This is a genomic window from Novosphingobium sp. AAP83, assembly GCF_001295795.1.
Lineage (GTDB): Bacteria > Pseudomonadota > Alphaproteobacteria > Sphingomonadales > Sphingomonadaceae > Novosphingobium.
Window position 1 is genome coordinate 1 of sequence record NZ_LJHY01000002.1, and the last position, 115,343, is coordinate 115,343.

106 protein-coding genes and 1 tRNA gene (1 of these 107 running past the window's edge) are annotated in these 115,343 nt (G+C 60.4%); 41 read left to right on the plus strand and 66 right to left on the minus strand.

The genetic code is table 11. The annotated features are described in order from the left end of the window. Window positions 1-68: 68 nt before the first annotated feature. Window positions 69-1,268: an aromatic ring-hydroxylating dioxygenase subunit alpha gene (locus IP81_RS00900; RefSeq protein WP_054106098.1), complete on the minus strand. Its 1,200-nt coding sequence runs from the start codon at window positions 1,266-1,268 to the stop codon at window positions 69-71. A gap of 61 nt (window positions 1,269-1,329) precedes the next feature. On the opposite strand from IP81_RS00900, the gene IP81_RS00905 reads away from it, so the two are divergent. The 4 genes from IP81_RS00905 (at window position 1,330) to IP81_RS00920 (ending at window position 13,335) form a co-directional block, all read left to right on the plus strand. Then, window positions 1,330-1,938, plus strand: coding sequence for a TetR family transcriptional regulator C-terminal domain-containing protein (locus IP81_RS00905; protein ID WP_054106247.1), 609 nt, complete (start codon window positions 1,330-1,332; stop codon window positions 1,936-1,938). Between the two features lie 1,117 nt (window positions 1,939-3,055). After that, window positions 3,056-8,575 (plus strand): AMP-binding protein, encoded by a 5,520-nt coding sequence (locus IP81_RS00910; RefSeq protein WP_054106099.1) that lies wholly within the window; start codon window positions 3,056-3,058, stop codon window positions 8,573-8,575. A gap of 115 nt (window positions 8,576-8,690) precedes the next feature. Continuing rightward, window positions 8,691-12,380, plus strand: a complete 3,690-nt coding sequence (locus IP81_RS00915; RefSeq protein ID WP_054106100.1) for an SDR family oxidoreductase — start codon at window positions 8,691-8,693, stop codon at window positions 12,378-12,380. Window positions 12,381-12,402: 22 nt separating this feature from the next. Then, window positions 12,403-13,335 (plus strand): acetyl-CoA carboxylase carboxyltransferase subunit alpha, encoded by a 933-nt coding sequence (locus IP81_RS00920; protein WP_054106101.1) that lies wholly within the window; start codon window positions 12,403-12,405, stop codon window positions 13,333-13,335. Window positions 13,336-13,651: 316 nt separating this feature from the next. Here the strand turns inward: IP81_RS00920 and IP81_RS00925 are convergent. Next, window positions 13,652-13,741: transfer RNA gene (locus tag IP81_RS00925), tRNA-Ser, on the minus strand. A 148-nt stretch (window positions 13,742-13,889) separates the two neighbouring features. On the opposite strand from IP81_RS00925, the gene hspQ reads away from it, so the two are divergent. After that, window positions 13,890-14,270, plus strand: a complete 381-nt coding sequence (gene hspQ, locus IP81_RS00930; protein WP_054106102.1) for a heat shock protein HspQ — start codon at window positions 13,890-13,892, stop codon at window positions 14,268-14,270. Between the two features lie 26 nt (window positions 14,271-14,296). On the opposite strand, the gene IP81_RS00935 is transcribed toward hspQ, so the two are convergent. Further along, window positions 14,297-15,193 carry an ABC transporter permease gene (locus tag IP81_RS00935; RefSeq protein ID WP_054106103.1) on the minus strand — a complete coding sequence of 299 codons (897 nt, stop codon included), beginning with the start codon at window positions 15,191-15,193 and terminating at the stop codon, window positions 14,297-14,299. Window positions 15,194-15,309: 116 nt separating this feature from the next. Between IP81_RS00935 and IP81_RS00940 the strand changes: the two genes are divergently transcribed. Both IP81_RS00940 and IP81_RS00945 read left to right on the plus strand, forming a co-directional pair. Further along, a complete protein-coding gene (locus tag IP81_RS00940) occupies window positions 15,310-16,017 on the plus strand; it encodes a GcrA family cell cycle regulator (protein WP_054106104.1) in 708 nt (235 codons plus the stop codon). Window positions 16,018-16,110: 93 nt separating this feature from the next. Beyond that, the gene (locus IP81_RS00945) at window positions 16,111-17,277 is read left to right on the plus strand and encodes a GGDEF domain-containing protein (RefSeq protein ID WP_231626191.1); all 1,167 of its coding nucleotides are present in this window, start codon (window positions 16,111-16,113) and stop codon (window positions 17,275-17,277) included. 13 nt (window positions 17,278-17,290) lie between these two features. Here the strand turns inward: IP81_RS00945 and IP81_RS00950 are convergent, their stop codons facing one another. The 3 genes from IP81_RS00950 to queF form a co-directional block, all read right to left on the minus strand. After that, window positions 17,291-17,521: a hypothetical protein gene (locus IP81_RS00950; RefSeq protein WP_054106105.1), complete on the minus strand. Its 231-nt coding sequence runs from the start codon at window positions 17,519-17,521 to the stop codon at window positions 17,291-17,293. Then, window positions 17,518-17,742 carry a hypothetical protein gene (locus tag IP81_RS00955; RefSeq protein WP_054106106.1) on the minus strand — a complete coding sequence of 75 codons (225 nt, stop codon included), beginning with the start codon at window positions 17,740-17,742 and terminating at the stop codon, window positions 17,518-17,520. Before IP81_RS00955 ends, IP81_RS00950 begins: the two co-directional genes overlap by 4 nt. 132 nt (window positions 17,743-17,874) lie before the next feature. Next, window positions 17,875-18,330 carry a preQ(1) synthase gene (gene queF / locus IP81_RS00960; protein ID WP_054106107.1) on the minus strand — a complete coding sequence of 152 codons (456 nt, stop codon included), beginning with the start codon at window positions 18,328-18,330 and terminating at the stop codon, window positions 17,875-17,877. A 260-nt stretch (window positions 18,331-18,590) separates the two neighbouring features. Here queF and sseA point away from each other — a divergent pair, with 260 nt between their 5' ends. The 9 genes from sseA (at window position 18,591) to IP81_RS01005 (ending at window position 26,691) form a co-directional block, all read left to right on the plus strand. Beyond that, the gene (gene sseA / locus IP81_RS00965; RefSeq protein ID WP_054106108.1) at window positions 18,591-19,433 is read left to right on the plus strand and encodes a 3-mercaptopyruvate sulfurtransferase; all 843 of its coding nucleotides are present in this window, start codon (window positions 18,591-18,593) and stop codon (window positions 19,431-19,433) included. Between the two features lie 115 nt (window positions 19,434-19,548). Further along, window positions 19,549-20,406: a hypothetical protein gene (locus IP81_RS00970; RefSeq protein ID WP_054106109.1), complete on the plus strand. Its 858-nt coding sequence runs from the start codon at window positions 19,549-19,551 to the stop codon at window positions 20,404-20,406. A 60-nt stretch (window positions 20,407-20,466) separates the two neighbouring features. After that, window positions 20,467-21,708 (plus strand): cystathionine beta-lyase, encoded by a 1,242-nt coding sequence (gene metC, locus IP81_RS00975; protein WP_054106110.1) that lies wholly within the window; start codon window positions 20,467-20,469, stop codon window positions 21,706-21,708. Continuing rightward, window positions 21,705-22,637: a mechanosensitive ion channel family protein gene (locus IP81_RS00980; protein ID WP_231626192.1), complete on the plus strand. Its 933-nt coding sequence runs from the start codon at window positions 21,705-21,707 to the stop codon at window positions 22,635-22,637. The genes metC and IP81_RS00980 overlap by 4 nt, the downstream gene beginning before the upstream one ends. Window positions 22,638-22,705: 68 nt before the next feature. Continuing rightward, window positions 22,706-23,476 carry a uroporphyrinogen-III C-methyltransferase gene (gene cobA / locus IP81_RS00985; protein ID WP_054106112.1) on the plus strand — a complete coding sequence of 257 codons (771 nt, stop codon included), beginning with the start codon at window positions 22,706-22,708 and terminating at the stop codon, window positions 23,474-23,476. Beyond that, entirely contained in the window at window positions 23,473-23,769 is a 297-nt protein-coding gene (locus IP81_RS00990; RefSeq protein ID WP_054106113.1) for a DUF2849 domain-containing protein, read from the plus strand. The genes cobA and IP81_RS00990 overlap by 4 nt, the downstream gene beginning before the upstream one ends. Before the next feature lies 1 nt (window position 23,770). Continuing rightward, window positions 23,771-25,423, plus strand: a complete 1,653-nt coding sequence (locus IP81_RS00995) for a nitrite/sulfite reductase (protein WP_054106114.1) — start codon at window positions 23,771-23,773, stop codon at window positions 25,421-25,423. Further along, a complete protein-coding gene (locus IP81_RS01000; protein WP_054106115.1) occupies window positions 25,416-25,847 on the plus strand; it encodes a DUF934 domain-containing protein in 432 nt (143 codons plus the stop codon). The genes IP81_RS00995 and IP81_RS01000 overlap by 8 nt, the downstream gene beginning before the upstream one ends. Window positions 25,848-25,881: 34 nt before the next feature. Beyond that, window positions 25,882-26,691 (plus strand): phosphoadenylyl-sulfate reductase, encoded by an 810-nt coding sequence (locus tag IP81_RS01005; protein ID WP_054106116.1) that lies wholly within the window; start codon window positions 25,882-25,884, stop codon window positions 26,689-26,691. Here IP81_RS01005 and IP81_RS01010 read toward each other — a convergent pair. The 29 genes from IP81_RS01010 to ccmA all read right to left on the minus strand — a co-directional run bounded on the left by IP81_RS01010 (window position 26,688) and on the right by ccmA (window position 58,294). Continuing rightward, window positions 26,688-27,605 (minus strand): NAD(P)-dependent oxidoreductase, encoded by a 918-nt coding sequence (locus IP81_RS01010; protein ID WP_054106117.1) that lies wholly within the window; start codon window positions 27,603-27,605, stop codon window positions 26,688-26,690. The two genes, IP81_RS01005 and IP81_RS01010, sit on opposite strands and share 4 nt — an antisense overlap. Then, window positions 27,605-28,738: a glutamate 5-kinase gene (gene proB, locus IP81_RS01015; protein WP_054106118.1), complete on the minus strand. Its 1,134-nt coding sequence runs from the start codon at window positions 28,736-28,738 to the stop codon at window positions 27,605-27,607. The genes IP81_RS01010 and proB overlap by 1 nt, the downstream gene beginning before the upstream one ends. A gap of 72 nt (window positions 28,739-28,810) precedes the next feature. Next, complete coding sequence (gene obgE, locus IP81_RS01020; RefSeq protein WP_054106249.1) at window positions 28,811-29,869, minus strand: GTPase ObgE; 1,059 nt, start codon at window positions 29,867-29,869, stop codon at window positions 28,811-28,813. Between the two features lie 258 nt (window positions 29,870-30,127). Next, window positions 30,128-30,811 (minus strand): hypothetical protein, encoded by a 684-nt coding sequence (locus IP81_RS01025; RefSeq protein WP_054106119.1) that lies wholly within the window; start codon window positions 30,809-30,811, stop codon window positions 30,128-30,130. 202 nt (window positions 30,812-31,013) lie between these two features. Beyond that, a complete protein-coding gene (locus IP81_RS01030; RefSeq protein WP_054106120.1) occupies window positions 31,014-31,757 on the minus strand; it encodes a Bax inhibitor-1/YccA family protein in 744 nt (247 codons plus the stop codon). Window positions 31,758-31,880: 123 nt separating this feature from the next. Then, window positions 31,881-32,687, minus strand: a complete 807-nt coding sequence (gene proC / locus IP81_RS01035) for a pyrroline-5-carboxylate reductase (RefSeq protein WP_197274472.1) — start codon at window positions 32,685-32,687, stop codon at window positions 31,881-31,883. 6 nt (window positions 32,688-32,693) lie between these two features. Continuing rightward, a complete protein-coding gene (locus IP81_RS01040) occupies window positions 32,694-33,197 on the minus strand; it encodes a YbjN domain-containing protein (RefSeq protein ID WP_054106121.1) in 504 nt (167 codons plus the stop codon). 203 nt (window positions 33,198-33,400) lie between these two features. Continuing rightward, window positions 33,401-35,458 carry an SPOR domain-containing protein gene (locus tag IP81_RS01045; RefSeq protein ID WP_054106122.1) on the minus strand — a complete coding sequence of 686 codons (2,058 nt, stop codon included), beginning with the start codon at window positions 35,456-35,458 and terminating at the stop codon, window positions 33,401-33,403. 63 nt (window positions 35,459-35,521) lie between these two features. Further along, entirely contained in the window at window positions 35,522-36,973 is a 1,452-nt protein-coding gene (gene ftsZ / locus IP81_RS01050) for a cell division protein FtsZ (RefSeq protein ID WP_054106123.1), read from the minus strand. A gap of 176 nt (window positions 36,974-37,149) precedes the next feature. Continuing rightward, on the minus strand, window positions 37,150-38,430 hold the full coding sequence (gene ftsA, locus IP81_RS01055; protein WP_054106124.1) for a cell division protein FtsA: 1,281 nt from the start codon (window positions 38,428-38,430) through the stop codon (window positions 37,150-37,152). 9 nt (window positions 38,431-38,439) lie between these two features. Continuing rightward, window positions 38,440-39,441, minus strand: coding sequence for a cell division protein FtsQ/DivIB (locus tag IP81_RS01060; protein ID WP_082355862.1), 1,002 nt, complete (start codon window positions 39,439-39,441; stop codon window positions 38,440-38,442). Between the two features lie 5 nt (window positions 39,442-39,446). Continuing rightward, window positions 39,447-40,388 (minus strand): D-alanine--D-alanine ligase, encoded by a 942-nt coding sequence (locus IP81_RS01065; RefSeq protein WP_054106125.1) that lies wholly within the window; start codon window positions 40,386-40,388, stop codon window positions 39,447-39,449. After that, a complete protein-coding gene (gene murB / locus IP81_RS01070) occupies window positions 40,385-41,272 on the minus strand; it encodes a UDP-N-acetylmuramate dehydrogenase (protein ID WP_197274486.1) in 888 nt (295 codons plus the stop codon). Before murB ends, IP81_RS01065 begins: the two co-directional genes overlap by 4 nt. A 56-nt stretch (window positions 41,273-41,328) precedes the next feature. Continuing rightward, on the minus strand, window positions 41,329-42,753 hold the full coding sequence (gene murC / locus IP81_RS01075; protein ID WP_054106127.1) for a UDP-N-acetylmuramate--L-alanine ligase: 1,425 nt from the start codon (window positions 42,751-42,753) through the stop codon (window positions 41,329-41,331). Beyond that, the gene (gene murG, locus IP81_RS01080) at window positions 42,750-43,916 is read right to left on the minus strand and encodes an undecaprenyldiphospho-muramoylpentapeptide beta-N-acetylglucosaminyltransferase (RefSeq protein ID WP_054106128.1); all 1,167 of its coding nucleotides are present in this window, start codon (window positions 43,914-43,916) and stop codon (window positions 42,750-42,752) included. The genes murC and murG overlap by 4 nt, the downstream gene beginning before the upstream one ends. Further along, window positions 43,913-45,106, minus strand: coding sequence for an FtsW/RodA/SpoVE family cell cycle protein (locus IP81_RS01085; RefSeq protein WP_054106251.1), 1,194 nt, complete (start codon window positions 45,104-45,106; stop codon window positions 43,913-43,915). The genes murG and IP81_RS01085 overlap by 4 nt, the downstream gene beginning before the upstream one ends. A 38-nt stretch (window positions 45,107-45,144) precedes the next feature. Beyond that, a complete protein-coding gene (gene murD / locus IP81_RS01090) occupies window positions 45,145-46,476 on the minus strand; it encodes a UDP-N-acetylmuramoyl-L-alanine--D-glutamate ligase (RefSeq protein ID WP_054106129.1) in 1,332 nt (443 codons plus the stop codon). Continuing rightward, entirely contained in the window at window positions 46,473-47,537 is a 1,065-nt protein-coding gene (mraY, locus tag IP81_RS01095; RefSeq protein WP_054106130.1) for a phospho-N-acetylmuramoyl-pentapeptide-transferase, read from the minus strand. The genes murD and mraY overlap by 4 nt, the downstream gene beginning before the upstream one ends. After that, window positions 47,538-49,007, minus strand: a complete 1,470-nt coding sequence (gene murF, locus IP81_RS01100; RefSeq protein WP_054106131.1) for a UDP-N-acetylmuramoyl-tripeptide--D-alanyl-D-alanine ligase — start codon at window positions 49,005-49,007, stop codon at window positions 47,538-47,540. It lies immediately after the preceding gene. Then, the gene (locus IP81_RS01105; protein ID WP_054106132.1) at window positions 49,004-50,452 is read right to left on the minus strand and encodes a UDP-N-acetylmuramoyl-L-alanyl-D-glutamate--2,6-diaminopimelate ligase; all 1,449 of its coding nucleotides are present in this window, start codon (window positions 50,450-50,452) and stop codon (window positions 49,004-49,006) included. The genes murF and IP81_RS01105 overlap by 4 nt, the downstream gene beginning before the upstream one ends. Further along, the gene (locus IP81_RS01110) at window positions 50,449-52,194 is read right to left on the minus strand and encodes a penicillin-binding protein 2 (protein WP_054106133.1); all 1,746 of its coding nucleotides are present in this window, start codon (window positions 52,192-52,194) and stop codon (window positions 50,449-50,451) included. Before IP81_RS01110 ends, IP81_RS01105 begins: the two co-directional genes overlap by 4 nt. Beyond that, window positions 52,191-52,994: a hypothetical protein gene (locus tag IP81_RS01115; RefSeq protein WP_054106134.1), complete on the minus strand. Its 804-nt coding sequence runs from the start codon at window positions 52,992-52,994 to the stop codon at window positions 52,191-52,193. Before IP81_RS01115 ends, IP81_RS01110 begins: the two co-directional genes overlap by 4 nt. Continuing rightward, window positions 52,991-53,986: a 16S rRNA (cytosine(1402)-N(4))-methyltransferase RsmH gene (gene rsmH / locus IP81_RS01120; RefSeq protein ID WP_054106135.1), complete on the minus strand. Its 996-nt coding sequence runs from the start codon at window positions 53,984-53,986 to the stop codon at window positions 52,991-52,993. The genes IP81_RS01115 and rsmH overlap by 4 nt, the downstream gene beginning before the upstream one ends. Continuing rightward, window positions 53,983-54,528, minus strand: coding sequence for a division/cell wall cluster transcriptional repressor MraZ (locus tag IP81_RS01125; RefSeq protein ID WP_231626193.1), 546 nt, complete (start codon window positions 54,526-54,528; stop codon window positions 53,983-53,985). Before IP81_RS01125 ends, rsmH begins: the two co-directional genes overlap by 4 nt. A 270-nt stretch (window positions 54,529-54,798) precedes the next feature. Further along, window positions 54,799-55,545, minus strand: coding sequence for a hypothetical protein (locus IP81_RS01130; RefSeq protein WP_082355865.1), 747 nt, complete (start codon window positions 55,543-55,545; stop codon window positions 54,799-54,801). An 8-nt stretch (window positions 55,546-55,553) separates the two neighbouring features. Next, the gene (locus IP81_RS01135) at window positions 55,554-55,967 is read right to left on the minus strand and encodes a hypothetical protein (RefSeq protein ID WP_054106138.1); all 414 of its coding nucleotides are present in this window, start codon (window positions 55,965-55,967) and stop codon (window positions 55,554-55,556) included. Between the two features lie 14 nt (window positions 55,968-55,981). Next, window positions 55,982-56,980, minus strand: coding sequence for a cysteine synthase A (locus IP81_RS01140; protein WP_054106139.1), 999 nt, complete (start codon window positions 56,978-56,980; stop codon window positions 55,982-55,984). A gap of 79 nt (window positions 56,981-57,059) precedes the next feature. After that, complete coding sequence (ccmB, locus tag IP81_RS01145) at window positions 57,060-57,722, minus strand: heme exporter protein CcmB (RefSeq protein WP_054106140.1); 663 nt, start codon at window positions 57,720-57,722, stop codon at window positions 57,060-57,062. Continuing rightward, window positions 57,719-58,294, minus strand: coding sequence for a heme ABC exporter ATP-binding protein CcmA (gene ccmA, locus IP81_RS01150; protein WP_054106141.1), 576 nt, complete (start codon window positions 58,292-58,294; stop codon window positions 57,719-57,721). The genes ccmB and ccmA overlap by 4 nt, the downstream gene beginning before the upstream one ends. A 61-nt stretch (window positions 58,295-58,355) precedes the next feature. On the opposite strand from ccmA, the gene IP81_RS01155 reads away from it, so the two are divergent. Continuing rightward, window positions 58,356-58,646 carry a 4a-hydroxytetrahydrobiopterin dehydratase gene (locus IP81_RS01155; protein WP_054106252.1) on the plus strand — a complete coding sequence of 97 codons (291 nt, stop codon included), beginning with the start codon at window positions 58,356-58,358 and terminating at the stop codon, window positions 58,644-58,646. Between the two features lie 4 nt (window positions 58,647-58,650). Here the strand turns inward: IP81_RS01155 and IP81_RS01160 are convergent, their stop codons facing one another. Further along, entirely contained in the window at window positions 58,651-59,454 is an 804-nt protein-coding gene (locus IP81_RS01160) for an SDR family oxidoreductase (protein ID WP_054106142.1), read from the minus strand. A 38-nt stretch (window positions 59,455-59,492) separates the two neighbouring features. Continuing rightward, window positions 59,493-60,110, minus strand: coding sequence for a DNA-3-methyladenine glycosylase (locus tag IP81_RS01165; protein ID WP_054106143.1), 618 nt, complete (start codon window positions 60,108-60,110; stop codon window positions 59,493-59,495). Between the two features lie 123 nt (window positions 60,111-60,233). On the opposite strand from IP81_RS01165, the gene IP81_RS01170 reads away from it, so the two are divergent. Further along, the gene (locus IP81_RS01170; protein ID WP_054106144.1) at window positions 60,234-60,551 is read left to right on the plus strand and encodes a 2Fe-2S iron-sulfur cluster-binding protein; all 318 of its coding nucleotides are present in this window, start codon (window positions 60,234-60,236) and stop codon (window positions 60,549-60,551) included. Window positions 60,552-60,629: 78 nt separating this feature from the next. Here IP81_RS01170 and argC read toward each other — a convergent pair whose 3' ends face one another. From argC to IP81_RS01185, 3 genes are read right to left on the minus strand one after another with little or no spacing between them, the layout of a single operon-like run. Further along, complete coding sequence (gene argC / locus IP81_RS01175; protein ID WP_054106145.1) at window positions 60,630-61,559, minus strand: N-acetyl-gamma-glutamyl-phosphate reductase; 930 nt, start codon at window positions 61,557-61,559, stop codon at window positions 60,630-60,632. Continuing rightward, window positions 61,556-61,981, minus strand: a complete 426-nt coding sequence (locus IP81_RS01180; RefSeq protein WP_197274473.1) for an SH3 domain-containing protein — start codon at window positions 61,979-61,981, stop codon at window positions 61,556-61,558. Before IP81_RS01180 ends, argC begins: the two co-directional genes overlap by 4 nt. Window position 61,982: 1 nt before the next feature. Then, entirely contained in the window at window positions 61,983-63,377 is a 1,395-nt protein-coding gene (locus IP81_RS01185) for a M17 family metallopeptidase (RefSeq protein WP_054106254.1), read from the minus strand. A gap of 100 nt (window positions 63,378-63,477) precedes the next feature. Between IP81_RS01185 and map the strand changes: the two genes are divergently transcribed. The 4 genes from map to IP81_RS01205 all read left to right on the plus strand — a co-directional run bounded on the left by map (window position 63,478) and on the right by IP81_RS01205 (window position 67,170). Then, on the plus strand, window positions 63,478-64,302 hold the full coding sequence (gene map, locus IP81_RS01190) for a type I methionyl aminopeptidase (protein ID WP_054106146.1): 825 nt from the start codon (window positions 63,478-63,480) through the stop codon (window positions 64,300-64,302). A 266-nt stretch (window positions 64,303-64,568) separates the two neighbouring features. Then, the gene (locus tag IP81_RS01195; RefSeq protein WP_054106147.1) at window positions 64,569-64,907 is read left to right on the plus strand and encodes a P-II family nitrogen regulator; all 339 of its coding nucleotides are present in this window, start codon (window positions 64,569-64,571) and stop codon (window positions 64,905-64,907) included. Window positions 64,908-65,066: 159 nt separating this feature from the next. Next, the gene (gene glnA, locus IP81_RS01200) at window positions 65,067-66,476 is read left to right on the plus strand and encodes a type I glutamate--ammonia ligase (RefSeq protein ID WP_054106148.1); all 1,410 of its coding nucleotides are present in this window, start codon (window positions 65,067-65,069) and stop codon (window positions 66,474-66,476) included. A 208-nt stretch (window positions 66,477-66,684) separates the two neighbouring features. After that, the gene (locus tag IP81_RS01205) at window positions 66,685-67,170 is read left to right on the plus strand and encodes a CHAP domain-containing protein (RefSeq protein WP_054106149.1); all 486 of its coding nucleotides are present in this window, start codon (window positions 66,685-66,687) and stop codon (window positions 67,168-67,170) included. 6 nt (window positions 67,171-67,176) lie between these two features. On the opposite strand, the gene IP81_RS01210 is transcribed toward IP81_RS01205, so the two are convergent. Continuing rightward, window positions 67,177-69,468: a putative bifunctional diguanylate cyclase/phosphodiesterase gene (locus IP81_RS01210; protein WP_369800689.1), complete on the minus strand. Its 2,292-nt coding sequence runs from the start codon at window positions 69,466-69,468 to the stop codon at window positions 67,177-67,179. Window positions 69,469-69,622: 154 nt separating this feature from the next. Here IP81_RS01210 and IP81_RS19995 point away from each other — a divergent pair, with 154 nt between their 5' ends. Together IP81_RS19995 and IP81_RS01215 are read left to right on the plus strand one after the other, a co-directional pair. Beyond that, window positions 69,623-69,769 (plus strand): lmo0937 family membrane protein, encoded by a 147-nt coding sequence (locus IP81_RS19995; RefSeq protein WP_157573028.1) that lies wholly within the window; start codon window positions 69,623-69,625, stop codon window positions 69,767-69,769. 125 nt (window positions 69,770-69,894) lie between these two features. Continuing rightward, window positions 69,895-71,319 carry an aldehyde dehydrogenase family protein gene (locus IP81_RS01215; protein WP_054106151.1) on the plus strand — a complete coding sequence of 475 codons (1,425 nt, stop codon included), beginning with the start codon at window positions 69,895-69,897 and terminating at the stop codon, window positions 71,317-71,319. Here the strand turns inward: IP81_RS01215 and IP81_RS01220 are convergent. The 6 genes from IP81_RS01220 to IP81_RS01245 form a co-directional block, all read right to left on the minus strand. Then, the gene (locus IP81_RS01220) at window positions 71,300-72,568 is read right to left on the minus strand and encodes a glycosyltransferase (protein ID WP_054106152.1); all 1,269 of its coding nucleotides are present in this window, start codon (window positions 72,566-72,568) and stop codon (window positions 71,300-71,302) included. The genes IP81_RS01215 and IP81_RS01220 overlap by 20 nt on opposite strands. Window positions 72,569-72,631: 63 nt before the next feature. After that, complete coding sequence (locus IP81_RS01225) at window positions 72,632-76,819, minus strand: translocation/assembly module TamB domain-containing protein (RefSeq protein ID WP_054106153.1); 4,188 nt, start codon at window positions 76,817-76,819, stop codon at window positions 72,632-72,634. Further along, on the minus strand, window positions 76,819-79,137 hold the full coding sequence (locus tag IP81_RS01230) for an autotransporter assembly complex family protein (protein WP_231626195.1): 2,319 nt from the start codon (window positions 79,135-79,137) through the stop codon (window positions 76,819-76,821). The genes IP81_RS01225 and IP81_RS01230 overlap by 1 nt, the downstream gene beginning before the upstream one ends. Further along, window positions 79,031-79,888, minus strand: coding sequence for an arginyltransferase (locus IP81_RS01235; RefSeq protein ID WP_054106154.1), 858 nt, complete (start codon window positions 79,886-79,888; stop codon window positions 79,031-79,033). Before IP81_RS01235 ends, IP81_RS01230 begins: the two co-directional genes overlap by 107 nt. A gap of 216 nt (window positions 79,889-80,104) precedes the next feature. After that, a complete protein-coding gene (locus IP81_RS01240; protein ID WP_054106155.1) occupies window positions 80,105-81,355 on the minus strand; it encodes a threonine ammonia-lyase in 1,251 nt (416 codons plus the stop codon). Window positions 81,356-81,392: 37 nt separating this feature from the next. Further along, window positions 81,393-81,770 carry a hypothetical protein gene (locus IP81_RS01245; RefSeq protein ID WP_054106256.1) on the minus strand — a complete coding sequence of 126 codons (378 nt, stop codon included), beginning with the start codon at window positions 81,768-81,770 and terminating at the stop codon, window positions 81,393-81,395. A gap of 77 nt (window positions 81,771-81,847) precedes the next feature. On the opposite strand from IP81_RS01245, the gene IP81_RS01250 reads away from it, so the two are divergent. Further along, a complete protein-coding gene (locus IP81_RS01250; RefSeq protein WP_054106257.1) occupies window positions 81,848-82,768 on the plus strand; it encodes an NAD(P)-dependent oxidoreductase in 921 nt (306 codons plus the stop codon). Further along, window positions 82,765-84,441 (plus strand): amidohydrolase, encoded by a 1,677-nt coding sequence (locus IP81_RS01255; RefSeq protein WP_054106156.1) that lies wholly within the window; start codon window positions 82,765-82,767, stop codon window positions 84,439-84,441. The genes IP81_RS01250 and IP81_RS01255 overlap by 4 nt, the downstream gene beginning before the upstream one ends. Before the next feature lie 294 nt (window positions 84,442-84,735). On the opposite strand, the gene tatC is transcribed toward IP81_RS01255, so the two are convergent. The 9 genes from tatC to IP81_RS01300 all read right to left on the minus strand — a co-directional run bounded on the left by tatC (window position 84,736) and on the right by IP81_RS01300 (window position 92,079). Then, complete coding sequence (gene tatC, locus IP81_RS01260) at window positions 84,736-85,533, minus strand: twin-arginine translocase subunit TatC (protein ID WP_054106157.1); 798 nt, start codon at window positions 85,531-85,533, stop codon at window positions 84,736-84,738. Further along, window positions 85,530-85,925, minus strand: coding sequence for a Sec-independent protein translocase protein TatB (gene tatB / locus IP81_RS01265; protein WP_054106158.1), 396 nt, complete (start codon window positions 85,923-85,925; stop codon window positions 85,530-85,532). Before tatB ends, tatC begins: the two co-directional genes overlap by 4 nt. A gap of 35 nt (window positions 85,926-85,960) precedes the next feature. After that, on the minus strand, window positions 85,961-86,197 hold the full coding sequence (locus IP81_RS01270) for a twin-arginine translocase TatA/TatE family subunit (protein ID WP_054106159.1): 237 nt from the start codon (window positions 86,195-86,197) through the stop codon (window positions 85,961-85,963). A 91-nt stretch (window positions 86,198-86,288) separates the two neighbouring features. Then, a complete protein-coding gene (gene scpB / locus IP81_RS01275; protein ID WP_054106160.1) occupies window positions 86,289-86,891 on the minus strand; it encodes an SMC-Scp complex subunit ScpB in 603 nt (200 codons plus the stop codon). Next, window positions 86,888-87,685, minus strand: a complete 798-nt coding sequence (locus tag IP81_RS01280; protein WP_054106161.1) for a ScpA family protein — start codon at window positions 87,683-87,685, stop codon at window positions 86,888-86,890. The genes scpB and IP81_RS01280 overlap by 4 nt, the downstream gene beginning before the upstream one ends. Then, complete coding sequence (nagZ, locus tag IP81_RS01285; RefSeq protein ID WP_054106162.1) at window positions 87,685-88,701, minus strand: beta-N-acetylhexosaminidase; 1,017 nt, start codon at window positions 88,699-88,701, stop codon at window positions 87,685-87,687. Before nagZ ends, IP81_RS01280 begins: the two co-directional genes overlap by 1 nt. Before the next feature lie 72 nt (window positions 88,702-88,773). Beyond that, on the minus strand, window positions 88,774-89,574 hold the full coding sequence (locus IP81_RS01290) for an SPOR domain-containing protein (RefSeq protein WP_054106163.1): 801 nt from the start codon (window positions 89,572-89,574) through the stop codon (window positions 88,774-88,776). Between the two features lie 29 nt (window positions 89,575-89,603). After that, the gene (gene argS, locus IP81_RS01295) at window positions 89,604-91,355 is read right to left on the minus strand and encodes an arginine--tRNA ligase (protein WP_369800690.1); all 1,752 of its coding nucleotides are present in this window, start codon (window positions 91,353-91,355) and stop codon (window positions 89,604-89,606) included. 61 nt (window positions 91,356-91,416) lie between these two features. Further along, window positions 91,417-92,079, minus strand: a complete 663-nt coding sequence (locus IP81_RS01300; RefSeq protein WP_054106259.1) for a hypothetical protein — start codon at window positions 92,077-92,079, stop codon at window positions 91,417-91,419. A gap of 122 nt (window positions 92,080-92,201) precedes the next feature. On the opposite strand from IP81_RS01300, the gene ispH reads away from it, so the two are divergent. Genes ispH through rnhA form a run of 3 tightly spaced genes read left to right on the plus strand, consistent with a single transcriptional unit; the run spans window position 92,202 to window position 94,572 of the window. After that, window positions 92,202-93,170 (plus strand): 4-hydroxy-3-methylbut-2-enyl diphosphate reductase, encoded by a 969-nt coding sequence (gene ispH / locus IP81_RS01305; protein ID WP_054106164.1) that lies wholly within the window; start codon window positions 92,202-92,204, stop codon window positions 93,168-93,170. A 2-nt stretch (window positions 93,171-93,172) separates the two neighbouring features. Then, entirely contained in the window at window positions 93,173-94,144 is a 972-nt protein-coding gene (gene thrB, locus IP81_RS01310) for a homoserine kinase (protein WP_054106165.1), read from the plus strand. Then, the gene (rnhA, locus tag IP81_RS01315; RefSeq protein ID WP_054106166.1) at window positions 94,141-94,572 is read left to right on the plus strand and encodes a ribonuclease HI; all 432 of its coding nucleotides are present in this window, start codon (window positions 94,141-94,143) and stop codon (window positions 94,570-94,572) included. Before thrB ends, rnhA begins: the two co-directional genes overlap by 4 nt. A gap of 51 nt (window positions 94,573-94,623) precedes the next feature. Here the strand turns inward: rnhA and IP81_RS01320 are convergent, their stop codons facing one another. From IP81_RS01320 to IP81_RS01335, 4 genes are all read right to left on the minus strand, one after another. Continuing rightward, on the minus strand, window positions 94,624-94,926 hold the full coding sequence (locus IP81_RS01320) for a hypothetical protein (RefSeq protein WP_197274474.1): 303 nt from the start codon (window positions 94,924-94,926) through the stop codon (window positions 94,624-94,626). Window positions 94,927-95,165: 239 nt separating this feature from the next. Then, entirely contained in the window at window positions 95,166-95,348 is a 183-nt protein-coding gene (locus IP81_RS01325) for a DUF1508 domain-containing protein (protein ID WP_054106260.1), read from the minus strand. Between the two features lie 95 nt (window positions 95,349-95,443). Further along, window positions 95,444-96,541 carry an FAD-binding oxidoreductase gene (locus IP81_RS01330; protein WP_054106168.1) on the minus strand — a complete coding sequence of 366 codons (1,098 nt, stop codon included), beginning with the start codon at window positions 96,539-96,541 and terminating at the stop codon, window positions 95,444-95,446. Next, complete coding sequence (locus IP81_RS01335) at window positions 96,538-97,533, minus strand: alpha/beta hydrolase (protein ID WP_054106169.1); 996 nt, start codon at window positions 97,531-97,533, stop codon at window positions 96,538-96,540. Before IP81_RS01335 ends, IP81_RS01330 begins: the two co-directional genes overlap by 4 nt. Window positions 97,534-97,615: 82 nt before the next feature. On the opposite strand from IP81_RS01335, the gene IP81_RS01340 reads away from it, so the two are divergent. From IP81_RS01340 to IP81_RS01370, 7 genes are all read left to right on the plus strand, one after another. Continuing rightward, complete coding sequence (locus IP81_RS01340; protein ID WP_054106170.1) at window positions 97,616-98,104, plus strand: prepilin peptidase; 489 nt, start codon at window positions 97,616-97,618, stop codon at window positions 98,102-98,104. A 76-nt stretch (window positions 98,105-98,180) separates the two neighbouring features. Continuing rightward, window positions 98,181-99,227 carry a Flp pilus assembly protein CpaB gene (cpaB, locus tag IP81_RS01345; RefSeq protein WP_054106171.1) on the plus strand — a complete coding sequence of 349 codons (1,047 nt, stop codon included), beginning with the start codon at window positions 98,181-98,183 and terminating at the stop codon, window positions 99,225-99,227. Window positions 99,228-99,270: 43 nt separating this feature from the next. Next, window positions 99,271-100,869: a type II and III secretion system protein family protein gene (locus tag IP81_RS01350; RefSeq protein ID WP_197274475.1), complete on the plus strand. Its 1,599-nt coding sequence runs from the start codon at window positions 99,271-99,273 to the stop codon at window positions 100,867-100,869. Window positions 100,870-100,883: 14 nt separating this feature from the next. Continuing rightward, window positions 100,884-101,540, plus strand: a complete 657-nt coding sequence (locus IP81_RS01355) for a CpaD family pilus assembly protein (protein WP_054106173.1) — start codon at window positions 100,884-100,886, stop codon at window positions 101,538-101,540. Between the two features lie 4 nt (window positions 101,541-101,544). Then, window positions 101,545-102,819 carry a pilus assembly protein CpaE gene (locus IP81_RS01360; RefSeq protein WP_054106174.1) on the plus strand — a complete coding sequence of 425 codons (1,275 nt, stop codon included), beginning with the start codon at window positions 101,545-101,547 and terminating at the stop codon, window positions 102,817-102,819. A gap of 40 nt (window positions 102,820-102,859) precedes the next feature. Continuing rightward, window positions 102,860-103,834, plus strand: a complete 975-nt coding sequence (locus tag IP81_RS01365; RefSeq protein WP_082355866.1) for a type II secretion system F family protein — start codon at window positions 102,860-102,862, stop codon at window positions 103,832-103,834. Between the two features lie 18 nt (window positions 103,835-103,852). Then, a complete protein-coding gene (locus IP81_RS01370; RefSeq protein WP_054106175.1) occupies window positions 103,853-104,857 on the plus strand; it encodes a type II secretion system F family protein in 1,005 nt (334 codons plus the stop codon). Window positions 104,858-104,934: 77 nt separating this feature from the next. Here IP81_RS01370 and IP81_RS01375 read toward each other — a convergent pair whose 3' ends face one another. The 4 genes from IP81_RS01375 to IP81_RS01390 form a co-directional block, all read right to left on the minus strand. Continuing rightward, window positions 104,935-105,942, minus strand: a complete 1,008-nt coding sequence (locus IP81_RS01375; protein ID WP_054106176.1) for a fumarylacetoacetate hydrolase family protein — start codon at window positions 105,940-105,942, stop codon at window positions 104,935-104,937. Then, the gene (locus tag IP81_RS01380; protein ID WP_054106177.1) at window positions 105,939-106,397 is read right to left on the minus strand and encodes a MarR family winged helix-turn-helix transcriptional regulator; all 459 of its coding nucleotides are present in this window, start codon (window positions 106,395-106,397) and stop codon (window positions 105,939-105,941) included. Before IP81_RS01380 ends, IP81_RS01375 begins: the two co-directional genes overlap by 4 nt. A 111-nt stretch (window positions 106,398-106,508) precedes the next feature. Then, window positions 106,509-107,390, minus strand: coding sequence for an S-methyl-5'-thioadenosine phosphorylase (gene mtnP / locus IP81_RS01385; protein WP_054106178.1), 882 nt, complete (start codon window positions 107,388-107,390; stop codon window positions 106,509-106,511). Beyond that, window positions 107,380-108,006 carry a TetR family transcriptional regulator gene (locus IP81_RS01390; RefSeq protein WP_231626196.1) on the minus strand — a complete coding sequence of 209 codons (627 nt, stop codon included), beginning with the start codon at window positions 108,004-108,006 and terminating at the stop codon, window positions 107,380-107,382. The genes mtnP and IP81_RS01390 overlap by 11 nt, the downstream gene beginning before the upstream one ends. 219 nt (window positions 108,007-108,225) lie before the next feature. Here IP81_RS01390 and thiL point away from each other — a divergent pair, with 219 nt between their 5' ends. From thiL to IP81_RS01415, 5 genes are all read left to right on the plus strand, one after another. After that, window positions 108,226-109,116, plus strand: a complete 891-nt coding sequence (gene thiL, locus IP81_RS01395) for a thiamine-phosphate kinase (protein ID WP_054106180.1) — start codon at window positions 108,226-108,228, stop codon at window positions 109,114-109,116. A 121-nt stretch (window positions 109,117-109,237) separates the two neighbouring features. Next, a complete protein-coding gene (locus IP81_RS01400; protein ID WP_054106181.1) occupies window positions 109,238-111,361 on the plus strand; it encodes a sodium-translocating pyrophosphatase in 2,124 nt (707 codons plus the stop codon). 133 nt (window positions 111,362-111,494) lie between these two features. After that, entirely contained in the window at window positions 111,495-112,649 is a 1,155-nt protein-coding gene (locus tag IP81_RS01405; protein WP_082355868.1) for a GNAT family N-acetyltransferase, read from the plus strand. A gap of 4 nt (window positions 112,650-112,653) precedes the next feature. Beyond that, window positions 112,654-113,535, plus strand: coding sequence for a transcriptional regulator (locus IP81_RS01410; RefSeq protein WP_054106183.1), 882 nt, complete (start codon window positions 112,654-112,656; stop codon window positions 113,533-113,535). 46 nt (window positions 113,536-113,581) lie between these two features. Then, window positions 113,582-114,484, plus strand: a complete 903-nt coding sequence (locus tag IP81_RS01415; RefSeq protein ID WP_054106184.1) for an acyl-CoA thioesterase II — start codon at window positions 113,582-113,584, stop codon at window positions 114,482-114,484. Here IP81_RS01415 and IP81_RS01420 read toward each other — a convergent pair whose 3' ends face one another. Both IP81_RS01420 and IP81_RS01425 read right to left on the minus strand, forming a co-directional pair. Then, window positions 114,485-114,937: a hypothetical protein gene (locus tag IP81_RS01420; RefSeq protein WP_054106185.1), complete on the minus strand. Its 453-nt coding sequence runs from the start codon at window positions 114,935-114,937 to the stop codon at window positions 114,485-114,487. Further along, window positions 114,934-115,343: the 3' end of a hypothetical protein gene (locus IP81_RS01425; RefSeq protein ID WP_054106186.1), read on the minus strand. Its footprint extends 565 nt past the window's final position; only the last 410 of its 975 coding nucleotides appear in the window; the start codon falls outside the window, past its right edge — the gene reads right to left on this strand; the stop codon is at window positions 114,934-114,936. Before IP81_RS01425 ends, IP81_RS01420 begins: the two co-directional genes overlap by 4 nt.

Consider the following 115,343-nt stretch of genomic DNA (forward strand, 5'->3'; position numbering starts at 1 on the left):
CGAGCGAAGTCGAGACACTGCGCGCAACGTGTCTCGACTTCGCTCGACACGAACGGATGGAAGGTTTGCTACTTCTTGCTCCACCCCGCAGGCGGAGCTTTATGCAATCGCGCTACCGGTGTGATCGCGCGGATCTTGCGCGCAAAGCTGCGCAGGCACACCTCGCTTTTGCCGATTGGCCCCGCGCCATAGCTGGCCGAAGCCATGCCCTGCTGGATGCGCTCGATCAGCCAGGTGTCTTCCTTGTTGACCACCCGGTTGATCCGCCAATTGGCATAGCGGACCAGCTTCATCTCGCGGCGTTTGTCATCCGGGGTAAAGGCATCGGGCAGCGTGAAGCACATCTCGCGCAGCACCGTGGTCGTAGGCGTCAGCGGCAGCCACTGCATGAAATCGATCTGGTCTGCATAGATATCGAACGCCATGTTCGGCCAAAGCTTGTAATAGAGCCACCGCCGCTGCGATTCCTGCGGCAAGTGCGGAACGTGCGGCAAGTGCGCTTGATAGAACCGCTCCCAGAAATTGGCCGAAGGCTTGTCGACCAGATCGCCCTTCATGCGGTCGCCCCAACCGTGGTTCGAAATCTCGTATGACTTGCCGAATATGCGCGTCAGGCCATCGTGCGCCACGGGAATGTGCAGATTGTCGGAATAGTTGTCGCCAACATTCTTCCAGTTCACCTCACGCTCACGCAGACGCACATCGCCGATCCGGCGCATGTCCGCAAAGCGATAGGGCGCAACCTCTGCCTCGAACGGTGCCATCATCTCGGCTACGCTAGGGAAGCCGCCATCGACCAGCCGCACGAACACGAAACCCTGCCAGATTTCGACCGAAACCGCCGCAAGGCCATTCTCTTCCAGCTTGAGCGCCGGATAATCAGACTTCATCGGCACGCCCGACAATCTGCCGTCCGGCTCGAACGTCCATGCATGATAAGGGCAGACCAGCTTCTTCGCGCAGCCCGAAGGCCCCTCGACCAGCCGCATCGCGCGGTGGCGGCAGACGTTGGCGAAGGCGCGGATCACGCCATCATCGCCCCGGATCGCGATCACGCTTTCACCCAGATAATCCAGCGTCCGGTAATCGCCTGGCTGCGCAATATCGCTTTCATGGCACACGATCTGCCACGATGGGCGGATCACCCGCTCCATCTCCGCCCCGAAGTATTCGGCATCGGTATAGAGCCAGCCCGGCAGGCTCCAGTCCGCGTCGGGATCGACCTCGTCTGATGAGATGTGCCGGAATGCCCCGGAAAGATCGTCCATATGCCCGAATCCAGAATTGCTTGTTGAACATTCGTATAACAACGCGCAGAATGTGCAAGCCATGCGTGAACAAGCCTCCTCCCCCGCATTTCGCCGCGCCGAGCCGGATGCACGGCGGCTCAGCCTGATCGAGGCCTGCGCCCGGGTATTGGCAAAAAATGGCCCGACCGGTGCCAGCGTGAGGGTCATCGCGCTTGAAGCAGGTGTCTCTGCGGGTCTCGTCGGCCACTACTTCGGCGGCGTCGATGCGCTGGTCGCGGCAACCTACGACCACGTCGATGCACAGGTTTCCAAAGCTCTCGACAATGCCGTTGCCACCGCCGGAGCAGTCCCACACGCAAGGCTGGAAGCTTTCGTCACCGCCAGTTTCACCCCGCCGATTGCCGATCCGGCCCTGCTCGCCACATGGATTGCGTTCTGGAGCCTCGTCACCACCCGCAAAGACATCGCCCGCCAGCATGATGAACAATACGCCGCCTACCGCGCGCGGCTGGAAACGCTCTTGGGGGATTGCGGCGTGCCAAAAGCCGACCAGCGCCTCCACGCCATCGCGGTAACGGCCATGGTCGATGGCCTGTGGCTCGAACTCTGCCTCTCCCCCGGCTGCTTCTCCGGCGGGGAAGCCCGCGAAATCGCCCGCCGCTTCCTCGCCACGATCACAGGTCGGTGATCAGGCTCAGGCAGGGTAGCGGCAACTAGACCATCACAGGACGCTGGGGCGTTCCATCCACCCCAAGCAAGGTATTGATTTGGACCTGTACCGGTTTTACGCCGGTCACCTGAGCGTTTAAAGCTCGCAACAGGAGGCCGAAGCCTCGATCGAACAGCACGCCGGGACCGTTGTTTTGCTACATCCCGCTGCCGAAGACAGGATCATAGGACCGGATGCGGCGACTTTGACGAGTGGCGAACAAGGCGAATACTGTTCGCGCGGTTATGCGGTGATGCTGGGGTACCGAGACGATCCTAACAGGACCACTGAGACCATCGACGCCGGATGCATTCGGGCGATGTCGCGACGATCTTAGCGGCAGGCTATGTGCGCATCACCGGCCGACCGGATCAAGGACATGATTATCCATGGCAGCGAAAGCATCTACCCGCGTGAGATCGAGGAGGTCCTGCTCACATATCCGCATGTGGCGGGCGCACACTTATTTGGTGTTACGGACAACAAGTTCTGCAAGGAGGTTTGCGCCTGAATTATTGCGCAAGCCAATGCGGCGCTCTGCGCCAACGACATTCTGGCGCGTTATGGAAGCCGAGTTACACACGGCCTGATCGGGGGCGATGTCTCGATTCAGGAACCGGACAGGCGCAAATTCGAAACGCTCTGTCGCCTAGACCAAATAATCTTAACATCTGCGCGGCCAACCTGTTGCTTACTATTCTGCACGGAAAAATCCTGCCATTTGTGCGGTCCGCACATCGGCCTAATAACCATATAGGTTATACGTAGATTGTGAGAAGTAAGCGGATGACGACCAGTTGGATCGCTCAACGCCCCGCTTAACTCTCATAAAACCTAATTTTATCAAACTAATAGACTGAAATCCCCATAACTCGGCCTGAAATTGCAATAAGCCGCTGTGGTTCAGGTCGGAAAAACCAACTCGTAAGACCCACTTTAGACAAAAAATGCCTGTTGATCCCGAAAACAAACAGGATTTGGGCCCAGCGCACAAGACGTTCTGGCCTTGCAGGAATTGCAACTTGCAAGGCTGATATTGCCAAGTCGCAAATGTTCAGGCTCATTGGATAAATAATTGGGAGAGAACGATTCGGTTATGTCGGCAGCGGGTCAGACTGCAGCGGCAATTGCTGCGGCCCGTGTGGCCCTTGTCAATCCTGTGCGAACGCGCGCGGATTGGGAAGCCATACGCGCTGCCGTGCTTGCCGATCCCGGCACCTTTCATGGTAGCATTGCCGCACAGCGCATCCATTGGTTTGTGGCTGGGCAAGGTAGAGCTGGTTCCTGGCTGACACGCGATGCCGCTGGCACATGGTCGGGCTGGGATGCCGCATCGGGAGAGCCGGTCACCGCCGACGTCCCCGCCGATTTCGCTCCTTGGACTACTGCATTCGACGCATCCAACCCGCCGCACTGGCGCTGGTTTACAGGCGGGCGCACCAACGCCGCGTTCAACGAGATCGACCGTCATGTTCTCGCCGGCCACGGCGATGAAGCCGCTATCATCTTCGAAGGCGACCGTTGGGACATGGCGGCAGACGGCGGGCGCGGCGCGCCGGTCGATACCTTCACTGTTTCGCGCAAGCGGCTTATGCTTGAAGTTGCCAGGTGCGCCGTTGCCTTAGAAAGTCTGGGCCTCAAGGCGGGTGACCGCATTGCGCTCAACATGCCAAGCATCGTGCCGCAGATCTTCTGGACAGAAGCAGCCAAGCGGATGGGCATCGTCTACACGGCTGTGTTCGGCGGCTTCAGCGACAAGACCCTTTCCGACCGTATCGCAGACGCCGGTGCGCGCGTGATCGTGACCTCGGACGGAAGCTACCGGAGCGCGCAAGTCGCTGCGTTCAAGACCGCTTACACCGATCCGGCGCTTGATAACTATGTGCCTGTCAGCACCGCGCTCGCCGTGCTGGCAGCGACCGACCTCGGGCTTGATCCGGCCGACGCCGCCGTCATCCACACGACCGTCGCCGAAACGCTTGCAGGTGAAGTCACGGTCGAACGGTCGGACGTCATGCGCGGCGTCGGCCGTGCGCTCATCAAGCTGGGTGAAGCGGGCCGGATCGCAGCAAGCGATGCAGCGCGCGTGCGGCTCACCATTGCCTCCAGCCTCGTCACGTTGCCGCCGCGCGTCGATACTGTGATCGTGGTGCGCCACACCGCCCAGCCCGATATCGTGTGGCGCGAGGAGCGCGACCGCTGGAGCCACGAGCTTACCGATGCGGCGCTGGAGACCATTCTCGCCAAGGCCGGTGTCGCAAATGTGGATGGTAATGGCGAAGCGGCGCTGCTCGCGCTTCCGGATGCCGATTTTGTGCGCGCGATCTGGGCCTCGTCGAAGCCGCTGCCGGTCGATTCCGATTACCCCTTGTTCTTCATCTACACCTCGGGTTCCACGGGCAAGCCCAAGGGCATTGTCCACGTCCACGGCGGCTACACCGCAGGGATCGCGCAATCGATGCAGGTGGCGTTCGATGCGCGGCCGGGCGATACGATCTTCGTCGTGGCCGATCCGGGCTGGATTACCGGGCAGAGCTATCAGATTTCCGCAGCGTTGCTCTCGCGCGTCACCACGGTGGTGTTCGAAGGCTCGCCGGTCTTCCCGCACGCGGGCCGCTTCGCCTCGATGATCGAGCGGCACAAGATTACGATCTTCAAGGCGGGCGTGACCTTCATGAAGTCGATCATGTCCGATCCCTCGAACCTTGCGGATGTGCAGCGCTACAGCATGGCGTCCCTGCGCGTTGCCACGTTCTGCGCGGAGCCGACCAGCCCCAGCGTGCAGGCCTTCGGCATGGAGCACGTAACCCCGCAGTACATCAACAGCTACTGGGCGACAGAGCACGGTGGTATCGCTTGGACGCATTTCTACGGCAACGCCGATTTCCCGCTCAAGGCCGATGCTCACGCCTTCCCGCTGCCTTGGATTGTCGGCGAAGTCTGGGTTGAGGACGAAGAGGCCAGCCCCGGCAGTGCACCTTTCGCCCGCGCCGGGAGCGAAGGTGTAAGCTGGCGCCGCGCCGCGCCGGGCGAAAAGGGCGAAGTCGTCATTTCCGCCCCCTACCCCTATCTGGCGCGCACCATCTGGGGCGATGTCGAGAATTTTCGTGTCGAGCACGGCAGCGTTGTCGGCGGCTGGACAGGCGATGCCGGGCGTTGGGAAGGCGGCTACTGGGGCCGCTGGCAGGGCGCATGGGCCTATACGCAGGGCGATTTCGCCATCGCGCATGACGACGGCTCGTTCTCCTTCCATGGCCGCAGCGATGATGTGATCAACGTCTCGGGCCACCGCTTGGGGACCGAGGAAATCGAAGGTGCGGTGCTGCGCGACAAGACGCTCGATCCGGATTCGCCGGTCGGCAACGTCCTCGTCGTCGGCGCGCCGCACCGCGAGAAGGGGCTGACCCCGCTCGCTTTCGTCGTGCCCGTCGCGGGCCGCAAGCTGACCGAGGAGGACCGCCAGCGGCTGTTCAATCTCGTGCGCACCGAAAAGGGCGCGGTCGCGGTGCCGGCGGACTTCATCGAAGTCAGCCAGTTCCCCGAAACCCGCTCGGGCAAGTACATGCGCCGCATGGTCCGCGCGCTTGTCGAGGGCGGCGAGCTAGGTGACGTGACCACCTTGCGCAACCCCGAAAGCCTGACCGAGCTCAAGACCGTAATTGACGCATGGCAGCGCCAGCAGCGCCTCTCCGAAGAGCAATCGCTGTTCGAGCGCTATCGCTATTTCCTCATTCAATACAACGCGCTGGATTCCATTGGCGCCCCCGGCAAGCGTGTCGCCACCGTGACCGTCACCAACGCGCCGGTCAACGCGCTGAATGAACGCGCGATCGACGAACTGGTGATCGTGGTCGAGCATCTCGCTCGCAAGGACGATGTCGTCGCGGTAGTGTTCACCGGGCAAGGCACGGCCTCGTTCGTCGCGGGTGCGGATATCCGGCAGATGCTGGAGGAAATCCATTCCCACGATGAAGCGATGGTGCTGCCCAACAACGCGCAGCTTGCCTTCCGCAAGATCGAAACGATGGGCAAGCCGTGCATCGCGGCGGTGCAAGGCGTCGCGCTGGGCGGCGGCATGGAATTCGCGCTGGCCTGCCACTACCGCGTGGCGGAAACCACCGCACGCTTCGGCCAGCCAGAAATCCGCCTGCGCCTGCTCCCCGGTTACGGCGGTACGCAGCGCCTGCCGCGCCTGCTCGCGGACAAGCACGGCGAAACCGGCGTGCGCGATGCGCTCGATCTGATTCTTGGCGGACGCAGCATTGATGCAGCACAGGCCAGCAAAATCGGTCTCGTCGATGCGCTCGCCGATGGCAGCCACGACGCGCTGGCCGAAGCCCACGCACTGGTTCGCGATTTCGTGCGGCATGGTGAAGACAGCACGCTGGGCAAGGCCTTTGCGGCGCGCGAAGCGGCCACCGCGCGGTGGGAGGAGGCTTCCGTCGTCGATCTCGATAGCGTGATGCAGGACGATTTTCTCCAGCGGATCTTGCGCCAGCTCGATTGGGCTGGTCGCGGCACTGCGGGTGCGCAGGCCCTCGATGCGGTGCGCACTGGCCTTGAACAAGGCATGGCGGCAGGTCTGGCGCGCGAGGCCGCGCTGTTTGCCGAGGCGATCATCGATCCCGAAGGCGGCAAGACCGGCATTCGCCAGTTCATGGACAAAGTCAGCCCGCCGCTTCCGGTGCGGCGCGATGGTGTGTGGATCGACAGCGAACATGCGCCTCGCAGCGCCGCGCTTGAAGCCAGCGGCGATCTGCTCCCCGTCGGCTCGCCGTTCTATCCCGGCGTCACCGCGATTCCAGAATGGCAATATGCATTCGGCATCGCGCGCGATCCCGATACGGGTGCGCCCCGGTTTGGCCAGCCCGCCACGCACGAACGCGAGTTGATCGTGAAAGTGCCCGAACCAGCGCCCAACGAAGCGCTGCTTTACATGCTGACCAGCGAGGTCAACTTCAACGATATCTGGGCGCTGACGGGTATTCCGGTCTCGCCCTTCGATAGCCATGAAGAAGACGTGCAGACCACCGGCTCGGGCGGCATCGCGCTCGTCGCCGCACTTGGCAGCGAGACGCGCGCCAATGGCCGGGTGAAGGTCGGCGATCTCGTTACCGTCTATTCTGGCACCAATGATCTGCTCTCGCCGATGGTCGGCAACGATCCGATGTACGCGGGCTTTTCGATCCAGGGCTACGAAACCGAGACGGGCAGCCATGCCCAATTCCTGACCGTGCAGGCCCCGCAGATGCACGCGGTGCCGCCGAACCTGACCTTGGAACAGGCGGGCAGCTATGTGCTGAACCTCGGCACGATCTCGCGCTGTCTGTTCACCACGCTGCAAATCGCACCGGGCCGCACGCTCTTCGTCGAGGGCGCGGCCACGGGCACCGGCCTCGATGCGCTGCGCTCGTCGGTGCGCACCGGCCTGCAAGTGACGGGCCTCGTCTCCAGCCCCGCACGCGCTGCATTCATCACCGGCCAGCAGGGCGCAGTTGGCGCGATCGACCGCAAGGACCCGCGCTTTGCGGACCTCTACACCACGGTGCCCGAAGACACCAAGGCAGCGCGCGCCTGGGAAGCAGCGGGCGCTCCGCTACTGGCCGAATACCAGGCGCTGAACGGCGGCAAGCTGGCCGATTATGTCGTCAGCCACGCGGGCGAAACCGCGTTTCCGCGCAGCTTCCAGCTCCTCGCCGAAAATGGCACTCTGGCGTTCTACGGTGCCTCGTCAGGCTATCACTTCAGCTTCATGGGCAAGCCCGGCGCGGCAAGCCCCGAAGAAATGCTGCGCCGCGCAGCGTTGCGCGGTGGTGAGGCAGTGTTGATCTATTACGGCCCCGGCTCGACCGACTTGCTTGACGACATGGGCCTCGAAATCATCGAAGCCGCCCGCCGCTTCAACGCGCGCAGCGTGGTCGCCACCACGACCGACGGCCAGCGCGAATTCCTCGGCTCGCTGGGCCTTGAAGATGCGATCGAAGGCATCGTCAGCCTTGAAGCGATCCGGCGGCGCGAGGGCGACAACTTCCTCTGGCCCGACACGATGCCCCGCCTGCCCGATGCCAAGGCCGATATCGAGGTTTTCAAGGCGGCGGTGCGCGATTATCAAGACCGCGTGATGAAGCCGTTCGGCAGCGCGGTTGGCAAGATCCTGCGCTCAGCCGACAACCCGCGCGGCGCGCCCGATCTGGTGTTCGAACGCATGGGTCAGGACACGCTCGGAGTCTCGACGTCGCTGGTTAAGCCCTTTACCGGCCGCGTCGTGTTTTCGGAGGACATGAGCGGCGGGCGCTTCACGTTCTATGCGCCACAAGTCTGGACCCGCCAGCGCAAGATCCTCATGCCCACGGCCTCGATCCTCGGCACGCACTTGTGCAATGCCTACGAAGTTTCGCGCATGAACGACATGATCGCGGCGGGCCTGCTTGAAGTGACCGACCCTGAGGTCGTGCCATGGGACGGCCTCCCCGAAGCGCACCAAGCGATGTGGGACAACCGCCATTCAGGCTCGACCTACGTCGTTAACCACGCCCTCCCCGCAATGGGCCTTCGCAGCCGCGATGCGCTGCTTGAGGCCTGGGCGGTAAACGAAGCAGGCGCGGACGACTCCTAGACGCACGCGATCTATCGCACCGCGTTAGCGCGGCCCCCTTTCAAGCTGCCCTCCCCAGGCTTTGGACACCGCAATCGGCGCATACTTGGCGCCTTAAATCTTGCAGGAGAGTGACATGGCCAAGGCAAAGACCAATGGGGCAGCAGCAGTGACAACAGGCGGACGCCTTGCGGGCAAGATTGCGCTTGTTACCGGCGCGGCGGGCAATCTGGGCGGCTACATCGTGCGCCACTATCTGGCCGAGGGCGCGACAGTCGTTATGACAGGGCGCACTTCCGAGCGGCTGGAGGCGGCCGCCACTGCCATGCGGAAAGCCAGCGGCGTTGACGAAACCCTCCTTGCCACCGTTGTGCTCGATGGCGGCGATCCGCAGTCGGTGCGCGATGGCATTGCCGATGTCGTCAAACGTTTCGGCAAGATCGACATTCTCGTCAACAACGCGGGGTCCGCCGGTCCAAAGCAGACCATCGAGCAGCTGCCGTTCAGCGCCGAAGAGCTCGCTGCGCTCCAGAAAAAGGGCTCGACCGACACCGAAACCGTGGGCGCGGCCATGCGCAACATCTTCGGCGTGGCATGGAATATTGCGCGCACCGCTGCCTCGGCCATGGGTGAAGGCGGATCGATCATCAACGTCTCGACGATCTTCTCGCGCACGCCCTATTATGCGCGTTCCGCCTATGTGGTGCCCAAAGCGGCAATGAACGCATGGTCGCGCGAGTTATCGCTTGAACTTGGCCCCAAGGGTATTCGCGTCAACCTCGTGTTCCCCGGCCCGATCGAGAGCGAGCGCATCCGCACGGTCTTTGCCGCGATGGACAACCTGCGCGGAGACGATCAGGGGACCACGGCGCAGACCTTCTTCGACATGATGTCGCTGGAGCGCAGCGTGAACGGCGCCCCGAAGGCCAAGACTTTCCCTGTGCCCGATGACATCGCCTCAACCTGCGTGTTCCTCGGCAGCGACGAATCCGCTTCGTATAACGGCCACGATTTCGAGGTCACGCATGGCATGACCGTGCGCAAGGAGGAGCGCTCGACCTATCTCGCGCGTCCGACCATGCGCTCGATGGATGGCGCCGGTCTTGCCATCCTCATTGCGGCGGGTGACGACTGGGAAGATGCGATGGAGATCGCCAAGATCCAGATCGCCTGCGGCGCAAGCGTGCTGCTCGGTCTGCCGCGCCAGACCGATGCTTCCATCGCACAAGCGCGGGCGAAGGCCGAAGGCATTGGTGAGGCGCTCACCATAGTACGGATCAACCGCACCGAACCCGCGATGACCGAGGCGGCGTTAGCGCGCTATACCGAGGCCCATTCGCCGATAACCGGTGCCATCATCCTCCCCGCCTTCGCTCGGGGCGAACTGACCGGCAAACTCGTCGACATGTCGGACGAGGAAGTCGCAGCCTTTATGGATGTCGAGTTGGTCGGCGCTATGGCGCTCGCCCGCGCACTCAGCCGCTATTGGAAGCGACACGATTCGCTGCTCCAGGCACCGCGCTTCATCTTCATGTCGAATGTCAGCGACGGGCGTGAGAACGTCTATGCCAATGCATTGCGTGCCGCGATCGAGCAACTGGTTCGGCTGTGGCGCTATGAGTCCGAGATTGATGTGGCCCACGGACGGCGGCGGCAAGTCGAGTGGGGCAACCAGATCGTGCGCTTCACCAATGCAGAAGCCGAATGCACACGCTTTGCCGCAGGTCATGCTGCGCGCGTGCTGATCAAGGAAAGCAAGATCGGCGAAGTCACGCTCTATGTGCCGCGCAGCATTGGCGAGGCCACAGGCGCGCGCAAGGCGATGCCGGGCTTCAGCGAGAACATCACCGGGCTGCATCTGGGCAAGGTGGCGCTGATCACCGGCGGTTCGGCAGGGATCGGCGGCCAGGTCGCCCGGCTCCTCGCGCTTGCGGGCGCCAAGGTGATGATGGTGGCGCGGCGTGAAAGCGAACTCGCGGTGGCCCGCGCGCGCATTGTCAGCGAACTGGAGGACATCGGCTTTGCCGGGGTCGAACGCCGCGTGCAGACCATGGCAGGCATGGACGTGAGCAATCTCGACAGCCTCAAGGCCGCCGTTGACGCCACAATGAAGGCGTTCGGCCGGATCGACTATCTGATCAACAACGCGGGTGTGGCCGGCGCGGAAGAGATGGTCGTGGATATGAGCCTCGACGCGTGGAACTACACGCTCGACGCCAACTTGATCTCGAACTTCACGCTGATGCACCACGCTGTGCCGATCATGAAGGCGCAAGGCTCGGGCTATGTGCTCAATGTCTCGTCCTACTTCGGCGGCGAAAAGTACCTCGCGGTCGCCTATCCGAACCGCGCGGACTATGCCGCGTCCAAGTCTGGCCAGCGCGCGATGGTGGAATCGATGGCGCGGTATCTCGGGCCGGAAGTCCAGTTCAACGCAATTGCGCCGGGCCCAGTCGATGGCGACCGTTTGGCGGGCACTGGCGGAAAGCCAGGTCTGTTCGAGCGGCGCGGCAAGCTGATCTTGGCGAACAAGCGGCTCAATGCGGTCCATGCGGCTGTGGTCAAGTCGCTGCGGCGCGGGGTGCGGGTGGAAGCGCTGCTCAGCCGCCTTTCGCGCAATGACACAGTGCGCATGTCGCACGATACAAACAACCCGCGCGAAATCCGCGAGCTGGCGCTGGCCTGCGCGCGCGAGGGTGACGGCCTGTGCACCTGGGACCGCTATCTCATGACGCCAGATATCGCGGCCAAGCTGGTTTCGCGGCTGCGCAGTGCTGGCTATTTCCTCGATTCCCCAGAATGGGCCGAACGGCCCGATACGCCGGAAGCAAACAGCAACTGGCTGCTCAAGACCCCGCCCGAGGACCAGCCTTTCCTGCCCGCTGAAAAGATCGCGGTGGAAGCCAAGAAAGTCGGCACCGGCGTGCTTTCGCAACTGTTCCTCGGCAAGATGCCAACCGAAACCGACGTCGCGCAGGCCACCGTATTCTTCCTCGCCGACCGCGCCGTCTCGGGCGAAACGTTCATGCCCTCGGGCGGCCTGAGCGTGGAACGTTCGACCACCGAGCGCGAACTGTTCGGGAGTCCCAAGCAGGAGCGGCTCGACCAGATGCGAGGCCGCACAGTGTGGCTCATCGGCGAGCACCTGACCGACTACCTTGCGGAAACTGCGCGCGAATTCATAAGCGAATGCCACGTTGCGCGCGTAGTGCTGATGACCAGCACGGCAGCCGGGTTTGCCGCGATCAAGGAGGCGCTCTCCGATATCGAGGATGCGCCGCTTGAAATGGTGCTGCTGGAAGGCGGCGTCGAAGCCGCGATGGACAGCTCGCTTGCGCAATGGGGCCATCCGACGACGATCGTCTCGACCCCGCTGCAGGCGCTTCCGACCAAGCTCTTCGCCACAGATGCACTGCTCACGCCAGAGGAATTCCGCGGCCTTGTGGCCGACAACCTCACCACGCATTTCCGGGTGGCGCGCAAGGCATCGCTCTATGATGATTGCCAGCTCGTGCTGGTTTCGCCCGATGTGCCGATGGGCGACAAAAGCCCGGCGTTTGCTCTGGCCAACTTCATCAAGACGACGCTGCACTCGTTCACTGCCACCCTCGCGGTGGAAAACGAGCGGCTGGTCCACGGCGCCCCAGTCAACCAGATCAACCTCACCCGCCGCGTGCGTTCGGAAGAGCCGCGCGATCTGGATGAGCATCTGGAAGAAGTGAAGCGCTTTGCCCGCGCGGTACTGCTGGTCGGCACTCCCCTCCCCGATGCCGAGGATTCGCGCTATCGTGCGCGGATCTATCGCGGGATGTCGATGACGGTGTAGCGGGATAGGGTAGCAGGACGATTTGATGGACTACCTTGCGTTTGAAAAGCCGGTCGAGGCCCTCGCAAAGCGTGCAGCGACCTTGCGCGCTTCCGGGGGACGGGAAGATGAATCCGCGATGCTTGATGAGCGGGCCACGCGCCAACTCATCGACATCTACGCGCGACTGACACCGTGGCAGCGTACCCAAGTCGCGCGCCATTCCGCGCGGCCGCACTTTGCGCACTACGTGCAAGGCCTGTTTGATGATTTCCTGCCGCTGGGAGGTGACCGCAACTTCGGCAACGATCAGGCTATCATCGGTGGCTTTGCGCGGTTTGGCGGGCGCGCAGTTGTCGTCATCGGCCATGCCAAGGGGGAGGACACCACATCGCGCCTCAGGCACAATTTTGGCATGGCGCGGCCCGAAGGCTACCGCAAGGCGATACGCCTGATGGACTTGGCCGACCGGTTTGGCATGCCAGTGATCACGCTGGTTGATACCCCCGGCGCATTTCCCGGAGTCGACGCCGAAGCGCGCGGACAGGCCGAGGCCATCGCGCGCAGCACAGAAAAGTGCCTTTCGCTCGGCGTGCCATTGATCGCGGTGATCGTGGGCGAAGGCGGATCAGGCGGCGCGGTGGCGCTGGCGTCGGCCAACCGCGTGCTTATGCTGGAGCATTCGGTCTATTCAGTGATCTCACCCGAAGGCTGCGCCTCGATCCTCTGGCGGGGCGCAGACCGCGCTGCTGATGCAGCCGAAGCGATGAAAATGACGTCAGCCGATCTGCTCCAGCTTGGTGTGATCCACCGTATCGTCTATGAACCGGCCGGCGGCGCGCACCGCAACCATGCCGAGACTATCAAGCGCCTTGCCAACGCGCTACGCACAGAACTCGGCGATATGGCAACGCTTAATGCCGAAGAGCTGCGCACCGAACGCTGGAATTTCTTCATGCAACTGGGCGAACTCTGAGAAGTCAAGCGGCAGGTTTTGTGGCAATACCCGACACTCACCATTCGTTTGACTGGCCCCTTATAGCAACCTGCTGTGATCCTGAGATGCTGATAACGCTCTGCCATCGGCGCGGCTGGTGGCGTTCAATGCCGTAACTCGAACAACGCTTTTGCTGCAAGGAATGTGGAAACCGGAATGTGCGGTGTGGTCCAGTTTCGAGATCAGGTGACCGCTAGCGTTCAGGGCCAGCCGCCCTAAGCCGCGCCATCTTTCAGGGTGTTTTTAAGGGCAATTCCCAAAATCCTCTAAATTTTCCAATGAAATCAAGAGGAATTGGCGGAGAGGCAGGGATTCGAACCCTGGATACGGTCACCCGTATGCCGCATTTCGAGTGCGGTGCATTCGACCACTCTGCCACCTCTCCGCGAAGTGTCCTTTGGGTGCCTGTGAAGGCATTACCCGGTCGAGGAAGCGCGCGGTTAGCGCATGGTTTCGGTCTTGCCAAGCAAAAAACGGCAACCTTTTCCATTGGCTCGCTTGTTTGCAGCGCGGCATGCGCCTATATGAGGGACATGGACCGTGCGAGTTTCTTTTCGCCTCAAGCCGGACGCGATATTTCGGCTCCCCCCGTCTCAACGGCGCGCTTCTCGATTGGTGAAGTCGTGCGGCATCGTACGTTCGGCTTTCGCGGCGTGGTGATCGATGTCGATCCCGTCTTTGCCAATAGCGAAGAATGGTATCAATCGATTCCCGAAGACATCCGCCCGCTTCGCGACCAGCCCTTTTACCACCTCCTCGCCGAAAATGACGAGAGCAGCTATGTGGCCTATGTCAGCCAGCAAAACCTGCTGGGCGATGCCGATGCAGGGCCGGTGGATCACCCATCGATCGAAGAGATGTTCGATGGTTTCCGCAATGGACGCTACCACCTGCACCGCAGCCTCTCGCACTAGGAAGTAGCGGAGGGACGTCCCCCCGTTCAGCTTTTCAGCTTCCAACCGGAACGCAACACAACATAAAGCAGCGCTGCCAGCGCCAGATTCAGCACGCCCAAGCCAATCGCGCCATGCAGAACCGCCAAGTTGGTATCGCCAATATCGCTCTTGCCCAGAAAGCCGAAGCGGAAGCCCGAGATCACATAGAAAATCGGATTCGCCCGGCTGACCGCCTGAAACGCGGGCGCAAGATTATCAATCACGTAAAACGTACCTGAAAGCATCGACAGCGGCGTGATCACAAAGTTGGTGATTGCAGCGTTATGATCAAACTTTTCTGCCCAGATCGATGTCAGCACGCCGATTTGCGCCAAGAGAATTGAGCCCATCAAACCGAACCAGATCACGGCCCAAAGGTGCGCCACGTGCAAATCCACGCCGGGCCACAGCAGCATCGCACCAGCCACAGCAAAGCCCACCAACACCGCGCGCGTCACGGCTGCACCGATCAGCGCACTCATCAGTTCACCGGTGCTGATCGGCGGCATCAGATAATCGACAATCGTGCCCTGTATCTTGCCGCCCAGCAGGCTGAAGCTGGAATTGGCAAAGGCATTGTTGATCATCGCCATCGCAATCAGGCCGGGAGCCACGAAGCTGGCAAAGTTCACACCCAACACAATCCGGCTGCTGCCACTGGCTCCACCGCCCAGTGCCAGCGTGAAGATCATGAGATAAAGCAGGGTTGTTACCGCCGGTGCCCAGATCGTCTGGGTCTGCACCTTGAAGAAACGACGGACTTCCTTCATATAGAGAGTCCACAGCCCCAACTTGTTGAAGCCGCGAAACACCGGCTGCCCGGGTGGAGTGAAGGTTTCGGCGTTGCGGGGATCCGCGTTGTCGGTGATTGCCCCATCCCGGGGTGACGATTGAATGGCCATGCCGAGTGCGGTATCGCGCGGGCAAGGCAATGGCAAGAATTGCCGACCGGGCAATGTTGCCCGGACAGAAGAAAACGGTCGGGCACCGCCCCTCCGCATGAAGGACGTTTGAAGGCATGAGCTGGACCGAAGAGCGCATCGAAAAGCTGGCGAAGATGTGGGAAGGCGGCTCGACCGCCAGCCAGATCGCCGAAGAGCTTGGCGGTGTCAGCCGCAATGCTGTTATCGGCAAAGCCCACCGCCTGGGCCTGAAATCACGCCCTTCGCCTGTAAAGGCCAACGAGAAGACCGAGGCACCGGTCGTTGCGACAGCGCCCAAGGTGGCAAAGCCCACGCCGCCACCTGCACCGGAACCGAAGATGGCCGTGCCGCCGCGCCCGGCGCCAACGCCCACTCCTCCCCCGGCACCGCGCGCCGCTGCGCCAACGCCTGAACCGCGCGATGTTACTGCGGAACCCGGCACGGATGCGCCGGTGCCCAAGCAGATGCCGCGAATCGTTTCGGTCGGCCCCGGTGGCTTTTTGCGCCAAGGCCCCGGTGATCAGCAGGCCCCGATTCCGCCAGCGCCGCCGCGCCGCCTCGTGCCCGCTCGTCCCAGCCCTGAAATCTCGGACAAGACCAGCCTGCTTGATCTCAATGATCGTATCTGCCGCTGGCCGATGGGCCACCCGGGCGAACCTGATTTCCACTTCTGTGGTGACAAAGTGAACCCCGGTTTCCCCTATTGCGTCGATCATTGTGGCCGCGCCTATCAGGCACAATTGCCACGCGGACATCGCCGTCCTCCACCGCCAATGCCGTTTGGCGGCCCGCGCGTTCGTTAAAACTCGGGTATTTTCCCTCGGGACAATACCGGATCGCCAAATTCCGCGCGCCGCAGTGGTTAATTCCCTGCGGCGCGCGTCGTTCTACTGTGCATGAATCACGAACAATCAGCGCGCGGTTCGCGGTCCCGTTTGCTCAAATGGCTTGGCCTGTCGGGTGACGAGCAAGCACATGAACCTGTGCCCCCGGTCGATGCCGATGCTTTTCGTGATCCCACGACACGCGAAATCTGGTTGCCTGCCAAGCGCCGCATGATCGGCAAAGTGGCTGATTTCCTCATCGATCATGATCTTGAAGTAATGCCCCGGACACTGGGCATCGCATATGATTGCATCACTGGCGGCAATCCCAAGCTAGCGCAGGCCATCCTTGAACGCACCGAAGCGGGCCTTCCGGTCACGCTCAAGTGGCTCGAACAGATGCAGCGCGAGGCAGAAGGCGAAAGCAGCGCCGAGATGCTCGCCGCGCTGATGACCCGGCTCGAAGAAAGCCTGCAAGAGTTCTCGCGCACCACCAACAGCGCCCGCAGCGCCACCAGCGAATATGGCGCAGCGTTGCAACAGCACGTGGATGATCTCGAACAGGTCAGCAAGGCCGGCGTGGTCATCACCGAACTCGCCTCGCTGGCGCGGGCGATGATGAGCCGCACGCGCGAAATCGAACAGAACCTTAATGAATCCGAGAAGCGCGCGTCCACCCTACAGCAAAGCTTGGACGAGGCCCGCCGCGTCGCCGATGAAGATCACCTGACCGGCCTTCCCAACCGCCGCGCCTTTGAAGTGATGTTCGACAAGGAGATTGAAAGCGCCAAGGAAGCGGGCGATGCCCTTTGCGTCGCCTTTGTCGATATTGATCACTTCAAACGCGTGAACGATACCCATGGCCACGCGTCGGGTGATCGCGTGCTCAAAGTGGTCGCCGAAACGCTCAGCCGCATTTCTAACGCCCGCTGCCACGTGGCGCGGCACGGGGGCGAGGAATTTGCCGTCATCTTCCGCGCAATTACGCCCGAAAAGGCATGGCAACGGCTGGATGGTGCGCGCGAAGAGATCGCCGAAAGACGCCTCGTCAATCGGGCAACCGACATGCCGTTTGGCAAAGTCACCTTCTCGGGCGGCATTGCTGACGTGTTCGCCTATCCGTCCAAAAGCGAAGCTTTGCGCGCAGCAGACGCGGCGCTCTACACCGCCAAGCAGTCAGGCCGGAACCTGATCAAGCTGGCAGGCCGGGACCCGCCGCCCCTGCAAGACGCGGCGTAGGCCTGACTTTTACCTAGCGATATTGCGAATTCTGGCTGCGCTGGAACGTATAACGCGCCACATTGCCATCGATCATGTCCTTCTTGAACACCACGCGCATTTCCTCGGCCCCTTCTTCGCGGGTGCAGACAAGGCGCGTGCCACCCGATGGCAGGGTTTCAATCGCGCTGATCGAAACGCCCGCCTTTTCACAACTCGTGCGGACTTTGGCTTCTGGCAGGCGAAGATTCATGGCGCGGCTCATACGGTCGTCCTTTGATAGGAAATATCGGGAAATTCGGGGGCACCCATAAGGCGCGACCAGCCATTGGCGGCGTTCGCACCTTCAGCCTGCTGCCAGGCGTGAATGCGCTTGGCCACCGAACCTGCCGATTCAAGGTGCTGCGTGCGCAACGTGCAACAGGTGGTGATCATGGCGCGCATCAACGATTGTTGATGTTCGGCATATTGAAAATTGAGGTCCACAGCGGACTCCCACTTCGTAAGCGGGAGCGCATTGGGTCTCTCAGCCGATGATGCCTACAGTGGTCGTCTCATCGATGGGCAGAGCATAGACGCAAATTGCCGAAATGGCAACTTGCGCCCGCCGGGGCAGCCTCAGCCGCGCCCGCGATAAGACGCCACACCCTGATCGGGCAGCCACAGCCCCTCTGGCGGTGCGCCCGATTGCCAGAACACATCGATTGGAATGCCGCCGCGCGGATACCAATAGCCTCCGATGCGCAACCATCGCGGGTTCATTTCGGCAAACAACCGCTGGCCAATTCCCACCGTCACATCTTCATGAAAGCCCGCATGGTTGCGGAATGATCCGAGGAAAAGCTTCAAAGCCTTTGATTCGACGATCGTTTCACCCGGCGCATAATCGATTACCAGATGCGCAAAATCGGGCTGTCCGGTGACCGGGCACAGCGAGGTAAACTCCGGCGCGGCAAAGCGGATCATGTAAAGCGTGCCGGGGCGCGGATTGGGCACATAGTCCAGCGCCGCCTCTTCAGGGCTCGCGGCAAGCGCGCTGGTTTTGCCAAGGTAGATCGGTCCTTCGCTGGCCATGTCGTAAATGTCCTCAATTCCGGTCAAGCTGCCCCGCGATGGGCCAAAAAGCGCTTAACGCCCATGCACCGCCCGCCGCCTTTGGGCAAGCAGGTGACACTTGCCCCTTGGTCCAGTGCCCCTTGATCTGGATTTTGGCAAAAACACTTTTTGCCAAAACCATTTTTTGATCTCGACGCCCACCAGTGCCGGGGTTAGTCTGGAAACCTGCGAACCCGCGTCAGATGGGTCGCACACAGCAGGTAGGAGCATAGAGAACCATGGATTCACTGGTGTCTACCCAGTGGCTCGCCGACGAAATGGGCGCGAGTGACCTTCGCATTGTCGATGCGACAGCATTTTTGCCAGAGCATGGCCGCAATCCTTTGCAGGAATACGAATCGAGCCACATTCCCGGCGCGGTGTTCATGGACTTGGCCGACATTGTCGATAGCGCCTCGCCTGTCCCCAACACGCTCCCCCCGGCAGAAAAGTTCGCCAGCCGGATGCAGGCCTTGGGCCTCGGCGATGGCAGCCGCGTGGTGATCTACGATGATAGCCCGGTCAAAACCGCCACCCGCGCATGGTTCATGCTGACAATGTTCGGCGCGCAAAACGTCGCGCTGCTCGATGGCGGCATTGCCAAGTGGAAAGCCGAAGGCCGCAAGTGCGCCCAAGGACTTGAAAAGCTGCGCCACCGCCACTTCACCGTCTGGTCCGATGATAGCCACGTCCGCACCAAAGCCGATATCCTCGCCAACCTTACCAGCAACGCCGAACAAGTGATCGACGCGCGCGGCGCACCGCGCTTCACAGGTGCAACCCCCGAAGCCAACCCCGCCCTTGCCAGCGGCCACATCCCCGGCGCACGCAACCTGCCCTACGCCACCCTGTTCGCCCCTGATGGCACGTGGAAATCGCCCGAAGCTATCAAAGCCCTGTTCGAAGCCGCCGGCATAGACCTCGCCCGCCCCCTCATCTCCTCCTGCGGCTCCGGCATGACCGCCAACGTCCTGATCTTCGCCGCCCACCTGATCGGCAAGAACGACGTTGCGCTCTATGATGGTTCGTGGAGCGAATGGGGGCTCGATCCGGAAACGCCCAAGGCGACCGGGGCGGCTTGATTTGGGGATGGATGCAACGAGTCAACAAGCTAATAGAGATTGGCGTGATGGACTCTGAACCGAATATCTTGAACAAGATGAGCAGAGGCTAATTCACAGGGGTGTTTCTGATCCAATGTCTGACGGCGATCAAGGCACGAGAACTGCATTCGTAATTTCACTTTTATCGGCAGCTTTAGTCCTCTTCGGAACACTATTTTACGCTTTCCAAATCGGCGCTCAAAAAGGGCGCTACGAGGCTGATTCCATTGGCTACGCCGCATATTATCACCAAGACACCCAACAACAGATCGCTCATTGTTGGAGCAAAGCGGGTGGAGATGCTGCACTTGAATGCGTGAATGAGGCCATTGAATCCAGTCACGAGAGCAAGCGCAGCGAACTAGAGCTTAGCGCCCAACGGCAAATGTCCGAATGGGCATTCTGGGCGCTGGTAGTCTCCATTTGCTCGTCGCTTGTTACGGCTATCGGGACTTATCTGCTCTACCAGCAAATCATACTCACCAGGCGGGCCGTCAAAGATACTGGTGATGCCACTAAAGCTATGGTGCGCCAAAATGAAATCGCATTCGAGAAAGAGCGTGGACACCTCAAGTTTATCAATTGTTCCGCAAACATAGCTCTTGGTCGAATCAGCGTTTATTTGAAATTTCAAAACATCGGCGCGTCAGTCTCTGAAATTTACGGAGTTTCTTGGTCTTTTCGAGATGACCCACTTTTCCAAGACTATGTCGAAGAGCCTGCTGAGGGCATTCAAGTTAAAATTGCTTTGGATAGTCTAGGTGAATTGACGCTTAGGTCTGAGACTCCTGTTGTGGCGCCAACCTTTTTGATTGGCCATGTCCTCTACAAGACTGCAGGTGCGAAAGGTTTAAAAACATACTTTAGTGCTCAAATATCTGATGGAGCAGGAAACTACGGCACGAATCTTGTCACAACGGTATCCGACCAGTTCCAGCCGAACGACACATAGAGGATCGCGCAACACCTAACCCCATGACACCCGCCCCTTCCCTCTGCTATCGCCTTCCGCATGAGCAGTTCTGACGATTTCGACGCCCTTGCCCCTGCCACGCGCGGCGTTTTGGCGGGGCGCACGCCTGAGTGGACCGGGACGCCCGGGCATCCCGGTGCGGTGGTTAATCCGGCGGTGTGGCGGGCTTCGACGCATCTTTATCCCGATATGGCGGCGCTGCGGGCGCATCCGGCCAATGTGGACGGCAACTTCTATTACGGGCGGCGCGGCGGCCCCACGCAGTGGGCGCTGGCCGAGGCATTGACGCAGTTGGAGCCGGGCGCTGCGGGCACAGTGCTTTATCCCTCCGGTGTCGCCGCCATTGCGGGCGTGATGCTCGCCGTGCTGCGGCCCGGCGATGTCTTGTTGATGACCGACAATGCCTATGAGCCCAGCCGCGCGATGGGGCGCGGATTGCTCAAGGATTTCGGCGTTGAAACGCGCTGGTTTGATCCCACCAGCCTGGCCTCGTTCGAAGCCGCCTGCTGCCCGCGCACCAAGGCCGTGCTGCTCGAATGCCCCGGCAGCCTGACGATGGAAGTGCAGGACGTGCCCGCGCTCACCGCCGCCGCCAAAGCGCGCGGGATCGTCTCGGTACTGGATAATACATGGGCCTCATCGCTCGGCTTTGCAGGCCTCAGCCATGGCGTAGACATCACCGTGATGAGCCTGACCAAGCACGTTTCCGGCCATTCGGATTGCATGATGGGCTCTGCCAGTGCGGGCGCAGAATGGTATCGCAAGCTGCGGCTTCGGGCGCAGGGGCTGGGCAATGTCGTCTCGCCCGATGATGCCGCGATGATGCTGCGCGGGCTTCGCACGATGAAGCTACGGCTCGATGCCGAAACCGCCTCTGCGCTGGCCATCGCGCAATGGTTGCAAAGCCGTCCCGAAGTCGCGCGCGTGCTTTGCCCGATGCTGCCGGGATCGCCGGGGCATGATCTGTGGCTGCGCGATTTTACCGGCGGCTGCGGCTTGTTCAGCTTCGTGCTCAAGGGCGGCACATCGGCGGCGCGCGATGCCCTGATCGATGCACTTGGCCTGTTCGGCATCGGCTATTCATGGGGCGGGTTTGAAAGCCTCGCCACGCCGGTTGATCCGGCCCCCATCCGCACCGCCAGCGCATGGCCACTCGCGGGCATGGAACCATCCGACCAGTTCGGCATCCGCCTGTCGATCGGGCTGGAAGACACCGCAGACCTGATAGCCGACCTTGACGGGGCGCTGGCGGTTTGGGCCGCCCATGGAGATTGCGCGTGATCGCATTAAAGCAGCAAATCGCCGAAAGCATCCGCTTGTTGAATGCCATCGGCTTCGATATCGGCACTTATCACATTTCTGTTGGGGGTGCGCTGCGCATCCTGATCGTGGTGCTGCTTGTCTTTGTTCTGGGCCAGTTGGTGAGCAAGCTGGTGCGGCGCATGTTCCGGCGGATCGACAGGCTGGACCGCACCCAGCAATTGCTGGGGGAGAAAATCGCCTCCATCGCAGTCTGGGCGATCGCAATCCTTGTCGGCATCGATATCCTCGGCATCAATCTGACCGCGCTCACCGTGTTTTCCGGCGCGTTCGGCCTTGCCATCGGTTTCGGACTGCAAAAAACATTCGGTAATCTGATCGCCGGGATCATCCTGTTGATGGACCATTCGATCAAACCCGGTGATGTCATCGCGGTAACAGACGGCAAGGGCAATTCGTTTGGCGAGGTAAAAAAGATCGGTATCCGCGCCGTATCAGTCACCACGCGCGACAACCGCGAATACCTGATACCGAATGAGAACCTGATGACACAACAGGTTGAAAACTGGACGCATTCCTCGCGCGAGGTTTCCATCAACATTCCGGTTGGCGTGGCCTATGGCAGTGACCTCGATCAGGTGGAAAAGCTGCTGCTCGAAGCTATCAGCGCAACCCCGCGTGTGCTGAACTTCCCTTCCCCCGGCGTTCTGCTTTCCGCTTTTGGCCCGAACAGCATCGATCTGATCGTTGTGGTCTGGATCGATGATCCCGAAGCCGGCATCGGCAACGTGCGATCCGATGTGCTTTGGCGAATCTGGCGGTGTTTCAAGGACAACGGCATCGAAATCCCGTTTGCGCAGCAGGATATCACCCTGAAAGACAGCGGCGCATTGCACCGTATCGCAGATGCCCTGGCAGAAATAGGAAAGCCCGACGACGGGCGGGGCTAAAGTTGATCTAGGGCTGCGACAATCCATTCTCGCTGGTCACTTGGCCCGGCAACCCCCATCTGCTCTCCATGAGCAAACCCGTTTCAAGAATCGGAACCGTATTCCTTGTCGGCGCAGGTCCTGGCGATCCGGACCTGTTGACGCTGCGCGCCGCACGTCTGGTGATGAACGCCAAGGTGCTGGTGCACGATGGACTGGTGGATCCCGCGATCCTTGCCATGGCGCCGAAAGGCTGCCGGATGATCTCTGTCGCCAAGCAGCGTTCACGCCACACGATGCAACAGAACGATATCAACGCACTTCTGGTGCGTGAAGCTTTGGCGGGCCATGATGTCGTTCGCCTGAAGGGCGGCGATCCCTTCGTGTTCGGTCGCGGCGGCGAAGAGGCCGAGGATTGTTTTGCGGCAGGCGTGCCGGTGCAAGTCGTCCCCGGCATCAGCGCAGCGATGGGCGCTGCGGCATCGGCCATGATACCGCTGACGCACCGCGATAGCGCCAGCATCGTCAGCTTCGTGGCGGGCCAGTGCAAGGGGCTGACCGATCAGAACTGGGCGGGCCTTGCAGGCGTGGGCCGCACGCTGGTGATTTACATGGGCGTCGCCACGGCAGACGCGATAGCCGAAAAGCTTATGGCTGAAGGCCTAGCGCCCGATATGCCGGTCGCCGTCGTTGAAAACGCCGCGCGTCCTGAAATGCGCGTGCTGCGCGGGGCCTTGGCGGGCCTTGGCGTGGTGGTTGCGACCAACAAGATCAAGAGCCCTGCCCTCATCATCATTGGTGAGGTTGCAGGCCGGGGAGACATGATGGAATTGAAGAAAGTTATGGAGATGGCGGTATGAAGATCATCACCGGAAATGATCTGCGCACCGGCGATGTGATCTGGTGGACCGGCAAGGGTTGGTCGCGCTTTGTGAACGATGCGGTTGCCGTCGGTGATGATGCAGAAGCCATCATTGCGCAGCAAAACGCCACACAAGTGGTCACAGACACCCACGTTATCGATGCAGAAACCACCGCTGACGGGGTGCGTCCTGCCCATATCAAGGAACGCGTCCGCGCTTTGGGCCCAACCGTGCGGATGGACCTTTCGCTCAAGCCTGGCGATCCAGCCGCCGCAAAGTGGGTGATCTGACATGTATCAGTATGATAACTATGACCAATCGATGGTCGATGCCCGCGTTGCGGAATTCCGCGATCAGGTGCAACGCCGCCTCGCCGGTGAACTGACCGAAGATCAGTTCAAGCCGCTGCGCCTGAAAAACGGTCTCTACCTCCAACTCCACGCCTACATGCTCCGCGTCGCCGTCCCCTATGGCACGCTCAGCAGCCGCCAGATGCGGATGCTGGGCGATATCGCGGACAAGTATGACCGTGGTTACGGACACTTCACCACACGCCAGAATATCCAGTACAACTGGATCAAGCTGGAAGACGCGCCTGATATCCTTGCCGATCTCGCCTCGGTCGAGATGCACGCGATCCAGACCAGCGGAAACTGCATCCGCAACACCACGTCCGATCAATTCGCGGGCGCGGCGGCGGATGAACTGGTCGATCCCCGCCCTTATGCCGAACTGCTGCGCCAGTGGTCGACGTTCCATCCGGAATTCGATTACCTGCCGCGCAAGTTCAAGATCGCCATCATCGGTTCGGAAACTGACCGCGCAGCGATGAAGCTGCACGATATCGGCATCCAAATGGTCAAGAACGATGCTGGCGAAATCGGCTGCAAGTTCTTCATCGGTGGCGGCATGGGCCGCACGCCGATGATCGCGCCGGTAATTGGCGATTTCGTGCCGCCATTGCAGATGATCTCGTATCTTGAGGCAGCCTTGCGCGTGTATAACCGCTATGGCCGCCGCGATAACAAGTACAAGGCGCGTATCAAGATCCTCGTCCATGAAATCGGCGCGGACGAATATCGCCGTCAGGTCGAGGAAGAATTCGCCCACATCCTGACACTCGGCCTTGAACCGCCAGCGGCAGAACTGGAGCGAATCAAGGGCTTCTTCGAGCAGCCCGGCTTTGATACCAACGCATCGGACGATCTGGACTTGTCCGATCCCGATTTCGCGCTGTGGGTCGATCAGAACACGCATGCTCACAAGCGGGCAGGCTATACCATCGTCAACATCAGCCTGAAGCCCATCGGCGGCATTCCGGGTGACGCGACAGCGGACCAAATCCGCCTGATGGCCGATCTGGCGCTTGACTATTCGTTCGACGAACTGCGCGTAACCCACGCGCAGAACATCGTCCTGCCGCATGTCAAGAAGGCCGATCTCTACACGATCTGGCAGAAGCTTGACGAAGCAGGCCTTGCCAATGCCAACCTCGATCTGATCAGCGATATCATCGCCTGCCCGGGTCTGGACTATTGCGCGCTGGCCAATGCCCGTTCGATCCCTGTGGCGCAGAAGATCTCGGAACGCTTTGCCGATCTGGGTCGCCAGCGTGAATTGGGCGAATTGAAGCTGAAGATATCGGGCTGCATCAATGCTTGCGGCCATCACCACGCAGGCCACATCGGCATTCTGGGTGTCGACCGCAAGGGCGTTGAAAACTACCAGCTCTCGTTCGGTGGCAGCGAAGGCGCTGATACCTCGCTCGGCACAATCACCGGCCCCGGCTTCAACGAAGATGGCGTCGTCGATGCGGTGGAAAAGGCGACCGACGTCTACCTTGCCCAACGCACCGAAGGCGAGCGCTTCCTCGATACTTACCGCCGCATTGGCATGGCCCCGTTCAAGGAGGCGATCTATGCCAAGGAGACTGCAAATGGTTGAGCAGACCTTGCGTTACCGCAACGATGAACCTGTCAGCGATCCTGCTGTCCCGGTTGAAGCTTTCGCCGATCAATCCAACGCCACTGCGGTGCGGATTGAACCGGGCGAAGATGCGCGCGCGCTTCTGCCGCACCTTGACCGTCTCGCTCTCGTGGAGGTGAACTTCCCGGCCTATGGCGATGGGCGTGGCTATTCGGCAGCGCGTATCTTGCGCGAACATGGCTATGCTGGCGAATTGCGCGCGGTGGGTGATGTGCTGGTCGATCAGCTTTCGCACATGCGCCGCTGCGGCTTTGACAGCTTTGCCCCGCAGCAGCCCATCACCGCCGAAGCCGCCGAAAAGGCCTTCGCCACTTGGCCCGACGTCTATCAAAAGACCGTCGATGGCCGCCCTGCGATCTGGGCAAAGCGCCACCCCGCGTAAAGCCCCAAAGCCGAACCTACTGGACACCCGTGCAATGGATCAATCCGTGACCCGCAATCTCGACCGCAAGATCGATCTGATCGACACCGCGCCGCGTTTCAGCGATACCGATGCGATCCGGCTCAACAATCTGTTCCGGGGCACCGATACGCAGGAGATGCTGCGTTCGGTGATCCGCGATGGCTTGGCGGGCGATCTTGCGGTGGTGTCCAGCTTCGGCGCGGAAAGTGCGGTGCTGCTGCATCTGGTGGCGCAAGTGGACAAGGGCCTGCCCGTCCTGTTCCTCGAAACGCACAAGCACTTCCCCGAAACCGTCGCCTATCGCGATCAACTCGTGAATGTGTTGGGCCTTACCAATCTGGTGATCGTTGAACCCGAAGCCGAAGTGATCGCCCAAAAGGACGAGAACGGCTTGCGCTGGTCATGGGACCCGGACGGCTGCTGCGAAATCCGCAAGGTTGAGCCGCTGGCCAAGGCGCTGCTGCATTATGATGCCTCGATCACCGGGCGTAAGGGCTTCCAGTCCTCCACCCGCGCAGGCCTGCCGCGCTTCGAAGTTGACCATTCTGACGCCCAAGGACGCTTCAAGATCAACCCCTTGGCATCATGGTCCAAGGATATGCTAGAAGCCTATTTCACCGAGCATGACCTGCCGGCGCATCCGCTGGTGGCGCAAGACTATCCCTCAATCGGCTGCGCCCCCTGCACCACCCGCGTTGCTCCGGGCGAAGACCCGCGCTCTGGCCGCTGGAAGGGCTGGGACAAGACCGAATGCGGCATCCATTCGCCAACCGACGGCAAGCCGGGCGATGAATTGCCGCCGGGCTACGATCCCATTTTCTAAAGCCAGCCAGCTTCGCGATACCACGCGGCTGTCGCGTGCAGGCCCATCTGCGTTTCGACCTGCGGCATCCAAAGTGACGGCGGCGGCTGATTGCCCGCACCCACGCGCCAATCGGGGTGGCACATATAGCCCACGCGATCCAGCGTCAGCTTTGCCCCAGCCCCACGAAAACGCGCATCCAGTTTTGCGCCAAGACGCAGCATGCCAGCTGGCAGACTCAACGCTGTAACGCGCTTGCCCAAGGCCATGCCAATCGCTTTGGCAAGGCCGGAGTGTGTCCAGCCACCAGGCGTTCCATCGTCCGGCTCAAAAGTCAGATGGGTGACGTCCTCATCGCCCGGAATCAGCGCGAGCAACAACCGCGCAAGATCGCTGACGTGAATCAATGACAAGTGACCTTGCGGCGGAAGCGGCATAACGCCGCGCTTCGCCAGCTTGAACAGCTCGAACATCTCTGTATCGCGCGAACCATAAACCGCAGGCGGCCGCACTACCGTCCAATCAAGGCTGCTCGCCTTGACCACCTTTTCGCCGCGCAGCTTCGACTTGCCATAAACCGACAAATCCGGCTCACGCGCCGAAAGCGAGGAAACATGGATAAAGCGCGGCACCCCCGCATCCAACGCCGCGTTGACCACGTTCAACGTGCCCCAGACGTTGCCGTCTTCGAACCCCTGCGGATCAGGTGCGTTTACCACGCCCGCGATGTTGAGCACCACGCTGGCCTTGCCCACCAACCGCTGCAATGCGCGCCGGTCTGACAGATCGCCCTGCACCCATTCCACGCCTGCCCGCGCTTCTTGCGGACGGCGCGTCAGGGCCCGAACTTCAATTCCGGCGCGGGCGGCATATTCAAGAACCGCCTGCCCGACGAACCCGGTGGCGCCTGTAATCGCCAGCAATTCTGCTGCCATTACAACAGCACCATCTGGTCACGATGGATCAGTGCAGATCGCGGCGCATAACCGAGCAACGCTTCATGCTCACGGCTGGGGTGGCCCAAAATCTTCAGGCATTCCGCCGCGTCATACTCGGAGAGCCCGCGCGCCAGTGTCTGCCCATCCGGCCCCAGCACCGCAATCGCATCTCCGCGCTGAAACGCGCCGTCAACGCCGGTAACGCCCGCCGCCAGCAGGCTAGACCCGCGTGCCAGCGCAGACGCAGCGCCAGCATCAACATGCACCGCTCCGCGCATCCGCATTTTGCCGCCCAGCCACGCCTTGCGCGCCTGTTTGCGCCCGCGTGGCAGAAACAAAGTGCCGCGATCTGTCTGCAACGCCGCCGCAATCGGCGACACCGGCTGCCCATCGATGATCGCCAGCGCAATACCCGCAAACTCGGCAATCTCGGCGGCTTGCAGCTTTGACGTCATCCCGCCAGAGCCAAGCCCCGATGACGAACCACCCGTCGCCATCGCATGGATTTCAGACGTCACCCCGCGCACCACCGGAATGCGCACAGCATCCGGCTCGCGCGGATCACGGTCATAAAGGCCATCGATATCCGACAGTAGCAACACCGCGCTCGCCCCTGCTGCCTGCCCGACACGCGCGGCCAGCCGGTCATTGTCGCCAAACCGGATTTCCTGCGTGGCCACCGAATCATTCTCGTTGATCACCGGCACCGCGCCCGCCACCAGCAAAGTGCCCAGCGTGGCCGTCACATTAAGATAGCGCCGCCGGTCCTCTAGATCTTCCAGCGTAAGCAAAATCTGCGCCGCCGTCAGCCCGTGCCCCGCCAGCAGTTCGGCCCAGAGCCCCGCCAGGGCAATCTGCCCCACCGAAGCTGCCGCTTGCGCATCTGACAGGCTGCCGCGTCCGCCCTTGGCCAGTCCCAGCTTGCGCGCGCCCAAAGCAATCGCGCCGGATGACACGACGATCACTTCCTGCCCATTGGCCCGCGCCGCAGCAATCTCGGTCACCAAAGCCGCCAGCCATTCACGGCGCGGCGCACCATCTTTGCCAACAAGCAGCGCTGATCCCACCTTGACCACTAGGCGTGGGCAGGCGGCAGCATCGTTCAATTGGGCAAGCTGGCTGATCTTCATATCGGTGCCGCTTAGGGCAATTGTGACGATGCGTGAAGGGTGAACGGTCGTATCTCTAGCGCAATTCAGCCTTCAGATGGGCGACCACGGCGTTTCGTCATCGGCATCTTCCACCTCGCCGTTGGGGCGTTCGGTGATTGTGGCGGCAGGCAGATGGCCCAGCACCGCATCCAGCAGCGCATCGATGCCCTTGCCGGTCGCGCCCGAGATCGGGAAAACCATGTCTGCGCCTGCGTCCAGCAGTTCCTGGGTAAAGGCCTGCACCAATTCTTTATCAACCAGATCGATCTTGTTCAGCGCCACCAAACGCGGCTTGTCACCAAGGCCCGCGCCATAAGCTTCAAGCTCGTCCTCGATCACACGCATGGCCTCTGCCGGATCGGTGTCGCTATGGATGTCAACGAGATGGATCAGCACGCGGCAGCGTTCAATATGCCCCAGAAAACGGTCACCAATGCCGGCCCCTTCCGCTGCACCTGCGATCAGGCCGGGAATGTCGGCGAGCACAAATTCACGGTTCCTGTGCCAAACCACACCCAGCTGCGGGCGAAGTGTAGTGAAAGCATATGCGCCCACTTTGGCTTTGGTATTGGTAATTTTGTTGATGAAGGTGGATTTGCCCGCATTCGGCAAACCAACCAAACCCGCATCGGCCAGCAGTTTCAGCCGCAGCCATACATACATTTCCTCGCCCGGCCAGCCGGGGCCGCATTGGCGCGGGGCCCGGTTGGTTGACGATTTGTAGGATGCGTTGCCGCGCCCGCCGTCACCGCCGCGCAGCAGAACCACCTGCTTGCCCACTTCGGTCAGGTCCAGCAGCACCGTCTCGCGGTCATCGTCCAGCACTTGCGTGCCAACAGGAACCCGGATCACAAGATCTTCACCGCCCGCGCCGGTGCGGTTGGCCCCAGCGCCGCCCATGCCGCGCTGCGCCTTGAAATGCTGGGTATAGCGGAAATCGATGAGCGTATTCAGCCCGGCCACCGCTTCAAACACGATGTCGCCGCCCTTGCCGCCATTGCCACCGTTGGGGCCGCCGTATTCTTCATACTTTTCGCGGCGAAAGCTGACCGCGCCCGGGCCACCCATGCCTGAACGGATGAAGATTTTTGCTTGGTCGAGAAAATGCATGACGGCTACCTGATCCAACAACAGGCCCGGAAAAACTGCCAAAGCGAATGTTGCCGACAGATAGAAACCGCGCAAGGCCTGCTTGAAACATGCGGTTCTGATGATGCCTGACAGAGCCAACGGGGCTACCCCCGGCTTTGCGTAAAGGCTCGGTTGCCGGCATCACATCCAACGACAATTGCCGCCAGAGGCGCTGCCCTTAGCGCAGCGCCTCTGTTGTGACCAGACTGATTCTCACCCAATCAACGCGAAGGCTCTTTAGCTTCCGCCAGCACCCGAGGTGGATGCGCCATAACGCGCTTCCCACTGGGCCAGATCGTTGCGGTAGATTTCATACCGGCGATAAAAGTCATCAAACACAACTTCGATGCTGGGCAGGCTGCGAACCGCAAACGGCTCAAGCTCGGCTGATTTGATCGCAATCCCGTCGCTCATCACAGCATTCACCGCATCACAAAAGTCCATGAGCGTCGGCGGCAATGCGTAATGATTGTAAACCGAGGTGATATAGCTTTCGCGCGGGGCAATGTATTTCGCGCCGTAACGCGCCTTGAATTCTGCATCGAGCTTCTTGTTAAACGCGTTCAGCGCCTTGCCATGCGTTGTGAGGAAGGTTTTGTAACGCGGCAGAATCTCGGCATGTTTTGGCGCGTTGCAATTGAGCGCAGCCACGTTGAAGGCCGAGCGCAAGTTCCACACGATCTGCGTGTTCGAAATGTCGCGGTTGATCGACCGGCGCAAACCATTGGCGTCGGCTGGCGGCAGATAGATATTGCCCGAAGCACCGTTGGGCGGCGTTGGCTTTGGCGGAATCACCACAACTTTGGGCGGCGGTGGTGGCGGTGGCGGCGGTGGCGGCGCTTTTGGCGCGCACGATGCCAAGCCAATGGCCAGCGCTGAAACAATCAGAGTTGGCGCAATCGCGCGCCGGATACGAAGCATTGGCATTTCCCCGAATGATCCTGTCGACTGCAAAAATTCTGATAACCAGAAACTTGGGCAACCAGAAGTTTGAGCCTCGGATCCTTTCTGCAAGCTTAAAAAAATTCCTTAGCGCGGCAGTAGCGACATAAGAAAGCCCAAGACATAAAAAACCCGACGAGCCGAAGACCCGCCGGGCTTTATCTCATTTACTTAGGCGGTATCAGCGACGCTCGCCCAGGAATTGCAGCAGGAACTGGAACATGTTGATGAAGTCCAGATAAAGGCTCAAGGCGCCGAGAACGACGGCCTTGCCTGCAAATTCCGTACCCGCAACATAAGCATACTGCTCCTTCAGGCGCTGCGTATCGTAAGCGGTAAGGCCCGCAAAGATCAGAACGCCAAGGAAGCTGATAGCCCAGCCGAGGCCCGAAGACTTCAGGAATATATTGAGCAAAGAAGCGATCAGCAGGCCGAATACACCCATGATCAGGAAGCTGCCCATGCCGGACAGGTCCTTCTTTGTGGTGTAGCCATAAAGGCTAAGGCCGGCAAAAGCGCCTGCTGTGGCGAAGAACGTGGTTGCGATCGAGGCGCCGGTATAGACCAGAAAGATGGTCGACATCGACAGGCCCATCGCCACGGCAAAGCCCCAGAACATGCCCTGCAAGGCTGTAGTGGAGAACTTGTTTGCGCCAAAGCTCATGAACATCACAAAAGCAAGCGGTGCAAGCATGACCAGCCACATCAGCGGCGTGCCGGCAACAGCTTGCGTCACGCCCAAGGTCACTGCCATCAGAGCCACGGCACCTGAAAGCAACACGCCCGAGGCCATGTAATTATAAATCGACAGCATATGACGGCGCAGGCCCGCGTCGAACACTTCGCCGCGAGTAGAAGCGCCGGAAAGGCTCGGAGACGCGCCGAAGCCCCTTCCGGTGGGCTGCTGGTCGTTCCAATTTGCCATTTTCAAAGCTCCGTTCTGTGGCCCCGATGGCCACCTCTTACGAATATCGGCGCAGTCACGCCAAGTTTCAAGCGAAACCGGCATAATGGACGCACAATGATTTGTAACGAATTGTTGCCAAGCCTATCCGCGCATCCGCGCCTGCTCGGTCATTTCGGCACTACGGTCACGCGCGCCGCGCAAGGTGCCTTCCATCAGCAGGGCCAAACGGCGTTCAGCATCAAGAATATCAATGCCCACTTGCGTCACACCACCGGGACTGGCGACCCTGCGCGCCAATTCTCCGGGTGAGTGCTCTGATGCCGCTGCCAGCATGGCCGCTCCCTCCACCATCGACAATGCCAGCCGGTCGGCTTGCTCGCGTGGCAGGCCCAGCGCCGTTGCGCCTTCGGCCAGCGCATCGATAAAGCGATAGACGAACGCCGGTCCGGACCCTGCAAGGGCTGTCACCAGATCCATCTGGTCCTCGCTCGCCAGCCATTCGGCTTGGCCCAGCGGTGCCATCAACCGATCGGTCAGCGCCTGCGCCGTGCCGTCGGCATCGCCAAACAGCGCAATCGGCGATTTGCCCAGCGCTGCCGCAAGGTTGGGCATCACCCGCACGATAGCCTTGGCCGCGGGAAACGCCGCGCGCAAAGTGGCAAGGTCAACGCCCGCAAGGATCGACAGCAACAGCGTTTGCGCGCCGACAAACGGCTGCACCATTGCCGCCGCATCGGGCAACTGCTGTGGCTTGAATCCGAGTAGCACAACATCAAACGCGGCCTCACCCGCGGGAGCTGCTTCCAACAGGCGCACGCCTTCAGGCGCGGCCTTCAGATAGGGATCAACGATAGTGAAACTCTCTGCCGCAAAGCCGCCTTTCAGCCAGCCCTCCAGCATCGCCCCGCCCATATTTCCGCAGCCGAACTGGAGCAGTTTCATCGTCATCAGCAATCAAGCCTCGCCCGCAGCATCAACCATTGCGCTTGTCAGCGCTTCGGCCGGGCTCTTGTCGCCCCACAGCACAAACTGGAATGCAGGATAGAACCGGTCACACTCATCTACCGCTGCTTCAATCGCGGCCTGCGCCTGGCCCAAACTCAGCAAGCCGTCATCGCCCAGCATCAATCCATGGCGGTAAAGCAGCACCGAACCGTTGGACCACATATCGAAGTGGCCGATCCACACTTGCTCGTTGATCAGCGCCATCAATTCGAAGACCACGGCTTTCTTGTCATCGGCTATCCGGATGTCGGGCAAGCACAAAATCTGCAAGACATGATCTTCAGCGCGCCAGATTGCGCGAACTTGGTAACTGGCCCAAGACCCTTGGATTTCCCCGCTCACTTCGTCATCCGAGACGAATTCGCAGGGCCAACCGCGCGCCTCGAAAAGTGAGGCGATCATGTCGACGGGAGCTGCCTCATCGCGCTCATTGTCGTCATGGCCGGTCCGCATGGTACGTCCCCTGAACACTCGATGGGTCTCCCCGGATGGGCGGCCCCCGGCAAGGCGTTGTGCCGAACCTGCCGTCGACCGCATCCATGGGGGGTGGACCCCCTTAAGGACAATGACCGGTTAACAGGCGGTTGGGCAAAACTCGATAAGCCTGTGGGAAAGCTGTGGACAAGGACTGAACAATGCCCCGCCTCATATCCCCGCTACTTTAAGGAAAGCGTATCGACAGCCTGCCCCGCAGGACTTGTCCATTGATAGCTCGCAACACCATCTTTGCTCAGCTTCGTGATGAATTCTTGCGCCGAAGCCTCGCTTTCGAACGGCCCTGTCAGCAAACGGTAATTGGTGCGCCATGGTGAAAGATAAGGTTTCCGCCCCCGGAAAACGGTTGGCGCTTCCTTCACCATGCGCCGCCATTCTTTGTCCATCACGTCTTTGTTGGCGCCGGTCAGTACCTGCACCCAGATCCGGCTCGGGTGGCTCGGCGCGGCCTTCTTTGCTTTGGCGTCCTTTGCATCCTTGGCGTCTTTGGCCGCCTTCTTCGGATCCTTGGCCGCAGCCTTGACGTCCTTGGCCGAGAGCTTTTCCGGCACTTTGGCGCTCGTGCGCGAAACGTCGGTCGGGCCATCGGGGCGCTCGCCGCGCGGATCAGGTTTTGCCTGCTTGACCACCGGCTTCGGCGCGATCTTGGTAATGTCCACCGCTTCAACCGGAGCCTGCCGCTCTTCCGCAGGTGGCGTAAATGTCTTGAACAGGCTGGCCAGGTCAGCTGGCTTATCCTGCGCAGGCGTGGGTTGAACCACCGGTATTGCCGTCGTGTCCAAACCCGACGCTGGCATTGGCACCAATGCGACAGTTGCTGTTTGCGAAAGGGCCGACGGGACAACCGCAGGGGGGGCTGTCACCTTCGTGGTCCCACCGACCAGCGCCAGATCGAATCCGGGCGCTGGGCTGGACGCGGTGACTTGTGGCGGCGTTTGTTTGCTCACCGGAGCAGGTTGCACTGCCTGAGGCTGCGTCGCCACCGTTAGCGCTGGTGCGGGAGTCGGCCCTGGCGTTGGTGTTGGCGTTAGCGCAACCAAAGCCTGCGGTGCGCGGACCGGCGGTACAGTGGCACGCGGCGCGCCAGGCGGCAGATCCAGCACTGAGAGCACACCCGCGCGCGCTGCTTGCGACGAAACGCGGGGATTTGCCGCAGGTGTAGCGACAGCGGAGCTTGGCGTTACTACCGTAACCTTTGGCTGCGGCAGCGCTACAGCAGGTTTAGCCGCAGCAAGCGTCCGATCTTCGCGTCCGGGCCGACGACGCTTGTCGCGGCTCGCCTTTTCAGTGCTTGCCGAAGGGCCAAGTGCTGCGCCTGAAGGGATCAAGCCGGCTTCAGCCACCCGAGGCCCACGCGGGTTCAATGCCGCATATTGCACGATCCGCAGGTCATCACGGCCAATATCCGCAGCCCTCGGAAAACGCCCGAAATTGGCCGCAGCCGCCTGCTGCGCCGGGGTCAGGCGCGGCATATAGCGCAAATAGGGCGCGATCCCCGCAGCCAAATCCTGCGGCATCGAAGCATAGGCCACCGCCACCGCTTCATCAGGGCCACCCGTTACCGCCATCACAAACGTGCGTGTGCGCCAAGTTGGCCGGTCTTGCCGGTTAATCAAAGGCGCGATCAAGGCTTCGGCGCCGCGCCGGTCACCCGAAATCGCAAGGCTGAGCGCATAGCGGCGGGTAATTTCATCATCCGACCCTTTGCTCAACGCCACAGGATACCAGCGCTGCGCCCGGCCATTGTCGCCCACCAAATCATAAGCCAGCGCCCGGTCTGCCGCCATGGCGAACGTATCAGCGCCTGCCCGCTCGGCTTCGTCAAAGGCTCGGACCGCCTCCACGGGGTTCTCGGCGAGAAGATGCGCCCTGCCCATCAGCACTTTAGAGCGTGGATTGCCGGGCTGAAGTTCCTCGGCGCGCTTCAAAAACCCGATAGCTGCGTCACTATCCCCCAGCTTCAGCGCTGCTTCCGAAGCCTCAAATAGCGCAAAAACATTGCGGGGATCAGCCGCAAGCCGGGCAAGCGATAGGTTCAATTCGCGGCTGGGGCTTGGCGCGGTGGATTGCACGACCGGACGCGAAACCGTCACCGGTGCGTCAGGATCACTATCCACTTGCGCCAATGCAACCGAGGACGCCGCCGATGAAAGCAGCGCCAGAGAAAGCCTTAACCCTGAACCGGCAAAACCGGGCGCGCGTGTAAAACGAATCGTCATCCGGCAGCGCCCATACAAACCCGAACATGAAGCGGCGGCAACGTACCGCCGCTTCGATAAAATTTACTGGTTGTTCTGACGACCAAGGAAGCGCGGTATATTCAACGCGTTACCATCGTCAGCCTGCTCTTCATCACGGCTTCCGCGAGACAGATTGGCCATCCGTTCAAACAAAGTGCTGCCCCCGCCAGACGGCTTGGCAACAGGCTCCTCCAACGGGCGGCTCAAACGCTGCATCGAAGGGTCAGCCTGCGGCACCTGCTCTGCCGGTGCCTCAATTCCGCCCAACAGCAATTCATCTGCCTGTGGATCAGCAAACGCCTCTTGCGCTTCTGAAAGGTTGAGCGGCATCTCAAAGTCTTGTGGCTGCTGCGCAACCGGCTGGTAAGGCTCGGATGGCGGTGCCCATACCGGCTGCTGCGCGGAATCCGTCATCACAGGCGGCGGCGGTGCGAAGGTTGGTGCCGTCGATGCCGATGCCGGCACCGCTGGCCCGCGCGAGGTAGATGGCATCGTCATCGGACGCGATGCGACCTCGGCCTGCTCAACGCTTTGCTCGATCCCGGTTGCAACAACCGAAACCCGGATCTTGCCATCAAGGTTGGGGTTAAACGCCGAACCCCAAATGATATTCGCGTTGGGATCAACCAGTTCACGGATGTGATTGGCCGCTTCATCCACTTCAAGCAGCTTCATATCATCGCCACCGATGATCGAAATGATCACACCCTTGGCGCCTTGCATCGAAACGCCATCGAGCAGCGGGTTGGCAATCGCGCGCTCAGCCGCTTCCAGTGCACGGTTCGGGCCTTCACCTTCGCCCGTTCCCATCATCGCCTTGCCCATTTCACCCATGACCGAGCGCACGTCAGCAAAGTCGAGGTTGATCAGACCTGGCATGACCATAAGATCGGTGATCGAACGGACACCTTGCTGAAGCACTTCGTCGGCAAGCTGGAACGCTTCCTTGAAAGTCGTCTCGGCCTTGGCCACCAGAAACAGGTTCTGGTTTGGAATGACGATCAGCGTATCGACATGCTTTTGCAGTTCTTCGATGCCGCTTTCGGCGGCGCGCATGCGGCGCGTTCCTTCAAACAGGAACGGCTTGGTCACCACACCCACTGTCAACACGCCCTTGCGGCGCGCGGCTTCGGCAATAACGGGGGCAGCGCCCGTGCCGGTGCCACCACCCATGCCGGCGGCGATGAACAACATGTGGACGCCCTCCAGCGAACGCTCAAGGTCTTCCAATGTCTCTTCGGCAGCAGCACGGCCCACTTCAGGGCGGGCACCAGCGCCAAGGCCTTGCGTGATATCTGGGCCAAGCTGGATGCGGTTCTCGGCGATCGAATTGTTCAATGCCTGCGCATCGGTATTGACGACAACAAAGTCGACGCCTTCAATCTTGGCGTTGATCATGTTGGCGATGGCATTGCCACCTGCGCCACCGACGCCGATCACCGTAATCCGGGGACGAAGTTCGTCAATTGCCGGCGGTCCGATGTTGATGCTCATTGTCGGTCTCCCAATCGGGTCAGTCATCCGCCGATCATGGCGTAAAATAAAGCTCTACTAACCTGTGGCACAAGGACGACCAACGAATCAAAGGCCGATCAAGCTTTTCCACAGGTTGCAGCACTATGACGGGTGCAAATACAGCCATTTCCGATGCGGAACACCGGATAAGACCATCAAAAATAATCTTTCAACGCCCGACCCAGCCGATTCAGCAACTTCATGCCCTTGTAACTGCCACCTGCTGAATAGGCTGGGCCAATTGTTCGAATGTCGACCGGATCTGCCGCCGCAAACAATACGAGTCCCACCAATGTTGATGAACTGGGCGTCGCATGAGCGGGCGGCAGGCCCAACATTGTCGGCGGTGAACCGATCCGCACCGGCCGTCCAAGCGCCGACTGGGTGTAATCGGCAAGGCCCGGCAATTGTGCGCCGCCACCTGTCAGCACCACTTGCTGCCCGGTCTGCCCGACAAAGCCCATGGCCTTCAACGCCTTGGATACTTCTTCGGTGAAAAAACCCAGTTGCTGCGTGATCACCGAGATCAGTTCGGCGCGCGGGATGCGGTTCTTGTCGTCGGCATGGCGCGCCACCGGCCCGCCTTCGGGATCGCCCGGCGCGTTTACCGGAATCAGCTCGCGGTGATCGGCAGGGCTGGCAATGGCAGAACCGGACATGCATTTCAGCCGCTCTGCCTGATACCGGCGGATGCCGAAGGCCGAAGCCACGGCATCGGTAATATCGCCAGAACCATACTGGATCACCATCATGCCCAGCAGCATGCCAGCGGCATAGACCGAAACGGTCGTCACTTCTGCGCCAAATTCCACCAGTGCCACACCCAGTTCGCGTTCTTCGGGCGTGAGGCAGGCGTGCCCTGCCGCGATTGGCGATGCCACCACGGTTTCCACATCAAGGTGCGCATTCTGCACCGCTTCGCGCAAGTTGCGGACGGGCGCACCATCGGCCAGCATAACATGGATATCCACGGCCAACCGCTCGGCATGCAGGCCCTTGGGGTTGGGTACGCCGTGGGCACCATCGAGCGTATAATGCGCCGGTTGCGCGTGCAGCACCGTGCGGCCATCGGGTTCGATCATTTCGCGTCCGGCCACCAGCAAATGCTCGATATCGTCCTGCTCGATCCGCCTGCCGCCGATGTCCACCTCGACCCGCGTTGTGGTGCTCATCAGCCCTGCCCCGGAACAGCCGATCCACACCTTCTGGATGCCGATGTTGGCCATCTTTTCGGCGCGCTCTATCGCATCGCGGACCGAATGCGTGGCGGCTTGCATGTCAGTCACATAACCGCGCCTGATCCCTTGCGCGGCGCGGTGGCCTGAACCCAGAACAATCATCTCTCCCGTTTCCGACACCCCTGCGATCATCGCAGACACGCGAAACGAGCCGATGTTTACGGCAGCAAAAACCTTTGAAATCCGGGGCGCGGCCATGATCCTGGCTTATCCCTCATCAGACTTTTTGGCCGATTGTGCCTCAACCTGGTCTTCGGCGGCAGCATTGGCCTTTTCGCGCCTCGCCTCTGCCTTGGCCTGCTCAACGGCCAGTTTCTCGGTTGCAACATCATCCGCATGTCCCGGCACGCGCATGTAAATCCGGTCGCCGGCACGCATGTCAAACGCCGCAACTTTGCCTCCCAGCAACCGGTTGACGCCGTCCATACGCGCAAAGCTCAGCAAGGCGCTCGCCGCCTTTTCATCACCTTCGGGCAGGACCAGCATCTGGCCGGTCTTGAACGTCAGGTTCCAGCGGCGATTGCCCACCCATTCCGCTTCGGCAACTTGCGGCTTCAACGCAGGAGCGGCTTCCAACAGGTGCGTCAGGTCTTCAACCCGCTTGCCCACACCCGGTCCAGCCAAAACCAGCATACCCTTGGCGCGGTCCTGCTTGATCGGCTCTAGTTCGGCGCCCGTCTCGTCAATCAGTACCATGCGATCAGGCTTGCGCAAAACGGCGTGCGGGCTGCGCTCGATGATGTCGATCACCAATGTATCTGGCAGTTTGCGCGATACGCGGGCGTCCTTGACCCACGGCAGTTCGTTCAGTTCATCGCGCAATCCGCCCAGATCAAGCGTGCTCATCGCGCGATCGTTCTGGCCCAGAATACGCTCATAAATTTTCAATTCGTTCATGCGGTTAACGCCGCGCACTTCAAGATGGCTCACCTTGAACCCGGCGTCCGATACCATAAGTGCCGCCTGCTCTGATGCCAGCGCGGGGATATTGGCCATCACCGCCACGGTCCACACAATCGCCGCTGCAATCGCCAGCACCGCCGTCATCACAATCTTGTGCAGCGTCTCCTCGCTGAACGGCAACCAGCGCATCACGCTATCGATCAGGGAACCGGTCTGCTGGCGCGCGGTATGCACCTTGCGCTGCGTGTTACGCGCCGCTGCTGCCCGCCGTACGCCCTTGCCGCCACGCTTGATCGTCTGCGCCATGATGATCAGCCCTTTCCGGAATCGTTGAGCGCTTCGGCGATGATCGCCTCCACCAGATCAGGATAGTCCATGCCCAAAGCCTTGGCCTGTTCGGGCACAAGGCTCAGCGGCGTCATCCCCGGCTGGGTATTCACCTCCAGCAGAAACAAGCCTTCGACGCCCTGATGATCGTCCCAGCGGAAGTCCGAACGGCTGGTGCCCTGGCAGCCCAGCAACTTGTGCGCGCGCAGGGCAATGTCCTTGCACGCTTCGGTGATCTCGTCAGGGATTTGCGCCGGACAGATATGCTCGGTCATGCCCTCGGTATATTTGGAGTCAAAATCATAGAAGCCCGACTTCGGCTTCAGTTCCGTCACCAGCAAAGCACGGTCGCAAATCACCGCCGTGGTCAGTTCCAGCCCGCGAATGAAAGGTTCGGCCAGCAGTTCGTCAAACTCCTGCCAAGGACCAACCGCATCCGCCTTGATCGGATCGCCATAATTGCCCTCCGCAGTAACGATCGCAACACCGACCGATGATCCCTCATTGACCGGCTTCAACACATAAGGGCGCGGCAGCGGATCACCGCGATACAACTCCTCGGTGCGCACAATGCGCCCACCGGGCATCGGAATGCCATGCGGCACGAGCGCCTGCTTTGTCAGTTCCTTGTCAATCGCGATGACCGACGTCGCCAACCCAGAATGCGTATACGTCAGGCCCATAATGTCCATCAGGCCCTGAATCGATCCGTCTTCGCCGGGCGTTCCGTGCAGCGCATTGAACACCACGTCCGGCTTCGCTTCAGCCAAGCGCAAGGCCACATCGCGGTCCATATCGATCCGCGTCACCTGATGCCCCTTGGACTCCAGCGCCTTGGCAACGCCCTCGCCCGACATGAGGCTCACCGGCCGCTCGCTCGACCAGCCGCCCATCAGCACCGCGACATGAAGTTTCGGAAGTGTCACGGCCTGCCAATCCTCTTGATTTCCCATTCGAGTTCCACGCCCGAGTGCTGCTTCACCCGCCGACGCACTTCCTCGCCCAATTCTTCGATCTCGGCGCTGGTCCCCTCGCCGGTGTTGATCAGAAAGTTGGTGTGTTTCTCGCTCACTTGCGCGCCACCGATGGTGAGGCCACGGCAACCGGCCTTGTCGACTAGTTCCCAAGCCTTACCCCCATCGGGATTCTTGAAAGTGGAGCCTCCGGTTTTTGACCGCAGTGGCTGCGATGCTTCACGCGCGGCGCTGATCCGGTCCATCTCGGTCTGGATCGCGTCAGGCTCGCCGGGGTGGCCCCGGAACCGCGCGGCGACCACAATGCAGCCATCAACCAGTTCGGAATGCCTGTAGGAATACCCCAATTCCGAAAGCGGCAGCGTGGCAATCTCGCCCGAGCGGATCACAACGTCGCAATCGATCAGCACATCCTTCACTTCGCGCCCATAAGCGCCACCATTCATCCGCACAAAGCCACCAACTGTGCCCGGAATCGACCGCAAAAACTCAAGACCCGCGATGCCATTGTCGCGCGCGGTGGATGAAACGAGGATGCCACTCGCCCCGCCTCCGCAATTCAATGTGACCTCGTCCACCTTCTCGACTTTGGCGAAAGCCTTGCCCAGCCGGATCACCACGCCCGGAACCCCGCCATCGCGCACGATCAGATTGGAACCAAGACCCAGCGCCATAACCGGTATGCCCGGCGCCAGACCTGCCAGAAAGTCTTGCAGATCAGCCACATCCCTGGGCTCAAACAACCAATCAGCCGTGCCGCCAGACTTGAACCACACCAGTGGTGCAAGCGGTGCGCCAGGTGTCAGCTTGCCGCGCGGGACAACACCCAAACCAATCTGCCCCCCCTCCTCTTCAGAGGAGAGGGTTGGGGGGTGGTGTTGGCCCAACCCAGTCACGCAGCGCTCCGTTCACGCACAATCGCAGCGGCTAGTCCGGCAGCCCACTTGGTGATATCGCCTGCGCCGAGGCACACGACCATATCGCCAGCCTGCACCACGCCCGCCAATTCCAAGGCCAAAGCATCCGCGCCGCCAATCAAATGCGCAGAGCGGTGCCCGCGCGCCTTGATCCCCTCAACCATCGCAGCGCTATCCACGCCCTCAATCGGCTGTTCACCGGCAGCATAGACAGGCGCAGCATAGACCACATCGGCATCGTTGAACGCGCCCTGAAACTCTTCCATATGGTCGCGCAAACGGGTGAAGCGATGCGGCTGGACAACGGCGATCACGCGGCCCTGCACGCCTTCGCGCGCAGCCGCAAGCACGGCGCGGATTTCGACAGGATGGTGGCCGTAATCGTCAATCACGGTGACCAGACCTTCGCCCACAGCCACTTCGCCCACATTGGTAAAGCGACGCTTGACCCCGCCAAACTTGGCAAAGCCGGTGCAGATCAATTCGTCCGAAACGCCCATTTCCGCAGCAACCGCCACAGCCGCCAGCGCGTTCTGAACGTTGTGACGGCCCGGCATCGGCAATTCGAGACCTTCGATCCGCCGGAACGAACCATCGCGTTGACGCAGCATCACATCAAAACGGTTGCCGCCCGGAATTGGCGTCACCGCCTCGCCGCGCACATCGGCCTGAGCCGAAAAACCGTATGTCACCACGCGGCGGTCACGCACTTTGGGGATGATCGCCTGCACTTCAGGGTGATCGATGCACAGCATAGCTGCACCATAAAACGGCACGTTTTCAATGAATTCGACGAAGGCTGACTTGACCTTATCGAACGAGCCGTAATGGTCGAGGTGTTCAGGATCAATGTTGGTAACCACCGCCAAAGTGCCATCAAGGCGCAGGAACGAACCATCGCTCTCGTCGGCCTCAACCACCATCCAATCGCTATCGCCCAACCGCGCGTTGGAGCCATAGGAATTGATGATCCCGCCGTTGATCACCGTCGGATCAACTCCGCCCGCATCGAGCAGGCAGGCGATCATCGAAGTCGTCGTCGTCTTCCCGTGCGTTCCGGCAACCGCAACTGTGCTTTTCAAGCGCATCAGTTCGGCCAGCATTTCGGCCCTGCGCACAACCGGGATGCGGTTTTCAAGCGCGGCGACAACTTCGGGGTTATCGCGCTTCACAGCGGTAGAGGTCACGACAACCGCCACGCCAGCGACGTTCTCGGCGCGCTGGCCGATCATCACATCAATCCCGCGTGAACGCAGTCCTTCCACGACATAGCCTTCCGCCATGTCCGAACCCTGCACCGCGTACCCCATGTTGTGCATCACTTCGGCAATGCCGGACATACCAATGCCGCCGATCCCCACAAAATGGATCGTGCCAATCTCGGTGCCAACACCCTTCATGCCAATTGTTCCTGACCCGAAGCTGCTGTTGCGCGCGTATCAACACGCAGTATGTCCATAATCGGTTCGCCTCCGAAGCTCTCCACCAAATCAGCCAAATCGCTGACCGCATTGGGCAACCCGCAATTCCACGCCGCATGGGCAGCATTGGAAAGGGTGCGCGGATGGAGCGCCATCGTCTGGATCTGCTTGGCCAGTTCCTTGGGCGTGAACCCGGTTTGCCGGATAGCCCGCGCGCCACCTGCGGCCACGATTTCGCGCGTATTGGCCGCTTGGTGATCGTCTGTGGCAATCGGCAGCGGGATCAGGATAGCGGGGCGGCCAACCGCCGTCAGCTCCGCAATGGTCGATGCCCCGGCACGGCCCACAAACAAATGCGCAGCCGCCAACCGCCCTTGCATATCCTCAAAGTAAGTGCCGAGTTCTGCGGGTATTTCATGCGCCGCATAACGGGCGCGAACCGCCTCAATATCCTCGGGGCGGCACTGCTGCGTCACCTGCAAACGATGCCGCAGAGCAGGCGGAAGCATCGCCAGCCCATCGGGCACCACTTCAGACAAGATCGAAGCCCCCTGACTCCCCCCCGTCACCAGCACGCGAAACAGGCTATCTTCGGTGAATTCCGGGAATGGCTCACCGCGCAACGCCAGCACTTCGGGCCGCACCGGATTGCCAACGCGGTGGACTTTGCCCCACAGCTTTGCATCCAGCCGCTCAACTTCGCCATAAGCCGTGGCGATGGCATCAACACGTTTGGCCAGAAAGCGATTGACGCGGCCCAATACGGCGTTCTGCTCGTGGATGACTGTCGGGATTTTGGCCGCACCTGCCGCCAAAAGCGCAGGCAAAGCGGGATAGCCGCCAAAACCGATCACGCAGGATGGTTCAAAGCTGTCAAACAACCGCAGGGCCATCGCGCGGCCCTGCCAGATCGCGCGCAGGCCCTTCCACAGCGCTACCGGGTTTTTACCCAGACGGCCTGCGGGCAACACATGGGCTGGCAGGAAATCGGGCTTGCCGGGAATCTTGGCCCCCCGCTCATCGGTTACCAAAGCAACGTGATGGCCGCGCCGTTCAAGCTCTACGGCCAGCGCAAATGCTGGAATCAGGTGGCCGCCAGTGCCGCCAGCGGCAAGCACGTAGTGTCGGGATACGGCGTTCATTTGCGTGTAAATTCCGAAAGATCAAACTTTTCCCGTGAAAGATAGGGGTTGCGGCGCGTAATCGCCAGCAGCAAACCCACCCCCGCAAGCAGCGCAATGGTCGACGATCCACCATAGCTGATCAGGGGCAAAGTCATGCCTTTCGAAGGGAAAAGTTGCAGGTTCACAAGAATATTGATGAAGGCCTGTCCGACGAGTTGCGCGGTCAGCCCGGCTGCGGCAAGGATCGTGAACAGGTCTTCCTCATCCAGCAGGCGGATCAACACGCGCAGCGCGATCACGCAATAGACCACCACCACCACACCACAGGCAACGAGGCCAAACTCCTCACCGATCACCGAAAAAATGTAATCGGTATGCGCCTCGGGCAAGGAGTTCTTGCGGCTGCCCAGCCACAGTCCGGTGCCGCTCCATCCGCCATTCAGCAAAGTGCGCATGGCCAGATCGACCTGATCGAATTCGCTACCGCCCGAGATAAAGCTATCGATGCGATTCGTTGCGTTGGGATAAAACAGGTAAGCCGCAATGACGCCGACCACGCCCAATCCCATGCACCACAACACGCGGGTGATTGGCAATCCGGACAACAGCGCCAAAACAAACCACACACCGCCAAACAACACAGTCGAACCGAAATCAGGCTGCGCCATCAGCAGCATGCCCACCAGCACCATGATCCCAATTGTGATTCCGATCACCGGAATGTTCGGATCGCGCACCCGCCATGATAATATCCACGCAATCGCAATGGCAAAACCGGGCTTCAGGAATTCTGACGGTTGCAAGCTGAAGCCGATCCACAGCCAGCGCTTTGCCCCCTTCACTTCGCTACCCAGAAGAGGCACCAGCACCAGCGCAAGGATCATCGCCCCTGCAAGGATGATGGCACCACGCCGCGCGGCTTCCTTGGGCAGGACCGACGCAAAGAACATGGCGATAAGGCCTACCATAACCCAGCGCAGGTGAATCCAGAAAAAGTACAGATCGCCCAGCGACTTGGTCGATGTGGACAAACGCCTTGCGCTTGCAGGTGATGCTGCGGCAACCGCAATCGCGCCGATCACCACCAAAAACAGGATCAGCCCCAGCAACATCCGGTCAATCTCGCGCCACCAGATCAGCAGTTCGCTGCGGCGGCTGCGGCGGAAACGCGCACCATGACCGACCACGCGAACGCCGCCTTCCGGCATCGTTGTGGTAACAAGGCGCGTGGGCGTTGGCGTCGTGCTCATCGCCCGGTCTCTTGCCGACAGGCCTCGGCCCGATCCTCGATCAAGGCCTCGACAATTTGGCGGAAACTATCGCCCCGCGCTTCAAAATCGCGGAACTGGTCAAAGCTGGCGCAGGCCGGAGACAGCATCACAACATCGCCGGGCTGCGCAGCGTCCATCGCCTGCCGCACCGCATCGCACAGCATTTCGCTGCGCGTGACGGGCATCACCGGTTCAAGCAATTCGGCAAAACGCGGGCCGGCTTCGCCGATGGTATAGGCCGCCACGACATGGCTGAAATAGGGCGCGCACTCGTCCAGATCATCGGCCTTTGGCAAGCCGCCAAGGATCCAGTGGATGCGCGGATAAGCGCCAAGCGCAGGCGCGGTCGAGGCCGGATTGGTCGCCTTGCTGTCGTTAACGTACAGCACGCCGCCCGCCTCGGCCACCCGCTCCATCCGGTGCGGCAGGCCGACAAAGCTGGCCAGAGCAGGACGCCACACGTCCTCACCGATGCCAAGCTGGCGCACGATCTCCACCGCAATCGCGGCGTTTTGCAGGTTATGCGGCCCTTGCAGCGATGGCCAATCCGCCTGCCCCGTCAACGCATCGGGCGCAACGATCTGCACCATGCCTGCTTGATGCGAGGCCGACGCCTCACCGGCGATCTCCAATGTATGTTCGTCACCACAGCCGAACACAGCCTGCTGATCGCCCCGCTGCATGGCAAACAACCGCGCCTTGGATGCGGCATAACCTGAAAATCCGTCATACCGATCAAGATGATCGGGGCTGAGGTTGATCAGCGCCGCCACATCGCAGGCCAAGCTTTGCGTCAGATCGATCTGGTAGCTCGACAATTCCAGCACATAGACGCCGCCCTCAGGCAGTGGCTCCTGCCCCAGAACCGGCAAACCGATATTGCCGCCAAGCCGCACCGGCAGTCCGGCAGCCGCACAGATATGGTGGACCAGCATCGTCGTCGTCGATTTACCGTTGGTGCCGGTTATGCCCACAACGCGGTGCGGCGGAAGCTCCGCGCGGGCTTGCGCAAACAATTCGATATCGCCGATGATCGGCACCCCGGCGGCGCGGGCGTGATCGGCAATCGGGTGGCGGTTGAGCGGCACGCCGGGCGATACAACCACACCATCGAAACCCGCCAGATCGATGGCCAAGGGGTCTGCTATGTCCGCCCGCCCTTCAAATGCGGCACGCGGCTCTTCCCGGCTATCCCAAACTATTACCCGGGCGCCACTTGCCAACAAGCTTTCAACGCTTGCCACGCCCGAACGGGCAAGGCCAAGCACCGCAAAGCGCTTGCCCGCAAAGGCGCTGGAAACGATCACCGCACTTTCAGCGTGGCAAGGCCGATCAGCGCAAGCACAATCGACACGATCCAGAAGCGAATGACCACGGTCGATTCCTTCCAGCCCAACTGTTCGAAATGGTGATGGATCGGGGCCATGCGGAACACGCGTTTGCCAGTGCGCTTATACACGGCAACCTGCACGATCACCGAAACAGCTTCCATTACGAACAGACCACCGACAATCGCCAGAACAATCTCGTGATGCGCTGCCACCGCAATCACGCCCAGCGCGCCGCCCAGTGCCAAACTGCCCGTATCGCCCATGAACACGGCGGCAGGTGGCGCATTGAACCACAAGAATGCCAGCCCTGCGCCCATCATCGCTGCGCAGAATATCGCCAGTTCGCCCGCACCTTTGACGTGGGGAATCCCGAGGTAGGCAGCAAAGTCGGTGCGTCCGGCAAGGTATGCGATGATTGCAAATGTACCCGCAGCAATGATCACCGGCATGATCGCCAGACCATCAAGGCCATCGGTCAGGTTCACCGCATTGCCTGCCCCCACGATCACGAAGATCGCGAACAGATAATAGAACGGCCCCAGCGGGATGTAGAGATTGCTGAACACCGGCACGTAAAGGTTCGTCTCGCCCACCGCCAACCAAGCAGCGATCGCGGCAACGACAAATTCCCCCGCAAGGCGCACTTTGGCAGGAACGCCCTTGTGCGCATATTTGGTGACTTTGTCATAATCGTCGAGAAAACCGATCAATCCAAAGCCCAAGGTTACCACGACACAGGCCCAGACCAACCGGCTATCAAGGTCCATCCACAGCAGCAATGACAGCGTCAGCGCCGTGACAATCATCAAGCCGCCCATCGTTGGCGTGCCGCGCTTGGCCAGATGCGATTGCGGGCCATCCTCACGGATCGGCTGCCCCCTGCCTTGACGGATTCGCAACATGTTGATGAAGCGCGGACCGATGATCAGGCCGATCACCAGCGCGGTGACCAAGGTTATTCCAGCCCGAAACGTCTGGTAACGGATAAGATTGCTGAATCCTTCGAATTCAAGCCATTGCGCCAGCAAATAGAGCATTCATTGTTCCCTGGCGGTAAGCGCACGCACAAGGGCGCCCAAGCCCACCGAATTCGACCCCTTTACGAGGATGGCATCACCCCCGCGCACGCCATCAGCAGCAAGGCACGCCTGCGCTTCTTTCGTGTTGTCCACATGCGCCACATCAATTGGAGCGGCAAGCGATGAGCCCGGTTTTTTCCCCAGAGCGTCGGCCAAAGCCACCATTTCGGGGCCAACAAGGATCAGCCGGTCAACTTTGCCTTGGGCAATCGGACCTGCCAATTCTGCATGATAACGCGCTTCATCCGCGCCAAGTTCACGCATCGCCCCCAAAATGGCGATGCGTCGCTTGGCGGGCGTCTGCCCCAATTGCTGGAGCGTTACCGCCATTGATCCCGGATTTGCGTTGTAGCTCTCGTCAATCAGCAGCGCCGCGCCCGATCCGTCACCGCCCGATGCGGCAATGGTATGGCGCGCGCCGCGCCCGGCAAGGCCTTCCATTTCCGCCAAAGCCAGCCCCGCCGCACCAAGATCGCCGCCAATGGCTTCAACCGCAGCCATCACGGCCAGCGAATTGGCCACCCAATGCGCGCCGGGTTGGGCGATAGTATAGCATACCTTGCGGCCACCAAGATCGGCAGTCACCAAAGTGCCGCCGCCCACCGCCGGTACAGCATCAATCAATCGCACCGTGGCATCGGCGTGCTGGCCGAAAGTGACGATCCGCGCGGCATGAAGCGCCGCCTTGGCGCGCAGGCGTTCGTAATGGGCGTTATCATGCGGAACAATCGCAACCCCGCCGGGTTCAAGACCTTCAAAAATCTCGCCCTTGGCGTCCGCAATCGCCTCTTCGCCGCTGAAGTGGCCGATATGGGCAGGCGCGATGGTTGTCACGATGGCCACATGCGGGCGCACCAGTTGTGTCAATGCCGAGAGTTCACCGGCATGGTTCATGCCCATCTCGAACACGCCAAAGCGCGTGGCCGCAGGCATCCGCGCAAGGCTCAAAGGCACACCAACGTGGTTGTTGTAGCTCTTGACCGAACGGTGCGCGCGGCCCCTGCTCGACCGGTCAAGCGCTGCATAAAGCGCTTCTTTGACGCCGGTTTTGCCCGCAGAGCCCGTCACCCCGATAATGCCTGCATCTGCCCTCAGGCGCGCGGCCTTGCCCAGATCCTCAAGCGCGGTTGCCGTATTGGAAACCAGCACGTGCGGGCCAAAACACGCATGTTCCACCGCCGCGCCTGCTGCACCTTTGCCGAATGCGCCATCCAGAAAACGGTGGCCATCTGAAGCCTCGCCTTTCAACGCAAAGAACAGATCGCCCTCGCGCACTTCGCGGCTGTCAATCTCGACGCCCGAAACGGCAAATGGCGCGCTCGCCCTGCCACCTGTAGCAGTCGCGATCTCGGCGCTTGTCCACAGTGCCAATCCGGCCGCGTCAGAGGCGTCCCCAGGCCATTCAATCAGCGCTGGATGAGCGGTCATGTCGTGCACTCCCTTGCAACCTGCACATCGTCAAACGGCAGGACGCGCATCGCATCGCCCCGCCCGATTATCTGCCCCTGTTCATGCCCTTTGCCCGCCACCAGCACAATATCATCGCGACCAGCCTCGGCAATGGCCGCCGCTATCGCGCTGCGCCGGTCGCCGATCTCGCGCGCCTTTGCATCGCATCCGGCCAGAACCGCTGCGCGGATTGTTGCGGCATCTTCACCGCGCGGATTATCGTCCGTCACGATCACAAGGTCTGATCCGGCACACGCCGCACGGCCCATTTCGGGACGCTTGCCGCCATCGCGATCCCCACCTGCGCCGAATACGGTGATCAACCGTCCCTGCACATGCGGACGCAGCGCGGCAATCGCGGCATCGATGGCATCGGGCGTATGCGCATAATCGACATAGACCGGCGCGCCCGCACGGTTGATCGCCGCGCGCTCAAGCCGTCCGCGCACCGGCTGCAACCGTCCCAGCGCATCAAACACCCGATCTGCATTCAGACCCGAAGATACCGCCAAGCCTGCCGATACCAGCGCGTTTGCGGCCTGATAGGCGCCGATCAGCGGCAGGTTGATCTTGCGGACTTTACCCTCGCATTCCACCTCAAGCCTCTGCCCAAGCTGCGTCGGTGTCCGCTTGAGCAAGCGGATGGCATCGCCCTGCTCCCCCACACCGAACAACTGCAAGCCGCGCTGGCGCACGTGCTCGACTGCGCGATCAGACCATTCGTCGTCCATCCACACAACCGCCGTGCCGCCATCTTCGACGACGTGATCAAACAGCCGCATCTTGGCCGCGAAGTAATCATCCATCGTGGCGTGGTAATCGAGGTGATCGCGGCTCAGGTTGGTGAAAGCCCCCGCAACAACGCGCAAGCCTTCGTTGCGATATTGCGAAAGGCCGTGGCTCGATGCCTCATAGGCCACATGCGTCACCCCCTCGCGCGCCAATCCGGTCATGTTCGAAAGGAAAGTGACGATGTCCGGCGTGGTGAGGCCTGTGGAAACGCTCTCGTCCGCTGTCGTTACGCCCAACGTGCCAATCGATGCAGCCGAATACCCAGCCATGCGCCAGATCTGGCGGGTCATCTCAACGCAAGACGTCTTGCCGTTGGTGCCCGTCACCGCCACCACAGTTTCGGGCACAGGCTGGAAATACCGCGAAGCCAGTGTCGCAAACGCCCGCCGTGGTTCGGCATCGGCCACATGGACCGCGCCTTCAACCACCGCCTCTGGGCGCGCAACGATGGCCACCGCGCCTGCTTTCACTGCATGCACGATGAAATCCTCGCCATTGAACCTCGCCCCCGGGAAAGCCCCGAATACGGTGCCCGGGGCAACTTTGCGATGATCGATAGCAAAGCCGGTCACGTTGGTGTCCGAATCTGTTACAGACAGGCCCGCCGCGCCCAAGATCGTATCAAGCTTCATTCGCCATCTCCATTGCGCACCAGTGGTGACAGATCAGAGATATCAATATCGCGGCTGTCATCAGGCACAATGCCTAGCAATGGTCCAATGCGCGGAACCACGCGGCCAACGATCGGTCCGGCATTTGTTGCAGCCGTGCGTTGGAACGAGTTTGCCACAGTGCCTTGCGGTTCATCGAGCATGACGATCACAACAAAGCGCGGCTTATCCATCGGAAAGGCTGCCGCAAAAGTAGCGACAACCGATGTTCGGTTATAACCGCCCTTGCTGCTGGGTTTGTCAGCCGATCCAGTTTTTCCGCCCACCCGGAAACCCGCAGCGTTGGCAGATTTACCCGTACCATCAACCACGATCATGCGCAGCAACTGGCGCATCCGTGCGCTGGTCGATGCCTTGAAAACCCGCCGCCCTTCAGGCGCATTGGCCGGGTCAACCTTGTAAAGCGTTGCCGGACGCCACAAGCCGCCATTAACCAGCGTCGCATAAGCCGTTGCCAGGTGTAAGGGCGTTACCGAAATGCCATGGCCATAGCTCACCGTCATCGTCGAAAGCCGGGACCATTGGCCGCCTTTGCCCGAGCTGCGTGGCGAAATTGGAAAGCCACGGGCTGGCAGTTCGATATAGGGGCGCTCGAGCATGCCAAGCGCTGCCATCGTGCTTTTCATCCGCGCACTGCCCAGTTTGTCGGCAATCTGCGCCGTCACAATATTGGACGAATGGATCAGCGCCTCAGGCACGTTGAGCGAGTCCCCGAAGTCATGGCTATCCCGAATGGAAAAGCCGCTGATTTCCAACGGACGGTTCGCCGGATAGCGCACGGAAAGGTCGGTAATCACACCTGCATCAATCGCGGCAGCGACGCTCAAAGGCTTGAATGTCGAGCCCAATTCATAAACCTGATTGGTGACCTTGTTGAACACCAGATCGTTGTAGGCCATGTCCGAACGGTTCGGATTGAACGAAGGCAAAGACGCCAGCGCAACCACTTCGCCGGTATCAACATCAAGGATGATGCCGGCCGCACCTTTGGCCGATGTCTCCATCATGCCACGGCCAAGTTCATCTTCCAGCGCGCCTTGCACGCGCATGTCGATAGAAAGCGCTACGGGACGGCCGCGCTGCGCCGGATCAAGCAATTGCTTTTCCAGCACTTTCTCCATGCCTACATGACCCTTGCCCTCGCCATCAACAAAGCCAAGCACATGCGCGCCAAGCGAGCCTTGAGGATAAAAGCGCTGGTTTTCGCGCGGGAATTCGAGCGCCGGTTCGCCCATCGCGAAGATGCGGTTGGCCTCTTCGGGCATCACCCTGCGGCGAAGATAGCTGGGCTTGTCGGATTTCAGCCGCTGCACCAGATCATTAAAATCAGCGTCCGGAAACACCTGCATCAGCGCCGCAGCCACTTCTTCTGGCGATTTCACCAGCGATGATCCGTCAGCCCCCAACGCCTTGGGATTAAACCACAAGGCATAGATCGGAAATGCGCGGGCCAACGGAAAACCGTTGCGATCGGCAATCTCCCCGCGTGGCGGCAGCAAGGCTTCGGCAAGCGAACGGCGCTCGGGCGGTTCTTCAAACAGGCCCAGTTGCACGATCCGCGCCAGCGCACCAAAGCCTGTCAGCAAAAACAGAAACGCGACCATCAACACGCGCAGTTTTGCTTCGACCAATGAACGCTGGCGAACATTGGCAAGGCGGACCCGGCCCGAAGCAATTGCGGTAGATGCGGTCAAAGCGTTCACCCGGTCGCCTTAGCCTCCTTGCGCCCGGCAGCGCGGATTTCGGCCCGCGCCTTGGCCTTCTTGGCAGCAGGCTTATCCGCAGTTTCTTTGGCAGCCTGTTTGGACTTGGTCTTATCGCCTTTGGGGTTGTTGGCCTTGCCCGCCTTGTTGGCTTTATCAGACTTCGCCGTCTCCACTTTGCCCGACACTTCTGCCTTAGCCACCTTTTTTTCAGGCTTCTTGGCCGGAGCTACAGCCCGTTCTTTTTCAGAAACCGTTTCCGTACGCACAGGCTTGCGCGGTGCTACTTCCACAACAGTGCCAAGCCGGTCTTTCAAAGTCACCACCGCCTCGGCATGATCCATCCGCGCCCGACGCACTTGCGCCTCTGAATCATCGGTGTCGTTGGCGCTCGTCAATGCTTTGCCCGAAAGCGGTGATACCATTGCCGGGAACGCTGCCGATGCGATCACGCGATCGTCCATACTGGCCACGCGGATCGGCTCGGGCGTGTTCGCCATATCGGGTACGCTCAGGCTGGCCAATTCACGTTCACCCTCAAGATATTGGCTGGCATCGGGCGCGGCATAGCCAAACTCGACGTCATTCCACACCTTCAATTGCTGTTGGTTGGCGCGGGTCTCGAACTCGGTTTCAAGGTACATTTTATCTTGTTTCAGCGCGATGATCCGTGCCTCGGCGCGGTGGATCTGGCTGCGCAGCGCATTGACGCGAAACGCCAGCACCAGCACCATCGCAACGCAAAGCCCCAGCAAGACAAGCCAGCCCGCAGAACGGACCCGATTGGCCGATGCGATCATGCCGCTACCCTCCCCTCGCCGCTGCGTGCCGGAGCCGCAGTCCGCACCGCCCAGCGCAACGTGGCTGAACGCGCGCGCGGATTGCGCACTTCTTCTGCCTCGGTCGGACGGATGGCGCCCGATGGCTTTTCAAACACTGGCAGGTCTTTGGCCTGCATTTGCGGCATGTGGCGCGAACCCGAAGGCAAAGCGCCCGCGCCATCGCGCAGGAACTGCTTGACGATGCGGTCTTCAAGGCTGTGAAAGCTGACCACCGCAATCCGGCCACCGGGCAACAGCACTTTTTCCGCCGCCGCCAAGCCTTCAATCAATTCGTCCAATTCGCCATTCACGTGAATCCGCACAGCCTGAAAGCTGCGGATCGCAGGGTCTTTTTGCGCCTTTGGCCCCTTGATGTCCGGACGATAGCCCAGCGCCTTGCGCACAACGGCGGCAAATTGCCCGGTTGTGGTCAGCGGCCTCGCAGCTACAATGGCGCGCGCAATCCGCCGCGATTGGCGCTCGTCGCCATAGCGGTACAGCACATCGGCGATATCGGCTTCATCGGCGTCGTTCAGGAAATCAGCCGCGCTTGGCCCTTCTTGCGACATGCGCATATCGAGCGGACCATCGGAGGAGAACGCAAAGCCGCGCCCGGCCTGATCAAGTTGCATCGAACTTACGCCGATATCGAACACCACGCCATGCACACCGGCAATGCCTGCCTCGGCCAGCCCTTCAGCCAGTTCGGAAAAACGGCGTGGATGCAAAACAAGCGTAGTGGTTGCACCGCCGGTTTCGGGCCAGCGCATGCCTGCCTCAATCGCGTCGGGATCACGATCAAAGGCGTGGACGATTGCGCCCGTTTCCAGCAAGCGCCGGGTATAGCCGCCAGCACCAAACGTCGCATCGACGATCAGATCGCCCGCGTTCGGGCAAAGCGCTGCGACGACTTCATCGAGCAAGACGGGAATGTGCGGGACGCGCTCATCCGAATTTTGGAGCGCGCTCATTTGCGCTTCCCCTTGGCCGCTTCAGCCATCTTGGCGCGGCAACCGGCTTGCGCGCTTTCCCAGCCCGCGCTTTGTTGGGCCAGAATGCTGGGATTCCAGATTGTGATCTGGCGCCCGCCGCCATGGAAATAGAGGCCGTCTTCGACACCACCGAGTTCGGCAAGGTGCTCAGGCAGCACAAACCGCCCGCTTTCGTCGAAGCTCGCGCGATAAAAGCCATAGACCTGCGCTTCAGCCATATCCCGATCAAAATCGATACCAAGGCGCAGCTTCTTCTCTTCTTCACGGTCAATTTCGGCGGCGAAGTCTGACAGGCGCGAAAGGCCAAATCCGACAAGGCAGGGCAAGCGGGGATGCTTGTCGAGGCAAAGAATGCGGGTGTTGTCAGACGCTGCGAAGATGTCGGAGCGAAAGTCGGCAGGCAGGACATAGCGGCCCTTTTCGCCGCGAGGCGAAAAGCCTTGTCCTACGAAATTTGCCGGCCCTCCCGCCACGAAAACACCCCGCTCGCGGACAAAAACCATCCCTCGGCGCTGCGCCATCGCGCAGTGCCGAATCATCCCCCGCGGATGCGATTGGATTTCGTCCCGATGGGAAGCATTACTAACGCGGGACGGCGCGGGCGAAAAGGGGAAAATGCGGGAAAAAGCGGACAACCACTGATTCCAAACTATTATTTCTGATTATCATCGCCAGCTTAACCAAACTTTTCCCGAAATGATGATCCTTATACTACTGAAATTTCATCACTAACTTCAAGCTAGCCTCACACACCCCGCTTCTTGCCCGTATTATCCCGTAAGGGAGATGCTTCAGTCGCCGAAACTTTCGGTCAGCAGCGTATCAAGCCTGTCAGCCAGCACCCCCTGATCATCATCAGCTTCCAGCAACGCGGCATCGGCGACCAGCAAAACCCGGCCTTTTCCAATGCGGCAGCGTGCAATCAGCCTTTCGGGACCGATTTTGCAGCGCGCATCCACGCCACCCGTCCTGATCGCGAATTGCCCCGGCAAATTCACCGGCACGCCCTCGCCCGCATTTTCCCGCACACCAAGAGTCTGCGCATCGTCAAAGCGCAACTCCAGCCCCCATCGCCCCAGAATAGGCGAGATCAGCACCACATCTTGTGGACGCCGCTTATCGCCCAAGGCAAAAGCGCTGTCCTGCGTAAGCATGGGATCCGCAAATACCAGGGCCCTGCCGCCTGCACGAACCCAGCCATCAAGCGCCACATTCTCTTCCGGCATAAGCGGCCGGGGCTGCGCCATGATCAGGCGATCAAATCGGGAAAGGTCGGCAAGGGTATCAAGCGCCACAACCTTGCCATGGTGCTCCAGCACGGATTTGGCAGAGTGCGAATTTGACGGCTCTGCCAAAACGTCGCGCAAATCGGCGTGTTCGCCCCACAAGATCGGCAGGCTGGTAAAAAGGCCAAGCGGTTGCTGCGCCGCCTGGTTCTGGCCGGCATCCCCCTTGCTCGCATTACGTTGCCAAAACAGCCCTCCGCCAGCCAGCGCCACCAGCAATGCCAGCGCCAGCAAAACAAATCGGCGCGACATGGCCTGCCTCAGCGGTTGGGGGCTTTACCGGCTGGCGCAGACTGCCGCGGCGAAGCAGGCGTAGCGCTTGGCTTTGGCTGATCGTTGCCAGAAACCGGCAATTCGGGTGCCACACCCATATCAACCAGGGGATCGCTGGCCTTTGTTTCGCTACCTTTGGCTTCACTGGCCGAAGCCAAAGGTTCGGTTACATTAACCGCCGTTTCATCAAGATACTTGGCGCGGTCCATGATCACATTGGCAAGGCTGACGATCAGCAGCATCCCGGCAAGGCCGAACATCCCCACTTGCAACCGGTGGACCGCCTGGGCGCGCAATTCACGCGCAGAGGGAGGTGTATAGGCAAGCACGCTTGGCACAGGCACGGGTTCAGGCCCGGAAAGAGCAGTGCTGCGCGCCTGCGACCTGTCAGACAAGGGCATGGCCTGCCTTTACCCTATTGCTCCAGCCATGGGAACACCGGAAGCCCTTTGGCCTTCAGCCATTCAGGATTGTATAGCGAGGACAGATAGCGAAAGCCGGTGTCGCACAGGATCGTCGCCACGCGGGCACCCTTGCCCAGTTGCTTGCCCAACGCAACCGCGCCTGCCACGTTGATCCCGCTCGACAGGCCAAGGCACAGCCCTTCGTCGGCCAACAATCGCTCAACCCAATAAATCCCCTCCTCATCAGAGATGCGGAATTGGGTGTCGATCGGCGCGCCGTCCAGATTGGCGGTAATGCGGCCTTGACCAATGCCCTCGGCAACCGATGAACCTTCGGCCTTCAACTCGCCATAGGCGTAATAGTTGTAAAGCGCCGCGCCATGCGGGTCTGCCAGTGCAATGGTGACTTTCTCGTCAAAGGCCTTGAGGCCCATGCCCACGCCTGCAATCGTCCCGCCGGTGCCCGCAGCACAAACGAACCCATCAATGCGGTGCTCCATCTGCTCCCACAATTCAGGCGCAGTGCTTTCAATATGGGCGCGGCGGTTGGCGATATTGTCAAACTGGTTGGCCCAGACTGCGCCTTCGGTTTCCTCAGCAATGCGACGCGACGTGTGGACGAAATGGCCCGGATTGGAGAACGGCGCAGCAGGCACCAGCACCAGTTCCGCCCGCAGAGCCCGCAAGGTATCCATCTTTTCGCGCGATTGCGTCTCGGGCATCACGATGACAGACTTGTATCCGCGCGCATTGGCCACCAGCGCAAGGCCGATGCCGGTATTGCCAGCGGTGCCTTCCACAATCGTCCCGCCGGGCTGCAATAGCCCGCGCTCCTCGGCATCACGCACGATCCAAAGCGCGGCCCGATCCTTGACCGATGCACCGGGATTGGCAAATTCGCACTTGCCGTAAATGTCGCATCCGGCAGCCTCACTCGGCCCGTTTAGCCGGACCAGCGGGGTGTTTCCGATGAGGGAGATCGTATCGTTTGCAATCGCAGGAACTATCATAGTTTCTGTTTTAAGGAGACTCGGGCCGAATGCCAATGCATTTGCGCTTGGAAGCCAACAAGTCTTACTCGCGCCCTTCTTACTCGCGTCCGGCCCGGATCGCTGCCCCGCCTGCAAACGGCGCAACCGCCAGAGCCACAAGGCTGCATGCCGCCAGCAAGGCAAGCCCGCCCTCGCCATCGGGCTGAAGCGACCCTGCCCCGAAAATCAGCAGCGGCACGGTCAAGGGAATCGCCAGCAATCCGCCTAGCGCTGATCCTGCTCGCAAACCTGCGGTCAACGCCGCAATCGTCACGCCGATCGCCGCCAACCCCGGCGTTCCCAGTAGCAGGCCCAGCTCCACCGTCTGCAATTGCGCGGCATCCAATGAAAGCAGCCCTGCGGAAATCGGCGCGGCAATCATCAACGGTATGCCAAAGCTGATCCAGTGCGCCAGAATACGGCTGAGCAGCAGCGCCTCTTCCGAAAAGCCCCGCAGCGCCCACTGGTCAAAGAAACCCGCTTCAAGGTCTGGCTCAACCAGCCTGTCCAGCGGCAGGATCGCCGCCAGCAGCGCCGCCACCCAGATCACGCCAGCCCCCGTGCGCGCCAGCAGCCGCGCATCAGGCCCCACCGCAAACGGAAACAGCATCGCCACCGCAAGGAAGAACAACAACGGCAGCACCGCCCCGCCCCGCCCCTGCGCGCCCCGCGTCAACAAGGTCAAATCGCGCACAAACACGGGCCACAGCCGACCGATCATGCCGCGTAATCCAGAACTTGCAGCGTTTGCACATACTCAATCGCAAGCGGCTGATGCGATGCAATCACCACCGCCCCGCCTGCCTTGCAATGCGCGCTGATCGCAACTTGCGCCATGCAGGACCAATGCTGGTCAAGCCCGTTCAAAGGTTCGTCCAGCAGCCATATCGGCGCTTCACTGGCCGCGAGTCGCGCCAAAGCCGCTCGCTTGCGCTGCCCGGTTGAAAGAAAACGCACCGGCACATCCAGCAAGTCGGCAAGCCCGAAATCCGCCTGCGAATCTGCCGGACGGTCAATCTTGCGCCAAAATCCCAACGCCTGCTCCAGCGTCTGGTGGCCATCAAGCGCCAGCCTTTCATCCGACAGCGCCAGTGCGCCCTCGCGCTCAACCGTTCCGGCAAAGGGCCGCAGCAGTCCTGCCAGAATGCGGATCAGGCTTGATTTGCCGATCCCGTTCGGCCCCGCCAGATGGACAATCTGTCCCGCCCCGACCGCCAGAGACAATCCACGGAACAGGATTCGATCCCCCCGCCTACAGGCGATATCATTGGCGACGAGACGACAGTCTTGCATGGGGGCTCGCGATAGGGGAAAGCATGCATCCTGCCAAGCATGGCAATTTGATTGGATCACCATGGCTATCACCCGCTTGTCCGATGCCGAACGCGATAAACTGCTATCCGACCTGCCTGATTGGACATTGCGCGCCGATGGCAAAGCCATTGAACGCACCTTCAAGTTCGGCGATTTCTCGGCCGCATGGGGCTTCATGAACCGCGTCGCGCTCTATGCCGAAAAGGCCGATCATCACCCCGAATGGTTCAACGTCTACAATCGCGTCGATGTGACGCTGACCACGCACGATGCCGACGGCCTTTCCGCACGTGACGACGCCATGGCACGGGCGATGGAGATGTTTCTCTAAGCGGCTATTTCCCCAACGGCCGATTGGATGATCGCATCTGTTTGCGCAGCGATCCGGGCATCCAGCGCGATGCAAAGGCAATCCGCCGTGCGGTTTTGCCAACCAATATGTGCAATTTGTCCCCGTGTACGGCGGCCCATGCCGCTTCGGCCACATCGCCAACCGGCGTGATCTCAAGCCCGGCATTTACCACGCGCGTGCGGATATCCTCATTGCTCGCGCGGTTGGTTGCATGGCTTAACAAAGGCGTATCAATGAAGCTGGGCATCAGGCTGCGCACGCAGATGCCATCGTCTGCCCATTCGCCATCAAGTGATTCGGTAATCGCGCGCACGCCAAATTTGGTGGCTGAATAAACAGAGGCCCCCGGCGTCCCATAAATGCCCGCAGCACTCGCAGTGTTCAGCAAGACCGAACCCGGACCGCTCACCTTCAACCAAGGATAGGCCGCCTGCGCGCCAAAGATCACACCCTTCATATTGATGTCGAGCGTGCGCTCTATTTCCTCGGGCGTCAGATCAACAATTGCCCCGCCAATCGGGATTCCGGCATTGTTGAACACCACATCAATCCGCCCGCCCGAAGCCGCAGCGCAATCCGCCAGCGCCACATCCCAGCCGGCCCTGTCGCGCACATCAAGCTTGTGGCAAGAGCTTTGGCCCACCGGCAGCATCGCAGCCGTTGCCGCCATCCCTGCCTCGTCAATATCGGCAATGCCCACAAACCAGCCGCCGTCGGCAAAGCGCTGCGCCACAGCGCGGCCAATGCCCGATGCTCCGCCGGTGATGAAAATCGTCTTGCGCGCCATTGCCCCGCCCTTGATTACATTGATGTCAATATTGGATACTACATCGCCGGATTGTTATAGCAATGCCACGTAAAGATCGCCGCTGCCCCGCGATGGGGCCGCCAGGCTTCAGCCAGCGCGCGCGTATCTTTCTCGCTCGGGCGTTCAGCCAATCCCAGCAATTTGCCCAGACCCACTTGCACCGCAAGGTCACCAGCAGGCCAAACGTCGGGTCGCCCTTCGGCAAAAAGCAGATATATTTCGGCTGACCAACGCCCGATTCCCTTGATTTTGACCAGTTCGGCAATCGCCTCCTCGTCATCAGCGGGCAAGCTTGCCAGATCCAGCGTACCCAAAGCCACCAGTTCGCATAGGGATCGGGCATAGCCTTGCTTCTGTCGTGACAGACCGCAGGCACGCAGAGCGTCGAAATCCGCATCGAGCAAATCTTGCGGCGGCATATCTTCGCCAAGCAGCGCCTGCAACTTGTTCCACACCGACGCAGCCGATGAAACGCTCACTTGCTGGCCAACAATCGTGCGCAACAGTGTCCGGTATCCCGTCGGCTGAATGCGCGGCTCAGGATAGCCGACACGCCCTATTGCACCCGCCAATGCCGGGGTTATGCGGGCGATATGATCAAGCCCCTCGCGGATCGCTGCTGCTGTCAGGCCCATTCAAATCCTCGATCTGTTGCTTTTAAGGGCATCGGCAGTTGCCAAAGCCGGGAAGTCGCGATAGCAGCCCCGTCCAAAGGCGAACAGGGGCCGTGCCCTGACGCTACGTTTGGAGAATAGACGATGCCGAAGCTTGTCGTTGTCAATCGTGCTGGTGAAGAAAAGACTGTAGAGGCCGATGCCGGTCTTTCCGTAATGGAAGCAATCCGCGACAATGGCTTTGACGAGTTGCTGGCGCTGTGCGGCGGATGCTGCTCATGCGCAACCTGCCACATCTTCGTCGACCCTGCTTTCGCAGACAAACTGCCTGCGATGAGCGAAGACGAAAACGACCTGCTTGATAGCTCTGACTATCGCAACGAAACCTCGCGCCTGTCTTGCCAGGTCCAGATCACCGGCGCGCTCGATGGTCTGCGCGTAACGATCGCTCCGGAAGACTGATCTTCCGCGCCGTCGCGCCAACGAAAAAGGCCCGCCTCCATAAGGAGCGCGGGCCTTTTTGTTGGCACTGAATTTGAACTACAACCGCAGCCCTGCCGTTTCATCAAGACCGGCCATCAGGTTCAGCGTCTGCACCGCGGCGCCGCTTGCGCCCTTGCCCAGATTGTCGAGCACGGCGACCAAACGCACTTGCTCGCCATCTTCGCTGCCCATCACATGCAGGCGCAAGCCGTCCCATGGCTCCATCGATGCGCGCATCAGCAATTCGCCCTTGGCTGGCAGCTCTTGCGCCACGGTCACTACGAGCGATTCTGCATAGAACTGCGTCAGTGCCGCGCGCAGCAGATCAGCGGGCACATTGCCCGGCATCACGCCCAATGGCAGCGGCACTTCCACCACCATGCCGCGATGTGCCGCGATAACAGCGGGGCTGAACAGCGGGGCAATCGCAAGGCCTGCATAACGCTGCATTTCGCCCACATGCTTGTGCCCGAAAGTCAGCCCGTAACCGCGCCAAGCGATGTCGCGATCTTCTTCAAACCGTCCGATCAGCGCCTTGCCGCCGCCCGAATAGCCCGAAATGGCATTGCAACTATAGGGCCACGCCGATGGCAACAGCCCGTTATGCACCAGCGGTGCCAGAAGCCCGAGAAAGCCCGTGGGATAACATCCCGGGTTCGAAACCCGCTTGGATTGCGCCACGACCTCGCGTCCGGCAATCTCGGGAAAACCATAAGTCCAGCCATCGGCCACACGGTGGGCGGTCGATGCATCAATCACCCGCGTGCGATCATTGCGAATCATCGCCACAGCATCGCGCGCAGCATCATCGGGCAAACACAGGATCACTACATCAGCGTCGTTGATTGCCTCGGCGCGCGCGGCGTCATCCTTGCGGCGTGCATCGTTCAGCGCAATCAGCGTAAATTCAGGGCGTCCCGCCAACCGGTCTGCAATCTCAAGCCCGGTCGTCCCCGCCGCACCATCGATGAAAACCGACGTGGTCACGCCACGGCCTCAATCGCGGTCAGCTCGACATAGCCCACCAGCAGATCAGACTTGGCCTGCCCCCATGCCCAGCCGCCTGCCATATCAAGCACATCGAACACCTCGCCCGCAGCAAGCGTGCGCAGTTCATCGCCCCCGGCTTTGCCAGCCCCGCGCAACATCGCAGTTGCCTTCACAACATGCGGCATCGGCACGGCGTAGTGCGGCACGAAATAGCGCCCGGCCAGGCCGATATGCGCAAGGTCGCCGCGCACTGGTAGGTGCGGCTTGTCCGAACGGTCTGACGGGCAGCACAGCGAAAGCTGCACGGTCGGCACGTCAATGGGGAGAGGCGATGCTTCAACGGTCAATTCAGGTTGCCCCCGGAACAGGAAAGCAGGGCGATTAGCCGTGTCAGCGCGATCAGGCAAGGTGGCGCGCATTTCAGGCGTACCGCGCCTTCAACAGGCCCCAAACCGCGCGCAATCCCAGTGCGTCTCCGCCCTTGGGGCGTCCCGGCTTTGCGGCAGGCCGCCAAGCGAATGTATCAAAGTGAGCCCAATCGACGCCATCGCTCACAAATCTATCAAGAAACAGCGCCGCAACACTCGCCCCAGCAAAGCCGTTCGCAGGGGAATTTTGCAGGTCGGCCACGTCGGACTTCAGATATTCACGATAGCCTTCGAACAATGGCAACCGCCAGCAGGCATCGTCCCGCTCCAGCCCTGCTGCCAGCAATTGATCAGCCGTGGCATCCTTGCGCGCAAACATCGCGGGCAAATCAGGCCCCAAAGCCACGCGCGCTGCGCCGGTCAATGTGGCAAAATCAATGACCAGTTCAGGGTTCAATTCGCAAGCCCGCACCAGGGCATCGCCCAGCACCAGCCGCCCCTCGGCATCGGTATTGGTCACCTCGACCGAAAGGCCATTGCGCGCCCGCAGAATATCGCCGGGACGGAAAGCATTGCCGGAAATGGCATTTTCCACAGCAGGCACAAGTACATGCAGCCGGATCTTCAACCCCAGCGTCATGATCAGGCCCGCCAGCGCCAGCGCATGCGCCGCGCCGCCCATGTCCTTTTTCATCAAAGCCATGCCCGATGATGGCTTGATATCCAGCCCGCCGGAATCAAAGCACACGCCCTTGCCAACAATCGCCACGCGCGGATGTTTGGGATCGCCCCACTCCATTTCGATCAGGCGCGGTGCATGACTGCGCGCAGCGGCCCGGCCCACCGCATGGACCATCGGATAATCCCGCTCCAGCAGATCGCCCGAAACCACATGGATTTCGGCATGATAGGTCTTGGCCAGCGCGCGCGCTTCGGCTTCCATCTGGGCAGGCCCCATATCTTCGGCAGGGGTGTTCACCAGATCGCGCACCATCAGCACAGCCGCCGCCTCGGCCAAGGCAGCCTCGATCAGCGCGACTTCTGCCGTTAGCAAAATGCGCGGTTCTGTTTCCTTGGCATCCTTGCGATAGCGGTCAAACCGGTATTGCCCCGTCACCCAGCCATGCAGCGCCCTGCCCACCGGACCGCCCACCGGGCCACCCACGCGGCGATAGGTTCCACCGGGCAGGACATCGGCCAGCTTGGCCAGGCACCACGACGAAAGGTTGTTCACATTGGCCACGCCCGAAACCGCGAACCAGCCGTCACCGTCAGGCACAATCGCATATTCATATCCGCCGCCTTCAAACTTCTGCGCAGCAATGCTGGCGCGCTGCCCCGCATTCAGGCTTTTCAGGAAATCAGGCAGCGTCGTCTTGTCGACAAGGTGAAGGGCAATGGCCTGCTGGCCGCGATCAGGCTGGATCAGCGCGTTTCTGTCGTTCATATCGCTCCTATTCATGCCGCAGAGCACGGCCTGTTGCGAGAGGAAACTGCATTTGCGGCAACGTCTCGCAATTTGCGCGCAACCTCGCTATATGCCCCGCATGACCGAATATGTGACAGTTGAAGACAACGATCTCGTCCAGCGCGATGGCACGATCAAGCTCCACGGCCCTGCGGGCTTTGAGGGCATGCGCAAAGCAGGCCGTCTGGCAGCCGAGATTCTCGATGCTCTGGCCCCGCTGGTGCAACCCGGCGTGCGCACCGATTATCTTGATGATGTCGTGCGCCAGATGACGCTTGATGGCGGCGCGGTTCCGGCCACGCTCGGCTATCGCGGCTATACCCACTCCTGCTGCATTTCGATCAACCATGTCGTCTGCCACGGCATTCCTTCAGACAAGACGCTGAAAGACGGTGATATCGTCAATATCGATGTCACCCCGCTGCTCGATGGCTGGCACGGCGATACCAGCCGCATGTTTCTGGTCGGTGATGTCCCGCTCAAGGCCAAGCGGCTGGTTGATGTGACGCACGAATGCTTGATGATCGGCATCGAAAAGGCCAAACCCGGTGCGCGGCTGGGCGATATCGGCGCCGCCATTCAGGCCCATGCCGAAAAGCAGCGCTACGGCGTCGTGCGCGAATTTTGTGGCCACGGCCTTGGCCGCCTGTTCCACGATGCTCCCGAAGTCATCCATGCCGGCCGCGCCGGGACCGGCCCCGAATTGAAGCCCGGTATGTTCTTCACGATTGAACCGATGATCAATCTCGGCAAGCCCGGCGTCAAAATCCTCGAAGACGGCTGGACAGCGGTCACGCGTGATCGTTCCTTGTCGGCACAGTTTGAACATTCCATCGGCATCACCGAGACCGGCTGCGAAATCTTCACGCTCAGCCCCAAAGGACTCCACAATCCGCCCTACTGATCGAGCTCTGCCTAAAAAATAAGCAGGCCTTGCGCAAATTTTGTGCATTAATCGAACACAAGTGCGCAACGATGGGCAAGCCTTGTTGGCGCATTCGTTTCAATTCTTTCCCAACCCCCCAATTTCTTGCTTTCCCGCCGTCGCACGATGGCCTAGTGCTACCTATAATCAGCGTGGCACGATTCTTGTTAGGTCGCTGCCACACGGGATCATACGCCGGTCTGCCATTTCGGCTGACCGGCCCGCGTTGCAGGGGTCAAAACGACGTGAAAAAGGTCGAAGCCATCATCAAGCCGTTCAAGCTCGATGAAGTGAAAGAAGCGCTGCACGAAATCGGCGTTTCAGGCATCACCGTGACAGAGGCCAAGGGCTTCGGTCGACAGAAGGGCCACACCGAACTCTATCGCGGCGCAGAATATGTCGTCGATTTCCTGCCCAAGGTAAAACTCGAAGTCGTCGTGACCGACGCTTTGGTTGATCGCGTGGTTGAAGCAATCGCTTCTGCTGCGCAAACCGGACGGATCGGCGATGGCAAGATTTTCGTAATCCCTGTCGAAAGCGCACTCCGCATCCGCACGGGTGAACGCAACGACGACGCAATCTGATTTGTCCACTTTTATAACAAGTTGAAGCGGCGCCCGAAACAGCCGGGCAATGCATCAGAGCGGGGGTGGGCCTGTGGACGGGCAAGCCTCCATGTGAACCATAACCCCACTTATCCCCCCGGAACCTCTCCACCGGGGCAAGAAGAAGAAGGACCAGCAATGGCAACTGCAAAGGACATTCTCGCCCGCATCAAGGACGAGGAAATTGAGTGGGTCGATCTGCGTTTCACCGATCCCAAGGGAAAGTGGCAGCACCTCACCATGGTCGCCGGTCTGCTCGGCGAAGATGAGCTTGAAGATGGCCTGATGTTTGACGGTTCGTCGATCGAAGGCTGGAAGGCCATCAACGAATCGGATATGATCCTCAAGCCCGATCTGACCGCAGTTTACATTGATCCGTTCTCGGCCACGCCGATGATGATCATCTGCTGCGATATCGTCGAACCATCGACCGGCGAACTTTATGCCCGCGATCCACGCTCAACCGCCAAGCGCGCTGAAGCCTTCGTCAAAACCTCGGGCGTGGGCGATACGGTCTACGTTGGTCCTGAAGCCGAATTCTTCCTGTTCGACGACGTCAAGTTCTATGACGGCTACGATGGCAACGGCTTCAAGATCGATGACATCGAACTGCCAACCAACTCGAACCGTGATTATGAAGGTGGCAACCTCGCCCACCGTCCCCGCGCCAAGGGCGGCTACTTCCCCGTCGCTCCTGTCGATAGCTGCGTAGATATCCGTGGCGAAATGGTCTCGACCATGATCGAAATGGGCCTGCCTTGCGATAAGCACCACCACGAAGTGGCCTCGGCACAGCACGAACTCGGCCTCACCTTCGGTACGCTGGTGCAAACCGCTGACCGTATGCAGGTTTACAAGTACGTCGTGCAGCAGGTCGCACAGGCCTATGGCAAGACGGCAACCTTCATGCCCAAGCCGATCAAGACCGACAACGGTTCGGGCATGCACACCCACATCTCGATCTGGGAAGCAGGCAAGCCCCTGTTCGCTGGCAACGGCTATGCCGGTCTGTCGGACATGTGCCTCTACTTCATCGGCGGCGTGATCAAGCATGCCAAGGCCCTGAACGCCTTCACCAACCCCACCACCAACAGCTACAAGCGTCTGGTACCGGGCTATGAAGCACCCGTTCTGCTGGCTTACTCGGCCCGCAACCGTTCGGCTTCATGCCGTATCCCTTACGGTGCCGGTTCGAAGGCAAAGCGCGTCGAATTCCGCTTCCCCGATGCGATGGCCAACCCTTACTTGTGCTATGCAGCCCTGCTGATGGCCGGTCTTGACGGCATCAAGAACAAGATCCACCCGGGCGAAGCTATGGACAAGAACCTCTACGATCTGCCACCGGCAGAACTCGCAGAAGTTCCAACCGTGTGCGGCAGCCTGCGTGAAGCGCTTGACAGCCTTGAAGCCGATCATGAATTCCTGCTTCAGGGTGGCGTGTTCACCAAGGACCAGATCGAAGCTTACATCGAACTGAAGTGGCCAGAAGTCATGCGTTGGGAAACCACGCCTTCGGCTGTCGAATTCGACATGTACTACTCGCTCTGATTTTTCAGACCGACGAAACAAGAATGGGCGTCCGGGAAACCGGGCGCCTTTTTCTTTGGGCCACGGATCGCTCCACCCCGGCGGACAACGCCCCAGATCGTGATTTTTTCCACAGCAGGCGACGACCTGAGTTGAACGGTTATGAGCGCCAGATGAACCGAGGCCCGCGTACCTTATCGAATCCGGCCAGTTCGTTATTGATAAGCCCATGCTTCGTAAACTGATCGCAACGCTCCTCGCACTCATGTCTCTCGCCGTAATGCCCGCTGCCGCCCATGCGCGGTTGCAGTGCGTAACTTATGCCAGGCAGATTTCAGACGTGCAGATCATGGGCAATGCACGCGATTGGTGGGGCAACGCCGAAGGCACTTATGAGCGTGGAAATCAGCCTAAGGCTGGCGCCGTTCTCGCATTCTCGGGCACCCGCGCCATGCCGTATGGCCACGTTGCCGTCGTCCGCAAACTCGTTGATGCCCGCCACATTCTGATCGATCATGCAAACTGGTCAGGTCCCGGAGCGGTTGATCGCGGCGTTGTCGCAGTCGATGTATCGGCTGCTGGTGATTGGAGCGAAGTCCGCGTCTGGTACGCGCCAACCAAGTCAGTGGGCCTGCGCGCCAGCCCTGCCCACGGCTTCATCTATCCTCGCACCCTCACCGCAACAGCGGCGGTCAAGGCAGACGCCAAGGGCTGATAACGCTCAAGCACGCAAAGCCTCTTCGGGCACCGGCAGCAGCAACGCCAAGGCTTCTTCCGGTGGCATAGGCTTCCAGAACAAGTACCCCTGTATCATCTGGCATCCGGCAGCCTGCACCAGTGCTCGTTGCACAGGCGTTTCAACACCTTCTGCCACAACCTTCATCCGCAATGTATGGCCCAGCGACACAATCGCGCGCAGAATGGAATGCGCATCCAGATCAGCTTCTATATTCTGGACAAATGAACGGTCGATCTTGATCCGGTCGAACTGGAACGAGCGCAGATAGCTGAGCGACGAATAACCGATCCCGAAATCATCCAATGCGATACGGAATCCCCGGTAATTCAGTTCCTTGAGGACTTCGATCACATGCTCGCTGCGGTCCAGCATCACGCCTTCCGTCACTTCCAGGATAAACCGGTTCGGATCGGCTCCCGTCTCGCGCAGCAGCGCATCAATGGTCGTGAGGAAATCGCTGGCCATAATCTGCAACGGCGACAAATTTACCGAGATATCGCTGTCTGGCCAATCACGACATTCTGTAAATGCCTTGCGCAGCACCCAATTGCCCAGCGGCACCATCATTCCTGATTGTTCTGCCACCGGTACAAACAAGTTGGGCCGGATGGCCCCACGTTCCGGATGCGGCCAGCGCAACAGGGCTTCAAACCCTTGAATCTTGCCGTCAACCTCATCAACGATTGGCTGGTAGGCCAATGCCAGTTCATCCCGCGCGATGGCCCGGCGCAATTCCATTTCCATTTCGCGGCGAAGCTTTACAGACGCATCCATATCGCGCGTAAACCGGCGATAGCGCATACGGCCCCGCTGCTTGGCGCGGTAAAGCGCGATGTCGGATCTGCGCAACAACTCGCCGGGATCCTCGCTCTGTTCCGGCCCCCAACTGATCCCGCAAGAACAACTGATATCAAGGTTGCTTCCGGAAATCATGAACGGCTCGCTCATCACTGCCATGATCTGCCGGCCGATCATATCAGCGGCTTCTTTGCCTCCGATGGAACGCCGCAACAGCACAAACTCGTCGCCGCCAAAACGCGAAAGGAAATCATCCGGTGGCAGCGACTTGCGCAAACGCAATGCCACTTGTCGCACAACTTCGTCACCTACCTGATGCCCAAGCGTATCGTTCACCACCTTGAACCGGTCAATATCGATATAGGCCACGAAGACATCGCCCAGTTCGCGCCGTTCTACACAGGCCGAAAGCTCTTGCTGCAATTGCTGCATGAAATGCGTGCGATTGGGCAAACCAGACATAGCATCGTGCATCGCGTTGTGTTGTGCCTGCGCTTCGCTGGCAATCAATTCACCGGTCGTCCTTCGCATCCGCCGCACGATAATCGCTCCGCCTGCAACTACGCCCAGGAAGAACAGGAGATAAATCGCCAGCAGTGGCGCAGTGCGCCGCAAGATCGCCGGTCCTGGCGGTTTTGCAACCCAGGACAAATAGCCGACCTTGGCATCAGCGATGTCGGTCAGCGACAATGCATTCCGGCCAGTTGCCATGTCTGGCTGCATGGTCAGGCGCACATCTGAAAGCAATAACGAACCGCCGATGTCGGCGATAACCCGTTCATCGAAATGGCGCACCAGCACGATATAGTCAGGCGCACCGCGCAGCAACGCGGGTTGAACGTCGGGAACAATCGATGCCACGGCCAGAAACGCCGGTTTGCCTTCGTGCCGCGCCAAAGATGCCAGTCCTCGAGGGATGGGTAGCCCTTTGGCATCATAGGGCCAGCTTACGCCGCCATGTTTGCGCGATTGCGCAGGCCGCATTTTGCTGCGACTTTCGTGCGCAGAGCGTTTGATCAATTCACGGACTTGGTGTTCCAGCGCTCCAAGCTGGCACTGACCTTCCAGCTTGACGCCCCTCCAGCAATGCACCACCCTTCCATCGAAGCGAACATGGTAGAGGCGGTCAATTCCTTGGCTACCCCAAAAATATCCTGCCAGAAACTCGCGAGCCCACGGTTCGAAGTCCGGGCTATTCAGCTTGGTAACGGCATCATCCCACCGGACTTGCAGCATACCAGCTTCGGCAATCTTGCGGCCGTTGCGTTCAACAAAGCGTTGCACCAACTGCCTTTCTTCTGTTCGGGCATATTCATCGGCAATGTTCGTAGAATTGCGAAACGCCATAACCAACGCTGCGGTGAGCGCCAAAAGAGCCAGGAAGGTAGCCGCAATAATCCAGCCGGCGCTGGTCGCACCTGCCGCCTTTTGCGATCTTTCTCGCCGAAAAGAAGGCAGCTTCCTCATTATCTTCATGATTAGCAAACGGTTACAAAGAAATGGTTATCAGGAGAGGCTGTGGAAACCACAAGTCACGCGCAGAGCGCTGATCTGTCGATGGAACAAATCCGGGTGCTCACGGATTGCTTGGGTGAGAACACCTGACGGGAGGGTCTCCGGGAGAATTCTCATGCTGTTAACCGTCGCGCTTGTTCTACTTGTGTTGTGGGTGCTTGGCGTCTTTGCCTTCAAAATCACCGCAGGCGTTATCCACATCCTGCTCGTTCTCGCCCTGATTGTCGGTCTGGTGCAGCTCTTTCGTGGCCGCCGGGGCTGAACATCCAAACCGCACAGGAGACAGGTTGCACTATGCAACGCTAATGCCTAGCTTCGGGGGCGTGGAACATCGGACCAGAAACCGTCCGGGACACGCCCTTTTTAATCTCAGTTTGGGAGTTCGCCATGCGCGAGAGGCTTCAACATTACATCAATGGCCAGTGGGTCAACAGCGAAGGCGGCACCCGCCACGAAGTCATCAATCCGGCCACCGAAGAAGCTTGCTGCGCTATCACTTTGGGAACGCAGGCAGACGTTGACAAGGCCGTGGCTGCCGCGACCGCCGCCTTCAAAACCTTCAGCAAAACCACGCGCGAAGAACGCCTGGCGCTGATGGACCGGATCATTGCCGAATACAAAAAGCGTGTGCCTGATCTTGCTGCCGCCATGGCCGAGGAAATGGGCGCACCTGTCAGCTTCGCCAGCACGGCACAAGTCGGCGCGGGTATTGGCGGGTTCCTTGGCACCATCGCCGCGCTCAAGAACTTCAACTTCTTGGAAGACAACGGCGCTTTCAAAGTCGCCTATGAACCCATCGGCGTGGTTGGCATGATCACCCCGTGGAACTGGCCGCTGAACCAGATCGCGCTCAAAGTTGCGCCCGCCATTGCAGCTGGCAACACCATGATCCTGAAGCCATCGGAAGAGTGCCCCACCAACGCTGCGATTTTTGCTGAAATCCTTGATGCCGCAGGCGTTCCGCCGGGCGTCTTCAACCTCGTTCAGGGTGATGGTGCGGGTGTTGGCACCGCAATCAGCTCGCACCCCGGCATTGATATGGTCAGCTTCACCGGCTCTACCCGCGCCGGCATCCTCGTGGCAAAGGCCGCTGCCGATACGGTCAAGCGCGTGCATCAGGAACTGGGCGGCAAGTCGCCCAATCTGGTGCTGCCCGATGCCGATTTCGCCGCGCATTTGCCGTCGACCGCGTCTGGCCCCCTCGTCAACAGCGGGCAAAGCTGCATTTCGCCCACGCGCATCCTGGTGCCGCGTGAACGCGCCGATGAAGCCGCCGCATTCGTCTCGGCAATGTATTCGGCAACCACTGTCGGCGATCCGATGGAAGAAGGCGGACATATTGGCCCTGTCGTCAACAAGGCGCAGTTCGACAAAATTCGCGGGTTGATACAGTCAGCCATCGATGAAGGCGCAAAGCTTGAAACCGGCGGCCCTGATCTGCCTGCCAACGTCAATCGCGGCTACTATATCAAGCCCACCGTGTTCTCGGGCGTCACTCCCGATATGCGGATTGCGCAAGAGGAAATCTTTGGCCCCGTCGCCACGATCATGGCCTATGACAGCCTCGATCATGCCATTGAGATCGCCAACGACACGGTTTACGGCCTATCGGCTTGCATCACCGGCGATCCCGCGCAAGCGGCTGCCATCGTGCCGGAACTGCGCGCCGGAGCGGTCGCCATCAACAACTGGGGGCCAACGCCCGGCGCTCCATTCGGTGGCTACAAGCAATCGGGCAATGGCCGTGAAGGCGGGCTCTATGGCCTCAAGGACTTCATGGAAATGAAATCAATCAGCGGCTTGCCTGCCTGATCAAATCACGATTGGACAGAATACCAGGGCCGTTCCAACCGGAGCGGCCCTTTTCCATGCGTGCTTGCGCCGCCACCAGCGCCTTGGGGTAGACCTCACCCAACAGCGCCTCAAACGTCTGCCGCCATTCAAAGCGCCCCGCCACATGGCTGCGCGCCGCTTGCCCCATCTGCCGATACGGCCCGCGCCACAGCGCCACGACCGCTTGGGCCATGGCGGTTGAATCATCCACCGGCACCAGCACTCCGGTTCCCTCGGGCACACGCTCTGGCATCGCGCCGGATGCCACACCCACAATCGGCAGACCGCTTGCTTGCGCCTCAATCACCGAAATGCCGAAAGTTTCGTCCGCCATTGCCGAAACATAGATGTCGGCAGACGCCATAGCCCGCGCCAGTTGCGCACGATCCGCAATATAACCCGGAAACGCCACCTGCCAACCACGCGAATGCTCCTCCAGCATCTCGCGCAGCTTGCCATCGCCGATCAGCACCAACCCGGCATCGAGCGATGACGGCAACCGCTTGAACATTTCCAGCAGCCGATAAGCGCGCTTTTCATTGTCCAGCCGTCCGGCATAAACCAGCAGTGGCCCACGCGCGGTCAGGCCCAAGCTATCGCGCCACGCCGGATCGCGACGCTGCGGATGGAACAGTTTGGTATCCACCCCCAAGGCCAGCACATCCACATGGCCGATACCATATTCATCCAGCGCCCGCGCCATCACCGTGCTCAGCGTGTAAACGCGGTCAAATTCGCGGTAGGTCAATTGCGCATAGCCCGTGGCAAGCCGCCGCAACCCGCTCGCCACAAAGCTGCCGAACAAGCTCGACCCTACACGATAGATGTGCGCCTCGGGAAAATCGGTGTGATAACCCGCCACCAGCGCCGTCTCCGGAAACGCCTTGGCATAATGGATTGCCGTCCACGGCAGCACCCATGGACACTGTGATTCAATCAGATCGGGCCGGTATCGCTCCAACACATCGCGCACCACACCGGTGCGCATGATAAAGCGATAGTTCGGGCTGCCCCGCACTTGTTCGGCCCCCACTTCGGCCCAGATGTGCCGCCCGTCTTCGACAATGCGGTCTTCCGGGCCGGGTACGATCTGCAGCAACCGGTGCGGTGTATGATCCAGAATATAGCGCCGCTTTTCGCGCAAATAGGTGCCAATCCCCCCGCCGCCATGCGGCGCATAACTCTGGGTCAGATCGCATAGAAGCAGCGGGCGCAATGCGTTGGTCATACTTCCCCAAGGCCACGGAGAAGTGTCAGTTTGAAGTCGGTATTGCACCGCCGTTACAGCAGCTTAATAATCCTTGGCTGCCCGCAAGTTGATGCTTTCATCGCCGATGGTCGATACCGTCGCCAAGACCGCTAGCCATCGCGTGATCCGGAACTCCACCGATGTCGCGCTATAGCCGCCGCCATCGGTAATCAGTTCCACAAACACGCGCCGCCCCAGATACTTGCCCACCGCAACGCTGGTGCTCGATCCGATCGACGGATCAGCCCCCACAATCCGCAACCGGTCCAGCCCGATCGCCGCGCGCAGCTTGTTGATCGGATCAAGTCCGCCGCCACCGCGCAAACTGGCCAGCGCCGATGCCAATTGCACCGCTTCAGGTGCCGAAATCTGCGTAATCGAGCTGCCGAACAGCAACCGGCTCAGCAATTCCTCTTCGGGCAAAGCAGGGGTTGATGAGAACGTGATAACCGGTTTGAAACCCGTTCCGGTGATCGTGATCTTGGCGCTGACGTTGTTCGCATCGCCCTCGGCCACGATATCCAGCAATGGATCAACCGGCACTTGCCCGGTAAAGCGTATGCGGCCCCGCGTCAGTTCAAAGCGTTTGCCCGCAAACTCGTAACCGCCGCGCACCAGATCCGCCGTGCCCAATATCTGCGGGGCTGCCGTCGTTCCGCGCAAGCGGATATCTGCGCCCCATTCGCTATCCAAGCCCAGCCCGCGCACTGCGATGCGATTGACCCCCGCCGCATCGATCAGGAACCGCCATGGCGAAGCGGCCACGCGCGCGGGCGCAGCATCGGCAGGCGCATTCACTTCACGCGTGGCGATGTTGGGCAATTCGCGCACCACACTGGCGTTGCCCAGCGTCCATCGCGCCGTATCAATCCGTACGCGTCCGGCAATCGTGCCACCCACACCATCGCTGATAACGCGCAACGGGCCAGTCACCGCTGCTGCCATATCATCACGATTAACCAGCGCCGCATTCTTGGCCGATAGGCGCAAATCAATCGAAGGCCCGCGCGTTGCAAGGTTGGCAAGGCCGACGCTCCCGCTCCCGCTCACCGTCCCGCCATTGGGCGTCGTGCCCGAAAACCGGGCGAGCGACAGTGTTGAATCCGCAAACGTCCCTGCCATCTGCACTTGGCGGATATCCGTGCCGGTCAGCGTGCTTTGCAACCGCAAACCCTTGGAAGATAACGCCCCGCGCAAAATCGGGGCCACAATCGTGCCGCCAATATCCGCGCGCACGCCCAGCGGTCCGGTCAGGTCAAAGATCTCCACCCCCGTCAAACGCCACAGCGCCTCGGCCGGTCCGGAATAGCGCAATTGCCCCGCAAGCTGCCCCGCAGAGAGCCGCTCCATCACGCTGCCGCCGCGCGGCAAACCGCTTATCCTCGCCTGAAACCGCCCGCGTATATCCGCGCCTTCGCGGATCACCGCGCGCGCTTGCAAATCATCCGGGTCAAGCTGCGCCACCAGCGCCAAATCAACCGGGCGCGATGTGAGCACCAACCCCGACCGCGTGAATCCTTTGACCATCAGCGCAGCATTGCCCGAAGGCGCACCCTGCCCGTCATTGGCGTATTCGACCACGCCCGATGCCACCCCGCCAAGGCCAAGATCGGCAATGACGATGTCCACCACCGACACCGGCATTTGCGAAAGCAGCAGCTTCATCTGCGTCGGCCCGCCCAGCACATGGCCTTCCGCAATCACAATGCCGCGTCCAAAGCCGATCTGTGTGGGTGCCAGTTTCCACCCCTCGCCCTCACGCGTCATCACCGCGCGCCGGGGCATCGTCACATTGCGCCCGGCATATTCGCCTGAAACATAAGCTACGATCTGCTCGGGCGCGAAGGCCGCCGTACCTTGCAACGCAAACCGCGTCCCGCGTCTGCCGGAAACCGATGCGGTGACCGAACCGCTGCCATCCTGCAAATAGGCCGCCGCTGCCAACCGTCCGACAAACACTTTGCCCATGCCGATCCCCTCGGCCAGCAGCGTGCCCTCTACCGTCGAATGCCCATCTTTGATAAGTCCTGTCGCATCGATCTTGGCATTGCCGATCGATAGCGGCTTGGCCCCGCCAAACTTGGCGTTGCGCGCAGTCACATTGGCATCAAAGCCCTGCCCGCCATCGCGCGGTGCCAGCAGCACAGAACCGTTCAGCCCGCCGCCAACCATCGCCAGTTCACCTGCAACACCCGCCTCGCCCAGCGTCACCCCGCCGGTCACATCTGTTTGCCACACGCGAAACTTCTCGATCTCGACGCGCGCCGGACCGCCCTGCGGCATAAACAGGCCAAACGCCCCCGCAAACGGCCCCAATCGCGATTCCCCGCCCGTCTCGATGCGGAAGCCATTGGCAATGGGCGATAGTGCCACGCGCACATCTTTCAGGCCCGCCGCAGGCAGCGGATCGGCAAACACCAACACCGCATTCGGCCCCTCACCGGTCATCGCCGCTTGCACCGTAAACGCACCATATTCGGTATGGCGGCCCTGCCCGGTCAGTGAAGCTGCGCCGCCGGTCTGCACTTTGCCATCCAGCGCCAATTGCAGCTTGGCCGAAGTCACCGTTGCCTTGCGGAACGTCACCGGAATACGCTCGCCCAGCGCCAAACCTCCGGCAAAACGCACGTTGCCGCCGGTCAGGCTTTGCAATGTGCCGTTGTCAATGCGCGTCATCCGCCCCGCCACATTGGCCTGCAAGGTCCAAGGCACGCCATTGCCGATCTTGAACAGAATTTTGGCATTACCATCGACCGAGCCGAGGTTGGACAAGGCAAATCCCCGCGCCGCCACCGGGCCTGCCAGCGCATAGCCGCCCCGCGCCATGTCCCCGCTCAACGCCAACTGCGCGCCCAGCCCCTTCAACGCCAAAGTCAGATTGTCAGACGTCAATTTGCTGCCCGCAAACTCCAGATCGCCGGTAATGCGCCCGCCCGGAAAGCGCGGATCGATCAAAGCATTGCCCGTCGTCACCCGACGCGCGGTCACCGCCAAGGGAAGCACAAAGCGCGTGCCGTCCCATGTCGCGGTCCCTGCGCTGCGCAACCCTTGTGCATCCAGCGCGCCCAGTTTGAGCCGCCCCGCTGTCAGCACATGCTCGATTTCCAGATCGGAAAAGGCACCATCCAGCGTCGCATCCAGCGCCACATTCTCAAGCTGCGGCGATGATACCAACCGGTCCGCGCGCAGCACTTTGGCACGCACTTGCAACGCGTCGGCTTCGTTGTTCGCCAGATCAAGCTTCCCGCTGGCCGCCATTTCAAACGCTTCGCCTGCCACCGCCAAGCGGCCATCAAGCGCGTTTCCGGCAAATGTACCGTCATAAACAACCGACAGCGTCTGCCCCACCGCGCGTCCGGCAATCCCCTTTAGTATCTCACCGGGCCACGCCTGCCCCGCCAGCTTATAAGCCCCCGAACGGTTCTCCAGTTGAAACGCCGCCAGCCGCTCACCATCCTGTGTGGCATAGGCAAGCCCGTTCCACTGCGCCCAACTGCCGCGTCCAGATATCCGCGCCCTGATGTCGCGCTTTGCCCCTGCCAGCGTGGCAATCACGCCATCCTTGGGCGCATCATATGTCAGCGCCAGATCAAACGTGTTGCGGTCCGGTTCGCTATCCAGCTTGAACACGATCCGGTCTTTCTCGCCGAACCGGCCATCCACATTAACAATCGCATGCCCGCCGCGAATATCCGCGCGGGCCACCATATCTACCCGCTGCTTTTGCCCCGCCATCGCTTCTGAAACGGTCAGGTTGTCGATCACCAGCTTGTCTACGCGAATGTCGAAGTCCGGCAGGATCGGCGCGTTCTTGTCCTCGCTCGGGCGCAAACGCGGCGCGCGGCGCAAAATCCCGCGATGCAGCGCCAGCAACCGCACATCCAGCCCGGTTTTCAGCCATGAAAATGGCCGCCAGCTCAATTCCGCCTCGGGGATCGTCAGAAACACCCCTTCGGGATCGCTCACCCGAATGTCGCGCAACGATGCCTGATCGTAAATCGAACCATCAATCCGGCCAATCTCGATCCGCAAACCGGAACCAGGTGCAAATGCCGCAATCCGGTCTGCCACCAGCCGGTGCCCCAGCGATGAATCCAGCACCAGCAACGCTGCCAGCACCAGTGCCAAGCCTGCCACCATCAGGATCGCCATCCGGCGCGCAAACCCCAAGGCAAACTGCACTTTCCGGGATCGCACCGGTGCGACAGGTGTCGGGTTCGCTCCGTCCATCAGAACGCCTGCCCCAAGGCCACGTAAACGCCAATCAGGCTGTCACCGGGGGAACGGTTCAGAGGCGTACCCACATCAATGCGGATCGGCCCGAAATTGGTCTGGTAGCGCACGCCAACGCCAACCCCGATCTTGATGTCCTGAAAACTGGGGCGCGTGGTGGTGTCCACCGCGCCTGCATCCACAAACGGCACAACGCTTACCGCACCGCCCATCAGCCCCGTCTTGACGCGCGCTTCCAGCGAAAACTCGCTCAAAGCGCGGCCACCGCTCGGCGCATTCAGCGCGTCGCGCGGGCCGATCTGCTGGAAGCCATAGCCACGCACCGATCCGCCGCCACCGGCATAGAACCGGCGCGATGGTGCGATGCTGGCAATCGGCGCGCCCATGATCGTGCCCAGCCGCACGCGCCCTGCCACCACCACGCTATCGCCGGCGGGCTGGTAATAGCTCGCGTCAAACTGCACCCGGCCATAAGTGGATCGCACGCCGTTCTGCACCGAAATCTCGGGCGAAGCGCGCAAGCCCGCACGGAAACCTCGCGTGGGATCAAGCAGGCTGTCACTGCCATCATACATCCCGCGCATCGGCAGCGCGCCGATGAAATAGGTCGTGCGTGGCGCATTCGCCCGGATCGCCGCCGCATCGCGTTCACGCGTCGCCAGAATTTCCAGGCCGCCTGCAAATATCCACGGTTTCTGGAACAGCAGCGTCGTCTGCCGCTCAACCCCGGCAATGCCCGAAATCGTCAAAGCCTCGAACGCCGGGCTCACCTGATTGCGCACGAAGATATCGGAATTGAAGGTCAGGTCGCGCTTCAGGAAGTTGTTGCGGCGGAACGTCACCCCCGCCAACTGCTCTTGCGTTCCCACCACGCCGCGCACGCGCAGCATGCCTTCGGGCGGGAAGATATTGCGGTGTTCCCATTGCGCCTCAAGCCGGAAACCTTCCCCGCTTGAATAACCGGCAAGGCCCGCAATGGTGTGCAACGGCGCTGGCGTCAACGTCACGTCAACATCAACCGTGCCCGGCGCTTCGCCCACCGGCTTGATAACTTCGCGCGTTTCCACCGTTACCGAAGAAACCAGCCCGGTCGCCAGAACCGCCTGCCGCAGATCATCAATCTGTGACAGTTTATAGGCATCGCCATTGTCAAACCGGGCGATGCGGTCAAGATGGCGCGAACTCAGGAATGTCTCGCGCGATGAAACCACCCGCCCGATGGCGTATCTGCCGCCCGGCGTCACCGGAACCGTTAAATCTCCCTCGCGTCGCTCATGATCGATCAACAGATCAGGTGCGCCCACTTTGGCAAAGGCATAGCCACCTTCACCAAGCGCGCTTTGCAGGTTCAACCGCTCGGCAACCACCCGGTCCGAATTGATCGCATCGCCCGGATTGAGCTTGAACGCCCCGCGCAGCGCCGCAAAAGCATCGCCCCCGGCATCTAGCTCGCCCAAGCCGATCCGGCCTAACCGGTACTGCGGGCCGGGCTGTAAATCGAACCGCACCACAACCTTCTCAACATCGACCGGTCCCGCGTCATCGGCACTCGCGGCAGCAGACAACCCGCCAAGCGACTGATACAGTTGCGCATCGTAAAACCCGTGAATGCGCATGATATTGATCAGCAATTCCCGGTCGGTCCGCGCACGGCGCACGATCTGGGCCAGATTGTCCTCATCATCATCGAACGATTTAAGCGCCGATAGCCCGGCAAACCGCGCTGCGATGGCCGCTTGATCGGCAATGGCATCAGCACCGCGCGGGAACGCCAGCTCCACCTGGCTGCCCACGCGCACAATATCGGCGTCAACCAGCTTTGCACCAACGCCTGTATCGGTCTCCTCCTGCCCCGGCAAAGCCTCGACCGCAGCATCGGTGGATTGTTCGGCCACATCAATGTCGGGATCGGGCGACAGCGGCTCGATCGTTGGCAATTCAGTGCCATCGGGCCAGGGAATGGTGATGCCCGCAATATCGGGCATGGCGGCGTCTGCCTCGATCTCTTCGATCAACGTCTCGGGCGGAGCGCCGGTGCGCGCGGCATCGGTATCCACCGCCCACGTATCGGCATCCTGCACCGCAGAATCCGGGATCAGCGCCTGAAGCTCCTGATCGGCCTGAAGACCAACTGGCATCGACTGCGCGAAAACCTGCGCAGGCGCGCCCAGCGCCAACAGCGCCGCAACGATCCGCGCCAATGGCAAATCAGACGTGCGCGTAACGCTCTTGCGCCCCGTAAACGCCGTCCTTGAGGCTGCCTTCCACGCTGCCTGTGCTGTTGCCGCCACCGCGCGCGGCAACCGCGCGGCCAATGGCGCTGGCCTGTTCGGCCGGTTTGAACCGCTCCCACCCATCGCGGCCAAGTTTTTCCATGGGCCGGAAACGCACTTTGTATTGCATGCGCTCTGATCCCTCGACCCAGTAGCCGAGGTAGACATAAGGCAATCCCACGCGGGCCGCGCGCTGGATGTGGTCAAGGATGATAAAAGTGCCAAGCCCGGACCGTGTCTCATGTTGTGGGTCATAGAAACTGTAAATCATCGAGAGGCCATCGCCCTGCTCGTCAGCGAGACAGGCGCCAACCAATCTCCCCATCGAGCCATCGTCTGTCGGCTCACGATATTCAATCACATAACTCTTTACGGGTGAGTGTTCCACCATGTCGGAAAAGTCCATCTCGTCCATGGTTGCCATCCCCCCGCCGGGATGGCGCACTGCAAGATAACGCTGCAATAGCTCAAACTGTTCCGGGGTAGACCATGGGCGGCACACATTCACCACCAGATCCTTGCTGCGCTTCCAGATCCGCTTCTGTGTAGACGATGGTTTGAACTCTTGCGTGACCACGCGCACCGATACGCAGGCAGTACATTCCACACAACTGGGCCGATACGCCACGGTCTGGCTGCGGCGAAAGCCGATGCGGCTAAGCGCATCGTTCAGTTCGTCCGCGTTCGGACCTTTCAACTCAGTAAACACCTTCCGCTCGCTCCGGCCCGATAGATAAGGGCACGGTGCAGGGCTGGTCACGAAAAAGCGCGGAAATCGAACGGGGGCGGTCACGGCTTACAGTTGCCTCCTGCGGTCGGACTATCCGGCCTGTCAAATGGGACAATGCCTCAGCCGTTCAAATGATGAAAGCCCCATTAACCATAGATGACCCTACAATGCGCAGCAATATTACGACCGTTCCGGCGATTTACCCACAGCTTGCTATGCCAGTCCTGTTACAAGACACCCCGACGGCAAAAGTTAACGCACCCGATCCTGCCTTGCCAATCAGCCAAGCTCAACCTGCTCAACGTCATAGCCTTTGGCCCGCAACCCGGCGACCAGCCGATCAATTTGTTCGCGGTCGCGCGCCTCGCACTCGATCTCGGCGGTCAGGCCCTTGGCCGGAAGAGAGGTGAAGATGCGCTGGTGCCACACCTCCAGAATGTTGACTTGATGGCGGTTGAATTCCTCCACCACCTTGAACAGCGCACCCGGCCGGTCCTGCAACGTGATGCGCAAACGGCCAAGGCGGCCAGAACGCGCCAGATCGCGCAGCAGCACATTGGCCAGCAACCGCGTATCGATATTGCCGCCGCACAACACCACGCCAACATTGCGCCCCGCAAACAGTTCACGGTGAGACATCATCGCGGCCAACCCCGCCGCGCCCGCGCCTTCAACCACCGTCTTTTCAATCTGCAACAGCAGCGCGACCGCGCTTTCCAGCGCCGCCTCATCCACCAACACAATATCATCAACGATCTGCGCCAGCACTTTCGAGGTGAACTGCCCCGGCTCTTTCACTGCAATGCCTTCAGCCAGCGTATCGCCGCCGCACGCCATATCCAGATGCTTCAGCTTGGCAAACATCGATGGGAACAGTTCTGCCTGCACCCCGATAAGCCCGATATCCGGCTTGATCCCGCGTGCCGCCGTGCCCATGCCCGAAAGTAAGCCACCACCACCGATGGGCACCACCAGCATGTCGATTTCGGGCGCATCTTCCAGCATTTCCAGCGCAACCGTGCCCTGCCCGGCTGCCACGCGCGGATCGTCGAACGGGTGGACAAAGGTCAGCCCCAGTTCGCCTTCCAGCCTGCGGGCATGGGCATAGGCCTCGTCAAAAGTCTCGCCCTCCAGCACCACTTTGCCGCCCACGGCCTCGGTTTGCATGATCTTCACGGTCGGCGTGGTCTTGGGCATCACGATGGTAACCGGCATGCCCAGCCGCGTCCCGTGATAGGAAAGCCCTTGCGCGTGATTGCCTGCCGATGCCGCAATAACCCCGCGATCACGCTGTTCCTGCGTCAATTGGAGCAAAGCGTTCAGCGCCCCACGCTCTTTATAAGCGGCTGTAAATTGGAGGTTTTCAAACTTGAGCCAGATATTCGCGCCCGTAATCGCGCTTAACGTCTTGCTGTGCAGCGTGGGCGTCCGGACCACTTGTCCGGCAATACGCTGCGCCGCATCGCGAACATCGGCGAGTGTCAGCAGGGCATCGTCCTGCACGGCGGGGTTGAGCGCGGCTTTTTCCATGTCCGCGCCCTAACGGAAACAAAGCCCCAAGGGAACCTCAAGCTGATCTCGCCCGCGTGTTAAGGTGGCGCAGGATGCTAACGGGCACCAAGGCGGCGAGAATCGCCACAGAATCGGCCAACCAATCGCGCCAATCCGCCGTGCGATGCAACGCCGGTATCATCTGCACCGCTTCAATCCCTGCTCCCACCAGCGAAAGACCGAACAACAACCGCACTACAGGAAAACGCGGCCATCCGCCGCCTGCCAAAACCGTCAACGTGAAAAACGCCATCATATGGTGAAACTTGTCGCCCAGACTATCTGTCGGCAGTTCCGGCGGCTTGGGCAGCACCGCCATCACCAGCGCAAAAACCAGCACTGGCCAGAATGCCGCTCTGGCATATCGCGAAATCGTTTCGGTCCAGCGTTTCATCGTGCACGCTGATGCAATGGCCTTCATCTGTGCGCAAGGGGGTGGCGCAACAGCCCAAACCCGATATGAAAGTCCCTATGAAAAATCCTGCACCGCTTGCGGCCAAACCTGCCAACATAGCCTTCATTGGCCTTGGTGTAATGGGCGGGGCAATGGCCCGCCATCTCGGCCATGCCGGTCACAACCTCATCATCTACAACCGCACCACAGCCCGGGCAGAGGCATGGCAAGCCGCCAATGCAGATATCACAGTGCGCGTCGCGTCCAGCCCTGCCGATGCTGCGGTTGGCGCAGATGTGGTGATCACTTGCGTCGGCAATGATGATGATCTGGCCGATGTCGTACTCAGCCCGAATGGCGCATTCTCCACGCTGCGTCGGGGCGCATTGTTCATCGACCACACCACCGTTTCGGCGCGGATTGCCCGCCAGATTGCGGTTGAAGGTCGCGACAAGGAACTGCTCTGCGTCGATGCGCCCGTCACCGGCGGGCAATCGGGCGTGGAAAGTGGCACGCTGGGCATCATGTGCGGCGGCAGCGTAAAGGCGGTCGATGCCGCCCGCCCCGTGCTGGAAGCCTATGCCAAACGTGTCGTCCACGTCGGCAAATCCGGTGCCGGACAAACCGCCAAGATGGCCAACCAGATGTGCATTGCCGGGGCCATTGCCGGTCTTTCCGAAGCCATCCGCTTTGCCCAGCTGGCCCACCTCGATCTCGATAAAGTGTTCGAAGCCATCTCGGCGGGGGCTGCGCAATCATGGCAGATGGACAACCGCTTCCATACCATGGCCCGGGACGAGTTCGATTTCGGGTTCGCCGTCGATCTGATGCGCAAGGACCTCGGCCTCGCCATGGACGAGGCGCGCACCATCGGAGCCAGTGTCCCCCTCACCGCACTGGTTGATCAATTCTATGTCGATATCCAGGCCATGGGTTATGGCCGCGAAGATACCAGCGCGCTGATCCGCCGCTTGCCTCGCCGGAGGGGCACGAAATGAACCGCACCCGCCTCGGCATCGCATCCCTGCTGCTCGCTTCGTCATCGCCCGCGCTGGCCGATACCCTCATCGATAATGTGCGCGGCACCACCATCGGCGCAAATGGCGAAGTGGAAACCTTCACCGGCCTGATGTTCGATAATGCCGGCACCATCATCCGCCTAATCCGCGCGGGCGATAAAAAGCCCAAACCGCGCAAGGAATACCAGTACCACGTCGATGGCAAAGGCCGGGTCATGCTGCCGGGCATGATCGATGCCCATGCCCATGTTATGGGTATGGGCCTGGCCGCGCTCAGCCTCGATTTGTCCGAAACAACCTCGCTTGCCCAAGCGCTGGAAAAGATCCGCAGCTTTACGGCTGAAAATCCAAAGCGCCCCTGGATCATCGGGCGCGGCTGGAATCAAGAAACGTGGCAGCTTGGCCGCTTTCCCACTGCTGCCGAACTCGATGCCGTCACCGGAAATCGCCCGGTCTGGCTCGAACGCGTCGATGGCCACGCCGGCTGGGCCAACACCGCCGCGCTCAAGGCCGCCGGCGTCACCGCTGCGGTCAAAGACCCGGCAGGCGGCAAAGTGGAACGCAACGCCGATGGCTCGCCGCAAGGGGTACTCGTCGATTCCGCGATGGAACTGGTCAGCGCCAGCCTTCCAACACCGCGCGCCGAAGATCGCGATTTCGCTTTTGCCACCGCCCAGCAAATCCTGTTCAAACGCGGCGTCACTGCGGTTGCCGATATGGGCACCAGCATCGAAGATTGGCAGGCCTTCCGCCGCGCTGGTGATGCCAACAAACTTTACGTCCGCGTCATGGCCTATGCTGCGGGCAACGAACAGATGACCCTGATCGGCGGCCCCGGCCCCTCGCCTTGGCTCTATGCTGATCGGCTGCGCCTCAATGGCGTAAAGCTCTATCTTGATGGCGCGCTGGGATCGCGCGGTGCTTGGCTCAAAGCACCCTATGCCGATGCCCCTGCCACCAGCGGCCTGCCACAGTTAACCGAAACCCAGCTTGGCAATTTGATGAGCCGTTCGGCAATGGACAATTTCCAGATCGCGATTCACGCCATAGGCGATAAGGGCAATGCCGCCGCCATCGGCGCAATCGAAGACCTCGCAGATACTTATAAAGGCGATCGCCGCTGGCGTATCGAACATGCGCAGATCGTTGATCCCAAAGATTTTGCCCGCTTCGGAAAGCATGGCGTAATCGCCTCGATGCAACCTGTGCATCAAACATCGGATCGCACGATGGCCGAAGCCCGCCTCGGGCCTGACCGATTGGCCGGAGCCTACCCGTGGAAATCCTTGCAGGCAGCAGGTGCCAAACTGGCCTTCGGATCAGACGCGCCGGTGGAACAAGCCGATCCATGGGCAGGTTTTGCCGCCGCCATCACTCGCCAAGGCCCCGATGGCCAGCCCGCAGGCGGCTGGCAGCCACAAGAACGCGTTGATCGCGTCACCGCATTTGCCGCCTACACCAGCAACGCTGCTTATGCAGGCTTTGCCGAAAAGCGCTTCGGACGCCTCGGCCCCGGCTTGCGCGCCGATTTCATTCTGGTCGATACCGATCCGATGACAGCAAGCCCCGAACAAATCCGCGCAACCAAAGTTCTGGAAACATGGGTTGGCGGTGGCCTCGTCTGGTCCGTTGAACCACCGGCCAGCCCATAGGACCGCAACTCCCCACACCCTCGTCATCCCGGGCTTGACCCGGGATCCCGCTGCTTCTTCCGCAACGCCGCAAACCAAAGGCCTCGCCCGTAAGCAGACGGAGTAGGTTTCACGCAGACATGCCGGGACAGGCGGCGAAGCCGCTTTGCCGACGGCACCGGCTCGCTTTGCTCAAGGCTCAATCAAGAAGCGGCCTCACAACCCAAAGCCGCCCCCTCCGCGCCTCCACTTCTACTCCGCGTCTCTGCGTGAACCCCTTTTTACACCGCCACAAAAACGCCCCAATCGACGAAATCAGGGAAGAAGCGGTGCCTCAATCGCGGCTTCTTCCTCGGCCTTGCGCTTGGCATCGGCGTTCTCGGTAAAGCGCATCAGAATCAGCGTGCCTTCAAAAAGCAACAGCAGCGGGATCGCCAACATCAATTGCGAAACCACATCGGGCGGCGTCGCAACAGTCGCCACCGCAAAGATCAGCACAATCGCATAACGCCGCGCCTGCACCAATTGCGCGCGGCTGACGATTCCAGCGCGGTTCAGCAACATCAGCAAAACCGGTAGCAAGAAGCTGATTCCAAATGCCAAGATAAACTGCATCACCAGGCTGAGGTAATCCCCCGTCCCCGGCAAAGCCTCAAGCTGCAAACCGCCCTTGTTGCCTTCAAACCCTAGAAACCACTTAAACGCGGTGGGCATCACCACATAATAGGCAAGGCTTGCGCCCATGGTGAACAGGACCGGCGTGGCCAGAATGAACGGCAAAAACGCCTTCTTCTCGCGCGCATAAAGTCCGGGCGCAACAAACGCCCATAACTGGTTGGCGATCACCGGAAAACTGATGAAGAACGCGGCGAACATCGAAACCTTCAGCTCTACGAAGAACGCCTCGTACAGCTTGGTATAGATCAGCTTGCCCTGCCCCGGCGGGAACGCCACCACCAGCGGATGCGCCAGAATGGCGAAGATATCGTCGGCGAAGTAAAAGCAAATTACAAAGGCGGCCAGCATCGCATAGACACAGCGCAGCAAACGCGTGCGCAGTTCCAGCAAATGGTCCATTAATGGCGCTTGGCTATCGTCAATATCGTCGATCATGGCTGTGCGGTTCCGGACGCGGCTGCCGCCTCGTCATGCTTGGCTTCCGGTGGCATCGGGCCAATCATCACCGGTTCGCCATCGCCCGCAGGCAAAGGGTCATTCTGGTCGCTCGCGTCGTCAACGCTTTGCCCCTGTGCCGCCGCAACTTCCTGCGCTGCCGTTTCGCGCATGATCCGTTCGTTCTGCTCTTTCCACTTGCGCTCCATCTCTTCCATTTCCGCCTCGCGGATCATGGTTTCGATGCCCGAACGGAAGTGGTTGGAAACGCTGCGCATCTTGGCGACCCAACGGCCCGCCGTGCGCAAGGCCATTGGCAAGTCCTTCGGGCCGATCACTACGATCGCCACGATAACCAGCACCAGCAGTTCAGAAGCGCCAATGTCAAACACGGCTATTGGCCCTCAGCAACCTTGCGGGAAAAGCGTTAATTGGCCTGATCGGTTGGCGCGGGCTGCTGCACAGGCGAAGCTGGCGGAACCTGTTGCTGCTGGATCTGGGCAGGCGGCACAATCGGCTTGTTCTCTTCTTCGTGCATGCCCTGCTTGAAGCTTTTAATACCCTTGCCAAAATCGCCCATCATTTCAGAAATGCGGCCACGGCCAAACAAGACCAGAACCACAAGCGCCATCACAATCAGGTGCGGAAGTGAAAGACCACCCATGTCACAAACTCCATTGCGCCCCATCAGGGGCCGCGCGACACCTAGATAGGCACTCCGGTCCGATCTGACCAGCCAAACCATCCAGTTGTTTTCATGCGTCCCCGGCAGGCGGTTCGTTTGCGTCCGTGTCGTCATCCCCGCCTCCCGTCAAGACGGCAAACGCCTCATCAACCGGATCAAGCAACCCCGCCGCCCGCAATTCCTCGATTCCGGGCAAATCCCGCCGCGATTGCAGGCCAAAATGCGTCAGAAAATCGGGCGCCGTGGCATAGATCGTCGGTCGCCCCGGCACCTCGCGCCGCCCGGCAATGCGAATCCAACCCGCCTCCAGCAACACATCCAAAGTGCCCTTCGCAGTTTGCACCCCGCGGATCGCCTCAATCTCGGCGCGGCTCACCGGCTCGTGATAGGCGATGATCGCAAGGGCCTCGGTCGCCGCGCGCGATAGGCGACGCGGCTCTTCCTTCTCGCGCCGCAGCAGGTGCGCAAGGTCGGGTGCGGTCTGGAAGTGCCAACGGCCACCGCGTTCCACCAACTGAACACCGCGCGCCGCATAATCGCCCTGCAACGCCACCAAAATGCCACCTACGTCCGCACCGCCCAAATGCAGCGAAATCTCAGCCACGCTCATCGGTTTTTCGGCTGCAAACAGCGCCGCCTCAACCGCGCGGGTCAGGTCATCGGGAGGGTTCATGCCCGCGCAGCCCGCAACATCAGCGGGCCAAAAGCTGCATCTTGCGCGATCTCCGCCCGCCCCTGCTTGGCCAGTTCCAGCGCCGCCAGAAAGCTTGATGCCAACGCCGATTTGCGCAGCAGCGGATCGGCATCGAGCGGCAAAAACGCCCGCAAATCAGTCCATTCCAACGCAATGCCCAGCATTTTGGAAACGCGGGTAAGCGCCGTATCCAGCGTCATCACCGCCCGCTCACGCACCATGTGCACCACCGGCTGGTTGCGCAGCTTGATCGCGCCATAGGCCTGAATCAGCTGGAAAACATCACACTTCCACAGCGCCTTCTTATCCACGCGCAAGCCCTCGGGTTCCCCGCGCAAAAACACATCGCGGCCCACCCGGTCACGCCCCATCAACCGCGCGCCAGCCTCACGCATCGCGCCCAGCCGTTGCAGCCGCAATTGCAGCTTCAGCGCCAATTCTTCAGGGCTTGGCTGCACCTCGGGATCACGTGGCAGCAATAACAATGACTTAAGATACGCCAGCCACGCCGCCATCACCAGATAGTCCGCCGCCAATTCCAGCTTCAGCGCCTCCGCCCGCTCGATGTAACCGAGATACTGGTCCACCAGATCGAGGATGGAAATCGTCCGCAAATCAACCTTTTGCCGCCGCGCCAATTCCAGCAACAGGTCAAGCGGCCCCTCCCACCCGTCCAGTTCCAGATAGAGCGCGGCATCGCCGGTTTCCCCAGCGCCAATGCCCTCCCACACCGCATCGCCTTCGAACAATGCCGGAGAAGCGGTATCAGCCATCAGGCAAGGTCCAGCAACCGGTCGCGCGCAGCAAACAACGCGCCTTGGGCCGAGATATCTGCCGGACCATCAAACGCCGCCGTACCCGCCAACGCTCGTTCCAGCCGCTCCGCCGTCTTGACCGACATCGGCGAAAGCGCGCTGGCAATCCCCACCATATCGTCCATTTTTGCCCAGCAATTCAGCGCGATATCACATCCCGCAGCCTGTGCCTTGGCAGCGCGTTCAGGCACCGTGCCGCCCAATGCTTGCATATCAAGATCGTCCGTCAGCAACAGCCCGTCAAAGCCGATTGCCTTGCGGATGATCTCTGCGATCACAAAGGCCGAATGCGTGGCGGGATTGGCGGCATCCCAAGCCGTAAACCGCACATGCGCGGTCATCGCAATCGTTGCGTCTCGCAGAGTCCGAAACGGCGCAAGGTCCACCGCCAGTTCCTCGGCAGAAGCAGTAACCGTCGGCAGTTCCTTGTGGCTATCCACCAGCGCACGACCATGCCCCGGCACATGTTTGACCACGCCTGCCACCCCGGCGCGGCCCAACCCGTCCAGCGTTGCCCGGCCCAGCGCCGCCACGCGCATCGGCTCTGTCCCCAGCGCGCGATCACCGATTACGTCATGCGCACCCGGTTGCCGCACATCGAGCAACGGCAGACAATCCACGCTAATCCCGGCCTCTGCAAGATCCAGCCCCAGCGCATGGGCGTTGGCCCGCGTCGCCTCAATCGCGCTGGCGGGCGCGACCTCATACAGCCGGTCAAAGCTCTCGCCCGCAGGGTAAGCCGCCCAGACCGGAGGCTTCATCCGCGCGACGCGTCCGCCTTCCTGATCGATGCAGATGAATGTGTGATCCCGCCCATGCAGCGCGCGCAATTCATCGGTCAGCGCCCGCATCTGCGCGCGGCTCTCCACGTTACGCCCGAACAGGATATATCCCGCAGGGTTGGCATCAAGAAAGAACGCGCGTTCGTCGTCAGTCAGGGTAAGGCCCGAAAGCCCGAAAATCGCTGGAAGCATGTGACCAGAGTCGCGCAAACCCAGCGCTTTCTCAAGGCCGGGTTCACGCTTGGCGGGGGAAAACTTAGGGTCTTAACGCTTAACTTGGCACTTCAGGCCGCCAGCTTGCAGCCGCTGGCACAAGGCATTGGCTGCTGACACATCCCCTGACACAGCTTGCAGCCGGTAAACCGTGCCGATATCGGCCTTGCCCTCAACCACGCGGTGCTGAAGCCCTTGCAGTGCAGCATTGTTGCCAGAAAGCTTGCTCCACGCAGCTTCAGCCGCAGCGTTTGACGAAAACGCACCAATCTGGACACCAACGCCCCCGGAAACCGGAACAGCAGGCTTGTTTGCAGAAGCCGCAGGAACAGCGCTTCCGCTCGTAGCCACGCCAGCGGTGGAACCGGTACCGGCACCCGCGCTTGGCTTAGCCGACGGCGTGACCATGGGTGCCGGAACACCTGATCCTGCCAGATTAGCATTGGGCTTTTCGCCCTCGCTCACCTTGAAGCTCGAATCGCCTGTGCCTTCGAAGGTTTTTCCGCCCGGGTCACTCGGCGCAACTTTGTAAGGCTCTTTGCTCGCCTCGATCAGGCTGCCATCGGCATCGGATGGACCGGCGGTCTTGTTGGTTGCATACCAGATGCCGCCGATCAACGCAGCCAGCGCGATCAAGCCCATCACCGCAAAGCCGATCAACCGGCCAGTGCCGCTTTCTTCTTCATCTGCGTCAACATCATCGGCACTTTCAAGCCACGGCAGGCGATCTTCTTCGCCCAGTGCCAAACGCTCGACGGTTTCTTCAGCCGCACCCAATTCAGCAGAGACGTCGAACGGCTTGCCCAGTCCGATTCCCTGATCGGCCCAAGATTTCTGTTCGTCACCACTCATGCTTGCGCCCCTGCCCGTTAACTATCATGTCAAAGCTCTAGTGCGGCCTCAACTCCCAATAGGGCGAGACCGTTCTTAATCACTTGCCCGATTTGTTCGGCAAGGAAAAGACGTGCGCCGCTTATTACAGAGTCCTGTGCCACAATGAACCGCTTTTCAGGGCGATCATTTCCAAGGTTGTAAAACGAATGGAACGCTGACGCCAAATCATGCAGGAAAAACGCGATACGATGCGGTTCGCGCGCCACTGCGGCTGCTTCAACCGTACGCGGGAACTGCGCGGCCAGTTTGATCAAGGCCAGTTCTTCTTCACCCAAGAGCCCAAGGTTTTCAGATGATGGCACACATCCTTCATCGACACCCTTGCGGATATTGCGGCAAATACGGGCATGGGCATATTGCACGTAGAAAACAGGATTGTCCTTCGATGCCTCCACCACTTTGGCAAAGTCGAAGTCCATCTGCGCATCGGGCTTGCGGGTCAGCATGGTGAAACGCACCACATCCTTGCCCACTTCATGCACCACATCGGCCAGCGTCACAAAGGTGCCGGACCGCTTGGACATTTTGACCGGCTGGCCATCGCGCAGCAATTGCACCATCTGCACCAGCTTAACCTCGAACGGTTTGGCCGTGCCGCCATCGGCGCTGGTCAGCGCCGCAACTGCCGCCTTGATCCGCTTTACCGTTCCTGCATGATCCGCGCCCCAGATATCCACCAAGGCATCAGCATTCTGCGCCTTTTGGAAGTGGTAGGCCAGGTCTGCCCCGAAATAGGTCCACGCCCCGTTCGATTTCTTGATTGGGCGGTCCTGATCATCGCCGAATTTGGTCGATCGGAACAGCGGCAATTCCACCGCTTCCCAATCTTCCAGTGTCTTGCCCTTTGGCGCTTCCAGCACGCCATCATAAACCAGATCATGCTTGCGCAGCCATGCCTCGGCAGCATCGACTTTGCCCGATGCCTGAAGCTCTGCCTCGGATGAAAACAGGTCATGGCGGATACCCAGCGTCGCCAGATCGTCGCGGATCATGTCCATCATCGCCGCCACCGCCTTGGTGCGGAACGTGATCAGCCAGTCACCTTCAGGCGCATCGGCATGTTTCTCGCCAAATTCAGCCGCCAGCGCCTGGCCCACTGGCACCAGATAATCGCCGGGATAAAGCCCTTCAGGGATCGCCCCCACATCACGGCCCAGCGCCTCAAGATACCGGATATGCACCGACCGGGCGAGCACATCGACTTGCGCGCCTGCATCGTTGACATAGTATTCCTTGATGACCTTGTGCCCGCTGTACGCCAACAGATCGGCCAAAGCATCGCCCACAACCGCGCCACGGCAATGCCCCATGTGCATCGGTCCGGTCGGGTTGGCTGAAACGTATTCGACATTGACGACTTTGCCGCCACCCATATCGGAACGCCCGTAATCCGCTCCCGCTTTGGCGATCAGCGCCAATTCTCCGCGCCAAGAATCATCGGTCAGGCGCAAGTTGATAAAGCCTGGCCCTGCAATTTCAGCCGAGACAACGCGCGGCTCTTTCTCTAGCTCAGCCACAAGCAACGCAGCCAGCGCGCGCGGATTGGTTCCCGCAGGCTTGGCCAGCACCATTGCGGCATTGGTGGAAAGATCACCGTGGCTAGGATCGCGCGGCGGTTCACACGTCACCGCGCCCCGATTGAGGCCGCCGGGCAATGTGCCCGCCGCTTCCAGCGCGCCCAGCGCAGCATCGATTACCCGAACAAAGTCGGCATGAAGGTTCATCTGGCCAAAAGTCATGGCCGCGCAGGTAGCGGAACCGGCGCAAAAACGAAAGTGTTACGCGCGGCTTTGTCCCGGTTTAACGGCGGACGTTATACTGCAGTTGTTCATTGTTCAGCTGAAAGCCGACCAGCAGCTCAAAGTTCGCACGCGCCAGCGCAGCCTTCACATCAGGCTGTGACAGCGGGTCAACCGCAGCGTCTTGATCCCCTGCACGGCGTTTGCGCGAAATGCGCTTGGCAATATCTTCGGGCAAGGAAGCTTCGGCGCGATCGATCGATGCGCCCGCCTGCCCCCTTGCCGATGCGCGGTCCTGCCCATCGGCAAACTCGATCACCACCGATCCGATCCGCTTGGCCACCACCACATTGCCGCCACGCACGACCGTCGAGAAATAGGGCAGTTCGATGCGCCGCGCGCCGCGTGTGTCCGTCCGGCTGGCCAGCACATCAAATGTCGCCTGCGAATAGAGCTTTTCGCCCGGCGTGCATGTCGCGCGGACATTCGTCAGCGATGCCACAATGTCGATTGCTGCCGAATCGGTGCGGCCCGGCGCTTTGAACAGCGTCACATCGCCGGTGTAATCTGGCACGCCCACGCGCGGGCAAGGATCGCGCAGGGCCTTCACGCCCACGGCATCATCGACCACCAATTCGCCGCGCCCGCCTCCACAAGCCGAAAGCGCAAGCGCGGCCACGAGCGGAGCGCCCAAAAGGGCGAGACGACGGGCGGATGCGATCATGGGCACTTTCATCCTTGGTAATTTGTTGCTCGTAGCAATAAAGCCACTGTTAAGCCTCCTCTACCCATCACATGCGCTTTCGGCAATGGCAGGCAGGCGCGCTTGCTGCTAAGAGCTACCAGATGAACGATAGCTTGCCAGACGCGACGGCCACTTCGGCCCCCATCCGCCTCCTCATCGCAGCCCCGCGTGGCTTCTGCGCCGGGGTTGATCGTGCGATCGAAATCGTCGAACGCGCGATCAAGCGCTATGGCGCACCGGTCTATGTGCGCCATGAAATCGTGCACAACCGCTTTGTGGTTGATGGTCTCAAAGCCAAGGGCGCTGTTTTCATTGAAGAACTAGACCAGGTGCCCGATGGTGCGCCGGTCGTATTCTCGGCCCATGGCGTGCCCAAAGCGGTGCCAGTTGCCGCCACGGAACGCGGACTGGATTGGCTCGATGCCACTTGCCCGCTCGTCAGCAAAGTCCATCGTCAGGCGGAACGTCAGGTTGAAGCCGGACGTCACATCCTGTTCATTGGCCACATGGGCCACCCGGAAGTTATTGGCACAATGGGACAAGTGCCCGCTGGCGCGATCACGCTGGTAGAAACCGTGGAAGATGTCGCCGAACTGAAATTCACCGATGCCACGCCGCTGGCTTTTCTCACGCAGACCACGCTCTCGGTTGATGATACCGCCGAAATCGTCGAGGCGCTGCGCACCCGCTATCCGCACATGGTCGGGCCAAAGGCCGAAGACATTTGCTATGCCACGTCCAACCGTCAGGAAGCGGTCAAGGCCATTGCCAAGGAATGTCAGCTTTTGCTTGTGATCGGCGCGCCCAACAGCTCCAATTCCCTTCGGCTGGTCGAAGTGGCTGAGCGACTTGGCACGCCTTCACGCCTGATCCAACGCGCCAACGAAATTGACCCGTCGTGGCTGGATGGCGTCACCACGCTGGGCCTCACCGCTGGTGCCTCTGCGCCCGAAGTGCTGGTGCGCGAAGTTGTCGAGCGGATCGGCGAATTGCGCACGGTGACCGAAGAAACGGTGACAACCGCCGAGGAAAAAATGATCTTCAAATTGCCGCGCCAACTGGCCGACTGATAATGGCTGTTTATACCCAGATCGGCGCGGAAGATATGGCCGCGCTGATCGCCGAATTTGATGTGGGCCAACTGGTCTCGGCCAAAGGCATTGCCGAGGGCGTATCGAACAGCAACTGGCTGCTCGAAACAACCGGCGCTGCCAATGGCGCGACGCGTTTCATCCTTACGATGTATGAATTCCGCATCGAGCTTGGCGATCTGCCCTATTTCCTGTCGCTGCTCGATCACCTTGCGGCCAAGGGCTGTCCTGTTCCGCGCACGATCCATGATCGCAGCGGCGCGCTTTACCGGATGCGCGGTGACAAGGCTTTAGCGCTGATCGAATTTCTGCCCGGCGTATCGGTCAGCGATCCGACGCCTGCCCAAGCCCGCGCTGTCGGCGCTGCATTGGCGCAACTCCACGCCGCCGCCGCAGATTTCGCGCCTGCCCGCGCCAACGGCATGGGCCTTGCCGAATGGCAGCGCCTGTTCGATGCCTGCGGAGCCGATGGCCTTGCCATTATCGACCCGCAATTGGCTGGGCTTGTTGCCGAACATCTGCCCAAGCTTGCCGCCGCTTGGCCGACCGATCTGCCGCGCTCTGTCATCCATGCAGACCTGTTTCCCGACAACGTCCTGATGCTGGGCGACAAGGTCATGGGCCTGATCGATTTCTACTTCGCCTGCAATGATTTGACGGCCTATGACGTGGCCGTAACCCACGCTGCATGGTGCTTTGATTCCTCGGGCCAGAGCTTCCGCGCCGATCTGTCCGCCGCGCTGCTTGAGGGGTACGAAAGCGTGCGCCCGCTTTTGCCAGAGGAGCGCGCCGCGCTGCCGCTGCTCGCCCAAGGGGCCGCGCTGCGCTTCACCTCTACCCGCGCGTATGATTGGCTGAACACGCCCGCCGATGCGCTGGTCATGCGCAAAGACCCGATGGCCTTTGCCCGCCGCCTGCAATTTTACGCCTCAAATCCGGAAGTTTTCGCATGAAACACGTCGAGATTTTCACCGACGGCGCGTGCAAGGGCAACCCCGGCAAAGGCGGCTGGGGCGCGCTGCTGCGCATGGGCGAGCATGAAAAAGAGCTGTCAGGTTCGGAAAAGGACACCACCAACAACCGCATGGAATTGATGGGCGCAATCCGCGCGCTGCAAGCCCTGTCACAGCCTTGCCAGGTCACGCTCCACACCGACAGCAAATATGTGCTCGACGGCATCACCAAATGGATCTTCGGCTGGCAGAAAAAAGGCTGGAAAACCGCCGACAACAAACCGGTGAAGAACGAAGACCTCTGGCGCGCGCTGGTGGAAGCGGTGCGCCCGCACAAGATCGAATGGGTCTGGGTCAAAGGCCACGACGGCCACCCCGAGAACGAGCGGGTGGACAAACTGGCGAGCGACGCCGCGATTGCGGCGTGAGGGGCTGTTGATGCTGAATGGCAAAGTTTGGGTGGAAGGCAGACGTCATCTTCAGGCAAACAAGCGACGGAGCTCCATCAAAAGGGCCGCCACGTCGGCGTTCCTATCGGGGTGGTGAGGAAGGCCCAAGCGCTCGACTTCTACCCAGCCAAGGTAGGCAGCAACCTCATCTTCGGGAGAGGAACGTTCAAGCAGTTCCAACACGTTGGGCGCGTAGCTGTCGTATTCATCGCGGGCCTCTTCGACCCCACGGACTCCGATCGGGTCCCATGCCCAGTGCAGCACACTTTTGACCATAAGCAGTTTCGGGTCTCTCATTCTACGAGTATCCAGTGAACTGCTCATGTCCGCCACGGCGTCGTTTCCCAAACGACAGGTTCTGGTTCCATAATCCCCAAAGCCGCCCTTTGCTCAAACGCCTCAAACCCGCTCATGCTGAGCTTGTCGAAGCATCTGGCGTTTTGGGTGCGTCTTCCGGCAGGCTCACGGCAAGCGCAACCCTTCCCCTTCGTCATTCCCGGGTAGGCGGGAATCCAGTCTGGCGGTGTGCGCTGGATTCCCGCCTACCCGGGAATGACGAAGGTGGGGTGCGCTTACTCCACCGTTGTGTCGACCACCTCGGCGCCCGGGCCGTTCTTCAGGATCGATTCGATGGCGTTTTTGGCGCTGGCTTTGCTGGAATAGCCTTCGGTCCAGAAGATGCTTTCGGCGTTGTGGCAGAAGTAAGCCACGAATTCGCCAGACTTATTTTTACGGATTTCGAAACGGTGCGCCATCGGATGTCCTCCTGCCAAGATCAGATCGGTTTGAATTCTGACCGACAGTGCCAATCTACCATTCTGATCGGCGGCGAATAGGGAAAAATTCGGGTTCAGAACCGCGCTGGTGAATAGACCGCAGCATCAATACGATCGGTTAAGTCATCGCGCGGCAGGCCCAGCAGCAATTGTGCGCCGAGCCGCGCCGCCGCTGGCGCGGTCTGGATGCCGAAGCCGCCTTGGCCGGCAAACCAGAACAGCCCCGGCACTTGGGCGTCAAAGCCATAGACCGGCAGCCGGTCGGGCGCGAAGGAGCGCAGGCCTGCCCAGCGCCGCTCCAGCGCCGCGATCTTCCAATCGACCACCTGTTCAAACCGGTCGATGGCGATGGCGACATCCAGCTCCTCGGGCGCGGCATCGCCTGCCACATCGGGGATTTCGTCGTGCGGGGAAAGCCAGAGCCGCCCGCCCTGGGGCTTGAAATAGAAGTCCTCGTTAATCCCCAGCGTCAGCGGCAGTGCATCATCGGGCACGGGATCGGTGCGCAATTGGACAATCGTGCGCCGCAGCGGTTTTACGCCAACCGCCTTTGCGCCTGCCTGCACCGCCACCTGATCGGCCCAAGCGCCAGCCGCGTTGGCCAGCACCGCACAGCGCGCCTCGCCGCCGTTCCACGCGATGCGCCAGCCCTCGCCCTCCCGCTCGATCTGCTCGACCCGTGCGCGCACGCGCAATACGCTGCCCGTGCGCTTGAATGCCGCGAGATAATGCTGGTGCAGTGCCGCCACATCAATGTCGGCGCATTCCGGCTCCCACGCGCCAACCACCCAGTCATCGCGCAATCCCGGCACGCGTTGTTCAAGCGCCACCCGGTCCTGCAAATGCAGCGTCGCGCCGAGCGCCGAGAACGTCTCGACAAAAGCCTCAACCTTGTCGCGATCCCCCGCCCGCCCGATGTTCAGCGCGCCGCGTGGCGCAAGATAACCACCCTCGCGCAGGAACCGCCCCGAAGCCGTGGTCAGCGGGAACACCCCCGTCCCGCCATACGTCTCTTCCCAGAACGCGGCAGAACGGCCGGTGGTGTGATAGCCCGGCGTCTCTTCCGCCTCGACCAGCAGCACGCGGGCATAAGGTGCACATTCGGCAGCGAGGCTTGCGCCCGCCATCCCTGCACCAATAATCGCAACATCAAACACTTCGGCAGGGATCATAGCGGCAATTCAGCCTCGTTTGGCCAAGGTGCCATGCGGTCAAGGAAGTCATCGATCGCGTGCATCGCCTTGTCGCGCACAAGATCAACCTCGCGTAGCACTTCATGCCGCGCCTCGCGGCCCCAACTGACCAGTTGCGCGCGCGGCAAGCGACGGGCCGCTTTTTCGATAGCCTTCCAGCCGACCAACCCATCATAGCGGGCCGCCAGCATCAGGACCGGCACGTCCACCGCCTCGAGAAGGCCCGGCTGATCCATCGCCACCATAGAGGCATAGGCCCTTTCGACCCAGCGCCAGCTGCCCGGCCCCATCGCCAGATAGGGCCGCGCCGCTTTCCAGTGCGCTTCATCGGCATAGCGCGCTTCGTCATGCGTTAGCAGGGTGTTGCGTGCCGCGACGCTTGCGCCCGGTTTCTCGCTGGTCTTCCACGCCACGCGTTCAGGATCGCCCCAGCGGCAGAACAATCCGGCCACGCGCAGCAACAGCCGATTCGGTCCCGGCGTGAGGAAGCCCAGCATCGGCGCGCTGAGCACCACCGCCACCGGATCAATCCGCTTTTCAGCGACAGCACGTAGCACCAGATGCCCGCCCATCGAATGCCCGATGATCACATGGGGAGCAGGCGTTGCCTTGATCCATTCGCTCCAGAATGCGGCAAGATCATCAATCCACACCGAAAAATCGCTGATGTGCCCGGTGTCGGGATGGGCGGTCATCCGGCCAGAGCCTGCCTGCCCGCGCCAATCCAGCGCGGTTACGCGCCAGCCTTCGTTATGCCAATAATCTAGCGATTCTAGATACTTTTCATAAAAGTCGCCACGTCCGGGCAGGAACAGGATCGATCCGCGCGGGCCGAATTCAGGATCGTCGCTTGGCGCGCCCGGCCAATCGATACGGCGCACCTGATGACCATCGCCTGCCGTCCACATGGCTTCATGTGCGGCGGCGGGTATCACCTTGCGATCTATGGCCTCGCGGTTGCCGAAAATCATGCGGCGTCGTCTCCATGTGGCGCATATCTGCACCAAGGTTTGGTTACCGTTTGGTAAGTGGTTGTCCCGTATACCCTAAGCCATGCAAGGCAATATCTTCATTTACGGGCTGGTCGGGGCATTGGCAATCGCGCTGCTGGTTGCCGCCTTTACCGATATCCGTCGCCGCCAGATCGATAACTGGCTCAATGCTGCGGTGGCGCTTGGTGCGCCTGCGTTCTGGTGGGCGTCGGGGATGTCGGTCTGGCCGGACATGGCCATGCAAATCGGCCTGGCGCTGGTCTCGTTCCTGTTTTTCACAGGCTTGTTTGCGCTCAAACAGATGGGCGGCGGCGATGTCAAATTGCTGACCGCGCTGGCCTTGTGGCTTTCTCCGATCACCTTTTTGAAGCTGCTGATCATGATGTCGATCATCGGCGCGGTGCTCACGCTCGGCTTTGCCGCGTGGCAGTTCACTGTGACACGCAATCGCAGTGTGAAGATCCCCTACGGCATAGCCATCGCCAGTGCTGGCCTGATCACATTGGCCCCTACGCTGCAAGCCGGTTGGCGAACGGTCACAGGGGCTTGAATCCGCCATACGCCAAATTCTTAACCAATTTGCCCGACAGATGCGGGCCAGACTCTAAAGGGCAGGACAAGTAGCCATGGACAAAAGGAAGCTGATGTTGCTGGTGGGGGCGCTGATCGTCGCGCTCGGCACAGCTTTTGCAGCGCGAAGCCTTTTCGTCGGAGCGGGCACGCCGCAAGCTGCGGCTGCCGCGCAAGTCCCCATGGGGGCCAAAGTGCTTGTCGCGCAACGCGCCCTGCCCATCGGCACGATCATTACGGCAGATTCGATCAACTTTCAGGCCTGGCCCGAAGATATGGTGAAAGATGTCTACTTCGTTGAAGGCGAGGCGGACATGCAGAAGCTGCTGGGCACCGTAGTGCGCAATCCGATCACGGCGGGCGAACCGTTGACCAAGGGCAATCTCGTAGCCCCCGGCGATCGCGGCTTCCTTGCGGCCGCACTGGGTGCAGGGATGCGCGCGGTCACCATTTCAGTTTCGGCCCGTACCGGTGTTGCCGGGTTCGTATTCCCGGGCGATTATGTCGACCTCGTTCTTACGCAAACCGTACAAGGCGGCGGCGGCGTGGATGGCGGGGCGCTCAGAACCTCCGAGACGATCATGAAGAACATGCGCGTTCTGGCAACTGACCAGTCAACCGAACAGGAAATGGTCGAAGGCAAAACCCGCGTCCGTGCTTTCAGCACTGTGACCGTGGAAGTCACCCCGAAGATGGCCGAGAAAATCGCGGTGGCGCAAACGCTTGGCACGATCAGCCTCTCGCTGCGCTCCATCGCGGATAACGCGGCTGAACTGGAACAGGCGATTGCTTCGGGCGATGTGAAGATCCCCAGCGGCCTTAGCAAGCAGCAGGAAGAGGCGCTGATCAAGCAGGCCATGAAGCGCCCCATCGAAAGCGCTGGCACAAGCTTTGTTACCGGTGGTGATGTCTCGCGCTTCTCCCGCAAGAACGCAGCACCATCGGCGGCGAAGCTTGCCGCAGCGATGGCCTCTCCCGTCAATGCCGGACCAAGCATGTCCGGGCCGACCATGTCTTTGCCCACACCACCTGCGCCAAAAGGCCCGATGGTTCGTGTGAGCCGCGGCAAGGAAGTCGAAAACGTGACATTGGAAACCAAGTGACATGACGACCCCGCGACACACACCGCTTGCGAAGGGCAGCACAATGACACGCCGTCTCTCCCTCTCAACCTCCTTCATTTCAGCCGCGCTGATTGCGCTGCCTGCCGCCCTGATCCCTGCAACCGCAGTGCTTCATGCGCAAAGCGTCAGCAGCCCATCACGCACGATCACAATCTCGATCGGGCGTGGTGAATTGATCACCGTGCCCGGCCGCATGGCAGACGTGTTCGTGGCCGATGAAAAGGTTGCCGATGTTCAGGTGAAATCGACCAACCAGCTTTATGTGTTCGGCAAGGCAGGCGGCGAAACCACAATCTATGCCAGCAATGCCAAGGGCGATGTGGTGTGGTCTGCCAATGTCCGCGTTGGCACAAACCTTGATACCATCGATCAGATGCTCAAAATGGCGATGCCTGATGCGCGCGTGAATGTTTCGACGATGAACGGCACCGTGCTGCTGACCGGCACGATTGCCGCGCCCGAAGATGCTGCCGAGGCCGAGCGTCTGGTCAAAGCCTTCGTGGGTGACAAGACCAATGTGATCAGCCGCCTGAAGATGGCAACCCCGCTGCAAGTCAGCTTGCATGTGAAGTTTGCCGAAGTCAGCCGCTCTTTGGTCAAGAACCTTGGTGTTAATCTCACCACGATTGATGGCACCAGCGGAATCAAGTTCGGTGTCGGCCAGGGCCGCGCAATTGGCCAGACATTCAATACCAGCCCCGCACTGCCGTTCGCCGTGGGCTCTGGCAACATTTCCGTAAACGGGTTCATTCCTGATCCGACAGGCGCGACGACCAACCTGGTACAAACGCCCGGTACAGCCGTTGCTGCTGCAGCCGGTGGCACATCTATTGCCGGCATGGGCAGGCTGCTGGGCCTAAACTTGCTGGGCGCATTGGATGCAGGCGAGACGCTTGGCCTAGTCACCACGCTATCCGAACCGAACCTGACCGCGCTTTCGGGCGAAACGGCGGAGTTTCTGGCAGGTGGCGAATATCCCATCCCTATTCCGCAGGGGATCGGCGTGACCACCATCGAATTCAAGAAGTACGGTGTCAGCCTGGCTTACACGCCCACGGTGCTTGCCAATGGCCGTATTTCCATCCGCGTGCGACCTGAAGTGTCCGAGCTTTCCAGCACCGGCGCACTCAAGCTTGATTCGATCGAAATCCCGGCGCTCACCGTACGCCGCGCCGAAACCACCGTAGAACTGGGCTCGGGCCAGTCGTTCATGATCGCCGGCTTGCTCAGCAACAACGCGCAGAACTCGCTGACCAAAATGCCCGGAGCAGGCGATATCCCGATTCTGGGTTCACTGTTCCGATCGACCAATTATCGCAAGGGCGAAACCGAACTGGTGATCGTGGTGACCCCCTATCTGGTCAACCCGGTCAACGCCAATGACATCGTCCTGCCAACTGACGGCTTCCAAAGCCCCAATGATCTCCAGCGCCTGTTTGGCCATATGGAGAGTGATGGCGTGACTGGCGGCAGCCGTGCAAAACCGACCGAAAAGGAAGGCACCGTTCAGGCTACCCCCCAAGTCGGCGCACTTGATGTGCCATCCGGCCCTGCGCAACCGCGCGATCGCCGTGGCGAGAAAAAAGTCGCCAACGCCGAACCTGGCTTCAGCATTCAGTGAGAAAGGGTCAAGCAATGCGCCATAACCTATCCCGCAGCACCGCCGCTGCGCTGGTCCTATCACTCGCCATCGTGCTTTCGGGGTGTTCAACCACAGCGGAAAACCGGGCGCTGACTTCGGTTCACCAACCGGTGGTAGAGCGCAACAGCTATGTCTTTGATGTTGATACACTGCCCAATGGCGGCATTGCGCCGTCCGAACAGCGCCGTCTGGCAGGCTGGTTCGAAACGCTCGGCCTGAAATATGGCGACAAGATCACCGTCGATGATCCTTTGAAATCCAAAGCCACACTGGCTGCGGTTGATGCCGTGGCCGGACGCTGGGGCTTGATCATCGATAATGCTGCTGCACCAGTCACCGCTGGTTATGTCGCGGCAGGTTCGACGCGGATTGTCGTCACGCGCACGACCGCCTCTGTGCCCGGCTGCCCCGATTGGCACCAGAAATCCGATTTCTCGATGACCAACCGGACATCATCCAACTTCGGCTGCGCGGTGAACAGCAACCTTGCCGCGATGGTCGCCGACAAAGAGCACCTCGTCAAAGGCGCAACCGGCTCCAGCGAAACTGTCGTGATGAGCAGTACCAAGGCCATCGACAGCTTCCGCAAGGCACCGCCCTCTGGCGAAACCGGCCTTAAAGGCAGCGGCACTTCAGGCAGCGGGAACTAAAATCATGAGCCCAAAGAACGCCAATCGCGATGCTTTTGCCGCTTATATCTGCGACGATGCCGCACTCGATATGCTCCGCCCTGCGGTTGTCGATATGGGCTGGGTGCCTGAAAAGTGCCACCGTGGCGGCCTGCGCAATGCTATTCAATCGCTGTCGATCACGGCCAGCCCGAACATCTTGATGGTCGATCTGTCCGAAAGCGGCGATCCGCTGAACGACATCAACGCCCTGGCGGAAGTGTGCGAACCCGGCACGGTCGTCATCGCGGTCGGCCAGGTCAACGACGTGCGCCTGTACCGCGATCTTATGGCATCGGGCATTCAGGATTATCTGCTGAAGCCGCTAAACACCGGCCAGATCCGTGATGCACTGGTTCAGGCGCAGGCAATCTTCACTGCGCCCAAAAATCAGGACCCAGGTGCCGTCAAGCGCCACATCTCAACAGCGGTTGTCGGCACACGCGGCGGCGTTGGTGCATCCACCATCGCCACATCGCTCGCGTGGATGTTCAGCACCGACAACAAGCTGCCCACCGCGCTGCTGGATCTTGATGTCCATTTCGGCACCGGCGCTTTGACGCTCGATCTTGAACCCGGTCGCGGGCTGACGGACGCGATCGACAACCCAAGCCGCATTGACGGCCTGTTCCTTGAACGGGCTATGATCCGCGCCAACGATAACCTTGCGATCCTTTCCGCCGAAGCTCCGATCAATGCGCCGCTTATGACTGATGGCAGCGCATTTGTTCAACTTGAGGAGGAATTCCGTCAGTCGTTCGAAATGACGATGATCGATTTGCCACGCAACATGCTGATCAATTTCCCACATTTGCTGGGTGACGTGAACGTGGTCATTCTGGCCACCGAATTGACATTGGCCGGTGCGCGCGATGCGATCCGCCTGTTGTCATGGCTTAAAATCAACGCAAGCCACGCCCGCCCGATTGTCGTGGCCAACAAAGTCCAACTTGGCGCCAACGAAATCAGCAAAGCCGATTTTGAGGCCTCTATCGAACGCAAAATTGATTTCATGGTGCCGTACGACATCAAGGCTGCATCAAACGCGGCAAAGCTTGGCCAAACATTCATTGCGGCCAACAGCAGCTCCAAGGCGGGCGCAGTGCTACGCGAAATCGGCCGGATGGTGATGAGTTCAGTTGATGAAGAAGGCGTGACCGCGACTGATACCAGCGGCGATAAACGCAAGGCATCCTTGCTGGGCAAGTTTGATCTCAAAAAAATGCTCGGCCCCAAGGCCAAAGAAAACGCCGCCACCTGATCGATCAGGTAACCCGAAACGTGACAGAAAGGCATAACAGATGGAAGGCATGATCGAAACGGTCATCATGGCGGTGGGCCTTCTTCTGGCGATGGTGCTTGTCTATGCAGCGCTATCAGGGCCATCCGCTTCGAAAGAAGGCAGTCGCCGCCTGCAATCTGTCCGGTTCCGGCATTCGCAAAGCGCCAAAGACCGCGTTGAAGCACAATATCGCAAATCGCTTGCCGCCAACACACCGCGCGCAACAAAACTCGCAGGTTCCGGCTCACGCCTTGAAGTGCTGCAAATGCGGTTGAAGCGCACCGGGAAACCCTGGACTGTTGCGCAATACCTTTATGTCAGCGGCGGGATCGCCATGTTCATGATCCTGTTTGTCTTTATCAAAACGGGCGCGGCGGTGCTTGCGCTGGCTGCGGGCATTCTGATCGGAGGTGGCCTTCCGCATTTCGTGGTCGGTTGGGCGATCAACAAGCGCATCAAAAACTTCGTCACGCGTTTGCCCGATGCGATGGACTTGCTCGTACGCGGCTTGCGCTCTGGTCTTCCGGTCACTGAAACACTGGGTGTTGTCGCGCGCGAAGTGCCCGGCCCGGTCGGCGTGGAATTCAAGCTGGTTACAGACCGGATCAAGGTTGGCCGCACGATGGAGGAGGCGCTGCAAGAAACCGCAGACCGTCTCAATCTGCCCGAATTCAACTTCTTCTGCATCACTTTGGCGATCCAGCGCGAAACCGGTGGTAACCTTGCCGAAACGCTCTCCAACTTGTCTGACGTTCTCCGCAAGCGGGCGCAAATGAAGCTCAAAATCAGTGCGATGAGCTCTGAATCCAAGGCTTCGGCTTACATCGTGGGCGCGCTGCCCTTCATCGTGTTTATTCTGATTTACACGATCAATCCTGAATACACGTTGCAGTTCTTCTCGGACGAGCGGCTTATCGCAACCGGCCTTGGCGGCCTGACGTGGCTGGGCATCGGCGCATTCATCATGGCCAAAATGGTCAGCTTCGAAATCTGAGAAAAGGGACAGGCGATCATGTTGGATACCGCGCCAGGACCGACCCTTCTCGGTGTCGACGTCTATGTAGCTGGATCAATGCTCGTTGCCGTGGCGGCAGGGGCAGTCTTGTTTGCGATTTACACCGCCATTACCATTCGCGATCCCATGGCCAAGCGCGTCAAAGCACTTAGCGAGCGCCGCGAACAATTGAAGGCGGGCATTGTCGTCACCAATGCGCGCAAACGCACCAGCATCATTCGCGGCAACCAGACGACCGACCGTATCCGCGTCTTTCTTGATTCGCTTAAAGTACTGCAAGACAGCCAGGTTGCGACTGTTCAGCAAAAGCTTGCCCAAGGCGGCATCCGCAAAAAGGAATGGGCGGTTGCGGTTATTCTGGCGCGGCTCATCGGCCCTATTGTGCTGGGCCTGATCGGGGCAATGCTGTTTTACTGGACAGATTCGTTTCCTGAATGGACGCCCTTCAAGCGCTTCATGGGCTTCGCGGCTTGTGTGATCCTGGGCTACAAAGGGCCGGACCTTGCCGTCCAGAACCTGATCAGCAAGCGCACCGCCGCCATTCGCAAAGGCTTGCCAGACGCGCTCGATCTTCTCGTGATCTGCGCCGAAGCGGGCCTGACCGTGGACGCCGCGTTCAACCGTGTCGCCCGCGAACTGGGCCGCGCTTATCCCGAACTGGGGGACGAATTCTCGCTAACGGCCATCGAGCTGTCATTCCTGACGGACCGTCGCCAAGCCTTTGAAAACTTTGCCTATCGCGTCAATCTCGATTCGGTCAAAGGCGTGGTCACCACAATGATCCAGACCGAACGCTATGGTACGCCGCTGGCTTCGGCCTTGCGCGTGCTTTCGGCCGAATTCCGCAACGAACGCATGATGCGCGCTGAAGAAAAGGCCGCGCGCCTTCCGGCCATCATGACCATCCCGTTGATCCTGTTCATCCTTCCGGTGCTGTTCATCGTTATTCTCGGGCCTGCGGCATGCTCGCTCAGCGATAACTTCATCAACAAGAAGTTCTGACGCGGGCCTCCACCCGACGAACAAAAAGGCCCGGCAGGTTCGCACCTGCCGGGCCTTTTAAATTCACGTCACGCCAATCAGAGCGGCTTGATGCTCTGTTCAATCGCGCCGAAGATGCTTTTGCCTTTGGCGTCGCGCATTTCGATCCGCACGTTATCACCCCACTTCAGAAACGGTGTAGCCGGCGCACCTGCCGCAATCGTTTCCACCATGCGCTGTTCGGCAATGCAGGCATAGCCGCGCCCGCCTTGCGCCACGGGCCGCCCCGGCGATCCATCGGGATCACGGTTTGAAACCGTCCCGGAACCGATTATAGTCCCGGCACTTATGCTGCGCGTCTTGGCCAGATGCGCGATCAACACGCCAAAATCGAACGTGCATTCCTCGCCCGCATCGATCCGCCCGAAGGGGTCGCCATTCAGGTCGACCATAAGTGTACGCTGCAATTTGCCATCGGCCCAGCCATCGCCCAGCGCATCAGGCGTCACGAACACCGGCGAAAAATGACTGGCAGGTTTCGATTGGACAAAGCCGAAGCCCTTGGCCAATTCATCAGGGACAAGGTTGCGCAACGATACGTCGTTGACCAGCCCGATCAACCGCACATGCTTCAAGGCCGCGCTTGGCGTAACGCCTTGCGGCACATCGCCGGTTACCACCACCACTTCGGCTTCAAAGTCGCAGCCCCACGCCTCGTCCGCCAACAGCACCGGTTCGCGCGCACTGCGCAAATCATCGCTGCCGCCCTGGTACATCAGCGGATCGGACCGGAAGGCTTCGGGCAGTTCGGCCCCGTGCGGCTTGCGCATCAGTTCGCTGTGATTGCCGCAAGCGCTGCTACCAACCCACTGGTACGCCCGCGGCAAGGGCGCACAAGCCTCGCGTTCATGGAAGCGTTTGCGCGGGATCGCCCCGTGCGCCAGTTCTATCGATAGCGCTTCAACCTGTGGGTAATACCGGTCCCAATCATCCAGCAGCCCCTGCATCGAAGGCACGATATGATCGGCATCGGCATACCATGCCAGATCATCGGACACAACGATCAGCCGCCCGTCCCGGCCCTGCGGGAGGGATGCCAGTTTCACTTTTCGTCGCCTTCCAGCTCGCGCGCCGCTTTCAGCAATTTGTCGAGGATCAAGCGCAACTTGGCTTGCTCGCGCGGGCTGATCGCTGTGAATATCTTTTCGTAAATGCTCACCGCTTGCGGCCAGATCTTGCCGTGCAGTTCAAGGCCTGCATTCGTCAGCTCAAGATGGTGTGAGCGCCCGTCCATTTCGTTCGGGCTGCGCTGGATAAGATCGCGTTCTTCAAGCACTTTGCATGCGCGGTTCACGGCAACCTTGTCCATCACCGTGGCCCGGACCAGATCGCGTTGGGTAAGCGAACCGGCATCGCCCAGCACAGCCATAACGCGCCATTCCGGAATCTTCAGGCCAAATTCGCTGCGATATTCCCCCGATATCAGCGAACTCACCGCATTAGAGGTGATCGCCATCCGGTATGGCATGAAGTCTGAAAGTCGGCTGTCTGATTCAGGCATATTTTTGTATCACATGAAACCAACTCAGAATGCAAGATGGAAATAATATGTCACCAATTGGCATACCGGCTTTTAGTTCGTTTCACTCTTGTGTGCCAAACGATATTTTCTTTAGCCAAGTACCCGTCCAGCTATGGCCCCCAGCTTTGCCACAAGTACTGGATCACGTTGCGCTGACGCTGTCATTATTGCGCTATCAAGCGCGCGATCAATCAGGCTGGCAGGCCGTTCAATGGGCAACAACGCCGCCAGTTGCATCAGTGTTTCGCGTGCCAGCGCGGTATTGCCTGCCATGACGCGCAAAACGTCGGCCACTTCGACATGTTCACCGTCGCGCCATGAATCGTAATCGGTCACCATGCCCAGCAAGGCATAAGGAAGCTCGGCCTCACGGGCGAGGCGGGCTTCGGGAAGCGCGGTCATGCCGATCACATCTGCGCCCCATTGCCGGTACATGCGGCTTTCCGCGCGGGTAGAGAATTGTGGCCCCTGCATGGCGAGATAACAGCCCCCGCGATGAACCGCCGCACCTGCCGCAATTGCGGCATCGGCGGCAAAGCCGGCCAGACGCGAACACACCGGGTCCGCCATCGAGACATGCGCAACCAGCCCTTCGCCAAAGAACGAATCCGTGCGGCCATGCGTGCGGTCAATAAATTGGTCCACCGCCACAAAACTGCCCGGCGGCAGTTCTTCGCGCAGCGATCCGATGGCCGAAATCGCCAAGACATCGGTCACCCCGCATCGCTTTAGCACATCGATATTGGCGCGGGCATTGATCGCTTCAGGTGCAATACGGTGCCCCTTGCCGTGGCGCGGCAGGAATACGAAGTGCACGTGGCTAATGCGCCCGATTGTTACCGGTGCAGATGGCTCTCCAAACGGCGATGACACCGCAATTTCCTGCGCGTCTTCAAGCCCGTTGAAATCATAGAGCCCCGATCCGCCGATCACCCCGATCCGCCAGCCCGGCGTTCCAGCCTCAGCGCGCAAGAATGCCTGCCATCACAAAATCCACGGTATGCTGCCGGTAACGGTCGCGCAATTGCTCGGTCAACGCGTCCTGATTGAAACAATGCTTCAAAACCAGCCGCGCCGAAAAGAACCGGTCGGCCGCCCCGGTTGCGGTAAAATAAAACAGCTCGGGATCAATCGACCGGAACACGCCTGCCTTCACACCGTCAACAATAAACCGGTTATAAGCGCTTTGGAGCGGCAGCAGATATTGATTGGCGATCCGCTTGGCCTCGGCCTCGTCGCTATCGCGCACCAGCCGCATCAACAGCCGGTTGAGATAGGGATAATCGAAGTAGGTATCGATGGATTTTGAGATATGCCGCCGCAGCTTGGCCTCGGGGTCCATATCGTCCTTGGCCAACAAGGCGTCGACCGATTTGACGATGTTGGCCATGTCCCTGTCAAGCAAGGCTTTGAGTAAGCCCGCTTTGTTGCCGAAATAGTACTTCACCAATGCCGAGTTCAAACCCGACCGCAAGCTCAATTCCGACAACGAGATATCGACAACATCACCTTCACGCATGATGGCCGACGCGGTCTGCAACAGCAGTTCCCTTGCGCCCGGCGTTTCAAGACTTTCTGCCTGCTCCATTACACTATTCATTCCCAAACCAGCGCACACCATTACAGGTAAGCAAGCATATTAGCGGAAAAAGCGCAATCGCGACACCCGCGCAAGCATTTTCCAACTTCCCGAAGCACCAGACCAGACTTTCTGCCTCGACTGTCCACGCCCACTTTGCCCCCCCTGCTTTGTACAATGTCACAAGCACGCTTGTCCCGGCGGCTGCGCCATCCCATAGACTTATGTATGAGCAAGGAATTCGCCCTTATCGAAGCCATGCGCGCTTTGGCGACGCACCCTGCGGCGCGCGGCCTTGCCGATGATTGCGCGGTGCTCGATTTTGGTGGTGAATCGCTGGTAATCACGCACGATATGATGATCGAAGGCGTCCACTGGCTGGCGGGACAAGACATGGCCGATGTGGCGTGGAAGCTCGTCGCCACCAACTTGTCCGATCTTGCTGCCAAAGGCGCAGAACCGGTTGGTGTCCTTCTGGGCTTCACGTTGGGCGATCAGGACGATCGCTTCATCACAGGCCTTGCCGAGGCGCTCAATGCGTTTGGCGTACCCCTGCTCGGCGGCGACACCGTCAGCGCCAACGGCCCGCGCAGCCTTGGCCTGACCGCGCTGGGCCGCGCCACCCATTGCCCCGTGCCATCGCGCGCCGGAGCGAAACCGGGCGATACGCTATGGCTCACCGGCCCGGTCGGCGCCGCCATGCTCGGTTTCGAAGCCCTGCATAAGAGCGATGGGCGCGATCAGACCGGTGCCGATAGCGCCGCCTTCCGCCGCCCCGTCCCCCGGCTTGAAAAGGGCCGCGCGCTTGCGCCGCTTGCCACGGCCATGATGGATGTCTCGGACGGGCTGCTGATCGATGCTGCGCGCATGGCCGATGCCAGCAATGTCACGTTCGCCATTGATTCCTCCGCCGTCCCCTTCCCTGCAGACCTGCCGCCGTCACGCCGCGATGACGCGATGCGCTGGGGCGATGATTACGAGCTGTTGCTGACCCTGCCTGCCAGCCTTGCGCCCCCCTGCTCTGCCCACTGGATCGGCATCGCCAAACCGCGCACGGCATCACCTGTTATTGTCGATGGTGCAGTGCCGCAGGGATCGCTGGGTTATACACATAGTTAAACTCTTGGTTGACCCACCGCATTGAAGGGCTTGCGAGCCGGAAATAAAACTATAGCTTCCCACCACCCGCGGTCGACGGGGACGGGCCATTCGTGGCACCGTTAAAAAGGGGGATGCCAACGTGAACCTAGTCGTTTTATCGATTCTACTGGGGTTACTGGCCATTATTTATGGCTTTGTAACCAGCCGCCAGGTGCTTGGCGCACCGGCAGGCAATGCCAAAATGCAAGAAATCGCCGCCGCTATCCAGGAAGGCGCACAAGCCTATCTGAAGCGGCAATACACCACGATCGCCATCGTGGGAGTCGTCGTCGCAGTGATTATCGCTGCCACGCTCGGAACCATCTCGGCAGTCGGTTTCGTTATCGGCGCAGTACTGTCAGGCGCTGCGGGCTTCATCGGGATGAACATCTCGGTCCGCTCCAACGTCCGCACCGCTGCTGCTGCACAAAGCGGCCTGCAACAAGGGCTTACCCTTGCATTCCGCGCAGGTGCCATCACCGGTATGCTGGTGGCTGGCCTTGCACTGCTCGCTATTGCAGTGTTTTACCATTACCTGACTGCCATCGCGGGCTATACCGTTGGCGGCGATGATCGCACGGTTGTTGATGGCCTTGTTGCCCTTGCCTTCGGTGCCTCGCTCATCTCGATCTTCGCGCGTCTGGGCGGCGGTATCTTCACCAAGGCGGCTGACGTGGGCGCAGATCTTGTCGGCAAGGTCGAAGCCGGCATCCCCGAAGACGATCCACGCAACCCTGCGGTTATTGCAGATAACGTCGGCGATAATGTCGGCGATTGCGCCGGTATGGCTGCCGATTTGTTCGAAACTTACGTCGTCACCGTCGGTGCAACCATGGTGCTCACCGCGCTGCTGCTCAAGGGCCTTGGCGATGGCTTGGGCGCGATGATGGCATTGCCGCTGCTGATCGGCGGCGTGTGCATCGTCACTTCGATCATCGGCACTTACTTCGTCAAACTCGGCAGCTCGAACAACATCATGGGCGCAATGTACAAGGGCTTCCTTGTCACCGCCGTGCTGTCGGTCGGCGCAATATGGTGGGCTATCAGCTATGCCTTGGGCAACATGGAAACCGCCATGTCCTACACTGTGCTTGGCGATACCGTAACCTTCAACGGGCGCACGCTGTTTTACTGCTCATTGGTTGGTCTGGTCATCACCGGCCTGATCATCTGGATCACCGAATACTACACCAGCACCGCTTACCGTCCGGTACGCTCCATCGCCAAATCGTCGGAAACCGGCCACGGCACCAACGTCATTCAAGGCCTTGCTATCAGCCTTGAATCCACCGCCATGCCAACGCTGGTTATTTGCGCCGGTATCATCGGCGCTTATCAACTCGCAGGCCTGATCGGCATCGCTTATGCGGCCACTGCAATGCTTGCGCTGGCAGGTATGGTCGTCGCACTCGATGCATATGGCCCTGTTACCGATAACGCGGGTGGCATCGCCGAAATGGCAGGCCTTGATGATTCTGTCCGTGAAAAGACTGATGCTCTCGATGCCGTGGGCAACACCACCAAGGCTGTAACCAAGGGCTATGCCATCGGTTCGGCGGGCCTTGCCGCACTGGTTCTGTTCGCTGCCTACACCACCGACTTGCGCGAATTCTTCCCGAATCTCGCGGTCAGCTTCAGCCTTGAAAACCCCTATGTCATCGTCGGGCTGCTGCTCGGCGCGCTCCTGCCGTACCTGTTTGGTGCGATGGGCATGACCGCTGTGGGCCGCGCTGCGGGCGATGTGGTGATCGATGTTCGCAACCAGTTCCGCGAAAATCCGGGCATCATGGCCGGCACGTCCAAGCCTGATTATGCCCGCACGGTGGATCTTGTGACCAAGGCCGCGATCAAGGAAATGATCGTACCATCGCTGCTTCCGGTGCTGGCTCCGATCGTGGTGTACTTTGTTATCGCCGCAGTCGCAGGTCAGGCCAATGGCTTTGCCGCGCTGGGCGCATTGCTGCTCGGCGTGATCGTCAGCGGCCTGTTCGTTGCCATCTCGATGACATCGGGCGGCGGCGCATGGGACAATGCCAAGAAGTATATCGAAGACGGCCACCACGGCGGCAAGGGCTCTGAAGCTCATAAAGCTGCGGTGACGGGCGATACTGTGGGCGATCCTTACAAGGATACCGCAGGCCCTGCCGTTAACCCGATGATCAAAATCACCAACATTGTCGCCCTGCTGCTTCTCGCAGCGCTGGCGGCCAACGCCGGGGGCTAAACCCCGCATAACAACAAAACCGTTGTAAAATCGATGGCCCTGTCCGGACTTATCCGGGCGGGGCTCTTTTTTGCTAGATTGTTAACCGGGTTTTCGCAGATCGCCTCTAAACAAGAGGTTAGAGACTTGACCCGTGAACGCACCACCCTTCCCCTGCTTGCTGGCTACAATGGCTCCAGAGCTAATCGGATCGCCGTGCGCACAAGCGACCAGCTGGCGCAAATGGGCAGCCCCCGCTGCCCGCAAACGCTGGCAGGCGCTTGCCGATGATGCCGCCACGCCCAACCCGTTCTTTGAACCGTGGTACTTGCTGCCGGCGCTCGAAGCCTTCGACGCCCGTGCCGGGGTAAAATTGCTAACGGTTGAAATTGCGGGCCAGTTGATCGGCCTCATCCCGTTGTGCACAAGCTCCCGTTACGGCCGTTGGCCTTTGCCGCATCGCACCACATGGATGCACGCCAACGCCTTCTTCGGCGTACCACTTGTCCGCGCGGGATTTGAAACACTGTTCTGGCAGGCCTTGCTCGATTGGGCAGACGACACCCCCGGCAAAGCCCTGTTCCTGCATTTGCAATCGATGCCGCTGGACCAGATCGTTACCCAGGCACTGCTCAATCTTGCCGCCCGCGAAAACCGGACAGTCGCGCTTGTCACACGCGAACGCCGCGCCCTGTTGCAATCATCCCTCGCGCCCGAAGCCTATCTCGAAAACGCGCTCAACGGCAAAAAGCGCAAGGAACTGCGCCGCCAATCCGCGCGGTTGGCCGAACAAGGCGCGCTGTCGTTCAAACGCACACAAACCGCCGATGGCATCGGCCAATGGATCGACGCCTTCCTGCACCTCGAAAACAACGGCTGGAAAGGCAAGGCGGGCAGCGCGATGATCTGCGCACCGCAAACCGAAGCGATCTTTCGCACCGCACTGGAACAGGCCGCCGCGCTTGGCAAACTTGAACGCCTTTCGCTCGAACTCGATGGCCGCCCCATTGCCATGCTGGCCAACTTCATCACCCCGCCGGGCAGCTTTTCCTATAAAACTACCTTTGACGAAGCCTATGCCCGCTTTTCCCCCGGCGTGCTGCTCCAGCGCGAAAACCTTGCGCTGCTGGAACGGCAAGACATCGCATGGTGCGATAGCTGCGCCGCGCCCGATCATCCGATGATCGATAGCCTGTGGACCGAACGCCGCTCGATCGGGCGCATATCGGTCGCCATCGGCGGCAAGCTGCGCCGCGCCGTCTTCAAAAACCTCAATGCGCTGGAACTCAAGCGCAACCCGCTGGATTGATCCGATGAACGACCAAACCATAACCTTTGCCAAGGGCATCGCACTCGAGACGTTCAGCGAAGTGTCACGCGCCGACTTTGCCCGATCCTATCCCGAAGTGCCGCACAAGCTGGCGCACCAGCTCGGCGATCACCCGCTGATGCAACTGGATGCCTTGGCGCAAATGGCGCAAGGTCTGCCCGGTCATAGCGTCGAATATAACCGCGCCGATCTGCCGCTGGGCCTCAATGGTGAAAAAGCGCCCGCAAATAGTATCGGCATTGGCGAAACCATCCGCAACATCGCCACCACCGGCAGTTGGGCTGCGCTCAAAAACATTGAACAAAACCCTGCATACGGCGCGCTGCTCAACACCTTGCTCGAAGAGTTACGGCCAACCATTGAGGCTAAAACCGGAGCAATGCTAAAACCACAAGGGTTCATTTTCATCACGAGCCCCAATGGGATTACACCCTACCATTTTGATCCCGAACACAACATCTTGCTGCAATTGGCAGGCAGCAAGGTGATGACCATGTTCCCCGCAGGCGATCCCCGCTATGCGCCCGATGAAACCCACGAAACCTACCACACCGGCGGCGGGCGCGACTTGTTCTGGCGTGATGAGCTGCTCTCGGGCGGACGCGAATGGACGCTTGCCCCCGGTGAAGCACTTTATGTGCCGGTGATGTCGCCGCACTTCGTCAAAAACGGTCCCGCCCCTGCCGTTTCGCTCTCCATCACATGGCGCTCTGAATGGAGCTTTGCCGAGGCCGACGCGCGCGCTTTCAACAGCCTGCTGCGCAAGGCGGGCGTCGCCCCGCGTGCGCCCGGTCGCTGGCCCGCCACCAATCGCGCCAAATCGCTCGGCTGGCGGATTTATCGCAAAGTGACGAGCCTGCGCTGATACGCATGGCGTTGACGGAAATGGCGTCTCGGTCCATCGCAAAACCATGACCGAAATCGCATCCCCCACACCGCAAGAACTTGTCCAACGCCTGCTCGATCTGCTCGATGTCAAGGATCACGGCGGTGACCGTTTTCAGGGCAACCGCAAAATCGGCGGTGTTGGCCGCGTGTTCGGCGGGCAGGTCATCGGCCAAGCGCTGGCCAGCGCAGAACGCACCGTTCCTGATGATCGGCCGGTCCATTCGCTCCACGCCTATTTCCTGCGCGGCGGCAGCGAAGATCACGAGATCGATTTCCGGGTCGAGCGCGATCTGGATGGCGGCAGTTTTTCCAACCGGCGCGTCGTTGCCAGCCAGCTTGGCAAACCCATCCTCAACATGGTCTCGTCGTTTCACAGGCGCGAAGAGGGGTTTTACCACGCCGACCCCATGCCACAAGTCCCCGGTCCTGAAGGCCTGGCAAGCGATGCAGAATTGCGCCGTCTGCACATTGACAAAGTTGCCCCTGCGCAACGCCGGCTAGCGCTTGAAATCCGTCCGATTGAACTGCGCCCGGTCGAGCCGCGCCCGTGGATGGATGGTATCGCGCAGGAACCTGTGGCCAATACCTGGTTCCGCTCGGTCGCGCCCCTGCCCGATGATCCTCGCATTCACCGCGCAATCCTGGCTTATGCCAGCGATATGGCCCTGCTGGGAACTTCCACGCAACCGCACGCTTCCAGCTTCGTCAAAGGTGAAGTGATGGCCGCCAGCCTTGATCACGCGATATGGTTTCATGATGATTTCCGCGCGGATCAATGGCTGCTGTACGCCTGTGACAGCCCGTGGGCCGGGCGGGCGCGCGGCTTTAATCGCGGCAGAATTTATACCGCCGATGGCAAGCTCGTCGCCAATGTCGCGCAGGAAGGCCTGATCCGCCCGACATCGCCCCGGCCTGCAAGCGCCTGATTACGGCGCAGGGCAAGCGCTGCCTTCGATGCGCGCCGTCGCAACCATGGCGAACACCACTCTGCCCAAAGCCGCTGCGCCCGGCTTTACCGCCAGATCGCGCGCAACCTTTTCAAACCGCGCGCAGTTGGCATGGTTGGTGACTCCGCCGCCATAGCGGTTGCCCATCTGCGTTTCATACTTGTCAAAAGATTGCTTTTGATCGGAAAAGTGATGGCGCAAGCGCCGGTCTGCTGCGGCGAAGGCCGGGCGATGGGCCTCCCGCATCGACTCATAGCCCTCCGACATGTCCGCACCGATGGCCTTGCAGCGCAAATTTACTGCCATCATCATCATGCTGAACTCATTCAGCCGCGCCGCTGTCAGCGTTGCCTGATCAAGGCAACCCTTTGCGTTCGCCGGAGCCGAAGCAAGCAGCCCTGCGATTACCGCAATGCCCACAAGCGCCCTCATTGTGCTGCCGCCATCTGGCACGCGGTCACAGGCACGGCCATGATCGCATGAAACTGCTGCACCATCCCGAGCTGACGGTTATAGGCTTGAGTCGCCACTTGCTGCCAGGCGCTTGCCTCCTTGGCCACCGCATTCATCGGTGCCGGATCACGCGCCAATTGGTAGCTGTCGAATTCTTGCTGCAAACGCTTCATATGCTGCGATGCCAAAGCATTGTTAACCCGCGCAATCTCCATCAACGGCTTATAACGCGTTTCATGAAAGGCATTGCGCTGTTCGGCTGAACAGAAGGCCGCCGGCAGCGGCAGTTCCGGCACATCGTTTATCACCGGGCGAACGGGCAGCGCAAAACCCTGTGCCACAGCCACTCGCAGCGACACTGCACCCAGCTCTTGCGATTTCGCCA

Bases quoted from the DNA above. Each gene is read 5' to 3' on its own strand.
- IP81_RS01325 (WP_054106260.1), bottom strand. From the start codon at position 95,348: ATGGCGCACCGTTTCGAAATCCGTAAAAATAAGTCTGGCGAATTCGTG.
- IP81_RS01240 (WP_054106155.1), bottom strand. From the start codon at position 81,355: ATGGAAAAAGCCGCGCTCAACCCCGCCGTGCAGGACGATGCCCTGCTG.
- IP81_RS01115 (WP_054106134.1), bottom strand. From the start codon at position 52,994: ATGATCGCATCGGCCAATCGGGTCCGTTCTGCGGGCTGGCTTGTCTTG.
- IP81_RS01205 (WP_054106149.1), top strand. From the start codon at position 66,685: ATGCTTCGTAAACTGATCGCAACGCTCCTCGCACTCATGTCTCTCGCC.
- IP81_RS01210 (WP_369800689.1), bottom strand. From the start codon at position 69,468: ATGAAGATAATGAGGAAGCTGCCTTCTTTTCGGCGAGAAAGATCGCAA.
- nagZ (WP_054106162.1), bottom strand. From the start codon at position 88,701: ATGCTTCCAGCGATTTTCGGGCTTTCGGGCCTTACCCTGACTGACGAC.
- IP81_RS01045 (WP_054106122.1), bottom strand. From the start codon at position 35,458: ATGACGATTCGTTTTACACGCGCGCCCGGTTTTGCCGGTTCAGGGTTA.
- IP81_RS01155 (WP_054106252.1), top strand. From the start codon at position 58,356: ATGGCTATCACCCGCTTGTCCGATGCCGAACGCGATAAACTGCTATCC.
- tatC (WP_054106157.1), bottom strand. From the start codon at position 85,533: ATGATCGACGATATTGACGATAGCCAAGCGCCATTAATGGACCATTTG.
- ccmB (WP_054106140.1), bottom strand. From the start codon at position 57,722: ATGATCGGTCGGCTGTGGCCCGTGTTTGTGCGCGATTTGACCTTGTTG.
- IP81_RS01365 (WP_082355866.1), top strand. From the start codon at position 102,860: ATGGAAGGCATGATCGAAACGGTCATCATGGCGGTGGGCCTTCTTCTG.
- glnA (WP_054106148.1), top strand. From the start codon at position 65,067: ATGGCAACTGCAAAGGACATTCTCGCCCGCATCAAGGACGAGGAAATT.
- IP81_RS01000 (WP_054106115.1), top strand. From the start codon at position 25,416: ATGGTTGAGCAGACCTTGCGTTACCGCAACGATGAACCTGTCAGCGAT.
- queF (WP_054106107.1), bottom strand. From the start codon at position 18,330: ATGGCCAGCGAAGGACCGATCTACCTTGGCAAAACCAGCGCGCTTGCC.
- IP81_RS01420 (WP_054106185.1), bottom strand. From the start codon at position 114,937: ATGAGGGCGCTTGTGGGCATTGCGGTAATCGCAGGGCTGCTTGCTTCG.
- rnhA (WP_054106166.1), top strand. From the start codon at position 94,141: ATGAAACACGTCGAGATTTTCACCGACGGCGCGTGCAAGGGCAACCCC.
- IP81_RS00990 (WP_054106113.1), top strand. From the start codon at position 23,473: ATGAAGATCATCACCGGAAATGATCTGCGCACCGGCGATGTGATCTGG.
- IP81_RS00905 (WP_054106247.1), top strand. From the start codon at position 1,330: ATGCGTGAACAAGCCTCCTCCCCCGCATTTCGCCGCGCCGAGCCGGAT.
- IP81_RS01280 (WP_054106161.1), bottom strand. From the start codon at position 87,685: ATGGCTGATACCGCTTCTCCGGCATTGTTCGAAGGCGATGCGGTGTGG.
- cpaB (WP_054106171.1), top strand. From the start codon at position 98,181: ATGGACAAAAGGAAGCTGATGTTGCTGGTGGGGGCGCTGATCGTCGCG.
- IP81_RS00950 (WP_054106105.1), bottom strand. From the start codon at position 17,521: ATGAGCCGCGCCATGAATCTTCGCCTGCCAGAAGCCAAAGTCCGCACG.
- IP81_RS01350 (WP_197274475.1), top strand. From the start codon at position 99,271: ATGACACGCCGTCTCTCCCTCTCAACCTCCTTCATTTCAGCCGCGCTG.
- IP81_RS00915 (WP_054106100.1), top strand. From the start codon at position 8,691: ATGGCCAAGGCAAAGACCAATGGGGCAGCAGCAGTGACAACAGGCGGA.
- IP81_RS01130 (WP_082355865.1), bottom strand. From the start codon at position 55,545: ATGTCGCGCCGATTTGTTTTGCTGGCGCTGGCATTGCTGGTGGCGCTG.
- IP81_RS01160 (WP_054106142.1), bottom strand. From the start codon at position 59,454: ATGGCGCGCAAGACGATTTTCATCACCGGCGGAGCATCGGGCATTGGC.
- IP81_RS01220 (WP_054106152.1), bottom strand. From the start codon at position 72,568: ATGACCAACGCATTGCGCCCGCTGCTTCTATGCGATCTGACCCAGAGT.
- IP81_RS01415 (WP_054106184.1), top strand. From the start codon at position 113,582: ATGACCGAAATCGCATCCCCCACACCGCAAGAACTTGTCCAACGCCTG.
- IP81_RS01410 (WP_054106183.1), top strand. From the start codon at position 112,654: ATGAACGACCAAACCATAACCTTTGCCAAGGGCATCGCACTCGAGACG.
- ftsA (WP_054106124.1), bottom strand. From the start codon at position 38,430: ATGGCCGCGCCCCGGATTTCAAAGGTTTTTGCTGCCGTAAACATCGGC.
- IP81_RS01215 (WP_054106151.1), top strand. From the start codon at position 69,895: ATGCGCGAGAGGCTTCAACATTACATCAATGGCCAGTGGGTCAACAGC.
- murG (WP_054106128.1), bottom strand. From the start codon at position 43,916: ATGAACGCCGTATCCCGACACTACGTGCTTGCCGCTGGCGGCACTGGC.
- IP81_RS01270 (WP_054106159.1), bottom strand. From the start codon at position 86,197: ATGGGTGGTCTTTCACTTCCGCACCTGATTGTGATGGCGCTTGTGGTT.
- IP81_RS01225 (WP_054106153.1), bottom strand. From the start codon at position 76,819: ATGGACGGAGCGAACCCGACACCTGTCGCACCGGTGCGATCCCGGAAA.
- IP81_RS01170 (WP_054106144.1), top strand. From the start codon at position 60,234: ATGCCGAAGCTTGTCGTTGTCAATCGTGCTGGTGAAGAAAAGACTGTA.
- proC (WP_197274472.1), bottom strand. From the start codon at position 32,687: ATGACGATGAAACTGCTCCAGTTCGGCTGCGGAAATATGGGCGGGGCG.
- cobA (WP_054106112.1), top strand. From the start codon at position 22,706: ATGAGCAAACCCGTTTCAAGAATCGGAACCGTATTCCTTGTCGGCGCA.
- IP81_RS01250 (WP_054106257.1), top strand. From the start codon at position 81,848: ATGAAAAATCCTGCACCGCTTGCGGCCAAACCTGCCAACATAGCCTTC.
- IP81_RS01180 (WP_197274473.1), bottom strand. From the start codon at position 61,981: ATGCGCGCCACCTTGCCTGATCGCGCTGACACGGCTAATCGCCCTGCT.
- scpB (WP_054106160.1), bottom strand. From the start codon at position 86,891: ATGAACCCTCCCGATGACCTGACCCGCGCGGTTGAGGCGGCGCTGTTT.
- IP81_RS00910 (WP_054106099.1), top strand. From the start codon at position 3,056: ATGTCGGCAGCGGGTCAGACTGCAGCGGCAATTGCTGCGGCCCGTGTG.
- IP81_RS00935 (WP_054106103.1), bottom strand. From the start codon at position 15,193: ATGGCCATTCAATCGTCACCCCGGGATGGGGCAATCACCGACAACGCG.
- IP81_RS01085 (WP_054106251.1), bottom strand. From the start codon at position 45,106: ATGCCGGAAGGCGGCGTTCGCGTGGTCGGTCATGGTGCGCGTTTCCGC.
- argS (WP_369800690.1), bottom strand. From the start codon at position 91,355: ATGACTTTTGGCCAGATGAACCTTCATGCCGACTTTGTTCGGGTAATC.
- IP81_RS00900 (WP_054106098.1), bottom strand. From the start codon at position 1,268: ATGGACGATCTTTCCGGGGCATTCCGGCACATCTCATCAGACGAGGTC.
- IP81_RS01135 (WP_054106138.1), bottom strand. From the start codon at position 55,967: ATGCCCTTGTCTGACAGGTCGCAGGCGCGCAGCACTGCTCTTTCCGGG.
- IP81_RS01060 (WP_082355862.1), bottom strand. From the start codon at position 39,441: ATGGCGCAGACGATCAAGCGTGGCGGCAAGGGCGTACGGCGGGCAGCA.
- ispH (WP_054106164.1), top strand. From the start codon at position 92,202: ATGAACGATAGCTTGCCAGACGCGACGGCCACTTCGGCCCCCATCCGC.
- IP81_RS19995 (WP_157573028.1), top strand. From the start codon at position 69,623: ATGCTGTTAACCGTCGCGCTTGTTCTACTTGTGTTGTGGGTGCTTGGC.
- mraY (WP_054106130.1), bottom strand. From the start codon at position 47,537: ATGCTCTATTTGCTGGCGCAATGGCTTGAATTCGAAGGATTCAGCAAT.
- map (WP_054106146.1), top strand. From the start codon at position 63,478: ATGACCGAATATGTGACAGTTGAAGACAACGATCTCGTCCAGCGCGAT.
- IP81_RS01165 (WP_054106143.1), bottom strand. From the start codon at position 60,110: ATGGGCCTGACAGCAGCAGCGATCCGCGAGGGGCTTGATCATATCGCC.
- IP81_RS01300 (WP_054106259.1), bottom strand. From the start codon at position 92,079: ATGATCGCATCCGCCCGTCGTCTCGCCCTTTTGGGCGCTCCGCTCGTG.
- IP81_RS01105 (WP_054106132.1), bottom strand. From the start codon at position 50,452: ATGAAGCTTGATACGATCTTGGGCGCGGCGGGCCTGTCTGTAACAGAT.
- IP81_RS01010 (WP_054106117.1), bottom strand. From the start codon at position 27,605: ATGGCAGCAGAATTGCTGGCGATTACAGGCGCCACCGGGTTCGTCGGG.
- IP81_RS00970 (WP_054106109.1), top strand. From the start codon at position 19,549: ATGTCTGACGGCGATCAAGGCACGAGAACTGCATTCGTAATTTCACTT.
- murC (WP_054106127.1), bottom strand. From the start codon at position 42,753: ATGAAGGGTGTTGGCACCGAGATTGGCACGATCCATTTTGTGGGGATC.
- ccmA (WP_054106141.1), bottom strand. From the start codon at position 58,294: ATGCAAGACTGTCGTCTCGTCGCCAATGATATCGCCTGTAGGCGGGGG.
- IP81_RS00995 (WP_054106114.1), top strand. From the start codon at position 23,771: ATGTATCAGTATGATAACTATGACCAATCGATGGTCGATGCCCGCGTT.
- IP81_RS01255 (WP_054106156.1), top strand. From the start codon at position 82,765: ATGAACCGCACCCGCCTCGGCATCGCATCCCTGCTGCTCGCTTCGTCA.
- IP81_RS01360 (WP_054106174.1), top strand. From the start codon at position 101,545: ATGAGCCCAAAGAACGCCAATCGCGATGCTTTTGCCGCTTATATCTGC.
- IP81_RS01140 (WP_054106139.1), bottom strand. From the start codon at position 56,980: ATGATAGTTCCTGCGATTGCAAACGATACGATCTCCCTCATCGGAAAC.
- sseA (WP_054106108.1), top strand. From the start codon at position 18,591: ATGGATTCACTGGTGTCTACCCAGTGGCTCGCCGACGAAATGGGCGCG.
- IP81_RS01030 (WP_054106120.1), bottom strand. From the start codon at position 31,757: ATGGCAAATTGGAACGACCAGCAGCCCACCGGAAGGGGCTTCGGCGCG.
- IP81_RS01005 (WP_054106116.1), top strand. From the start codon at position 25,882: ATGGATCAATCCGTGACCCGCAATCTCGACCGCAAGATCGATCTGATC.
- thiL (WP_054106180.1), top strand. From the start codon at position 108,226: ATGAGCAAGGAATTCGCCCTTATCGAAGCCATGCGCGCTTTGGCGACG.
- IP81_RS01340 (WP_054106170.1), top strand. From the start codon at position 97,616: ATGCAAGGCAATATCTTCATTTACGGGCTGGTCGGGGCATTGGCAATC.
- obgE (WP_054106249.1), bottom strand. From the start codon at position 29,869: ATGCATTTTCTCGACCAAGCAAAAATCTTCATCCGTTCAGGCATGGGT.
- metC (WP_054106110.1), top strand. From the start codon at position 20,467: ATGAGCAGTTCTGACGATTTCGACGCCCTTGCCCCTGCCACGCGCGGC.
- murF (WP_054106131.1), bottom strand. From the start codon at position 49,007: ATGACCGCTCATCCAGCGCTGATTGAATGGCCTGGGGACGCCTCTGAC.
- IP81_RS01185 (WP_054106254.1), bottom strand. From the start codon at position 63,377: ATGAACGACAGAAACGCGCTGATCCAGCCTGATCGCGGCCAGCAGGCC.
- IP81_RS01390 (WP_231626196.1), bottom strand. From the start codon at position 108,006: ATGGAGCAGGCAGAAAGTCTTGAAACGCCGGGCGCAAGGGAACTGCTG.
- IP81_RS01355 (WP_054106173.1), top strand. From the start codon at position 100,884: ATGCGCCATAACCTATCCCGCAGCACCGCCGCTGCGCTGGTCCTATCA.
- proB (WP_054106118.1), bottom strand. From the start codon at position 28,738: ATGAAGATCAGCCAGCTTGCCCAATTGAACGATGCTGCCGCCTGCCCA.
- IP81_RS01380 (WP_054106177.1), bottom strand. From the start codon at position 106,397: ATGCCTGAATCAGACAGCCGACTTTCAGACTTCATGCCATACCGGATG.
- thrB (WP_054106165.1), top strand. From the start codon at position 93,173: ATGGCTGTTTATACCCAGATCGGCGCGGAAGATATGGCCGCGCTGATC.
- hspQ (WP_054106102.1), top strand. From the start codon at position 13,890: ATGGACCGTGCGAGTTTCTTTTCGCCTCAAGCCGGACGCGATATTTCG.
- IP81_RS01245 (WP_054106256.1), bottom strand. From the start codon at position 81,770: ATGAAACGCTGGACCGAAACGATTTCGCGATATGCCAGAGCGGCATTC.
- IP81_RS00940 (WP_054106104.1), top strand. From the start codon at position 15,310: ATGAGCTGGACCGAAGAGCGCATCGAAAAGCTGGCGAAGATGTGGGAA.
- ftsZ (WP_054106123.1), bottom strand. From the start codon at position 36,973: ATGAGCATCAACATCGGACCGCCGGCAATTGACGAACTTCGTCCCCGG.
- IP81_RS01330 (WP_054106168.1), bottom strand. From the start codon at position 96,541: ATGATCCCTGCCGAAGTGTTTGATGTTGCGATTATTGGTGCAGGGATG.
- IP81_RS01335 (WP_054106169.1), bottom strand. From the start codon at position 97,533: ATGATTTTCGGCAACCGCGAGGCCATAGATCGCAAGGTGATACCCGCC.
- IP81_RS01040 (WP_054106121.1), bottom strand. From the start codon at position 33,197: ATGCGGACCGGCCATGACGACAATGAGCGCGATGAGGCAGCTCCCGTC.
- rsmH (WP_054106135.1), bottom strand. From the start codon at position 53,986: ATGAGCGCGCTCCAAAATTCGGATGAGCGCGTCCCGCACATTCCCGTC.
- IP81_RS01125 (WP_231626193.1), bottom strand. From the start codon at position 54,528: ATGGCGCAGCGCCGAGGGATGGTTTTTGTCCGCGAGCGGGGTGTTTTC.
- IP81_RS01025 (WP_054106119.1), bottom strand. From the start codon at position 30,811: ATGCTTCGTATCCGGCGCGCGATTGCGCCAACTCTGATTGTTTCAGCG.
- IP81_RS01370 (WP_054106175.1), top strand. From the start codon at position 103,853: ATGTTGGATACCGCGCCAGGACCGACCCTTCTCGGTGTCGACGTCTAT.
- IP81_RS00945 (WP_231626191.1), top strand. From the start codon at position 16,111: ATGAATCACGAACAATCAGCGCGCGGTTCGCGGTCCCGTTTGCTCAAA.
- IP81_RS01290 (WP_054106163.1), bottom strand. From the start codon at position 89,574: ATGAGTGGTGACGAACAGAAATCTTGGGCCGATCAGGGAATCGGACTG.